This window comes from Winogradskyella rapida (assembly GCF_042675845.1).
In the GTDB taxonomy this organism is placed as follows: domain Bacteria; phylum Bacteroidota; class Bacteroidia; order Flavobacteriales; family Flavobacteriaceae; genus Winogradskyella; species Winogradskyella rapida.
On the sequence record NZ_JBHTKM010000063.1, the window covers coordinates 762,339 to 877,681 of the forward strand.

The following is a 115,343-nucleotide window of genomic DNA, read 5'->3' on the forward strand; positions in this document are numbered from 1 at the left end:
TAGTTCTGTATTTGCTAATTCGTATGGTTCTTGTTCTAAGATTTCATGCTCATTATCTTCAGCACCATGCGTTAACTTCTTCAATTTCTTCAAGAATAATAACAATAGTAATCCAAAGGCTACGGTAAAAATAGTTAACCACATAAAGGTTGCATACTCTTGTTCACTTTGTTCTTCCTCTAAAACGAAAGACACCCCGTAATCTTTTCCATCACCTTTATTCTCGATAATTTGAGCTTTATCTTTATCCTTTTCAAAAACCAAACGTGCATGATAAGGATTGGCTTCTGTTACGTTATTTTCTTTTAAGATTTCTAAAAGTTGGTGTGATTTTGAATCGCCGCCTTGAGCTAATTCAAATAAACTATTTAAGTTCTTACCGGTTTCAAAATCCTTAAATACAACCGTTCCGTTTTCAGGATATACTGTAGATTTTATAGTGAAATTTTTATCCTCATTAATTGGGTAAGCCGTTGTATCTACAACCTTATTATTAGCATCCTTAATTTTAAAGGTTTCTTTTGAAATATAAGGTAAAACCTCTTGTTTGCTCACCACCATTTCTCCATTGAAAGATTCTAACTGCGAAGATTCCCCAATAGTTCCGGCCAATTTATTTCCAAAACCTGTTGCCGCAAAATAAACACCCATCATTATAGAAGCGTATTTTAATGGGGCCAATTTGGTAATAAACGATAAGGATACAGGAGAAGTACATAGCTCTCCTATAGTGTGGAATAAATACGCTAAGAAAATCCAAAACATTGCTGCTTTTCCAAACGTTTCAGAACTTGCTTCTTGAGAGGCAAACATCATAAACACATAACCAAGTCCCATGATAATTGTTCCTATCGCCATTTTAAATAATGAAGACGATTCTCTACCACTCTTTTTCCACCAGATCCAGAAACTACCGATAATAGTACCAAAGATAATGATGTAACCTGCGTTTAAAGATTGGAATACTGCTGCCGGAATTTCTTCTAACCAACTTAATCCAATATGTCTATCAACCTTGGCATCTGTATAAAGGTTCATTAATCCACCAGCTTGTTCAAAGGCGCCCCAAAAGACCACTACGATTAAGAAAGAGATTAATAAAACAACCACTCTATCTTTTTCAATCTTAGTTAACGGACGTTTTGCTGCTAGACGTTCTTCTTCTGTAGCTTCACTACCACCGGTAAACTCACCAACACCTTTTAAAAAGCGTTGTCCCCAAATAAATACAATCTGCCCTAGTAACATTCCTATACCTGCTAGACCAAATCCATAGTGCCAACCGTAATAGTAAGCCACTAAGCCCACAGTAATACTGGCTAAAAAGGCCCCAACATTAATACCGATATAGAAAATAGTAAAACCACTATCGCGTCTAATATCTCCTTCTTTATATAAACCACCAACCATGGTAGAAATGTTAGGTTTTAATCCCCCAACACCTAAAATAATTAAGGCTAAACCTGTAAAAAAGGCCCAACTTTGAGGTATGGCTAAAACACCATGTCCAATACAGAGTAACAGACCACCAAACATTACGGTTTTTTTCTGTCCTAAAAATTTATCTGCAATCCATCCTCCTGGAATAGAAGCGACATACACCAACATGGTGTACCAACCGTAAAGCCAGATCGCATCTTTATTAGACCAGCCTAAACCTGGATCGATAGCTGTAGCGGAAGTTGCCATATACAACACTAATATTCCACGCATTCCATAATACGAGAAGCGCTCCCACATTTCTGTAAAAAACAGAATAAATAAACCTATTGGGTGCCCCAGAATTTCCTTGTGATGCACGACTTTAGTTGCTGTTGACATAAATAGTAATCTTAGTTAGTTATTTTGTTAATGATAAGCGGATTAGTTTTTAGACGCTTTAGAAGAATCTCCTAAAGTGCTATGAATAAAATTCGTCATCTTCTTATATAAATGTAATCTTGTATTTCCTCCGTAGATTCCGTGATTTTTATCAGGGTAAATCATCCATTCAAATTGCTTATCTGCCTGAATAAGGGCTTCTACCATGCGCATTGTATTTTGCACATGTACGTTATCATCACCAGAACCGTGAATCAGTAGAAAGTCTCCTTTTAATTTATCTACATGATTAATTGGAGAGTTATCATCATAACCACTTGCATTCTCCTGAGGTGTTGTCATGTAACGTTCCGTGTATATAGAATCATAAAATCTCCAGCTTGTTACAGGAGCTACTGCGATGGCCATTTTAAACACATCATTTCCTTTAAACAAGGCATTACTACTCATAAAGCCACCAAAACTCCAACCCCAAATACCAATACGAGACGCATCTATATAATCGCGTTCCCCTAATTGTTTTGCAGCTTCAATTTGATCTTCAACTTCATATTTTCCTAATTCGTTTTGCGTCACTTTCTTAAAATCGGCACCTTTAAAACCGGTTCCTCTTCCATCTATACAAACCACAATATAGCCTTCTTGGGCTAGCATTTGATACCAATAATCATTGGCACCATTCCAACGGTTAGCCACTTGTTGCGATCCTGGTCCTGAATACTGATACATAAATAAAGGATACTGCTTTGTCGCATCAAAATCCTTAGGTTTAATGGTCCACATATTAAGAGCATTACCATTAACTGAAATGGTACTGAATTCCTTTTCAGAAATCGTATAGTCTTGTAACTTCTCAGCTAAGGCTTTATTGTCTATAATCTTTTTTAATAACTCGCCTGTTTTTGCTTTATGCAAAGTGTATTGTTGTGGCGTGCTTGCATTAGAAAAAGTATTGATAAAATAGGTGAAATCGGCACTAAATGAAGCACTGTTCGTTCCCGTTTTTTGGGTTAAACGTTTTTTGTTTTTCCCATTCAATTTAATACTATATACATCACGATTTATCGATCCATTTTCAGTAGACTGGAAATAAATAGTATTGGCTTTTTCATTAAATCCGTAGTAATCTGTAACCTCCCAATCTCCTGTGGTCACTTGATTGATCAGTTTCCCATCTTTGTTATAGTGATAAATATGGTTAAAGCCATCTAACTCACTTGTCCAAATAAAACTATTATCTTTTAGGAAAGTTAAGTTGAACGTCACATCGATATAAGCCTTATCTTTTTCTGCCAAGACTTTTTTAGCGTCCATAGTTTTGGTGTCAAACATCCATAAGTCTAATTCGTTTTGATGACGATTCATATACTGAACACTTAAAACGTTAGCCTCATTGGTCCACTCTAATCTAGGAATATAGAAATCCTTATAAGTTTTATCTACTTTTAACTCTTCAAGTTTTTTAGACGTTACATTGTAAAGGTGTAAGGACACTTTAGAATTGGCCTCACCAGCTTTAGGATATTTAAAAACGTGTTGTGTAGGATAGAGCTCAGAACCATAGACATCCATTGAGAATTCTGGAACATCTGTTTCATCAAATCGAATAAAGGCAATTTGTTGACTATCGGCACTCCAATCAAAAGCTCTTACAAAACTAAATTCCTCTTCATAAACCCAGTCCGTAATACCGTTGATGATTTTATTTTTTTCACCATCAGTGGTAATTTGTTCTACCGTTCCGCTTGTTAAATCCTTTACATAAAGGTTATTTTCAAAACCGTAGGCAATCTTGGTTCCATCTGGAGAAAGCGTTGGCTCTTGTACCAACTGATCGGAAACTTTAGTGACCTTCTTTGTGGCAATATCGTAAATGTAATATTCTCCTAATGTAGAACGTCTAAAAACAGGTTGCGACTGTGTTGTTAATATCAGTTTAGACTCATCGCTATTAAACTTATAATCAAAAAAACCTTGAATCTCAGCAATATCTGCTGAAGACACTAAGGTTTTCACTTTTTCTAAGGTTACGTAATCGTAGATATCTATGGTAGATGTTCTATTTTGTCTATTAAAATTTAACACTGAATACTGTTTCCCATTCGCCATTGAGTGCAAGGCTTGCATGCCTTCAGTTCTAAATTGTCCGCTCCATATCTCTTCTAAAGTTATTTGTTTATCTTGACAAAAAACAAGGGGGGTCATTAAAAACGCAACAATAGCGGTAAGGTGTTTAATTTTCATGTGTTGTTGTTTATATTCTTGTATACGTAAGGCGCTCTTAACTCTGAATCATAAGGTTGTATGATTTCGTTTATGGCCTATTGGTTTTATAAATTTTATGATTGTCATAAAGCAATGCCAAGTTTACTAAAAATTATACAAAAAACCGCCTTTATTAACAGTAAATCGGGTTTTACAATCGATTATGCAGGCATTTTCTAGCAATCCTAGTATCTTTGTTTTTTTTAAAATTAGAACCCACATGTCCAACACCATTTCCGGCTTTTCAAAGCTTTCAAAATCTGACAAAATTAATTGGCTATTAGAGACCTATTTTTCAGAACAAGACCAGGCAAGAACACTTGTAGAAAGCTACTGGAACACAGATGACAAACTACAGAAGCTACACGACGAGTTTATTGAAAACACCATTACCAACTATTATTTACCACTAGGTGTTGCGCCTAACTTTTTAATCAACGATACCCTTTATGCCGTTCCGATGGCTATTGAAGAAAGTTCCGTTGTGGCTGCCGCAAGTAAAGCGGCTAAATTTTGGTTAGAACGTGGAGGTTTTAAAGCTGAAGTCATTGCCACAGAAAAAATTGGTCAGGTGCATTTTATGTACCATGGTGATGTTACTAAACTTAAGGCCTTTTTTGAAGAGGTGAAGCCCACTTTAATTAAAGATACCGCAGCCATTACAAAAAATATGGAGCTTAGAGGTGGCGGTATTTTAGATATCGAATTGCGCGACAAATCGGATGACTTGCCGCACTATTTTCAACTTCATGCGAAGTTTGAGACTTTAGATGCCATGGGGGCCAACTTCATCAACTCTTGTCTAGAGCAATTTGCCACCACTTTTAAACGAGAAGCCCTCCTCTATAAGGCTTTTACTGAAGAAGAGCAAAACCTCACTATTGTGATGAGTATTTTATCTAATTATGTACCTAATTGTGTCGTGCGTGCCGAGGTTTCTTGTCCTATTTCAGAATTAAAAAGTAAAGATATTCCAGACCCTGAAGCTTTTGCTCATAAATTTAAACAAGCGGTAACTATTGCGGAATTAGAACCCTATAGAGCCGTGACCCATAACAAGGGCATCATGAACGGTATAGACGCCGTAGTATTAGCGACCGGAAATGATTTTAGAGCTGTAGAAGCTGGCGTACATGCCTATGCCGCAAAAGATGGCTCCTACACAAGTTTAACGCATTGTACGGTAGAAAATGACCGCTTTACTTTTTGGATTGAAATCCCACTTGCTCTAGGAACGGTTGGCGGCTTAACACGCTTACATCCTTTGGTTAAATTTGCTATGGAAATGTTACAGAACCCTAGCGCTAAAGACCTCATGAAGATTGTAGCTGTGGCCGGATTAGCTCAAAATTTTGGAGCGGTAAAATCTTTAACCACCACCGGAATTCAAGAAGGCCATATGAAAATGCATTTAATGAATATTTTAAATCAGTTTGAAGCTACAGTTACAGAAAAGGAGCAATTGGTAGAACATTTTAAAACCAACGTGGTTACTCACAGTGCCGTGGTGGAGGCTATAGCAGATTTACGAAAATAAATACGTTCTTATAAGAGCAACTGGGTATTGTGTAATCCTCAATTGATTAACACGAATTTAGTCCTGTTTTTATACCGTGAAATTTAAAACTAGTACAGCGAAGGGATTTCCCTGAGCCTGATGAACGTAACAAACTGGACAAAAAAATTGAACCATTGACACAGAAAACGCAAACCTTTAGAAGTCACGGAAAACTACTTCTTACCGCCGAATACGCGGTCTTAGATGGGGCAAAAGCTTTGGCTATCCCAACAAAATACGGGCAATCATTAGCCGTTACAACGCATAACAATCCTGTTATAGACTGGACGAGTTATAACGAATGTAATGAGGTTTGGTTTAGCGATCAATTTGAAATTTTAAAGACTTCTGAAGGCTTGCAAGTCCAATCAACCTCTAAAAGCGAGATTAGCCTACGCCTTATTCAGATCTTTTCAGCTATACAGCGTTTAAATCCAAATTTCCTTAGTTCTGATGTAGGTTATAGTGTGACCACACATCAAGATTTTAATCGGGCTTGGGGCTTAGGCACCTCTTCAACCTTAATTAACAATATGGCCCATTGGGCTAAAGTAGATGCTTATAAATTGCTAGCGCTAACTTTTGGAGGTAGCGGTTATGACATTGCTTGCGCACAGCACGACACTGCTCTTACCTTTCAACTAGAAAAGGAATCTGCTCCAAAAGTGGCCCCTGTAGCTTTTGACCCTAATTTTAAGGATCAGCTGTATTTTGTGTATTTAAATGCAAAGCAAAATAGTAGAGATGGCATAGCGTCTTACCGTAAACTTGGGCTATTAACAGAAGCCAAAAAGGAAGCGATTAATAATATAACAGCCAATTTGGAACAATGCACTTCGCGTGTAGAATTCGATCGCTTAATCCATTCTCATGAACAACTCATTTCTGAGTTAATTGCACAGCAACCCATACAACAGCGTTTGTTTAGCGATTTTAAAGGCGCTATTAAAAGCCTTGGGGCTTGGGGTGGTGATTTTATCTTGGTAAGTTCTGAAGCCGATCCACGTGCTTATTTTAAGACCTTAGGCTACCCAACTATTATTCCTTATTCCGCAATGGTCTTATAAACGCCCTCACTTTCTAGCGCTGCTTTATAAGGACGGTAAGCGTCTTAGAAAACAAGCACAATTCTTAGCCTTAGCAAAGGCTTTCTTAAAATTAAGAAAAGGTATAAACCAAAAAAAAGGCTTCACAATAATGTGAAGCCTTTTTAATATACTCTAGTCTAATGTCGATTTAGTAAACCGTCTTAGCTCTGTTATCTTCAATCTCAGCTGCATCTTCTAAAGCTGTAAACACTTTAGTTTGAACCGCACTTCTACGTTCTGCATTTAATCGGTTCATAATCGCTGTATAGTTGTCTAATTCTGTAGCTTCCGTCACTTTAGTTACTTCAATAACATAAACACCTTTATCACCATCAATTGGGCTAGAGGTTGCTCCTTGTGCTAATCCGAAGGCTGCACCAATAACTTTAGGCTCAGCTCCTGCACCAGATAAGGTTGTATTGTTAATTGTTAATGCTGCCGCTGTTCTAGGACTCTGCGCTTGGTTTTTAGCAACATCAGCAACTGTTGTTCCTGTAATTTTTTCACGGATCAGTTTTGCTTTCTTCTCTTTTCTGATTTCTGGAATAGCTGTAATAGACGCATCTTCTGTACTCATTAAACCAGCTTCTCTTTTCTCTACCACTTTAGCAACGATAAATCCGAAGTTAGAAATTGGGAAGTTTTTATAAGCGCCTACTTCTGTATCTTCATCAAAAGACCAACGTACAACTTCTCTCTGACTTCCTAAACCAGGAATTGTTTCGTCTAAAGGATTAAATGTAATTGGCTTTACAGTTAAGTTACGTTCTTTAGCTAACGCTGTAAAATCACCATCTTTCGCTGCGATTTCAAATTTAGACATCTTGTTGAAAACATCTTGAAGTGTAGCATCTGAAGGTTCAATTTTAGTTGCAACGGTCGCTACTTTTACGGCTTTATGAAAGCTCTTTTGTTCTAAGATTTCAATGACATGGTAACCAAATGTTGTTTGCACCACATCGATATCGCCTTCCTTGTTATCAAAAGCATAAGCTTTGAATTCTGGAGCCATTCCTGCTAAATAATCAAATTCAATTTCACCATCTTGCTCGTTACTCACTTTATCAGAAGATAAATCTAAAAGATCCATAAACTTCGTTCCACCTTTAATAGCGGCATAAATACTATCTGCTGTTTTCTTAGCTTGCTCTGGTGTTTTTGTTACAGAAGCATCAGCTCTTTGTCCACCAACATGAGGGATTAAGATATGACGTACTTTAACTGAATCTGGCAATTGCTTCGTAGCAATAACTTTAGACAATTTGTAAAATCCGTTGTCTTTATATGGTCCGTAATACGCACCAGCACTCAAGTTCATTAAAGTATCTTTAGCTACTGTTGGTAACTGACCTTCTCTTAAAAATGAATCGTTGTATTTAATCGCAGAATTAGAATTTACAAATTCTTCGATGTCTGTTGCAGAATCAAACCCAGGAATTGTCTCTGTGTTTTTGCTGCTTTCATTGTATTCTTCTCTGTCCGATTTTAAAGCTAATAATTCCGCTTTAATAGCATCTTCATCAGCTTTAGAAGCTTCCTCTTTAAACTCTACATAAACCACTTCAGTTGTCGCATCCGTAGTGTAAGTTTCTTTATGTGCCTCCATATAAGATTTGATTTCGCTAGTAGACACTTCTACCTCACTATCATCAATACTTGTGTAAGGCACTTGAACATATTTAATGTCTACTGTTTTAGCATCTGCTAAATAAGCATCTTCAGCTTCTTTAATGGTTGTATTTACACCCGCCTTAATCATGTTGTAATACGTCTGCTGAATGGCGTTTGTTGCAATAGTCTGTTCGTTGTTTGTCCAGCTATCATAATTTACTAAGAAATTCCCTAACGGTGCTGTTTCACCATCTAAGTCTTTTAAGTTCGCGATAAATGCATTTAGACGATTAACATCGAAATTTCCGTTTGCATCTTGAAACTCTGGATAAGAAGAAAAACTTAATTTTAATAAGTCTCTCATTTCATCTTTCTCTACAGACAATCCTAATTCTTCGAATTCAGATTCTAATACAATTCTACGTAACTCTTGGTTGTAGATTGCATTCATAGACTGTGTAGACGTTTGTCTTCCACCAGCTCTATCTTGATAGTTTTTTACTTTTTGTTGAAACTCAAGTCTATTGATGTCTTTACCGTTAATGGTTGCAACAACATCTTGAGATCCGCCAGTTAGGGCATCAGAATTTTTGAATAAATCTCCGATTACGAATGAAAATAACGCTAATGCAATTACCAATATTAATACCAGTGAGCGTTGTCTAATTTTATTTAAAACTGCCATAGTCTTTTTGTATCGTCTTTAATTTGGTGTAAATAAGTGTGCGAAAATAGCATATTCTATCAAATAATAAAAGGAGAAGTTTAGTTTTTATAAAGTTGAAAATCTTTAGCCTAAATTTTATAGGAACATGCTAATAAACAGCGGCTCTTTAGGCTTGAGTTCTTTAGCATTTAAAGAGGTACTCTGCTTGTAAGATCTTTTAAAACGCTAGGAGATAAACAGGATTTAAAATGGCCTACGTACCATTTGAAGTAAAGGGTTTGTTAGTCGACCTCCAATACCTTAAGAATAACCTCGTCTATTTTTGTTGAAGACACTTCGGTAATGGTGAATTTAAAATTCTCTATAAATACATCATCATTCTCTTCTGGAATTCCTTCAGTGGCATTAACAATTAAGCCACCAAGGGTTTCGTAGTTTTCACTCTTAGGAAGATTGAGTTTATAGGTTTCATTGATATAATTCACTTCTAATCGTGCTGAAAACTTATACGTAAGGTCGTTAAGCTGTTCTTCTACCATTTCTACGGTATCATGCTCATCTTCAATTTCACCAACAAGTTCTTCAATAATATCTTCAACCGTCATAATACCCGATGTTCCACCGTACTCATCAATAACCACCGCCATACTACGACGTTTTTTAATCAAAATATTCAACACATCTTTAACCAAGATGGTTTCAGGAACAAAACCTACAGGCATTAAAATTTCATCTATAGATTTCGGTTTTTTAAACAACTCAAAGGAATGCACATAACCCTTAATATCGTCTATATTATCTTTATAAATAATAATTTTAGTACGACCTGTTTCAATAAAGAGCTGTCTTAAATTTTCAATACTATCAGAGATATCAACACTGGTAATTTCGGTTCTAGGCACCATCACCTCTCGGGCTTTCACTCCTGAAAACTCTAAGGCGTTTTGAAAAATTTGTATTTCACTATCCACATCATCTTCATCTTCTACAGACTCCATTTGCTCTGTGATATAATTTCCAAGCTCTACTTTAGTCATGGCCAACACCACATCTTCGCCTTCGGTTTTAAAGACATACTTTAAGACGTTATCTGAAATCCAGATGATAAAATCTGAAATCCAAGAAAAGACCACATAAAACACATAAGTTGGTACGGCTAATACTTTAAGTAAGGTATTGGCATATATTTGAAAGAAGACTTTAGGAAGAAACTCTGCGGTAACTAAAATCACTAGGGTAGAAATCACCGTTTGAGACAACAGTTGTAGATCTACAAATAGATAACTAAGAATAGGACTCTCTGAAGGCAGCATGGAGTTGAACCAGCGTACTAAAACCTCGCCCATTTTAAGCCCGTAAATAACTAAAGCGATATTATTACCAATAAGCATGGTCGCAATATACTTTGAAGGTTTAGCCGTTAGTTTTGCTAAGATATTACCTAAAAAATCACCTTGCTTTTTTTCTAATTCAATATGAATTTTATTAGAAGAGACATAGGCTATTTCCATTCCGGAAAAGAAGGCAGAAAGTATAAGTGTGGATATAATAATGACTAGATCGGCAGTCATACATTATTTGTTATTATGGTCTTCAAACTTTTTACTAAAACGCTTTCTAAAGAAAAACATAAAAGTTGCTAAAGCCACAAATGCGAGCGATAAGTAAGCTCGGTTTCTTTCTTCTGACCATTTAGTGATGGCATCATAAAGGAAAAGCACAGCAAAAACAAGATAAGCGTAATGAAAAATCTTTTGTATTTTCATGAGTTAGGTTCAATTAATAAAGCACAAAGATAGTTAATTATCTACTTCAAAATCACCACCCATTTCTAAGACTTGAGTTTCTTTTAAGTTTTTATCCGAATCAAAGCCCACTCCATGGGTAAGACTTGTTAAACTTTTAAACACAAAAGGTTCATTAGTAAAGGCCCACTCTAGCTTTTGATTGTAATACAATTGCTCTGTAAACAACGTATCTTTTTGGTGGGTTGCAATTTTAACATCGCCACGAAGATCTATAAGATCGGTATCAGAATAAACAATGGCATAATTAGAGGTAATGGTGGTTTTGTTGCCATCGTCATCAAAAATAAAGAGCTCTACGCCTTCTGGAAATTCAGAAAAAGCAAAACTCCGATTAGAGTAATCTAACATTTTTGGACTTAATAGATTGGCTAACAAACGTACCGTATCTTCCTCAAATTCGGTATAGTCCAAATCTATATTTTCAGCCTCACCAATAGGCTGGTTTTGTAACACACCAACTTGTTGAACTTTGTCAAAGTCGTTGTTACAAGAAAAAAACATAGTCACAACGATTGCTGTGACTATGAATTTAATACTATGTAAATGAATTGTTTTCAATTAGTTACTTGGTACGGTTACTGAACGTCCTATCCAACATCCTATTTTAATAACTTCACCTGCACAAGTACAGTTAAAGATTTCCGTTTTAGACGGTGCACTTCCTCTATAACTAGCTGCTGTTTTAGCGGCAATAGATTTTAAACGACCATCTACTCTTCCAGCCTTTTCAGCTTCTAAAGCTGCTAACCAGAATACGGCTCTTTTATTAAAGTTTGTATCTCCACAGCTATTTGCACTCTTAGCATACATTGATGCAATTGATAAATGTGGTGATCCATCAGAAGGATTAAGTTTTAAAGCTTCCATGTAATATTGTCTCGCTTTACTGTAACTTCCTTTAGCTTTCAACTCTTGTGCTAACTTCTTATAAAGTTTTGCTTTCTTTAATGGATCTGATTCTAATTCTATAGTCTGATCGAAATACTTTTGCTCATTCGTTAATAAATACAAGTAAAACGCTGTATCTGCACTTGGCTCAATCGTATTCTTTTGCTGTACTAATTTTAAGAATAAAGGATCTGACTTACACTCTTTAGCATACATTCTGTTCATGGCACGTTGTAACCACTCTGGATTGTTTTTATTAGCTTCAAAGTCTTTTTCGTATAATGGCACTAATACCTCACAGTTAGCACGTTGTCCTAACTTCTGATCCATACTCCCAATAATCTTAGTTTCAAAAACCTCGATATTAGATTCGTAGCTTCCTTTACGGCTTTTTTCAATTTTTGTTAATGTCCCTCCAGCTTCTTCTTTTTCAGCATACTTATTTAAGTTCTTCGTGTAGCCTGCAATTAAACCTTCAATAATTTCATTAACATCATCATACTTATCAAATAATTTCTGTGCATCATCTTGTGTTTTCGCACCTGCATCATATAAATCTACAGCAAGAGAGAAGTAAGTGTAAAGTCCTACAGCACTTTTAAAGTTAGCCGCATCTTTTTGGTACGCCTCATCAAACATGTTATAAATTTCCTGATCTGTCTTGTTAAGTACTTTTCTGTATTTATAAGCTAAGTTGGCTTTATCTGCAAGGATTTCTCCTAAAGGATATCTTGACTCAAAATACTGTCTACTCTGATCGTATAAAGCCATTAAATCGTTAATATGTGCTATTTGCTCTGCACCTGTACTATTTTCAATTTTATGCTTTAAGATTTTTTCTCCGTGTACATAGATCGCTCGGTTAAACTGAGGGCACTTTTCTCTAACAATCTTCCAAGGACCATAGGCTTCGTCATATTTTTTATTCTTAGCATAGTCATTAAAAATAGAGAGATTATTCATACACTCCTCATCTTGTTGAGCAAATCCAAGATTAACACTCATAAAAAGTGCTAGAAAAAGTATTGTTATTTTCGTTTTCATTTGTAAATATTATTTGTTAATTATATTTTCTCTGTTCGAACCAACGAGCATTCAAAGATAAGCTTAGATTAAAGTTTACAAAATTCTCTTTGATTAAATTTTGATTCGTTGTTCCACGTTGCCCAAATTCTACACCTAAATTGGCATTAGAAAACAAGTTTCGGTTTCCAACTGGTAAACCTAGACCAAAAGATATGCCAAACTCTTTAATAGATTCATCTTTTATGACTAAACCTGTTTTAGCGACGTTAAAACCGGCTCTATACACGACACGTTTAAAATAGCCTGAAAACGCATTATAGTTAGGAATATAAAATCCACCAACGGCGATTTTTGAAGCATCTTCAAAAGATGTATTCTGATTAGAGAACACCGGGTTTGAAAACTTACTTGTGTTTTGAAACGTATATTCTGCCCCTACAAACCAAGATTTCGGATTTCCAATACCAGTACCAAAGGTTAAAGTTGACGGCAAGTCTAATTCGGTTTTATCTAAACCTTGGGCTTCAAGATCTGCATCGATAGTAGAAGAGACTCCTGTAATATCAAAAGTTGCTCCATCTATAGTTACCGTAGAGAACGAACGCACATTTTTAGAAGTCAATTGACTCTCTGGCGCATAGGTTGCGGTTGCTGACCATTCTAATTTGTCAGTAATATAAGTTTTATAAGCGATCCCGAAGTTTAGATTTAACCCACTTAAATCTGAGCGGTTAAATTCGCTAGTTTGGTATTGCACCACGCTACCGTCTGGCTCATAAGCCACCTCTAAACCTGTATTTTGTATGTTTCCGAAGTTGTAACTAAAATCGACACCAACACTTAATTTTTCATTGACTTGGTAACCGAGTCCTGCGAAAACTTTGTTAACACCACCTTCACCTTCAAAACGATTAACAAAGACCTCATCATTGTTATAATCATCTAATTTATAACCTACAGAAGTAAATGGCATTAATCCGAAGCCAAAACCAAATTTACCAATTGGCATTGAAATGGCTATATAATCGAAAATTGCAGTGTTCGCATCACCTTCCGAAGTATTGCTTTTTAAAGTAGAATTGGTCATGGTCCCTGCTACCGTAAACTTTACCGGCCTGCTTTCGCCATTAAACGGCATAGATTTTAAACTATTACCGGCATACGCCGCAGGATTTCTTAAATTAACGTGAATACTGTCTAGGTAAACTCCCATGCCACCCATGCTTCGGTTTTCTACCGTACCTTTAGCCATCAAGCTTCCAATACCGTAAAATGAATAGGGAGAACCTGTTCCTTGTTGTGCAAAAGCTGCAGAACTTATAATTGTAATACAGATTACAATGAATCGTTTTATCATTATTTTGAATTATATTCTAGAATGTAATTCAAACCCTCCAGTAGAAAATTTGAATTCGCAAATATGGTATTTTTTAATTGGTTTGACAAAAATTTGCTATCTCCTCCTGTTAAAATAACTGTTAAATCTCTGTATTCGTAGATATAATCTTCCAATACGCCGTCAATTTCTTTGATTACGCCGTGAATTACTCCAGAGTGTATAGCCGATTCTGTAGAGTCTCCAATTAATTTATCAGGCTGCCTTGTTTCTAATAACGGAAGATTTGCTGTTAAATTATTTAAGGCTTTATACCGCAACCGAATTCCTGGTGAAATGGCGCCACCGAGATAATGCTTGTCTTGGGTTACAAAATCGTAAGTAATACAAGTACCGGCATCGATAACCAATACATTTTTATTAGGAAACTGATCTACCGCAGCAGCCACCAGAGCCATACGATCGACACCCAAAGTTTTAGGTGTTTGGTATTTATTTATAAAAGGAAAGTTTAAATCTGAATTTAAAACCAACAACTCTAAATCTTCTGCAACACGATCAACTTGCGCTTTTGATAAATGCCCTACTGAAGAGATGATCGCTTTTTCTAATTTTGGGTAGGCCGATTTGAGTTTTTTGTATTCTTCTGGAAAGCTTTCTAAGGTAAAACTCGATTTATGTAATAAATTTTCAAAATTAAATATTGCGCACTTTACGTACGTATTCCCCACATCTACAACAAGATTCATAGTCATTTTATATTTCCACAAAAATATAAAATCAAATTTTATTAAAATTACTTTGGAGATATTAAAAAAGCGCTTATATTTGCACCCGCTTAGCAAAGCAATTGGTGCCTTAGCTCAGTTGGTAGAGCAAAGGACTGAAAATCCTTGTGTCCCTGGTTCGATTCCTGGAGGCACCACCACCAAAACCCGATTCATCTGAATCGGGTTTTTTGGTTTTATAGCTTTTTATAACGCACCACTTCTTCTCCTTCCTTTTTAAATTAACACTTGTTTCACCTTATTACAAGCTCATTTAAACACGAACAGGGCATTTTTAAACAAAAAAAATCAAGGCGTTTCCACCTTGATTTTTAAATATGAATCTTAAGATTTAAGTCTTATTTCCAGAATTCTTCAATCTCCTCTAAAGATTTCCCTTTTGTTTCAGGAATAAATTTATAGGTCACAAAAACAATAACTAAAATAAAGACGATAAAAATATAATATGGCAATGACCCATTCCATGGTGCACTAGTATTCATTTCACTTCCCATAACCACCGGAAAAGACTGCGATACCATATAATTTGCTGCCCATTGTGCCGCAACCGCTACAGACATGGCCACACTTCTAATCTTATTAGGGAACATCTCTGCCAATAATACCCAAACCACAGGCCCCATTGATAATGCAAAGGATGCAATAAACATTAATACACCAATTAAAGACAATACCCCAACATTACCTTGCTGTAAGGTTACACTTAGCAATAAGAAGCCTACAATCATCCCAACCGATCCGATATACAATAAGGGCTTTCTACCAAATTTATCTACCGTGAACATGGCCACAAATGTGAATACTAAATTTACAAATGCTAAAAGAATTTGTTGTTTTAAAACGTCTTCTTTACCAAAACCTAAGGCTTTTTCAAAAATATCAGCACCATAATACAATACGGCATTGATTCCTGTAAATTGCTGTAACATGGATAATACCGTACCAATAGCAATAATCACTAATACCCCTTTAGAGAAGTAACTCACCTTAACCCCATCATTAGTCTTGTTTAGAGACTCTTTAATGTTGTGCAGCTCTTTATTAGCCACTTCGTTTCCATTAATCTGTTGCAACACGGCTAATGCCGCTTTTTCTTTTCCTTTTAAAGCCAACCAACGTGGACTTTTAGGCACGATAAACAACAAGATTAAAAACAGAATACTTGGAATTAATTCTGACCAAAACATTCTTCGCCATCCGAAATCAATATTTTCTTCTACACTTAGATCACTTCCTATAAAATAAGTTGCTAGGAAAACCACAAAGAAACCAATAACAATAGCCAATTGGTAATAGGTTACCATACGTCCTCTAATATCTGAAGGGGCAATTTCTGCGATATACATCGGAGCATTCATAGAAGCCACACCAATACCTAGTCCTCCAATAATTCTAAACACCACCAACATACTCACCGTTTGTGGTAAAAAGTCAGGAAGCCCAGAACCATATGCTGAAACCGTAAAAAAGATAGCCGAAATAATTAAAGACCACTTTCTTCCTATTTTAATACTTAAAGGTCCCGCAACAATAGCCCCGACAAAGCAACCTAAAAGTGCACTACCAACAACCCAACCTTTTAAGGCATCACTGAGATTAAAATATTCTGTTAGATAAAATTGCGCACCGTTGATGACACCTGTATCATAACCAAAAAGCAAACCACCTAAAGCGGAAACCGCTGCGATTAGCAATAAAAAAACACCTTTTTTCATTTTATATATGTATTTAATAATATTAATTAATTTCTGTTATTTGAGCCGCAATGTAATTAAAATTGGCAAATGATCTGATGGATATTGCAAGTTCCAATTATCACTGAGTACGGCGTACTTAGGGACTTCTACTCCTTTTGAAACAAACACAAAATCTATACGTCTGGTTACGGGCTTATTGAAATGAAAACCATTAAAAGTACCCTCTGGCCCAAAGCTTAGTTTTGCTATTTCTTTTGAATCGTTTAGATCTTCCTTGATGAGATGAATACTAGGATGATCTGGTTCCATATTAAAATCGCCCGTTAATACAACCGGTACATCTTCGGTATTAAATGCTTTAATTTTTTCAAGGATTAAGACCGCACTATTGGTCCGTGCTAATTCCCCCACATGATCAAAATGGGTATTAAACAACCAAAAGGTTTTTGCTGAAGCTTTATCTTTTAGCAAAGCATAGGTACAAATTCTATGGCATACCGCATCCCAGCCTCTAGAAACTTCATTTGGAGTTTCGGATAACCAAAAGGTTCCTGACTTTAAGATTTCAAACTTTTCCGTTTTATAAAACAGGGCAGAATACTCGCCTGCATCTGCACCATCATCACGTCCTACACCCACATAGCTATAGTCTACCAAAAGACTATCCATTGCTTTCATTTGATTAGGCATGGCTTCTTGCACTCCAATAACATCAGGTTCATAAAACTTCAGTTGTTTTATCAAAAAGGGTTTTCTTGTGCTCCAGCTGTTTTTTCCTTCTTTAGGGTAATCGAGCTTAATATTATAGCTCATAACACTTACCTCTTGCGCGTGCGACCACCCCAAAACAGTGAGAAACCAAATAAACAAATACTTCATCGTTATAGGCTATTTGATATACAGAACGTCACTTGTTTCAGAAATTCCGTTTTCATTAAACGCTTCTATTGTAAAATAATATGGCGTATCCCTATCTAAACAGCGCATAAAATGCGTTGTGGTATCATAAACCTGCCACGATTGGTACAACTTATCCTCTGCAATTCCCCATCGGATATTATAACCTTGAGCGCCTTCTACAGCGTTCCATGTAAAGGCGGCGTCTCTACGATCTGCTTGGCGTTCCACCTCAAAACCAGCTACGGCTGATGGCTTGGCTTCTAAACCTAAACCAAACACTCTAAACTCTGACATGGCAAAGTTAGCACCAGGTACTTTTACGTTATGATAACGCACATATTTCGCTTTTACCGCTTCCTCTAAAACAATATAGGCGTTAGGGGTATCTTTTTCACTTGTGCTGCGGTCTACAACAGTTTGCCATACGTTGCCATCTTCTGAAGTTTCAATTGTAAATTGATGTTTTAAACCTTCAGTACGTGTATAAATTCCCGATTCATGATCATGAAAATTTAATTGAAAGGCATGGATATTTCCCGGCTTTAACATTTCCACCGTGATTGTTTGCTTATCGTCATTAGCTTCTGCCACCCAAAATGTCTTTGGATCTTCATCTGTTAAAACTTTTGAGATGATACGACCTTGTGCATCTTTTTCTAAGGGTAATTCTGTAACCTCAACAGCATCGTCATCTGAAGTAAACTTTTTAACCTGCATTAATGAAGAGGCTACGGTGACCTCAGCTTTATACGATAATAACATCCAACCATTATGTTGCCCTGCTTTGGTAGGATGGTTAGCACCAAAACGTGGATAATCGCCATAAGCGGTATTACTATACATCAGTCCATCTTCGTCAAAATAAGTTGGAAACATGCACAAACGGCGTTCCCATTGCGCATTTGAAGCTAAAGCCATCGTCGCAAAATGCCAGTACTGCCCGTTGGTTTGCTTAACTGTAATTCCATGTCCGGCTCCATTAGTAAATCCACCGGGTTTAAAACTCATCGGGTTATTTTTCATATACTCAAAAGGCCCTAATGGCGTTTCTCCTACATATACTCCATCGGCATAAACATTAAATTGTGTTCCTGGAGCGGCATATTGTAAATAATATTTTCCGTTGTGCTTGGTCATAGAAGCGCCTTCCATATACCCTTCTTTTAAAGTTGGATGAAAGTTGTTTTCCCCAAAACGTTCCCAACCATGCTCTTCTTCAACAAGATTAAATAAGGATTTACGAACGCCTGTTTCTAAAAAACGATCGTCTTTATTGAGTTGTTTCACGTGTAAAGGATGTACGTTAGACGAGCCCCAATACAAATAGGTTTCTCCATCATCATCAATAAATAATTCTGAATCTTGAATGTTATTTGTAATAGAAGCTGTTGGATTCCACTTTCCACTTTTAGGATCGTCGGTATAAAGAATACTACCATAGCCCGCAGGGTTACCCGCAAAATAAACTAAGGAATCTTTATAATTAAAGGCTGTTGGGGCGTTACTCCCTTCAAAAAACCATTGTTCCGGCTTGATGAAATCCCAATTTACCAAATCGGTAGAATGCCAGTATCCAAAAGAACGGGTAACAAACATGTAATATTCCCCTTTAAATTCTATCACGGCAGGATCTGCCCCAGAACGATACGATTGGTTACTGCTAGAGTTATACACCATATAGGTATAATCTATATCTAGCGGATTAATATAGGTTTGAAATCCTTCCTTTATCAGGGCCTTTTCCGAAGAACTCACAGCTGGTGTTTCTGTTTTATTCGTTTCATTTTGGCAAGAGAAAAACAAGCCTATTGTACAGAAAAAAAGTAGTTTTTTCATCGTTTATAATTTAGTGTCTTTAGCGGTTAATGGGTTGTAAGAGGTCCCTGTATGCCCAAGTAATCGTTCAAGATGTTGTTTAGGTAAACTTATAAATTCTACATCACGGTAAATTCCGCCGTAAAATGTAAAATCGGCATTAAGTGGTGGAATATCGTCGTTATGGGAATTATCTACAGTAACCTCAATACGGTTAAAAGCATCGTAGTTTAAGTAAGCCGTAATATCAAAATTAAAGGCTGTGTAACCTCCATGATGCATTCCGACTTCCTTTCCCTTAATATAGACAACCGCTGATTGGTTAACCCCGTTAAATTTTAAATAATGGATGTGCTCTTGAGATTCCGAAGCTATAAACAGTGTTTTTTGAGAGTAGCCTAAACCCCTACGGTAGCCCGGCTTATCATCAAAAGCATCTGTAGCATTCCAGCTATGCGGAATATTTACGGTTTCCCAAGTTGTTTTATCACTAGAATACTGCCAACCCGAATTAATCATTTTCGTTTGGGCCGTAAGAAAACAAGTAAAAGCCACATACAGCAATAAGACTAGGGATTTGTACTTAAAACATATATGTGGCATAGGGTAGCTATTAATCTAACGGATACTTGTAATGTGTAACACAGCTTAATTCAACTGCACTCTATAGTGGGTTAATTAAAGTTGCATTACGACACTGTTATTTTGTTAATTGAAATGTTTTCATCATCTCTGTATCAGAATCAGTCCCGACAAAAACTTGAAATTCTCCTGGTTCAGCAACAAAATCTAATGCTGAATTATAGAATTTTAAATCTTCTACAGTTAGGGTAAAGTTAACGGTTTTAGTTTCACCTTTTTTAATGGCTACTTTCTCAAAACCTTTTAATTCTTTTACGGGTCTAGTTACCGAACCAACAAGATCTCTAACATAAAGTTGTACCACTTCTTTACCATCATAATCTCCGGTATTGGTAACATCTACAGAAACCTCAACCGTTCCATTATTATCGATACGTGTTGTATTTAAGTTGAAATTAGAATACTCAAAAGTGGTATAACTTAGACCATATCCGAAAGGATATAAAGGCTCGTTACGCACATCGATGTAGTTACTTTTAAATTTCTCAAAGCGACCTTCATCATTTCCTAAAGGACGACCTGTATTTTTGTGGTTGTAAAAAATTGGCACTTGTCCAACATTTCTTGGGAAAGTGGCTGTTAATTTCCCTGAAGGGTTTACCGCTCCAAATAACACATCTGAAATGGCTCTACCCGCTTCACTTCCTGGGAACCATACATTAAGAATGGCAGGTACATTATCATTCTCTTCGACTAATACCAAAGGACGTCCCGTAAATAGCACTAATACTACTGGTTTTCCTGTTTTAAGCAAAGCATTTAATAAATCTTTTTGTACTTGAGGAATCCCTAAATCGGTTCTGCTACTACTCTCTCCACTGAATTCTGCTGTCTCTCCAAGGGTAGCTACAATAACATCAGATTTTGAAGCCACTTGAAGCGCTTCATCTAATAATTGTTTATCGGTACGGCCATCTCTTGGAATTGACTTCCCAAACATTGTTGCGCGTTGTTCTAATTCTAAATCGTAATCTACATTACTTCCTTTAGCGTATAATAAAGTAGCTTTATCACCGATAACTTCCGTTAAACCATCAAAAACAGAATTTGATTTTTCTTGATCGGTAGCGACACTCCAAGTTCCTGCCATATTATTAGCAGCCTTAGCCAATGGACCAATTAAACCAATAGTTCCTGATTTTTTAATCGGTAATAATTGAGCTTCATTTTTAAGTAATACCATTGATTCCGCTGAAACTTTACGCGCGAAGGTTCTGTTTTCTGGTGTAAAAATTTCAGTATTTGCTCGCTTTATATCGCAATACTTATAAGGATCGTCAAACAAACCTAATTGAAACTTTGCGGTTAACATACGTCTTACAGCCGTATCAATATCATCCATAGATATTTTTCCGTTTTCGTATGACGTTTTAAGCGTTTTTGCAAAAGCCACAGGAATTGATGGCGAATCTCCTGCCATATCCATATCCACACCTGCTTTTAAAGCCTGTTCTGAAACTTCAAATTTATCACCAACACCATGTGCGGTCATTTCATAAATTCCCGTATAATCGGTAACCACAAACCCATTGAATCCCCAATCGTCTCTTAAAAGATCAGTTAACAACCATTTGTTTCCTGTTGCTGGCACACCGTCAATCTCATTAAATGAGGCCATCACAGATCCAACACCAGCATCTATCGCTGCTTTGTAAGGCTCTAAGTACTCATTATACATTCTTATTTTACTCATGTCTACCGTATTATAATCACGCCCTGCTTCTGCAGCACCATATAATGCAAAATGTTTTACACAAGCCATAAGCGTATTATTGGCACTAAGATCATCTTGTTGATAACCTCTCACCATTGCTTCTGCGATACGGCTTCCTAAAAATGGATCTTCACCATTTCCTTCAGAAACACGTCCCCATCTTGCATCTCTAGAGATATCTACCATTGGAGAAAAGGTCCAGTTTACCCCATCTGCACTAGCTTCTGTAGCCGCAACACGAGCCGTTTGTTCTATCATCTCCATATCCCAAGAACTAGACAGTCCTAATGGAATAGGAAAAGTTGTTTTATAACCATGAATAACGTCCATCCCAAAAATTAATGGAATCCCTAAGCGACTTTTTTCAACCGCAATTTTCTGAACTTCATAAATTTTCTCTACCGTTTTAATATTAAATAAGCCTCCTACTTTCCCTTCTTCAATACGCTTACCAACATCAGAACCTTTAGCCGCACCTGTGGTAATATCCCCTGAAGTAGGAAGGTTTAATTGCCCAATTTTTTCATCAATAGTCATTAATTCTAAAATAGAATCTACTTTTGATGCATACGGGTTCTCGGTCTGTGATTGCGCCGTCTTAGCCGTATCTGTATTAGAATTACAGCTTGCCAATGTCATTGCCATAACAGCAATTGCGATAGTTTGTACGTTAATTAATTTCTTCATTATTATATTTTAGTATTTGAAAAAAGCCATGTTAATAATTCTGGTTCTGCAAAAGCGGGGTCCCAACTGTTGTGGTTTGCAAAATCATAAAGCGTAAGTTTAGGAAAACCACCTGCACTTATAATTGCTGAAGCCATTGCTAAGGAAAGCTTAGGGTCTACAACATCATCTTTAGCCCCGTGAAAAATCCAAAGTGGTATATGCTGAGCAAAAGCGGTTACCGATTCTGGATCACCACCACCACAAATTGGAATGGCCGCTGCAAACATTTCAGGATGACGATAAATCAACTCAAAAGTTCCCATACCTCCCATGGATAAACCCATAGCATACACCTGATCGGTTTTGATATAAGGCTGAGCCAGCATTTGGGTCATTAAATCGATAACGGAAGCCATTGCTTTTGTAGGCGCTTCCTTGTATTTATAATTAAATGTGATTGGTTTTGTAGAACGATCGGCTTCTAGTTTTGCCCAATAATCATCTTTAGGACATTGAGGAAAAATGACCACCGCAGGAAATGAATCTCTCACCGTTTCTTCTAAAAACAAATCACTACCATGCACTAATTGTCGCTCGTTATCCAATCCGCGTTCACCAGCTCCATGAAGCACCACAATTAAGGGGTAAGCTTTAGAGGCATCAAAATTTTTAGGCAACAGTTTTCTGTACTTTAAAGTATCACCATGAGCAATATGCTGTTCATAAGAGAACAGTGTTTTTGATGACTCCTTTTCTTGAGCATCAGCTGTTGTTGCACTAGAAATCACGATACTTAAAAATGAGATTAAAAATAAATATTTCATAAGCCTATAAATGTTGGATTAAAATGAAAATCCAAGATTGGTTAAACCATTCTGAACGTCTTCATTTTGCATAAAATAATTCCACAATAATCCTGTTCTATAATTCTCAATCATGATAATTTCCGGACCTTGATCTATAGCTAAATAGCGTTCCGTTACCCAATTGTTATAATGTGGACTAAAGGCATCATAAAATCCAGCAGGCCCTAACAAGGTATTCTTATTACTATAGAAATAACGCAAGGCAGCTAATGATTTTTCTGGTGTATAGGGCATAGAACTTATAGCGGCTGTAGGAGAAATTACTCCTAAATCATTATCAGGGTTATGCGCTGAATATCCTGTAGAACCATCTGCATTACGACTGTAACTTGCCGTAAGTCCCCAACAATCTTCACCGTAATCGGCATAATTATTTGGGTTATTCACACAATGTTGATAATTGATATTACTGTGATTAACATTTACCTCCCAGTAGTTAGCGTACTGATCTGATAAATTTGTAGGATCTAGACCTAAATAAGAATAATGCGCCCAAAATAGAGGACCACTACCAGAACCCGCATGATCTAAGACTAAAGGAATACCATACTGACTTGAACCGGTAACAATAGCTCCATTACTCGCCCATCCTTCATGATACACTTCTGGAGTAATACTATGATCTGGAGAAGCTGCACCTAGAATAAAAGCAATTAAAGTTTCGTTATAGCCTTTTAATTCAAGGTCCATAGCAAAGCCGTGATTAGGACTCCAATGCCAATACAAGGCATTTTCATTTTGGGTATACCAATTCCACTCTACACCTTTCCAAAGGGCATCTGCCTGACTGGCCAAAGCCATCTCGTCTTCAGATCCATTTTTAAAATACTCTTTAACACAGATAAGACCTTGTGCTAAAAGTGCCGTTTCTACCAAATCACCTCCATTATCTTGATCACTAAAAGGAATAACATTACCGTTATTACCATCTATCCAATGTGGCCAAGCCCCATGAAAACGATCGGCATTTTCAAAGAAAGTTAAGATTTGATTGAGACGTTCATAACCTTCGTTTCGAGAAATAAAACCTCTTTCTATCCCTACAAGAATAGCCATAAGTCCGAAACCACTTCCTCCAGTGGTCACCACGTTTTGACTATCTGATGGCGCATCCATATGGTAACGCTCTCTTGCGGCACCCGAATTAGATTCCGCATAATCCCAAAAATATTTGAATGTAGACTCTTGGGTAAGATCCATTAATTCATCATCCGTTAAAGTTTCAACTATCGGATCATCATCTCCATTAGGATCGTATGGTTCTTGATAGCCAGGACCATCATCAGAACCACAATTAAAACAGAATAAGGCGATTATTAATAAATTAAACACTTTCATATTTTCTTAATCGTTAATTATATTTTTAGCGTCATCGCTATTGCGATTAGCTAATTTATGTTGAATAAACCCTGTATAAAAATCCACTTGCCACCTTCAAAATAAGACATAATTTAGGCTACTCTGATACTTTTATGTACAGCGGAATCTATAGTCCAAAGTATTGGGATATAGCGGCATAATTAGGGATTCTAAGCATGCCGCCAATAAAATATAGGGGTAATTAGTCGGGATTATTCAATTCAATCTTTTCTAACTTTTAGCGTCTTAAAGCATCTCTGCAATCTCTGACGGCGATAAGGCTTTATTAAACAACCTTAACTCATCAATACCACTTAAATCTGATAAGTGCCCCCAGTAACTGAAGGTCTCCCCACCAGCTCCAATTGTAATATCTGTACAACCCGTCCAGTCTACACTAGAGCCTAATGCAGATGAAAGTTGTTCTACACCGTTAAAGTAAATTTTACTTTCCGTAGCCGATACCGTTAGAGCCACATGAACCCATTCGCCTGCAGTAACATCAATAACACCACCATCATTCCAACTTTCTCCATCTCCAATACCAATATTTGCTTTAATCGTTTGTTCCGTAGCACTACCTTCTCTAAACAATCTGAAGCCTTGATTTCTATTTTCTGGGGTATCATTTCCTACAACTAGGATCCCAGAACGATCTGGTGACCCATCAACTTTATACCAAAAGGTTGCACTAAAAGCATCCGCACCAAACAAACCATCTATAGGAAATGTAAGGTAAGAATCTGCTGCACCCATAAATGCATTTCCTCCTTCGTAACCTTCACCTAAAAAGGTTGTAGACCCTACCATAGCTGGTTCATCTAAGCTTACAAATTCAGTATTAAACCCATCAAAAGGCATGTAAAACGTTTCACCATCATAGGTTGGCTCATAAGGATTGGTGACGTTAATCATATTCTGAATTTCGTCTTGCGTTAATGTGGTATCAAACAAACGCAATTCATCCATAATACTATTGTCCGATTCGTGACCCCAATAGCTAAAGGTTTCACCTCCTGCACCAATGGTTAAATCCGTAGTTCCTGTCCAATCAATAGCACCACCAAGTTCTGCTGTATACACAGGTAAACCGTTAAGGTAAATGATTGTTTCTGTTGATGAAATTGTAAATGCTACATGTACCCACTCATCAGCAGTGACATCTATAACACCACCATCATTCCAACTTTCGGCATCTCCAGTACCAACATTTAATTTAATACGTTGCTCTGTTGCACTTCCTTCTCTAAATAACCTTAAACCTTGATTTCTGTTTTCAGGAATATCATTTCCGATAGTTAAAATCCCTGATCTATCTGGATCTCCATCTACTTTGTACCAGAACGAACCACTCATTTGACTTCCAAACATACCTTCCACTGGGAATGTTATATAAGAATCTTGAGTTGCACGGTAAGCGTTTGTTCCTGCAAAATACTCACCTGCAAAAGTTGGAGTACCAACTTCTGAAGCCTCTGTTATAGATAGAAGTTCTGTATAACTACCATCGAAAGGCATGTAAAAAACCTCACCTTCAAATAATGCTTCATATGGAGGGGCTTTAGAAAAGTTAACCGTACTGATGGTTGCATTTCCGGCTAAATCATTACCGGTTACCGTTAATACGTGATCGCCACTAGACAGGCTATCATAAGTAAAGGTTTCGTTAACCACTCTATAATCTAAAAACGTATCAAAGGTTGCAATGTCTACACCGTCTAAGTTAAGCACCACTGAACTTACTTCGATATCATCTTCGACTTCAAATTTAATCTCAATAGGCACTATCAGTTCTAAACCTGTGATTACCGTTCCTTCTGTAGGATAGTTAATGGTGACTACAGGTGCTCCTGCATCTGGTCCTGGATCTACGTCTGTAATTGGATCAATACCATCGTAGCATGATGCCATGCTTAGCATTACAACCAATCCTAATATGTATTTATATATGTTTTTCATGTTCTAGGTTTTTATTGGTTAAGTGGTAATAAATCTAACTGTGCTTGTGGGTAAGGTAAAAGCTTATCATCAGCTGTAAATGTTCGTCCTTCATAACTTAATTCATCAAATTTATTTAAACGAATCATATCAAAGTAACGCACACCCCATTCCATAGCAAGTTCAGCAAATTTTTCATCCATAACATCATCAGTAGTTACTCCTGCTAATGCTGGCATGCCTACTCTTGCTCTTACTTCGTTTACAGCATCATCAGCAGAACCCGCTGAACCACTTGCGCCTTGTGTTAAGGCTTCTGCATACATTAATAAGATTTCTGCGTATCTGATAACTAAAAGGTTTTTACCAGAACCATATCTTGTTCTACCTGGAGTTAAATCTACAGACGGTAAATAATGTTTTCCACTGGCAAACATTGCTCTAGCGTAATCGTTAAAGATGTCACCATCTTCAGTTACATTAGAGATAAAGCTTGGTAGCGTTGCATAAGCCGGATCTGAAGTAATTTCATCAATACCACGAGGTGTGAAATTAACACTTGTTGATAATCGTGTAGTTTCCCCTCTATCAATCATGAACTTAATAAACTTTAAACTTGGCTCATAGAAGCCCCAACCTCCAGAAGCACCTTCTACAACTGGTGTCCAGTCTGATGGTCCGAAAGGTCCGTACTCATGAGCGTTCTCAGTACCAGATTCCGTACCGTAATCTGAGAACTGAAGTTCGAATAAGTTTTCATTACTACGCTCGCCTTCTTTTTTAAATAAGTGGTAGTAATCTGGGTAAAGGTTAAACTTACTAGAATTGATAATTTCTCCTGTAACATCGGCTACAGCTTGGTAATTTTCTAATTCTAATTGTGCTAATGCTTTTATGGCTAAAGCGGTGTACTTTGTAACTCCACCAGAAACATCTTGTCTTTCGTTTGGTCTAGCATCTGGTAAAAATGGAATGGCTTCATCCATTAAATCCGAGATGTATTGCATAACCTCTTCTTTAGTTTTAACCCCATTTTCGAGTTCTGCATTGATATCTGAAGATTCAATAATAAAAATATCTCCCCAAAGTCTTGACATTTGAAAGTGTGTAAACCCACTTAATACTTTACATTCTGCCATGTATTGATCTGCACGTTCTATATCGTCATCTTCAACTGCAAAATCTTTATACGATTGTATGGTTTCGCGAGAGCTTACAATTCTTACAATATCACCATAGAAATTCTCCCAAATTTGGTTGTACATCCAAAACCCATTATCGTAATTAAAAAGGTCTGTATCTGCAAACTGCGGCTGATCTCCAAGACCACCTGCATTAACATCGTCACCGCGTACGCCAATTAATAATGGGTCTTCCCATCCTCTTGAATAAACTGCTGAATACGACCCGATAAGTGGTAAAATCATATCCTCAGAAATGGTAAAATCTAGATCATCTGCCGCGAGCTGACCATCATTTTCTTCTAATTTATCTGCACATGAAAAAACGACCATACAGATTGCTAGCGTAAGGGCTAACGGTTTTATTATTTGATTTATATTTTTCATAATAGCTTTTTTTAAATTTTAATATTCACACCAAAAGTATATACTGCAGGTACAGGATAAGTTTGACGATCTACACCATCACTAACTTCAGGGTCGAATCCGTTATAATTAAAAACTGTAATAGGACGTTCTGCCGTACATGTAAATCTTACTTCTGGCATATTTTCTCCTAAAGCTTTTGCTGGAAGTGTATAGGCTAACTGAATGTTTTGAACTCTAAAGTACGAACCATCTTCTACAAAGAAGCTGCTCATTTTCTGGTTCCAAGCCTTTCTTCGTCCTTCTGAAGACGGGTAAGAATTACTCGTTCCTTCACCATGCCATCTGTTGATTGCAAAATCAGCATCAATATTAGTGTCATTAGTAAAGATCACCTCACCTCTTTTACGGTTTAAGATTTTATTTCCAGTCTGACCCGAAACTGCTACAGAAACTTCAAAGTTTTTATAAGCCACATTGAAGTTACCACCATAACTAAAGGTTGGTAAATAAGAACCTAATACCACACGGTCATCAGCATCGATAACACCATCGTTATTTTGATCTTTATAAATTAAATCTCCAGGAATTAACTGGTTGTTATTTTGACTGGCTTCGTATTGTGCTGTTGGATCTGCAGCCACTTGTGCATCATTTTGATAAACACCAGCAACTTCCCAACCATAAAAAGCATTTACAGGCTCGCCAACAATAAGACGTTGACGGAACTCAGCGCTCCCTGTATCTACATAACCTTGTTCGCTGTCTATTTTAGTGACTTCATTTTTAAGCGTCGCAATGTTACCTCCTATAGAAAAACTCCAATCGTCATTAATATGCTGTGTCCATGTGGCTGCAACTTCTAAACCTTGGTTACGCATTTCTCCAATATTGGTATCTACAACCTCAGCAGTAATTGGCGTTACCTTAGGTAATACTAAATCTTTAGTATCACGAATGTAATAATCTACCTCAAAAGTCAATCTATTATTAAAAAGACGAGAGCTAATACCGAAGTTTGTTTCTTCTAAAATCTCACGTTTTAAGTTTTGAAAGGTGTTAGTTGTTAAGATCCCATTCATTTGTGTATCTCCGATATCTGCCGTGGTCTGGGATACGGTTCTTGTTCCGGCACTACCTCCTAAGAATCCATTAGCTAACTGCCCCCAACTACCTCTTAATTTTAAGAAATTTATAGTATTGCTATCGCTTAAAAAGTTTTCTTCAGAAAGTACCCATCCTAATCCAACAGCTGGTGTTGTTACCCATAATTCACGAGGGAATCTTCCATCACCTTCATGTCTTAAAGTCGCGTTGAATAAATATTTATTCTTATAACCATATTCTACTCTTCCGAAGTAAGCAATAGAATATTGACGGTCTCCAGATTCAAAAACTTGCTCATTAAAGGTTGTTGGATCCGCAAAATTTAAATACCAAGAGCTCTCTAAACCGATACCTTGAATTTCATTACCTGTTGCAGAAAAGGCATTATCTTGATAATCTCTATAAGACGATCCGGCTAAAACGGTTAAGTTATGATCTCCAAAAGTATCTGTATACGTTAACGTATTATCCCAAATTTGCTTTGAGTATTTTAACTCCGCTCTTCGTATACCAGACTGTGCACGTTGCGACTGCCCAGAAATAAAATATGGCAAATACACATTACGTTCTGAGATAGTTGTATAATCATGACTATAAGACGTTTTAAACTTTAATTTATCTGGAATTAAGCTGTAGTCTAAAAACATACTTGTTAAAACCTTTCTGATTTTAAGCTGATTGTTATTATAAGTCATTGTAGGAAATGGGTTTTGAGACCCGCGGTAACCTAATAAAGTGGCATCTGAAAACGGCGTTGTTGTGGCAGCCGTATTCGTATAATCGTAAACAGGTAAGATTGGCACTGCTGAATAAGCTTGAAACCACGCTCCATTTTCAGGATTGTACTGTGTAGCATTACTAAAAATAGCGTTGGTCCCTAAGGTTAAACGATCTGATAATTCAATATTAAGGTTAGACTGAATATTAAAACGCTCATACTCATTCTTCATATCTAAAATCCCTTCTTGCGAAAAGTAATTGGCATTTACGCTATAGGTCGTTTTTTCTGACCCTCCTGTAACACCAATAGCATGACTAGAAATTGGAGCCACACGTAAAATCTCTTTATACCAATCTGTATTTACATCTGGTACATTAGGATTTACACGACTTCTCCCAAAACGTTGCATAGCATTGTTTACAAAATCGATATCAGCTTGAGAATTGGATTCGTAAGCCATAGTCACAAACTGCTCTGCATTGGCCATTTTAAGCACATTTTGAGCATTCTGATATCCGGTATAACCATTATAAGTAAATACAGGTTTTTGCTCGGTTCTACCATTTTTAGTTTCAATGATAATAACCCCGTTGACCCCAGCTTGTCCAAAAATTGAAATTGAAGACGCATCTTTTAATACAGAGATCGTTTCAATTTGATTGGTATCTAAGAAATCAATAGTATCGTAAAACATACCGTCAACAACGTAAAGTGGTGTATCGCCACCTTTATAAGAGTTGGCCCCTCTAATACGTACTGTTGGAGATCCTCCAGGAGTACCACTACTCACCACTTGCACACCAGCGACTTTACCTTGAATAGACTGCATAACATTACTACTCGGTGTTTTAGCAACATCTTCAGATTTCACAGTAGAAATGGCTCCGGTTAAATCGGCTTTTTTCTGAGTTCCATACCCAACAACAACGACCTCATTAAGTGATGCAATATCATCCTTTAAGATGACATTGATTTGAGATGCACTTGTTACGGTGATAACCTGCGGCGTAAATCCGACATAGCTAAACTCAATCTGGTCCCCGACTTCAGCTTTAATGGTATATTTTCCATCAAAGTCTGTTGTGGTTCCTCTACTTGTTCCTTTAATTATGACACTTGTCCCTGGTAGGGGCATTCCATCACTCTCACTTGTTACAGTTCCATTAATTTCTTTCTGTTGTGCAAAAGAACAGATCGAAAAAAACAACATCAACAATAGACTAATTTTTGTTTTCATATAGATTGTTTAATATTAAATAATAGAGTTAGTTTATTTAATTACGAAGTTAAAATCTAATGTTAAACCCTGTTAACATCTATTTACATTTTAAATACGCCATACATCCGCAATACAGCGTACATCACACCATAAAACTAGCTATGACGTACTATAAAGCTATAAAAAAAACGTTGTAGTAGGGTTATATTCTCTTAAATGACGTAGTAATGACGTAGTGAAGTGTCATCATAATAAGAATTATTACGCCTAATTTTTGATATTTAACAAATAATCCACCAAAGAAATGTCATTTTCCAAATCTAACTTCTTTTTCAATCGGTATCTATGGGTTTCTACCCCTCTAACCGAGATATTCATTAGCGGAGCGATTTCTTTTGAGGAAAGATTCATTTTGATGTAGGCACAAATCTTCAAATCTTTCGGAGTAAGGACGGAATGTTTAGCCTTAAGAGTTTCAAAAAATTCATCGTGTACCTGACTAAAATTATTCTCAAAAACTTCCCATTCGTCTTTAAGGACTATAGAATTATCGAGCTTTTTCACCAACTTTTTATACGAATAATAATTGCTGAAACTATCCTTATTCGCCATCAATTCCTTTTTGATATCTTGAAGGGTTTCATTTTTCTTTACCAAAGCCATGGCGTTATTGGCTAATTGCTTACTCTTAAGTTTTATTTCATTTTGTAACGAGTCGTTCTTTAATTGCACAATGCGCTTTTCATTTTCTAAAGTTTGCTCGCGAAGCATTTCTTGTTGTGCTTTTTGGTACTTCTCTCTAATAAGCTGTTGCTCCTTGGCCATTTTTTTATGGTGAAGAGTGTAAAATAAAACCACCGTTAATAGCACTAAAACAAAATAGACCACATACCCCCAAGTATCCTTGTACCATGGCGGTAAGACTTCTAAATTTAAAGCTTGCGCCTCAGAGACGTTCCCCGCATTATCACCAGTTCTAAAAAACAGGGTATAGTCTCCATCTAATAAATTAGCGAACTCTACTTTTGGCCCCTCCACTTTATACCAGTCCGCATTTTTTGGTAGCACTTTAGATTCTGATATATGATATTCGAAATAATGATTTTTTGATTTAGACGATGATAACACCACACTAATACTTTCCTTAAACTTAAAATCTATTGGCGCTTTATCTAAATCCTGAATCGCTACAGGGACCTCGTTAATGCTGATGCTTTCAATTTTAGGTTTATACAAATCTGCACGAGCGGTAGCTTTAGAATTAATCATCATAAAGCCGTTGTCCAAGTTCAATGCGTAAATAGAGTCCGATAGCACAGAAACATTTTCATACCCTACGATATAACTATTCTTTAGAAAACTATCATTGAGCACAAATTCCTTTTGACTGTTGTCTAAAGATTTAAACTTTATAAAGCCTGCTTTATTTTTTAAGGCAAATAAATCGGCATTATCATCAGAAATAATATAACTCTCCTTTCCTAAGACGTCGTTTAATAAAGTATAAGGTACAATGGAATCTAAGATCGGTTCATATTTCTGCCAGCCCCCATTGGTGGATTTAAAGCTAATATGGTTCTTTATATTATAGACCCGAACATTATAAGAAGAACTAATCCCTTTATCTTCATAACTCAATACCGATTCAATACTCTTATAATCTTCAGAAAATTTAATTTTAGACACTCCTTTTATGGCATGAGCCACCCAAGCGGTGGTTGGATTTTCAAACACTAAAAATCGTGCGGGAATTGCTGTTTTTCCCAAATGTTGCGCCTTCCAAACCCCATCCTTTTTTTCAAACTTTACCAATCCAGAGTAGGTCCCTTGAATATAGGTCCCTTGGCGCTCTGGAACTTTCTTAATTGTCCAACCGCCGGTATAGTCCGATATTAAAGTGAGTTGATCGTTTTCAACAATAAACGTTCCTTCGTTATGACCACAGAACAAATCGCCTTCAACAATTTCCAAATCCCACACTTGCCCTTGAGACCCTTCAATAAATTGTAATGTTCCATCGTCGTTTAAACGAAATAATCCCGTATTGGTTCCTACATAAATATGCCCCTTATAAGGTAACACATCGTAAACCGCACCGAGCTTTCCAGAAACATCGTTAAAAAAGTAATTAGAACTATGCAGTTCTACATTTGCAATACCATTATCTAAACCCAGCCAAAGATTATCGGTGTCATCTAAACATTGCCCTAAAACCGTATTATTAAACAGTCCATTTTCCTTACTAATATGAAACTTTTTACGCCCTTGATGGTCGGTAAGAAACAATCCATCTTTAATAGTCCCAAAAACCATATCCCCATTTTTAAGGACCGAAAACTCATTTAGCTGGTGCAGCTTAATCGCTTTATTAATTTCAAAATCGGTAGGTTCAAGTTGGTCCTCCTCTAAGAAATAACTTCCTTTTAAAGAAGTCATCAGGAGCAGTTTCCCTTCATAGGCATCGATAGAAATGATTTTGGTATCTTTTAAGAGATCATCAAAAAAGAAAGGTTCCAAACGCATATCCTTTAACACGAAAACGCCCTCATTTAAGGTACTTACCAACATTTTATCATCAACAACACTACAAGAAATTATAACCGATCGCGACTTAAGCTGTGTTACGGTTTTAAAATCATAGACATAGACGTTTAAGAACGATCTAAAAATAATTTTATCCTTATACTTTACAATTCCCCAAATCTCTTCATTAGGTGCAATTTGATCGGCCACCAAAGCACTTAAAGAATGGTATTTTAGTTGTGCAAATTCATCACGTTCCCAATACCCAAAAGCTTCATAAGACCCCGTGTACACTCTATCCTTAGTTGCTAAAACAGAACGTACAATAGTTTTATTGGGTAACGGATAAAATTTCCAAACCAAAGCGTCATACTCTAGCAAACCACTATTGTTAGCTACATACACTTTACCATCAGGAGCTCTAGAGATATCCCAGTTTTGGTTTCCCGCTTTATATTCGGCCAAGGTGTAATTATGGATACTAGGCGCAAATTGCCCAAAGCATTTAAATGAAACTATAATTAAAAGTAATGTGAATGAAAGAAACTTATTCATAAGCTTAAAATACCTAATTAGGGTCACAGGATTAAAAAAATTGAAGTCGATAGGCACGCTAAAAAGCGCCCAAAGAGACGTAAATCTAACCTTCGTTATTGACAAAGATAAAACATTAGGAAGACTGCTAATTTTAAATCGACTTCAATTCTTCGCGTCACTTATTTTACGGGCCATCTCCGTAAATTTGTCCTCTAAATATTTTGCAGAACAGATTTAAATTCCAATATTTGACAAGTACAATGAACAGACAATTCTTAAATAGCATTATTATTATTCGCATCGAAATTATTCTTCGACGCCATGGGATGCTATAATATAAAATTAAATAACACTATATCGTAAGCCTTCCACTCTTTTGGAAGGCTTTTTTTATGCAAAAAATTAAAGCTTTTGAACATCATAATTAAAACCAATTAAATAACTGATTTGCAACAACTTAACACAAACCCGTAAGTATTGAATTTAGATGAACAATTGCAATCCTATTATCAAAACCATACATAACAAGTAATTTAGATTCATTAAATCAATTTTGCCTTTAATAAAACTATGAGCGAATTAAATAAATACAGTAAAACCGTAACTCAAGATGCCACACAACCGGCTGCTCAAGCCATGTTGCATGCTATAGGGTTAACAAAAGAAGATTTTTTTAAACCTATCGTTGGTATAGCCAGCACGGGTTACGAGGGCAACCCTTGTAATATGCACCTTAACGATTTGGCCAAACTTGTAAAGCAAGGCACAAAAAATGAAGATGTTGTAGGCCTCATCTTTAATACCATTGGAGTGAGTGATGGTATTTCTATGGGAACACCAGGCATGCGTTACTCGCTACCTTCTAGAGATATTATCGCAGATTCTATGGAAACTGTTGTTCAAGCTATGAGTTATGATGGTTTAGTGACTGTTGTAGGCTGTGATAAAAACATGCCAGGCGCGTTAATGGCCATGATCCGATTAAACAGACCGTCTATATTAGTGTATGGCGGAACTATAGATTCCGGTTGCCACAACGGAAAAAAACTTGATGTTGTTTCTGCTTTTGAAGCTTGGGGAAGCAAAGTGGCCGGCACCATGGATGAAACCGAATATCAAAATATTGTTGAAAAAGCCTGTCCGGGCGCTGGGGCTTGTGGAGGAATGTATACAGCCAACACCATGGCATCAGCTATTGAGGCCTTAGGGATGACATTACCATTTAACTCCTCTAATCCCGCTTTAAGTGATGCCAAAAAAGAAGAGTCTGTAAAAGCAGGTGAAGCTTTACGTGTGCTTTTAGAAAAAGATATTAAACCTTCAGATATCATTACCAGAAAATCAATTGAGAATGCTGTAAGACTGGTCACGATTTTAGGAGGTTCAACCAATGCCGTATTACACTTTTTAGCGATTGCTAGAGCGGCTCAAATAGATTTTACCTTAAAAGATTTCCAAGATATAAGTGACAACACGCCTTTTTTAGCCGATTTAAAACCAAGCGGTAAATACTTAATGGAAGATGTACATGCCATTGGCGGTATTCCTGCCGTTTTAAAATACTTATTAAAGAAAGGCTTAATTCATGGTGACTGTTTAACAGTTACCGGAAAAACGATTGCTGAAAACTTATTGGATGTACCAGATTTAGCCGAAGGACAAGACGTTATACATTCTATAGAAGAGCCAATTAAGATTTCAGGACACCTTAGAATGTTGTATGGCAATTTAGCGACCGAAGGAAGTGTTGCTAAAATTACTGGAAAAGAAGGCTTATGCTTTAGAGGAAAGGCTAAGGTTTTTGAAGGCGAGTATGCTGCTAACGATGGTATCCGAGACGGAAAAGTTAAAAAAGGAGATGTTGTAGTTATTCGTTATGAAGGTCCAAAAGGGGGACCTGGAATGCCAGAAATGCTTAAACCAACAGCCGCTATTATGGGGGCCGGATTAGGAAAAGACGTGGCATTAATAACCGATGGACGTTTCTCTGGAGGGACTCACGGTTTTGTCGTAGGTCATATTACACCCGAAGCACAAGAAGGGGGAACTATTGCAGTCGTTAAAGACGGTGATATAATTACCATTGATGCTGAAACCAATTCCATTTCTCTTGAAGTGTCTGAAGAAGAACTTCAAAAAAGACGTGAACAATGGACCGCACCAGAATTAAAGTTTGAACGTGGCGTCTTATACAAATACGCCAAAACCGTATCATCAGCATCCAAAGGATGTGTTACTGATGAGTTTTAAAATAAGAAAAGACAAGGAGCACATAGCCAAGAATTAAATGGCCTTGATTAACAAGACCAATGACCTCAACCGCCACACTCCATAATCCATTAAACCCTATGGAAATTAAAACAGAAGAAAATAAATTACAGCAAAGCTCCACTACAGAACGTATTTCTGGTAGTGAAGCCATTATTAAGTGTTTATTGGCTGAAGGTGTCGATATACTTTACGGATATCCAGGCGGTGCCATTATGCCTGTGTATGATGAACTTTATAAGTATCAAGATAAAATTCACCACGTCTTAACACGTCATGAACAAGGAGCAACACATTCGGCTCAGGGCTATGCCAGAATTTCTGGAAAAGTTGGAGTTTGTATGGCTACCTCAGGACCTGGTGCTACTAATCTTATCACCGGAATTGCAGATGCACAAATAGACTCAACCCCTATGGTATGCATCACCGGTCAGGTGGGTTCGCATTTATTAGGAAGTGACGCATTTCAAGAAACCGATATTGTAGGCATCTCTACACCGGTAACCAAATGGAATTGCCAAATTACCAAAGCTTCGCAAATTCCAGAAATGTTAGCTAAAGCCTTTTATATTGCTAAAAGCGGAAGACCAGGACCTGTATTAATTGATATTACAAAAGATGCACAGTTTGAAGAATTCGACTTTAAATATGAAAAATGTAAAGGTGTAAGAAGTTATAAGCCCGTTCCTGAAACGGATACCACATCACTTCAAGCCGCGGCAGACCTTATAAATTCAGCTAAAAAACCATTAATTGTTTGGGGACAAGGCGTTATTTTAAGTAAAGCTGAAGAAGAATTTAAAGCTGTTATTGAAAAAGCCGGAATTCCATCGGCTTGGACCATTTTAGGTGCCTCCGCCATACCAACTGCTCACCCTTTAAATGTGGGTATGGTAGGTATGCATGGTAATTATGCGCCTAATGTTCTTACCAATGAATGTGACGTCTTAATTGCAATAGGCATGCGTTTTGACGATCGTGTTACCGGTAATTTAGCCTCATACGCTAAACAAGCGAAGGTCATTCATTTTGAAATTGATCCTGCTGAAATTGATAAAAATGTAAAAACAGATATCGCCGTTCTCGGTGATGCTAAAGCAAGCCTAAAAAGTTTACTGCCTTTATTAGAAACAAAATCGCATACCGATTGGCATCAAAAATTTAAGGACTTATATGCTATAGAATACGATAAGGTTATAAAACATGACCTTCACCCTACTAAAGAGGGTCTAACTATGGGCGAAGTGCTTAAAGAAATCAATATTCAAACTAAAGGAGAAGCCGCTATCGTAAGTGACGTGGGGCAACACCAAATGATTGCCTGCCGTTATGCTGACTTTAAAGTCTCTAAAAGTAATATAACCTCTGGTGGTTTAGGGACAATGGGCTTTGCGCTTCCTGCTGCAATTGGTGCAAAAATGGCCGCTCCAGAAAGAGAAGTGGTAATGATTGCCGGTGATGGTGGTTACCAAATGACCATACAGGAGTTGGGGACTATTTTTCAGCAACGTGTACCCGTAAAAATAGTGGTTTTAAATAATGAGTTTTTAGGAATGGTACGCCAATGGCAACAGTTGTTTTTTGACAAGCGTTATGCTTCTACAGAAATGACTAACCCCGATTTTATTGCCATAGCCAAAGGTTACCATATCGAGGCTCAAAAAGTTACAGAACGAAAAAATCTAAAAGCAGCCATCAAAGACATGATTGATTGTGAGGGGCCTTATTTCTTAGAAGTAAGAGTAGAAAAGGAAGATAATGTTTTTCCTATGATCCCAACAGGTGCAAGTGTTTCAGATATAAGATTAGAGTAATTATGGAGAATCAAAATATCAAATTCACCGTATCCATATATACGGAAAATAACATTGGTTTACTGAATAGAATTTCAGCAATATTCCAAAGAAGACATATGAACATTGAGAGTCTTAACACCTCACCTTCAGAAATTGAAGGGGTTTCGAGATTTACCATCGTTGTAAATATTACAGAGTCTCAAATGAAAAAAGTCATCGGACAGATAGAAAAGCAGGTTGAAGTCATCAAAGCTTACTATCACACCGAAGAAGAAATCATTTACCAAGAGTCTTGCTTATTTAAAATTAAATCTGAATTGCTCTTTGAAGAGCGTCAAATTCAAAATATCATTAGAGAAAGCAATGCCAATATCGTTACGGTAAACAAGAAATTTTTCGTCTTAGAGAAATCGGGAAGAAAAGAAGAAATCGATTTATTGTATCGCGAATTAAATGCCTTTGGCATCATGCAATTTACAAGATCAGGACGGGTAGCGGTGACTAAAGACGAAATGAAAATTTCTACCCTACTTAAAGCGTTTCAAGAATAAAAAAATTAAAGAAAAAAGAAGATAGCCTAAGCTTAAAAAACACAACAGCTTCAATCTATTTTCTGAACTAAAAACAAAGAACAATGTCAAATTATTTCAACACATTAGCATTAAGAAATCAATTAGAGCAATTAGGAAAATGTCGTTTTATGGACGCTTCAGAATTTGAAGATGGCGTTAACGCATTAAAAGGAAAAAAAATCGTCATTGTAGGTTGTGGTGCGCAAGGCCTTAACCAAGGACTTAACATGCGCGATTCTGGATTAGACATCTCCTATGCTTTAAGACCGCAGGCCATTGAAGAAAAACGAGCATCTTTCCAAAATGCTACAGATAATGGTTTTAACGTTGGTACTTATGAAGAACTAATCCCTTCGGCAGATTTAGTATTAAACTTAACTCCAGACAAACAACACACTAACGTTGTAAAAGCTGTGATGCCATTAATGAAAAAAGGAGCGACGTTAAGCTATTCGCATGGTTTTAATATTGTTGAAGAAGGTACTGAAGTTCGTGAAGATCTTACCGTAATTATGGTGGCGCCAAAATGTCCAGGAACCGAAGTAAGAGAAGAATACAAACGTGGTTTTGGTGTTCCTACCCTTATCGCTGTGCATCCAGAAAATGATCCTGAAGGAAAAGGATGGGCACAAGCTAAAGCCTATGCTGCTGCTACAGGTGGTGATAGAGCTGGTGTTTTAGAATCGTCATTTATTGCCGAAGTAAAATCGGATTTAATGGGCGAGCAAACGATTCTTTGTGGCTTATTACAAACCGGAGCGATCTTATCTTTTGATAAAATGGTAGAAGAAGGTATAGAACCTGGTTATGCTGCTAAACTTATTCAGTACGGTTGGGAAACGATTACCGAAGCTTTAAAACATGGAGGAATCACCAACATGATGGATCGTTTATCGAACCCTGCTAAAATTAAAGCCTTTGAATTATCTGAAGAGTTGAAAGGCATTATGCGTCCATTATTTGAAAAGCATATGGATGATATTATCTCTGGACATTTCTCTAAAACCATGATGGAAGACTGGGCTAATGATGATGAAAATCTATTAAAATGGCGTGCTGAAACTGGAGAAACTGCTTTTGAAAAAACAGAATTAACCTCAGCACATATTACAGAACAAGAATATTTTGATCACGGCGTGTTATTAGTTGCCTTCGTTAAATCTGGTGTAGAACTTGCTTTTGAGACTATGGTAAGCGCGGGGATAATTGAAGACTCTGCATATTACGAATCTTTACATGAACTTCCATTAATTGCTAATACTATTGCCAGAAAGAAATTATTTGAAATGAACCGTGTAATTTCTGATACAGCTGAATATGGTTGTTATTTATTTGACCATGCTTGCAAGCCGTTATTAACAGATTTCATGAAAACTGTGGATACCTCTATTATCGGTAAATCCTTTTCTAAAACTACAGGTGTAGATAATATAGAATTGATTGCTGTTAACGATGCCATTAGAAATCACCCTATAGAATCAGTAGGTCAACGCTTAAGAGCAGCCATGACCGCTATGAAGGTTATAAAATCTGAAGACGTAGCCGTTGAAGATTCTGTATTAGCCTAAAATATAGACCCTACCAAGTTTTTATTTAAAACTTGGTAGGTATTTTATTAATTAAAGAGAATTTCTGCCTTTGCAGAATGTTAGCATGGAAGAAACGACAACAACATACAAACCTACCCTAAAAGCTGTTGAAGCTGCTGCCGAAAAACTTAGAGGTATTGCACATGTCACACCGCTCATAAAAAATTTACAATATTCAAAATTGTTTGACGCCAACATCTATTTTAAAAGAGAAGACCTACAAGTGGTCCGCTCGTATAAAATTCGTGGTGCTTATAATAAAATTTCATCTTTAAGTCCAACACAAACTAAAAATGAAATTGTCTGCGCTAGTGCCGGCAACCATGCCCAAGGTGTGGCGATTTCTTGTAAGTTGTTAAAAATTAAAGGAACTATTTTTATGCCTTCACCTACACCAAATCAAAAAATTGAGCAGGTGAAGATGTTTGGGGAAGACTATATTACGGTGGTTTTAGTAGGCGATACTTTTGATGATGCCAACCATGCGGCTATGGAAGAATGTCAACGCTTAAACAAAACGTTTATTCATCCGTTTAATGATGAAAAAGTTATTGAAGGCCAAGCTACGGTTGGATTAGAAATTATAGATCAGGCTAAAGTACACCCTATTCACTATGTTTTTGTTCCTATTGGTGGTGGCGGACTCTCATCGGGCTTATCTTCTGTTTTCAAAATTCTCTCACCGCAAACCAAAATTATTGGGGTAGAACCTAAAGGGGCTCCCTCAATGCTAACTTCTATAAAAAACAATAAAAATACAAAGCTAGAAGCCATTGAAAGTTTTGTTGATGGCGCTGCTGTAAAACGTGTTGGCGATTTAAATTTTGCGATTTGTAAAGAAAACCTATCGGAGGTCGTTACCGTAGATGAAGGTAAAATTTGCCAGACCATTTTAGACCTTTATAATAAAGATGCCATTGTGGTAGAACCTGCTGGCGCTTTAAGCATATCTGCCTTAGAACAATATGCCGATGAAATTAAAGGCAAAAATGTGGTTTGTGTTGTAAGTGGTAGTAATAACGACATTACCCGAATGGCAGAAATTAAAGAACGTGCTTTAATCTATGCGCAATTAAAACATTATTTTATAATTAAGTTTCCACAACGTGCAGGTGCTTTGCGCGATTTTGTTGTGGATATCTTAGGCCCAACTGACGATATTACTCATTTTGAATATACCAAAAAGGTAAACCGAGAAAATGATGTTGCCGTTGTTGGACTTCAGTTAAAATCACCCGAAGATCTAGAACCTCTCATTTCTAAGATGAAGCGTCATAATTTCTTTGGTGATTATTTAAACGATAAACCCGATTTATTTCAATTCTTAGTATAGCTTAACATAGATTTAACCGGAGTAAAGGCGCTATTTGTGTACCTTTAATAAGAATATAAACCCTAAACTAAAGGTCATTATGAAGTCTACTTTTGAGGACATTCCCTCCCGCTTTCAAATCAATACCCTTATTGAACAAAACACCTATTTAGTCGGTGGTCAATTAATACCATGGCAAGGTGAAACTTCGGAAGTGTATTCCACAATTTCATCTACAGCAACGTACAAACCTACCCTATTAGGTACCATTCCTACATTAGGGGAAACAGAAGCTTTAAGTGCGCTCGATGCTGCTTGCGAAGCCTATAATAAAGGCCAAGGTTTATGGCCTACCATGAAAGTGGAAAACAGAATTGCGTGCATGGAAAACTTCGTGACGCAAATGAAAACCAAACGCGACGAAATTGTTAAACTTCTCATGTGGGAAATTGGTAAAAATTTAGCCGATTCTCAAAAAGAGTTTGACCGTACCGTAGAATACATTTACGACACCATTGAAGATTATAAACAAATGGATCGTGATAGCGCGAAATTTGAAAAACATTCTGGTGTTAATGCCCATATTAGACGTGGACCATTAGGAGTCGTTTTATGTTTAGGACCTTATAATTATCCTTTAAATGAAACCTTCGCCCTTCTTATCCCAGCGATTATGATGGGAAACACCACCATTTTTAAACCTGCTAAACATGGGGTTTTATTAATTACTCCTTTATTAGAAGCGTTTAAAACTAGTTTTCCTGAAGGGGTTGTAAATATTATATATGGTAGAGGTCGTACTGTGGCCGCACCCATTATGCAATCAGGGAAAGTAGACGTACTCGCCTTAATTGGTAATAGTAAATCCGCCAACGCCCTACAGAACCAACATCCAAAAAGTAACCGCTTACGCTTAGTCTTAGGCTTGGAAGCGAAAAACCCTGCTATTGTATTACCCGATGCCGATTTAGATTTGGCTATTGAGGAATGTATTGCAGGTTCCACCGCTTTTAACGGACAACGATGTACGGCGTTAAAAGTACTTTATGTGCATGATAGCGTGGTTGAAGAATTTAATAAACGTTTTTCAGCTAAGGTAGATGCCCTTAAGTTTGGAAATCCATGGGAAGACGGAGCCCAATTAACACCCTTACCAGAACCTGAAAAACCAGCATACATCCAAGGTCTTATTGATGATGCGACCCAAAAGGGAGCGCAAATCATCAACGCCAAAGGTGGAGAAACGACAGAAAACTATATTTTTCCAGCGGTATTATATCCCGTATCTAAAACCATGCGTGTTTTTAAAGAGGAACAATTTGGCCCTGTAATTCCTATAGTGCCGTTTAGTGATATTGATGAGCCTTTAGATGATATGGCCGCTTCTAACTATGGTCAACAAGTAAGTCTCTTTGGTAAAGACATAAAAACCTTAGCGCCTCTAATAGACACATTGGTCAATTTAGTTTGTCGTGTTAATCTTAACAGCTCTTGTCAACGTGGACCTGATGTGTACCCATTTACGGGGCGTAAAGATTCTGCAGTTTCTACATTGAGTGTCCATGATGCTTTAAGATCCTTTTCCATAAGAACCTTTGTAGCCTCTAAAGACAATGCGTATAACAATGCTATTTTAAAGGACTTATTAGATTCTAGAGCTTCTAATTTTGTAAGCACCGATTACATTCTCTAATTTAAGAGACAATAAATAAGATATATACAATTTAAAATTGATTTATTCCGAAATCCATAATTTTTGAGTAAATCAATTTTAAATTAATGGTCATCAAAGAATTTTTGCCTATATTAGTACTATGTTTACATTGAAACACAAATATAGAGCACCCAGACCAGAAGGTCTTGACCTACGCAAACGACGCCACTAATACTTCTTATTAGTCGCTAATTCTATATTCATTTTATTCATTTCATTGTGTTCAACTCAAATTTCAACTTACATCCTCAATCCTTAATTATCACTTTAGATAATCCTAGTATTGTACGCCGCTTTTTCTCACGTCGCCCGTAAGGGTATGACTATTTTTATAGAACTCAGGTGAGTCCGGTTCTGCTTTCAAACATTCAAATTCAACAACATTTATAATTTAAATATCAATTACAATGAAAATTGTTATTGCTGATAAATCCCATAGCATATACGCGGAAGTCATTTGTGATACTATTGCAGAAGCCGCTAAAGTTAGAGGAACAGGTATCGCTAAACGTAAACCCGAATATATCATCACTAAAATGGAGAACGGTAATGCCGTGATTGCTTTAGAGGGTGATAAATTTGCAGGATTTTGCTATATAGAAGCATGGAGTCATGGGAAATTCGTAGCCAATTCCGGACTTATTGTACATCCCGATTTTAGAAATTTAGGACTTGCTAAGAAAATAAAGAAAGTGGTTTTTGACCACTCCAGAACCAAATTCCCAGATTCTAAAGTGTTTAGTATTACAACAGGGTTAGCAGTTATGAAAATGAATAGTGAACTCGGCTATAAACCGGTTACATTTTCAGAACTAACAGACGATCAATCCTTTTGGAAAGGCTGCCAGACATGCAAAAACTTTGATGTCCTTACAAGAACAGAACAAAAAATGTGTCTCTGTACCGGTATGCTTTATGATCCTGAAAAAGCTGAAACCACAAAAGAAGTCAGTCATAATTACGATAAAAAAACATGGACCAGACTTAAAAACCTCAAGCAATCCATGTTCCTTAAAAAAGAAAAAAAACAAAATTAAGCATATGAAAAAGTTAGTTATCGCCTACAGTGGCGGATTAGACACCTCTTACTGCGCAGTAAGTTTAAGTAAAGCAGGATATGATGTACACGCTGTTAGTGTAAATACTGGCGGTTTTACTGCTGAAGAAATTAAGACCATAGAAAGCAACGCTTATAAGATGGGCGTCTCTACTTATAAAAACATTGACGCCATTGCATCCTACTATCAAAAGGTCATTAAATATTTAATTTTCGGAAATGTCCTAAAAAACAATACCTATCCCCTTTCTGTAAGTGCCGAACGTATTATTCAGGCTATAGAAATTATAGAATATGCCAAAAGTATTGATGCGCAATACATAGCCCATGGAAGTACGGGCGCCGGAAACGACCAGGTTCGTTTTGATATGATTTTTCAAACCTTAGCCCCAGAAATAGAAATTATAACACCGATTAGAGATCAAAAACTTACTCGTCAACAAGAAATTGATTATTTAGTTGAAAACGGTATTGACATGTCTTGGAACAAAGCCAAATACTCCGTTAATAAAGGGCTTTGGGGAACTAGCGTTGGCGGCGAAGAAACCCTGACCTCCGATAAACCCTTACCAGAATCTGCCTACCCATCACAATTAAAACATACCGATGCGGAAAAAATAGTACTCTCTTTCTCAGAAGGCGAACTTGTTGCAGTGAATGGGATAAAAAATGATCCTGAAATTAATATTGAAGTGTTAAACACCCTCGCTTCTGGTTATGCCATAGGTAGAGATATTCATGTTGGGGACACCATTGTTGGCATTAAAGGTCGTGTTGGTTTTGAAGCTGCTGCTGCCCTAATCATTATAAAAGCACACCACTTATTAGAAAAACACACCTTAACCAAATGGCAACTGCAACATAAAGATTACTTATCTAATTTTTATGGAATGCACTTACACGAAGGGCAATACTTAGATCCTGTAATGCGAAATATGGAAGCCTTCTTACAAAGCAGTCAAGATACAGTAACTGGTGATGTGTTTATTACGCTAAAACCTTACCATTTCTCTTTAGATGGAATTTCATCAGAACACGATTTAATGCGTGCAAAATTTGGAAGTTATGGCGAAGAGAATAAAGGTTGGACTGCTGAAGAAGCGAAAGGCTTTATTAAAATTTTCGGAAATCAGAATAAGATTTACCAACAAGTGAATAATTAATTAAGAAGAAAAACACTCCTAAAGTCCCCTCAAGCGGACAGACCTCTCCGTTAAATTGGACTATTGTCCCCTTCAGGGGACTTTAGGGGTGTGAAATTTGAATTGACATGAGTACGTTAAAAATAGGAATCATCGGCGGAGCCGGTTATACGGCAGGAGAGCTAATCAGACTTATATGCAACCACCCGAAAACAAATCTCAATTTTGTCTTCAGCACCTCTAATGCAGGCAACAAAGTATATAAAGTACATCAAGATTTAATAGGTTCAACAGACTTAGAATTTACAAGTACAATTAATCCAGATGTCGATGTTTTATTCTTGTGTTTAGGACATGGAAATTCAACCGCTTTTTTAGAAAAAAACAAATTTTCAGACCATACTAAAATCATTGATTTAAGTAATGATTTCAGGTTAGTTGCGGATAAGAATTTTGAAGGTAAAGATTTTATCTACGGTTTACCAGAGCTTAACAAAGACGCTATAAAAAAAGCCAATCACATTGCGAATCCGGGTTGTTTTGCAACAGCCATACAACTCGCTTTATTACCATTGGCAAAGGCCGAAGTATTACATCATGATGTTCATATTAATGCCGTAACTGGGGCCACAGGTGCTGGAACCTCGTTATCTAAAACCACGCATTTTACTTGGAGAGATAATAACTTTTCGCACTATAAGGCGTTTACACATCAGCATTTGGGAGAGATTAATCAGACGGTAAACCAATTACAAAACGATTTTGACTCTGACATCAATTTTATGCCGAATCGCGGTAATTTTTCAAGAGGAATTTTCGCCACGCTTTACACCAAATTTGAAGGCACACTTGAAGAGGCCAAACAATTATATAAAGATTTCTATGACGATGCGGCGTTTACCTTTATTTCTGATGAAGAGATTCATTTAAAACAAGTGGTAAACACCAATAAATGTATTCTTCATTTACATAAACACGAAGGAAAATTATTAGTCACAAGCATCATCGATAATTTGTTAAAAGGCGCTTCAGGGCAAGCCATTCACAATATGAATTTAATGTTTGGATTTGAAGAAACAGAAGGCTTACAATTGAAGGCCAATTATTTTTAAAATCCCGCCGGGTCTTGGTGACCTAGTCGGTACAAATAGGAAATAATCCCCTCAAGGTTTTTACAACCTTGCAGGAGTTAAAACAGAATAAGTTCAACTTAAAATGATCACCGCTTTCGCGGTCATTAATATGAACCGAGCATTTTTTAATGCGAACACATTTTACCATTAAAAAAACAATAGAACAGCAAAATGAAAATAGCAATTATAGGCACCGGAAATTTAGGCAAATCTATTGCCAAAGGATTAATTACCAACAACGCTATTACCACGTTGTATTTAACCAAAAGAAACTTGGAAGATATTCAAGATTTAGAAGGGTATAAAAATGTACTGCTCACTACCGATAATATAGAAGCGGTAAAACAATCAGACATTTTAATATTTGCTATTCAACCCGCACATTTTGAAAACATTTTAAGAGATATTCAGCCTTATTTAACCGACAAACATGTTATAATTTCAACGATTACTGGTTTTTTAATTCCGCAGATAGAAGCCCTAATTGGAAGCGATCAGTTTATTATCCGTGCCATGCCTAATACCGCTATTGCGGTTGGTAAATCTATGACCTGTTTATGTAGTAATGAGAACGGCAAAAAGCGTCTTAAAATTGCTGAAGCCATTTTCAATAGACTCGGACACACCTTAGCCATACCAGAAGCACAGATGCAAGCCGCCACCGTAGTTTGCGCTAGTGGTGTTGCTTTTTGGATGCGTTTAATTAGAGCAACCACCCAAGCCGCTATTCAATTAGGTTTTGATGCTAAAGAAGCTCAAGAACTCGCCATGTACACTAGCGAAGGTGCAGCCAATTTATTAATTACTAACGGGCATCATCCAGAAGAAGAGATTGACCGTGTTACCACACCGAAAGGCTGCACCATTGAAGGTTTAAATGAAATGGAACACAAAGGATTGAGTTCGTCTTTAATTCAAGGTATGGTGGCTTCGTTTAATAAAATTAACAACATTAAAAAGGAACAAATTTAATAGCCATATCCTGCAAGGTCTAACCTAGCTTGTAGACATATCATACAATTGTTCAAACCCCAAAGCCTCCAAAGTCTCATCTTGACCTTGGAGGTCTAAAAATAACAGAATACACCTTCAAGGTTTTTAAAATCTTAAAGGATTAAAACTAAAAACATGAGTTTATTTAATGTTTACCCTTTATTCGACATTACACCTGTAAGCGCCAAGGATGTTTACGTTTATGATGAAAATAATGTAGAATATTTAGATCTATACGGAGGCCATGCTGTGATTTCTATTGGGCATTCTCATCCTAAATATGTTAAAGCCGTTTCTAATCAAGTGCAGCAATTAGGCTTTTATAGCAATGCCATACAGAACCCTTTACAAAATCAACTTGCCAAGAAATTAGAATCCCTTTCCGACTGTAAAGATTACCAATTATTTTTGTGCAATTCAGGAGCAGAAGCAAATGAAAATGCCTTAAAACTCGCTTCGTTTCACAATGGAAAACATAAAGTTTTAGCTTTTAATAATGGGTTTCATGGTAGAACTTCTGCCGCTGTTGCTGCTACGGATAATCCTAAAATTGTCGCTCCAATTAATGCGCAACAAGAAGTAGATTTTTTGCCTTTAGGAGATTTAGAGGCTGTAGAAGAGATCCTTCAACAAAATAAAACTTGTGCCGTAATCATAGAATGCATTCAAGGCGTTGGTGGTTTAGACCAAAGCACTACGGAATTCTATCAAGGTTTAGAACAACTTTGTAAGCAATACAACACCGCTTTAATTGCCGATGAAGTCCAGTCAGGATTTGGTAGAACTGGTGATTTTTTCGCCTTTCAAAAACATCAAATAACGCCCGACATTATTTCTATCGCTAAAGGAATGGGAAATGGATTTCCAATTGGAGGGATATTAATTCACCCTTCCATAAAAGCTTCTTTTGGCCTTTTAGGTACAACCTTTGGTGGTAACCATTTAGCGTGTGCAGCATCACTTGCCGTAATAGAGGTTATTGAATCGGAACAGCTCATGCAAAATGCTAAAGAAATTGAAACCTATTTTAGAGAAAAAGCTCAAACACTTCCGGGATTAAAAGCGGTAAAAGGACGCGGATTAATGTTAGGATTAGAGTTTGATTTCCCAATTTCAGATTTACGGAAGAAATTAATTTTTAACCAGCATATATTTACTGGAAGTGCAAAGAACCCTAATTTGCTGAGAATTCTTCCTCCATTAACCATTCAGAAAAAACATATAGATTTATTTTTTGAAGCGTTAATCAATGAATTAAATATATTATAACATGACACTGTTGAAGCACACCTTTGAAATCCCCTCAGACGAATTGGACTATTGTTCCTTAGGGAGACTTTAGGGGTGTAAACGCAAAGAAAGTCAAACTAAAAGTTCCCCACTTTCGTGGACATAAAAATGAAAAACTATACCAAAATAAAAGATATTTCCAACTTATCTGAGACCATTAAGGACGCCATTTTACTTAAAATGAATCCTCATGAGTTTCAAAATTTAGGACAACACAAAACCCTAGTGATGTTATTTTTTAATTCGAGTTTAAGAACACGCCTAAGTACTGAAAAAGCAGCAAAAAACTTAGGAATGGAAGTCACCATTTTAAACGTTAATGATGCGTGGAATCTTGAATTTGAAGATGGCACTATAATGAATATGGACAAATCTGAGCATGTAAAAGATGCGGCTCAGGTCATTTCACAATACGCCGATATTATTGCTGTAAGGGCCTTTCCAAGTCTTACCGATAAAACTAAGGACGAATCAGAATTCATTCTGAATAGCTTTAAAAAATATGCCACAGTACCTATTGTTAATATGGAAAGCGCCACCGCCCATCCCCTACAAGCCTTGGCCGATGCCATTACCCTTACTGAACTTACAGAAAAAGCAAAACCAAAGGTGGTATTATCATGGGCACCTCACCCAAAAGCTTTGCCACAAGCCGTTGCCAATTCATTTGTAGAAATGATGCAAGATCTAGAGGTCGATCTAACCATTACACATCCTGAAGGCTATGAATTGAGTGAAGCCATTACTAAAGACACCCCAATCAATCGCAACCAAGAAGAGGCTTTAAAAGATGCCGATTTTGTATATGTTAAAAACTGGAGTAGCTATAAAGATTACGGGCAAAACCTTAACCAAGATAACAACTGGATGATGACCCAAGAAAAACTGGGTAAAGCTAAATTTATGCACTGCCTACCAGTAAGACGTAATGTGGTGGTTGAAGATGCTGTTTTAGACAGTGAGCAATCCGTAGTTATTAAGCAGGCCAACAATAGAACTTATGCCGCGCAAGTGGTACTAAAGCAGATTTTGGAAGATTTATAAATGAATTATAAGGACCTAGTAGACACCAAAAACCTAACAGGTCTAAAACCAAAAAGAGACTCGCTTTTGCGAACACGAAATGAAAACAATAAAAGTCATAAAAATAGGAGGCAATATCATCGATAATGAAGAGGCTTTAGCAGCTTTCATTAAAGAATTTGCAAGCCTATCAGGCCCTAAAGTTTTGGTACATGGTGGTGGAAAACTAGCGACCAAACTAGCCAAACAGATGGATATCCCAGTACAAATGCACGAAGGGAGACGTATAACCAATATAGACACCTTAGATATTATTACGATGGTGTATGCTGGAAAAATCAACAAAAATATCGTGGCACAGCTTCAAGCTAACAATTGCAACGCTATTGGATTTTCAGGTGCTGATGGCAACACTATTGTTTCCGAAAAACGCCCCGCTAAAACCATCGATTACGGTTTTGTTGGAGACGTAAAAAAGGTCAATACAAACGCTTTAGAAGTTTTACTAAACAATAACATTACGCCTGTTTTTTGCGCCATCACCCATGATGAAAACGGGCAATTACTCAATACCAATGCCGACACCATTGCTTCGGAATTGGCCATTGCTTTTGCACCTAACTATGAGACGGAATTGTATTATTGTTTTGAAAAAAATGGGGTTTTAAAAGACGTCAACCAAGACGATTCTGTTATAGAACATATAGACAACAACACGTATAAAACCCTTATTGAAAACGGTACTATTTATGAAGGCATGTTACCCAAATTAAATAACTGTTTTCACGCCATTAATCACAAGGTAAAAAAAGTGTGCATCGGTAAATCACAAATGCTGTTTCACACGACAACTAAACATACAACAATTACAAAATGATAGAAAAACTGACTAAAGAAGCCATTGCGTTACTCAAACAACTTATAGAAACGCCATCATTTTCTTCAGAAGAAAAGCAAACGGCATTACTTATTGAAGCTTGGTTTACATCTAAAAAAATTCCTTTTAACAGAGACCATAATAACATTTGGGCAACTAATAAACATTTTGACGACAGTAAGCCTACTCTACTTTTAAACTCGCATCACGACACCGTAAAACCGAATAATGGTTACACTAAAGATCCTTTTAAAGCTATTGAAGAAGAAGGAAAATTATACGGCTTAGGAAGTAATGACGCTGGTGGATGCTTAGTGTCTTTAATCGCTACTTTCACCTACTTTTACGAGAAAAAAAACCTCAACTACAACTTGGTTATTGTTGCTTCTGCAGAAGAAGAAAGCAGCGGACCTAAGGGCCTTAATAGCATGTTAGACATTATTCCTAAAATTGACGTGGCCATTGTAGGCGAACCAACTTTAATGAATTTAGCCATTGCCGAAAAAGGATTGGTCGTCTTTGATGCAAAAGTAAAAGGAACTGCCGGACACGCCGCACACCCTAATAAAGACAATGCCATTTATAATACCATCGAAGTCTTACAATGGTTTAAAGATTATCAATTTGCTCGAAATTCACCAGTTTTAGGTGATGTAAAAATGACGGTAACACAAATTAATGCCGGAAAACAACATAATGCGATTCCTTCAGAAGTGGATCTTGTAATTGATGTACGCGTTAATGACAAATATACCAACGCACAGATTGCTGAAATTTTAACCCGAAAATCACCTTGTACTAGCATTACACCACGAAGCCTAAGATTAAACTCTTCATCGATTCCTATTAATCACGCCTTAGTGGAAGCTGGAATTGAACTTGAAAGAAGCACTTATGGTTCTCCAACCCTCTCTGACCAAGCCGTTTTAAGTTGCCCTTCTCTTAAATTAGGCCCAGGAGATAGCACACGATCGCACACCGCAGATGAATTTATTTATCTTGCTGAAATTGAAGAAGGTATTGATTTGTATATTAAATTGCTTGAAAAAGTATTATAAAAAAAGAAACTAGAGAAAAGAAGCAAGAGCCGCGATAATAACCTCTAATGTTTGAGTGAGCAGTCCTTATGTTAATAGCAAAGGGCTTTAGGTCTTGATTCTAAATTTTAAAAATTAAAATTAATAGTATGAAACTTTGGGACAAAGGATTTTCAATTGATAAAAAAATAGAATTATTCACCGTTGGTAACGACCGTGAAATTGATATGCATATCGCTAAATACGATGTACAAGCCTCTTTAGCACACGCCATTATGTTAGAATCCATTGGAATTATAAGTTCTGACGAATTAGTGCAATTAAAATCAGGATTAAAAGTCTTAGCGGAATCTATTGAAGATAGTACGTTTACAATTGAGGATTCTTTTGAAGATGTTCACTCTAAAATTGAGCATGAACTCACAAGAACCCTGGGTGATGTTGGAAAAAAAATCCACACCGCCCGATCTAGAAACGATCAAGTTTTAGTCGCACTTCAATTGTATTACAAAGAGAATTTAGAAGTCATCAACCAAAAAACAAAAACGCTTTTTGATACCCTTCTAAATTTAGCGGAAACTCATAAAACAAAATTATTACCGGGGTATACGCACTTACAAGTCGCCATGCCATCATCCTTCGGGTTGTGGTTTTCTGCCTATGCAGAATTACTCATTGACGATGTCTTCGTGTTAAATGCTGTCTCTAAAATCGCCGACCAAAATCCTCTAGGATCTGCCGCAGGTTACGGAAGCTCCTTTCCTATCGATAGAGCGAGCACTACGGAAACCTTAGGTTTTTCAACCTTAAAATACAATGTCGTGGCCGCGCAATTAAGTCGTGGCAAAAGTGAACGTGCCATTGCAAGTGCTTTAGGCGGTCTCTGTAATACTATGTCCCGTTTTGCGATGGATATTTGCCTTTATATGAGTCAGAATTTCGGCTTTATTAGCTTTCCAGATGAATTAACAACAGGTAGTAGTATTATGCCGCATAAAAAGAATCCTGATGTGTTTGAATTGATCCGTGGGAAATGCAATAAAATTCAAGCTTTACATTCTGAAATGCTATTAATCACCAACAATTTACCAAGTGGCTATCATAGAGATTTCCAGTTGCTTAAAGAAAATATTATTAATGCTTTTGAAGATGTAAAAGACATTTTAGATATTTTCAATTACGCCATTCAGCAAATCATTGTTAAGGACATTGATTTAAATGACGAAAAATATCAATACTTATTTACGGTAGATAGTATTAACAATTTAGTTGTTGAAGGGATGAGTTTTAGAGAAGCCTATCAGAAAATAGGTGGTCAAGTTCAAGCTGGTACCTACCAACCCGATTTAGGTAAAGAACACTCTCATATAGGAAGCATTCATAATTTATGTTTAGATGACATCAAGGCCAAATACCCGAAGTCGTAAATCTTACTAAAACCTATAAAAAAATAAAGCATCTGAAAAAATTCAGATGCTTTTTACTTCCTACCCTAATAATAACTACCCCTAGAATATAATAGTAGCAGAAGTCTTTTTAAAATTTTATTATAATCCAACTAAATCACCTGTTGGGTTTTTAGTTGCTAAATCCGAAGATCCCATTAAAAATATATCCACTTGTCGTGCGGCCTCTCGGCCTTCAGAAATAGCCCAAACAATTAAAGATTGTCCTCTTCTCATGTCTCCAGCCGTAAATATATTTGGGATATTGGTTTGATACTTTCCGTATTCTGCTTTATAATTAGAACGTACATCTCTGTGAATCCCTAATTGATCTGCAATTGTGGCTTCTGGCCCCGTAAACCCTAAAGCTAATAAAGCTAAGTCACATTTCCAAGTTTTTTCGGTCCCAGGAACCTCAATAAGTTTAGGACGTTCTCCTGGTATCATTTCCCACTCTACATTTACAGTTTTTAAAGCCGTTAGTTTTCCTTTACTATTGGTGACAAACTCTTTGGTATTAATAAGCCAATTCCGCTCTACCCCTTCTTTATGAGAGGTCGAGGTTTTTAATTGCAATGGCCAATACGGCCAAGGTGTTGTTGGCGAACGATGTCCTGGTGGCTTCGGCATAATTTCAAAATTAACAACCGATTTAGCGCCTTGACGGTTAGAAGTTCCGATACAATCTGAACCTGTATCTCCACCTCCAATGACAATAACATTTTTACCCGTTGCCAGCACCTGATCTTTAATTTTCTGACCAAAAACCACTTTAGTTTGTTGGGTTAAAAAATCCATAGCTTGCACCACACCATCAGCATCGATACCCGGTGTTGGTAAGCTTCGACGCTCAGTTGCGCCTCCACATAACACCACAGCATCAAACTTTTTAAGCTCCTTAACATCGTAATTAACCCCAACATTAACATTGGTCTTAAACACAATACCTTCAGCCTCTAAAATCGCTAAGCGTCGGTCTATAATCCCTTTTTCCATTTTAAAATTAGGAATTCCGTAACGCAACAAACCGCCAATAGCGTCGTCGCGCTCAAAAACCGTTACCGTATGCCCAGCTCTATTTAGCTGTTGTGCTGCGGCAAGACCTGCTGGTCCAGAACCTACAACGGCTACCGTTTTTCCTGTTCTTATTTTTGGAGGTTGTGGTTTTATCCACCCTTCCTTAAAGGCACGCTCTACAATATTTTTTTCTATATTTTCTATAGACACCGGATCTTCAATAATCCCCAAAACACAAGCTTGCTCACAAGGAGCAGGACATAAACGTCCTGTAAACTCCGGGAAATTATTTGTAGAATGTAAAATCCATGATGCTTTTTGCCATTCGCCTTGATGCACCATATGATTAAAATCTGGGATTAAATTCCCTAATGGACATCCACTATGACAAAATGGAATCCCACAATCCATACAGCGCGATCCTTGTTCAGTGATATCTTTTTCATTTAGCGGTACCGTAAACTCTTTGTAATGCTTTACACGATCTTTTACGGACTTATATGTTTCATCCTTTCTTTCGAATTCCTTAAAACCTGTTACTTTTCCCATTCTCCTATACTGTTTCTAATTCTTCTACCATTTGCTCTTCCGTCTCTAAACGCTTTAAAGCGCGCTTGTATTCTGTTGGCATAACCCGTACAAAATGACGTAAACTCACATCCCAATCGGCTAATAAGTCAGCACCTCTTTGGCTATTGGTATATTTTACATGTTTCTCAATAAGGGCTTTTAATTCTAAACCATCTTTCTTAAGAATTTTTTCAAACTCTATTGTTTCGGTATTACACAAACCGTTAATAAATTTACTCTCCGGATCGTAAACATAAGCGATTCCTCCACTCATCCCTGCCGCGAAATTTCGTCCTGTTTTACCTAAAACAATAACTTTTCCTCCGGTCATATACTCACAACAGTGATCGCCAACACCTTCTACTACGGCCACAGCCCCAGAGTTTCTTACGGCAAAACGTTCACCTGCAATTCCATTAATATAAGCCTCACCTTCTACTGCTCCAAATAGACAGACATTACCAACAATGATGTTATCTGCGGCCACAAAACTGGCTTTTTCAGGTTTTTTAATAATCAGCTTAGCTCCAGACAATCCTTTTCCAAGGTAATCATTAGTATTTCCTTCTAAAGTAAAGGTTAAGCCATGAGCACTGAAGGCCCCAAAACTTTGTCCTGCAGAACCTGTAAAACGAATGTTTAACGTATCTTCAGGTAAGCCTAAATGTCCGTATATCTTAGAAATTTCATTACTTACAATAGCACCAACGGTTCTATTGGTATTTTTTATAGGATAAGCCAAGGACATCTGCTCTTTACGATACAAGGCACGATGCGAATCTTTTAAGATTGTAAAATCTAAAACATTCTCTAAATTATGATCTTGTTTCTCCGTATTCTTTACCGTCATTTGATCATAAACCGCTGGACGATGCAATATAGAAGATAGATCTAAACCTTTCGCCTTATAATGCTTAATGGCTTTATTGGCATTTATTTTATGGGTTTGCCCAATCATTTCGGCCATGGTTCTAAATCCTAATTCAGCCATGATTCCTCTTAATTCCTCTGCGATATAATAGAAGAAATTAATAACATGTTCGGGAGTCCCTTTAAAGTTTTTTCGTAATTCTTTATCTTGAGTTGCAATCCCAACCGGACAAGTATTTAAATGACATTTTCGCATCATAATACAACCGGAAGCTACTAGTGGCGCTGTAGCAAAACCAAACTCTTCAGCTCCTAATAAAGCAGCAATTGCCACATCACGGCCTGTTTTTAATTGTCCATCGCACTCTACAACAATTCGACTTCGTAGATTATTAAGCACTAATGTCTGTTGCGCTTCGGCTAAACCAAGTTCCCAAGGCAAACCTGCGTGTTTTAATGATGTAAGCGGCGATGCTCCTGTACCTCCATCATAACCCGATATAAGTACCACATCGGCTTTTGCTTTGGCAACCCCAGCAGCAATAGTCCCCACACCAACTTCTGAAACTAATTTTACATTAATTCGAGCATCTCTATTGGCATTTTTAAGGTCGTAAATGAGCTGTGCTAAATCTTCAATAGAATAAATATCGTGGTGTGGTGGCGGTGAAATTAAACCTACAAATGGGGTAGAATTTCGAGCCGAAGCAATCCAAGGTAAAACTTTTTCCCCAGGTAATTGCCCTCCTTCTCCAGGCTTAGCCCCTTGAGCCATTTTAATTTGGATCTCTTTTGCATTGGCTAAGTAATGTGATGTTACACCAAAGCGTCCTGAAGCCACTTGTTTTATAGCCGAGTTTCTACTATCTCCATTAACATCAGGTTGAAAACGTCTTCGATCTTCTCCACCTTCACCAGAATTAGATTTTCCTCCAATTCTATTCATGGCGATGGCTAAATTCTCATGTGCTTCACGTGAAATAGACCCATAAGACATTGCTCCTGTTTTAAAACGTTTTACAATTTCTGTCCAAGGCTCAACTTCATCTAAAGAAATAGGATCGATATTATTAAATTCGAATAAACCACGAATGGTCATTAAATTTTCGGACTGTTCATTAATCGTCTTTGCATACAAGTCATAACTTGCCTGATCGCTTAAACGTACCGCTTGTTGTAGTTTGGCAACCGTAGTAGGATTAAACAAGTGCTTCTCCCCATTACGTCTCCATCGGTAATCGCCACCAATATTTAAGCCCAGACGCGTGTCTAACACTTTTTTAGGAAAGGCGTATTTATAACGTTGGTCAATTTCTTTTTCAATTTCATATAAGCCTATCCCTTCTATTCTAGAAGCGGTATAAGGGAAATATTTTTCTACAAATTCTGAATTAAATCCTACAATCTCAAAGATCTGAGACCCTCTATACGAGTGAAGTGTAGAGATTCCTATTTTATTCATCACTTTTAAAATCCCTTTTCCGATGGCTTGATTAAAATTATCGACGGCTTGTTGCTCATCCATCCCTTTAATAAAGCCTTCCTTCACCTGAATACGGATAATTTCATTCACCATATACGGGTTTACCGCACTCGCTCCATAACCAAATAAGGTTGCGAAATGATGCGGTTCTCTCGGTTCGGCAGATTCTATGATAATATCAAAATAAGACCGTTTTCTTAAACGATTCATTTGGTGATTCACATAAGAACAGGCTAATAATGATGGTATCGGCGCCATTTTTTTATTGACCCCGCGATCGGATAAAACAATGATGTTTGTTTTTCGTGTTAAGGCTTTTTCTATCTGAATGATAATAGCATCTAAAGCGTCTTCTAAACCGTTAAGTCCTTTTTCTTTTTCGTAAAGAAGCTCTATGGTTTCTGCCTTAAAACCTTCAACAGTAATATTTCTAATTTTTTCTAAATCGGCATTAGAAATTACCGGATTCTGAATTTTTAATTTTCGACATTGGCGCTCTGTAATACTAAAAATATTACGGTCTTCCCCTAATGACAAACTAATATCCGTAACAATTTCCTCTCGAATTCCATCTAAAGGCGGATTGGTAACTTGCGCAAACAACTGCTTAAAATAATTGGATATAATTTGAGGTTTATTAGACAGCACCGCAAGTGGCGTATCTATTCCCATAGACCCAAGGGCTTCTTTCCCTTTAACCGCCATTGGGGTTATAACCTCTTGTATCTCTTCGAACGTGTAGTTAAACAAACGTTCTCTGGTTTTCATATCTATGGTTTCAATAGGACAAGTTTCACCTGTATACGGAATGTCTTTAAGGTGCAGTCTTGTTTTATCTAACCATTCTTGATAAGGACGTTCCTTAACAATCTTACTTTTTATTTCTTCGTCATTAATTATTCGTCCTTGGTTCATGTCTACTAAAAACATTTTTCCAGGCTCTAAACGACCATGACTTTCCACATCTTCAGGAGCAATATCAACCACGCCAATTTCTGAAGACATAATTAATTTACCACTTTTAGTAACGGTATAACGCGATGGTCTTAATCCATTTCTATCTAATAAGGCGCCAATATAATTTCCATCTGTAAAAGGCACTGAAGCCGGACCATCCCAAGGCTCCATAATACAAGCATTATAATCGTAAAAGGCCTTACGTTCTGGCGACATGGTTTTGTGTTTTTCCCAAGCTTCCGGAATCATCATCATCATCACCTCTGGTAAAGATCGTCCGGTATGGGTTAAGAGTTCTACCACCATATCCATAGAAGCTGAATCTGATTTCCCTGGCAAAATAATAGGAAACAGCTTATCGATTTGCGGTCCAAAAACCTCACTTTTCATAATTTCTTCTCTTACCCGCATACGACTTACATTACCACGAAGGGTATTGATTTCACCGTTCTGACACATAAAGCGGAAGGGCTGAGCCAGCTCCCAAGTAGGCATGGTATTCGTAGAGAAACGTTGATGCACCAAAGCTAAACGTGTTACCAAGTCAGATTCTTGCAAATCTTTGTAGTACGTCCCGATATCTTCAGGCATAATAATCCCTTTATAGATAAGGGTATTTACGGATAAACTTGAAACATAAAAATAAGAGCTCTGAGACATCTTAGATTTAGCAATGGTATGTTCGGTAATCTTACGCGCCGCGTAGAGTTTAGCCTTAAAGGCCTCTTCAGAAACCTCATTAGATTTCCCAATAAAAAGTTGCTCTATATTAGGCTCTGAAGCCAACGCAATAGGTCCTAATTGTGTGGAATCTACAGGCACTTCTCGCCAGCCAATAACAGACAGTCCTTGAGCAATAACTTCTTTTTCAAATGTATCTTTACAAAACTTATATTGATTTCTATTTTTGGGTAAAAAAACCATCCCAATGGCATACTTTCCACGAACCGGAATTTTAAACCCACAAACACGCTTAAAATAAGCGTGAGGAATATCGATTAATAACCCTGCTCCATCACCTGTTTTTCCATCGGAACTAACTCCCCCACGATGTTCGAGTTTTACTAGGATTTCTAGGGCATCATGGATAATTTGATTGGTCTTCTCTCCTTTGAGATTACATATAAAACCTGCACCGCAATTTTCATGTTCAAATTCCGGCAAATAAAGGCCTTGTTTCTTCAGCATAATTCAAGATATTTTCGAGGTTTTTAAACCTCATTACTCCCCTAATATAGAAGCAATAATTTTATAAAAAAAATTGTTGAAACACTTTTCAGAAATCCATAGTTTATAGCATTGAAACTAAATATTTTTCAAAATATAGCAGTTTACACTAGGAATTAGTCAATATGTAATATTTAATATTATTCAGAAAATTTTGACAAATCCACTTTTTTAAGACTTCAAAAGTGAAAATAACGCACAAAAATGAAGATTTTAACAAAAAATTAAATATTTCAAATTATTGATTTTTCAAAAAAATGGCGAAAATAAATTTTAACCCTAAAATTTATGGGGTATAAAACTCTATATTCATAAAAATTAATATTTTACCCCTATTTTTGCAGGGGTATTAGATAAGATTACATAGTTTTGGAAGACACTAACTAATCTAAATACTTAATTATGAAAAAATTACTTTCTCTGACTTTATTATTTTCAACGTTAGCATTAAGTGCTCAAGACACTGAAGACACGAGTAGCGACAAATCATTCACCTTAAGTGGTAGTGTAGACGCGTATTTTCAAACTTACATTTCTGCCCCCGACGATGTTGGAGCCTCTTTTGGTACCGCCTTCGCAGATAAAACAGGTTTTGCATTAGGTATGGGAAACATTATTGCTAGTTATGAAAGCGGCAAAGTAGGTGCTGTACTTGATCTAGTTACAGGACCAAGAGGTGGAGCCGCTACTTTTAATTCTGATATTATTGACGGTATTGTAAATCAGGCATACGTGTATTGGAATGTTTCTGAAAGCACAACCTTAACTATGGGACGTTTTAATACGTATTTAGGTTATGAAGTTATTGCTCCCGCAGCAAACTTTAACTACAGTACTTCTTACTTATTCTCTAGTGGTCCATTTTCACATATGGGTTTAAAAGCTGATTTTGCTTTATCTGACGATTTTAGTTTAATGCTAGCCGTTATGAATCCATGGGATACAAATGACACCTCAACGACCGGAGAATATTCTTTTGGCGCACAGTTAGGATATTCTGACCAGTACTTAAATTTCTATTATGACAGTGGAAATAATGGTGGATTAGGATTTGAAGTCGACTATACCGGTGGCTTTGATGTTTCTGATGACTTTTTCTTAGGAATCAATGCAGCTTATAATGACAATGACGGAAGTGGTTTCTACGGTGCCGCACTTTACCCACAATACGCAACATCTGATGATTTTAGCCTTGGACTAAGAGGTGAATATTACGCTTTACACGGTGATGACGACGCTATAGATTACCCGAGCGTTTTAGGACTAACACTAACAGGAAGTTACACAGTAGAAAGTTACCTTATCATTAAACCAGAATTTAGATTAGACTCTTTCACGGATGCCGATGGAGGACTTTTCGGTTACGCTGTAGACAATGACGGTCTACCTGCAAGCAGCCTTAGCGCCTTTACTTTAGCTGCCATCTACACATTCTAAACCAAAACACTAACTAATATATAGATTATGACAAACATTTTTTTACCCCTAATTCCAAGTCTAACGATTACTCAAGAGGCCGCTTCTGCCGCAGAAATTGAAGCAGCCGTTAGCGCAATTAACACTGACATGGGGATGCTATGGATGCTCCTCTCCGCATTACTTGTATTCTTTATGCAAGCTGGTTTTACCTTAGTAGAAACCGGAATGACACGCTCAAAGAATGCAGCCAATATTGCCATGAAGAACTTACTCGATATTTGTGTAGGATCTTTAACCTATTGGTTTATTGGTTACTCTTTAATGTATGGAGACACGTCTAACGGATGGTTTTTCTGGAGTGGATTAATGCAAGGTGAAGGTGCCGATTTACTTTTCCAAACTATGTTTGCTGCTACCGCTGCAACAATTGTTTCAGGAGCGATCGCCGGAAGAACAAAATATTCTACTTATGCAATATTCTCTATTGTAATGACTGCTTTAATTTACCCAATAGCTGGTGGATGGCAATGGCAAGGATCGGGTTGGCTAACCGAACTCGGATTTATTGATTTTGCAGGATCTTCAATAGTACACTCTGTAGGAGGATGGGCTGCCTTAGTTGCCGCTTATATGGTAGGACCTAGAATTGGAAAATACGTTGACGGTAAGGTTATGCCTATTCCAGGACACAACCAAATATTAGCCACTTTAGGAGTTTTCATCCTATGGATGGGATGGTTCGGATTTAATGGAGGATCTCAATTAGCTTGGGGAGGTGATGATGCAATTGCCGCTTCAAACGTGGTATTGATTACCAATTTAGCTGCAGCCGCTGGTGGATTAGGAGCATTAATTACAACATGGATCTGGTACGGAAAACCAAATTTACCACAAACTCTTAATGGTGCCTTAGCTGGTTTAGTAAGTATTACTGCTGGTTGTGGAAACATGAGCACAGGAGGTGCAATTCTAGCCGGTCTTATTGGTGGTGTTATTGTAGTTTTCTCTATTGAAATTATTGAGAAAAAACTTAAAATTGATGATGCTATTGGTGCTGCTTCAGTACACGGTGTTGCCGGAGTTTGGGGAACACTTGTTATTGGCCTGTGGGGTATTAACGGTGATGAAGGTATCGGACTTTTTAATGGTGGTGGATTTGAACAATTAGGTGCACAAGCCACTGGAGTTGTTGCTTACGGACTTTGGTCTGTAGTTTTATCTTTCATTGTATTAAAAATATTAAAGTCTACAATGGGACTTCGTGTTAGCGAAGAAGAAGAACTTGTTGGACTTGACCTTTCTGAACACGGTGAAATCGCTTACCCAGGAAAAAGAGAACGTTAAGATTCTTTTATATACGTTTATTGATTAATAATTTGGTTGTTAAATTAAACCCCTTAAAGCTCAGCTTTAAGGGGTTTTTATTTTAAGAAGTCTTCTTCTCCTACCTACAGGAACAACCGCTCCCACTCTATCAATATTCATAATTACATGAAAGTATTTGGACAACAACTCAAGCCTTCCCTTTGCCACTCGTTTAAATACTAACAGTAATAATCATCGTATTATTAACAAAACCTACTTTTAAGACTCATTTGTTACGGAGTACTTATACCTCATTTTTAGGCAGAAAAAAAACCTTAGAAGCTTACATCGCCTCTAAGGTTTTTCATTATAATTATAGCGCTGTCTTAAGCCGAATTACGACTCGCATTAATATTTCCGAATAAAGATCTAGTGACCATTTTTTCAAATATCTTAATTTGCTCTTCGTCTCGCACTTCTGCTTTCTCCAATTCTTGAATTTTCTTTAAAGCATATTGCTGTATTGTTAATAACGGTAGTACAATAGATTCGCGCATAGCAATTGATGCTTTACCCGAAGGCTCTTCTTGCATTAATTCCGTGTAGCCTGTTAATTTCAGAATTAAACGCTTAGACGTCTCATATTCTTCATTAATAAGATTCCAGAACTCTCCGTATTCTTCATCTTCAGACATATAACGTGTTAAATCAAAGAATGATTTAGACAAGGACATCATACTGTTTTCAATTAAAGTCTTAAAGAAGTTAGAGGTTTTAAACAGTTCTTGAACTTTATCAAACTCTCCAGCGTCTTCATAGTGCTTTAAAGCCGTACCCACACCAAAGAATCCAGGTACGTTTTGCTTTAATTGACTCCAAGACCCTACAAACGGAATCGCTCTTAGGTCTTCAAAAATTAAACCTTCAGACTTACCACGTTTAGATGGGCGACTTCCAATATTTGTTTTAGCATAGTACTTAAGCGTACTCATATGCTCTAAATACGAGATAAATTTAGGATGCGCTTTAAAGGCCGCATAAGCCTCATAACTACGCTCCGCCAAATCGGTCATCACCTTTCTGTTCTCTGGGTGCATGGTTAAATCGACCTCACTTAAACTATTATCAATACCAGAACTAATCAGTTGTTCTAAATTATACTGAGACGACTCTAAGGTTCCAAAATTAGAACTAATTGTTTGCCCCTGTATGGTTAACTGAACTTCTTTATCTTCAATTGTTGGTCCTAAAGAAGCATAGAAATTATGCGTTTTTCCACCACCACGAGCAGGAGGTCCACCACGTCCATCAAAGAATATAACTTTGATTCCGTTTTCTCTAGACACTTTTGTAAGATTTTCTTTTGCCTTAAAGATAGCCCAATTGGCCATTAAGTACCCACCATCTTTAGTTCCATCACTGAATCCAAGCATAATGGTTTGCTTATTACCACGAGCCTTAAGGTGCGCCGCATATTCTGGGTTGGCATATAATTCTGCCATTACCTTAGGTGCATTTTCTAAATCTGTAATCGTTTCAAAAAGCGGTCCTATATCTACCGTTAATTCATCTTGAAATGCCACCAACTTTAACATGGCAAATAACTGCATCACATTTAAAGTGGTTTGGTTGTTACTAATAATATAACGGTTGGCTGCCGCTTCTCCATTCTGTTCTTGAATGGTTTTAATCGCTTTCATGGTTTCTAAGGCCATCAGCGTTTCTTCATCTTTTATAAGCGACAAATCTATTGAACCTTCAACTTTAGATAGAATTTCTATCTGTTCGTTTTCTGGTAAATCGTGATAATTCTTAGGAAAAATAGAACTTCCACTTTCAATAAGTGCATTCACCATATCATTAAAGAATTGCGCATGTTTACGGCTATCTTGTCTGATATCTAAATTCGCAAAATGGAATCCAAAAAGATGAGTCTTATTGATTAAGCTATTTAATTCATCGGCATATAAAGACTGATGTTCTGCTCTCACAATACTTTTGATCGCTTTTAATTCTGAAACAAAAAAGTCTAGCGTTAAATCAGATGGTTTTTCAATAACCAAATTATAAAGCTCTTGCTCTAAATGAGCCATACGCTCTTCAACACCTTGGAAGGTCAGTTTTCTTTTTAACTCTCTGATGCTTCCATAATAACTTTTTACAATAGAGTTCTTTAACCTATCTGCCACTTTTAAAGTGATCTCTGGAGTTACAAATGGGTTTCCATCTCTATCTCCACCAGGCCAAAACCCAACATTGATAATACTGTTATCTACGTGTTCACCTTCAAAAATATTCTGCTGAATATAATCGTAAATATCTCCGAAGGATTTATAAAATACATTCTGAAGATACCATATAAGACTGATTGCCTCATCATAAGGCGTCGGTTTTTTATGTTTAAAGAACGGTGTTTTACCGAGCTGCGCTAAGAGATCATTAATCTTAAGCAAATCGTTTTGACGAATAGCTTCTGTAAGATCTGTAATAATCCCTAAAACCGACCCAGGATAAAACTGCGTAGGGTGCGCTGTTAAAACGATACGCACTTTAAATTCTTCTAAGTATTTTTTTAAGGTCTCTAGTTTATTATCTGCAGTAACCGTTTCCTTCAAACTTCTTAAGGTCCCGATACCATCCATATTATTTACAATTGGAAATGCAGCATCTTCAATAGCATCAAATAAAACGACCTGTCTTTCGATATACTGAATAAATCGAAACAACAAGTTAATCTGACTTTCTGAAGAACGTCGTGCTTGGTATTTATCAAAAAAAGTGTTTACAATCGTCGTAGGATCATCACGGTTTTCAAAGCCTTTATGGCAAGTTTCATGAAACAGAGGCAAGAGCGCGCCTGTTTTTGTCACTGTATCAAACGGCAATGTCATAAATATACTGTTATAAATCTGATATTTAGACAAGACGTTTTGATTAAAACGTGTTAATTTTGGTTGTGTAGGCATTTTCTTTTAAAATTAAATTATTGTAGACTGCCCTAAATGAATGTTTTTGAAATTGAGATTGGAATCTTTTGGATGAAAAAGAAAATCTTCAATAAAATCACCCACATTAGCAGTCGTTACTGTGTTTACTACCGAATTTATATCCGGAGTTGTGATGTTTAATTTTAATGATTTTTCTACAGCTAACCTAATTAATTCGGCTTCATTATGTAAATCGAAATGACTCAGCAACATAGCAGCCGATAAAATTGAAGCGATTGGGTTAGCAATTCCTTTATTCGCCGCTTGCGGATAAGATCCGTGAATTGGCTCAAACATAGCATACTTATCACCAACAGAAGCTGAGGCCAACAAGCCTATAGACCCTCCAATAACACTAGCTTCATCACTAATAATATCGCCAAACATATTCTCCGTTAAAATAACATCGAACTGTTTTGGGTTTAGAATCATTTGCATTGCCGCGTTATCTACAAACAAGAAGTCTAGAGTGACATCTGGATATTGCTCTGCGACTTCCTTAACAACTTTACGCCATAATCTAGAAGTTTCTAACACATTGGCTTTATCTACTAAGGTTACCTTATGGTTTCTATGCTCTGCAGCAACAAAAGCCAAATGCGCAACACGCTCAATTTCTTCACGCGAATACGCACAAAGATCTGACGCCGAGTTCCCATCTTTAGAAAGGGTTTTATCTCCAAAATAGATTCCTCCTGTTAATTCTCTATAGATAGAAATATCAGTCCCTTCAATAATATTTTTCTTTAAAGGCGACTTATCTAACAACGTGTTATAAGCTTTTACAGGTCTGATGTTGGCATACAATCCCAATTCCTTACGCAACTTAAGTAAGCCTTGTTCTGGACGTACTTTTGCTGAAGGGTTATTATCGTACTTAGGATCGCCAATAGCTCCAAACAAAATAGCATCACTTTTTTTACATAATTCTAAAGTTTCTTCTGGCAAGGCGTCGTTGTGCTTATCAATAGCAACTGCACCAACATCTGCCGTTGTAAATTTAAAATTATGATTAAATTCTGAAGCAATTGCTTTCAAAGCTTTTACAGCTTGATTTGTAACTTCTGGACCTATACCATCTCCCGGTAAAACTGCTATATTTAATTTCATTTTTATAGACTAATATATTTTTTGAGCTTCAAAAGCTTCAATTAATTCTTTATTATTCACAAGATAGTCAATATCATCATAACCATTGATCATACAGGTCTTTTTATAGGCATCAATTTCGAAATTTTCTGATAAATCCGAATCTTTCACCGAAATGGTTTGCTTTTCAAGGTTGACAATCAACTCCGTTTCAGGATGAGACCCAATTAATTGAAGAATGTCACTTAAAAATTTTTCAGACACCTGCACAGGTAACAAACCGTTGTTTAAGGCATTCCCTTTAAAAATATCTGCAAAAAAGCTAGACACCACAACTTTGAATCCGAAATCGGTAATGGCCCAAGCGGCATGTTCCCTACTTGATCCACACCCAAAATTATCACCGGCAACTAAGATTTTTCCAGAATACCGAGCGTCGTTCAATACAAAATCTGTATTTACGGTACCATCTTTATGATACCTCCAGTCTCTAAATAAGTTATCACCAAATCCTTTTCTATCGGTCGCTTTTAAAAAACGTGCCGGTATAATTTGATCCGTATCCACATTCTCTATCTGTAATGGAATAGCTTTAGATTGTAAGGTTGTAAATTTTTCCATTAATTTAAATGCTTTGTTATATCAATAATTTTTCCTTCTACAGCCGTTGCTGCAGCGACTAAAGGACTGGCTAAAATTGTACGAGACCCTTGCCCTTGTCGTCCTTCAAAATTTCTATTAGAGGTTGAAACACAATATTCGCCTTGCGGAATCTTATCATCATTCATCGCTAAGCATGCGGAACAACCTGGCTGACGCAGCTCAAATCCGGCTTCATCAAAAATTGTCTTTAAGCCTTCTTCTATTATTTGATGCTCTACCTGTTTACTTCCAGGAACTAACCAAGCCGTAACATTATCGGCCTTTTTCTTGCCTTTAATATATTGGGCTGCCACTCTAAAATCTTCAATTCTAGAATTGGTACAACTCCCTATAAACACATAATTAATAGGCTTATCTACTAAACGTTCTCCAGCTTTAAAATCCATATAAGCTAAAGACTTTTTAAAGGATGGGTTCTCATCCTCAGGGATCGCTTCAGAAATTTTAATTCCCATTCCCGGGTTTGTCCCATAGGTAACCATAGGCTCAATATCTTCAGCATCAAAACTATATTCCTTATCAAAGGAGGCATCAGCATCGGTTGGTAAGGTTTTCCAATAGGCTACTTTTTTATCAAAAGCCGCTCCTTCGGGCGCAAATTTTCTGCCTTTTATATAATTAAAAGTCGTCTCATCTGGTGCAATCATTCCCCCTCGAGCTCCCATTTCAATACTCATATTACAGACGGTCATACGCCCTTCCATACTCATCTCTTCAAAGACATTTCCGGCGTATTCACAAAAATATCCGGTCCCTGAATTGGTTCCTAGTTTTGAAATTATATATAGGATGACGTCTTTAGGTAAAACGCCTTTTTTCAATTTACCATTTACGGTAACTCTTAAGCTCTTAGGTTTGGTAAGCAATAAACATTGACTTGCAAAAACTTGCGCCACTTGGCTGGTTCCTATACCAAAAGCAATGGCCCCAAACGCACCATGGGTTGACGTGTGACTATCGCCGCAGACCATGGTTAATCCCGGTTGAGTCACCCCTAGTTCAGGAGCCATCACATGCACAATACCGTTGTATTTATGTCCTAGTTGGTATAATGTGATATTATTTTTTTTACAATTTTCTGACAACTGCTCTAACTGCTTTCTAGAAAGGGCATCTTTAACAGGCTTATCTTGATTTAAAGTTGGCGTGTTATGATCTGCCGTAGCAACAATTTGGTTAGGCCTAAATATAGGAATTCCGCGTTCCTCCAATTCATTGAAAGCCTGCGGACTTGTTACCTCATGTATTAAGTGTTTATCGATATATAGAATCTGTGGCCCGTTATCTATGGCATCTACCACGTGTGCATCCCAGACTTTATCAAATAGTGTTTTTCCCATAAATTAAGCTGAAATTATTTGTTGATAGACATTACTTGTCTCGATAATTTGATGTATATCATTATCATTGATTTCTTTTTTACGATCGGCAAAGCTTAAGAAATTAGAATAAACATCATCTAATTGCAACTTCGTAAGCTCATACCCTACATTCTTTGCTCTATACGCCAAGGCCGCTCTACCGCTTCGTGCTGTAAGCACAATAGCAGACTCTGTAACCCCAACATCCGCTGGATTTATAATTTCATAGGTCTCCCTATTTTTAATAACACCATCTTGATGAATTCCAGAACTATGAGCAAAAGCGTTAGCTCCTACAATAGCTTTATTTGGTTGGGTATAAATTCCCATACTCTCACTCACCAATTGGCTCGTCCCATAAAGCATAGAGGTATTAATATTAGTCTCTAAATTAAGGTATGGATGTTGCTTAAGCACCATTACCACTTCTTCTAAAGCGGTATTTCCTGCACGCTCACCAATACCATTGATGGTACATTCTATCTGACGCGCGCCACTAATGACACCTTCAATAGAATTTGCTGTCGCCAAACCTAAATCGTTATGGCAGTGGCAAGATAATATGGCTTTTTCAATTCCCTTTACATTTTCCTTAAGGTATTTTATTTTAGCACCATACTCACTTGGCAAACAGTAGCCTGTAGTATCAGGAATATTTAACACGGTAGCTCCGGCTTTAATTGCCGCTTCACAAACGCGAGCAAGATACTCATTGTCGGTCCTCCCAGCATCTTCAGCATAAAATTCAACATCCTCAACAAAAGACTTTGCATATTGCACGGCTTTAAAAGCACGCTCAATAATCGCCTCTTTATTCGACTTAAATTTATGTTTTATATGTGAATCTGAGGTTCCAATCCCAGTATGAATTCTTGCAGTCTTTGCCTTTCTTAAAGATTCAGCAGCCACTTTTATATCGTTCTCAACAGCACGTGTTAATCCACAAACGGTAGCATTTTTTACAATCTTAGAAATGGCTTCTACAGACTTAAAATCTCCAGGACTAGATACAGGGAATCCAGCCTCAATGACATCTACTCCCAATAGATCTAATCGCTCTGCAATTATAACCTTTTGTTCTGAATTAAGCTTACAACCAGGGACTTGTTCCCCATCTCGCAAGGTAGTATCGAATATTTGAATACGGTTATTAGACATTTATCAAAATATATTTATAGTATTGTCTTACGAATATATAGATTGAATTTGCCTTTAAATACCGATCTTAGTGTAACTTTACGATGTTCAGTTTAAAAAAAATATCATAAATAGCTGATTTACAGTATTATAAACCATTTTACAATTGATAACTAAAGACCAAAAAGATAATTTATTCTCATTAGTTAAGTCCTTAACTAAATCTGAAAAGCGTCAGTTTAAACTGTATGTGGGTCGTCTTGGAGTGAATTCAGACTCCAAATTTTTAAATTTATTTAATTTCTTAGACAAAGCGAAGGCTTATAATGAAAGTGCCATTTTAAAGAGTGGCATTGTAAAAAAACAGCAACTCGCCAATGTAAAATCGCATTTATATAAGCAAATCCTAATCAGCTTAAAACTGAGCCCTTCGCATCAAAATGTAAGATTACAGATTAGAGAACAACTCGATTTTGCTTCTATTTTATACCATAAAGGCCTTTACAAGCAAAGCCTTAAAATTTTAGATAAAGCGAAAGAGTTGGCCATCGTTAATGAGGAAAAAAATTCGGCTTTTGAAATTGTAGAGCTTGAAAAAGTTATCGAATCCCAATACATTACTAGAAGTATCAGCACACGCGCCGATGAACTCGCCGTACAAGCTAAAGAACTGAGCACCCTTAATGTTATTGCCAGCAAACTCTCTAACTTATCGCTTCAACTGTATAGCAATATTCTTAAAACAGGCTATGTAAAAAACGAAGATGAAGCTACTATGGTAATCAATTACTTTAACAAGCAGCTCCCTAAAGTTAATGTTGAAGATTTAGGCTTTCGTGAAAAACTATGGCTCTATAAGGCCAATTTGTGGCAAAGTTTTTTACTTCAAGATTTTCTGAATTGTTTTAAATACGCTTTAAAATGGGTGGATTTATTTTATCAGAATCCTAGCATGATTAACCTTAACCCGGTATTTTTCTTAAAAGGAAATAACTACCTCCTTGAGGCACTTGTATTCATTGGAAATAAAAATAAATTCTTAGAAAAATTCACCGAATTTGAGACTACAGTGCAGCATCCTAATTTTCCTCAAGATGAAAATGTAGCAAGCTTAGTTTTTCTTTACACTAATTTCCATCGTATTAATAAACATTTTATTGACGGTAGTTTTGAGGAAGGTTTAAGTCTTATCCCAGCCATTGAAAAAGACCTTATTCCTTTTGGCGAAAAAATTGATCAGCACCATAAAATGATCTTTTACTATAAATTTGCCAGTCTTCATTTTGGCGCCGGAAATAATAAAGCCTGTATTAAATATCTGGATAAAATTATTTCGAACAAATCCCTCTCCATGCGCGAGGACCTCTTGTGTTTTTCTAGGGTCTTAAATCTTGTTGCACATTATGAAGCCGGATTAGATTACCACTTAGAAACGCTATTACGAAGCACTTATAAGTTTTTAATTAAGATGAATGACCTCCATGAGGTACAAAAGGAAATGATTAAATTTATTAGAGGCTTGCAAGACATCTACCCTCACGATCTTAAAGATGCCTTTAGAGCGTTACACAAAACATTAAAGACGTTTGAAGACCATCCTTATGAGCGTCGCGCCTTCCTATATCTCGATATTATCTCTTGGCTAGAGAGCAAAATAGAGAATAAACCTGTAGCTGAAATCATTAGAATTAAATATTTAGCAAAAAACAATCTCTTTTAATGAGATTTTCATAAAAACATCACAAATTCTATAATTTATTTGGATTTCTAAATTTTGTGTTGCAATATTTGTATTCACAAAGTTCAAACACTTACTGAAATGTTATCAAGAAAGGTGGAGGGAATGACCCTATGAAGCCTTAGCAACCCTTAGATTTACTAAGAAGGTGCTAAATTCTACTTAATTTTTAAATTCATTAATTTAAAAATTGGATAGATAACTCAAGACTAATTACTCATCTGTAGTTAGCATTTTCTTTATAATATTTTTCTATTAAGTTCGCTTCACCCTTCGATTGCATTCGAAATTTATTTGAAGCTTATTTGGCTTTTGGTTTAATCTTTTATTAACTCAAAAACTTAGAAAAATGAGTACACAAAAATTCGCAACCCAAGCGTTGCACGCAGGACACGACGCTAGTCAAACTTCAGGAACCAGAGCTGTTCCTATTTACCAAACCTCATCGTATGTATTTAAGGATTCTGACGAGGCCGCAGGGCGCTTTAACCTTTCAGTTCCAGGGTACATTTACACCCGTTTAAACAATCCTACCAACGACATTTTAGAGCAGCGTTTAGCCGCTTTAGAAGGCGGTATTGCCGCAGTGGCCACCGCATCAGGAACCTCAGCGATTTCCACAACATTACTCACTTTATTAAGAGCAGGAGATCATATCGTAGCATCGAGTAGTTTATATGGAGGTACCTACAATTTATTAAGCGTAACCTTACCAAGACACGGTATTACGACCACTTTTGTAGACCCTTCAGATCCTGAAGCTTTTAAAGCTGCAACCCAAGAAAATACAAGAGCCTTTTTTGTGGAATCTTTAGGGAATCCTAAATTAGACGTTCTCGATTTAGAGGCCATTTCAACACAAGCCAAAGCCTTTAAAGTTCCGCTTATCGTAGATAATACGGTAGCCACGCCTTACCTATTAAGACCTATTGAGCATGGGGCCAATATTGTTATTCACTCCTTAACCAAATACATTACCGGAAACGGTACCTCATTAGGAGGCGTTATTATTGACGCAGGAACTTTTGATTGGACCAATGGAAAATTCCCAGAATTTACAGAACCTTCTGCCGGCTACCATGGTTTAGTCTATAGTGAAGCTATTGGAGCCGCTGCATTTATTGCAAAAATTAGAGTGGAAGGTCTACGTGATTATGGTGGTGCACTAAGTCCGTTTAATGCGTTTCAAATTATACAAGGTCTTGAAACTTTAGAACTTCGTATTCAGAAACACAGCCAAAATGCCTTAGAACTTGCGCAATGGTTAGAAACACAGCCTGAAGTGACTTGGGTAAATTACCCAGGTTTAAAATCGAGCAAATACAATGACCTAGCCCAAAAATACCTCCCTAAAGGTCAAAGTGGTGTGGTTACTTTTGGCGTAGAAGGCGGTTATGAAGCTGCAAAAACCATTGCAGATACCACTAAGTTATTCTCGTTACTAGCTAATATTGGTGATACGAAATCGTTAATTATTCACCCTGCAAGTACCACACACCAACAACTTGATGATGCGGCACAAAATGCTACGGGAGTAACGAAAGATCTTATTCGTTTATCAGTTGGTATTGAAGCCATTGAAGATTTAAAAGACGATTTGAAAGAAGCCTTTGCCGTTGTAAAGCAGAAGCTTTCGCTTCAAGATTAAGTTTTAGACCCTCATTTTAAATTCTAAGAGTTTTCAAACTGTTAATAAGCTTAAAACACATTCATTATATATGATGATGCTTTAAGAGCTTAACAAAGTTTGAAAACTCTTAATCAAGATTACTTAAGACACTTAGGTTCACCTCTCAGCACAATACAACATGGTACATTTACAACATATTAAAATTTCAAATTTCACAAATGAGTCGCATCAAACGACCTCTCATAATTTGTATTATCAAACTTTTGGGCAACCGTTACACAGCGCACCAATCATCTTGGTGAATCATGCGCTTACTGGTAACTCTAACGTTATTGGTGAACAAGGTTGGTGGAACGAAATTATTGGTGAAAACAAATGTATAAACATAGAAGATTACACCATTATATCGTTTAACATTTTGGGCAATGGTTTTGATAATAACGCGGAGAATCTCATTGAGAATTATAAAGATTACACCGCTAGGGACATCGCCAAACTCTTTGCTTTAGCCTTAGAGGAATTAGATATCACATCCTTATTTGCTGTTATTGGTGGTTCTGTTGGTGGTGGAATTGCTTGGGAATTAGCCGCCTTAAAACCCCGCTTAATTCAGCATCTTATCCCAATTGCTACAGATTGGAAATCTACGGATTGGGTTATTGCCAACTGCCATATTCAAGATGCTATTTTAAACAATTCTTCTCAACCGTTGGTTGATGCTAGAATGCACGCCATGACCTTATACCGTACTCCTGAATCTTTAACGCAAAAATTTGATCGGACTAAAAAGGATCAGGGTTTATTTCACATTGAGTCTTGGCTCAATTACCACGGAACAGCTTTAAACAACCGCTTTCAAGTGGCGGCCTATAAATTAATGAATCAAGTTTTACGAACTATAGACATTACAAGAGATCGGAATGATTTTATAGCTGTAGCTTCTAAGATAGAAAGCGACATCCATATTATCACCATTAACTCTGACCTCTTTTTTAAGGCCGATGAAAACTGGAATACTTATGTAGACCTAAAATGCGCTAAAGACAATGTTCATATTCACGAAATAAAGTCCGTACACGGTCATGATGCCTTCTTAATTGAATTTGATCAAATAGAACGTTTTCTAAGTCCAATATTCGCCTCAGAATTATGCTATTCTAAAAAAAAACATGAACCTCAAGTGGCCTAAATTTCCACTTTTAGATGTACCATTTACAAACCGAACTTTATGTTCGGTTTTTTTATTTTCAGTATAAATCTTACGACTAACTCCTGTGTCCCATTTAATTTTCGTTAATTTTTATATCGAGAGCGTTAATATTATTAGCAATAAAGACAATTATGCTATTTTTAAGCGTATATATTTGACTGTTGACTAATACCGAAGATATCAATCCCCAAATACCAACAAAGCGTAAATTCCGTTGGCTGCGTAGAACCCTTAGGATTCTGCTAGGCTTTTTTGTGTTTCTATTTCTGCTCCTACTTTTTATAAGAAGCCCTTGGGGTCAAGGTCTTATCGTAGAAAAAGCTGTGGATTACGTTTCTAGTAAAACCCAAACTAAAGTCAATCTTGAAAAGCTGTTTATCACTTTTGATGGCGATGTACAGTTAGACGGCCTTTATCTTGAAGATAAAAAAGGAGATACTTTAGTCTATTCTCATTCCGTTGAAGCTAACATTCCATTATGGAAAATGATTAGAGGTGAAGCTGTGGGTGTTGAGTCTTTAGACTGGGAAGGACTACGCGCTAACATATACCGAAAAGACAGTCTTACAGGCTATAATTTTCAATTTTTAATTGATGCTTTTGCTACCACAGACAGCACAGCCACCAAAACGGACACCACCACAGCAACCACAAAGCTTGTTCTAGGACAACTCAATTTTAAATCTATAGATCTTGTTTTTGATGATGCTGTTGCTGGCATTACATCCCGATTTAAGATCGGCAACCTTAAGGCCCAAATGACTACAACCAATCTTGAGGCGATGGTTTTTGAAGCTTCTGATATTGCCTTAAGTGATTCCGATATTAAATTTATTCAGAAACCTATTGTTGAAGATACCACAAGCTCCACTACTCCATTACCTAAATTAGCGATAGAATCTTTACGACTAAATAATGTTGTGGCTTATTATGAATCGCAACCCGACCGTCTCATCGCCGATGTTAATATTAAGGAATTCTCAAGCCAATCTCCAGATTTAAATTTGGCCGACAGTGATTTTAGTCTCGAAGAGATTACCTTAAAAAACTCAGACATAAAGATTACAACGGAAGCTAATTTTGAAGGCTTAGCCCCACAAACCACTTCTAAGAACACTTCTGTTACCACAGAAAATTCCGCTTTTGAGTGGCCCCGAATAAAGTTAAACTTAGGGACTATTGATTTTGAAAATAATACATTTACTTATAATGTCGGAGAAGCACGTCCTTCTAGAGATGTCTTTAATCCAGATGCTATAGCGCTAAGCAATTTTAGCTTAAAAGCGCAAGACCTAATTTTAAAAAACCAACAAGCGGCGCTTCAACTTCAAACGCTTCGTTTTAATGAAGCTTCTGGTTTAAACTTAAAACAATTAGCATTCAACCTTGAACTTACGGACCAAAATTTAGATTTAGACCAGTTAGATTTTCAACTTAATAACAACCGTATTTTAGGCGATACTCATTTACAGTACCTATCACTTTCAAGTTTAATGGCACAACCAGAGCAAACTCAGGTTGACGTCAATTTACCAAATATCCGTTTGTCTTTAGCTGAAATTTTCAAGTTTCAACCGCAACTAGAGAACAATCCTTATATTAAAACCTTAAGCGAACAACCCATAGAAGGTCTTATCATTGCTTCTGGAAATCTAGCCGCGTTGTCTTTAAACCAGGTGCAATTCAACTGGGGGAGCAACACGAAAATTACGGCTTCCGGAGACCTTAAAAACATTACCGATCCTGAAACACTTCAATTTAATATTCCTGAATTTTCTGCTGAGAGTTCTAAAAAGGATATCAGTCAATTTGTAAATGAAGCCGATTTAGGACTGCAGTTTCCTGAAACCTTAAGCTTAACCGGACAGGCCCAAGGGCAGCTTCAAGAGCTTACTGCAAAAGCCAAGTTAAATACCACACAAGGCCTTGCAACCCTTAATGGACATTTTAGAAATTCTGAAGGCATAGCGTACGAAGCCCAAGTAAATATTGATTCATACAAACTAAATGAATTGCTAAACAATCCGCAATTGGGACCCCTTAGCCTTGAGCTCAACTCTAAAGGAAGTGGTACAAACCTTAATGATTTAGATGCACAAATTGAAGCTAAGGTTTCTAAATTTCAGTTTAACAACTATGCTATTTCTAACTTAAATCTTCAAGGCGAATTGGTAAACGGGCAAGGAAATGTAGCCGCCAATTATAAGGATGATAACCTCAATGCTGAACTCGATGTTTTTACTGTTTTAGACTCTATTGCTTCAGAAGCCACCTTAAAACTAAACCTTATTGGTGCCGATCTACAAGCGCTTGGACTTATGCAACGCAATGTAAAAACCGCCATGATGGTTAATGCACAATTTAAAGGGAATACAGAATTTTATGACGCCACGGCAGATGTTAAAGATGGGGTCATTGTTTATGATAATAAAACCTATTTATTGGGGGATTTGGATGCAAAAGCACATGTTGACAAAGATTCCACAGCCGTTTCTGTATTTAATAAAATGTTAGATATTAACTTAAAATCGAACGCCAATCCGCAAACATTTAGCACTGCTATTCAACGTCATGTTTCAAGTTATTTTTATACTCAAAACCGTACTACAGATAGCATTTCAGATTTTGTAAATTTAAAATTAGAAGGAAAAATTTCCCAGTCGCCCCTACTTAATGAGGTTTTCTTAGTGAATGTAAAAGATTTAGACACCATTCAGCTTTATGTAGATTTTACCGAAAAAGAAAAACGCTTGAAAGCGAATATTACCGCCCCGCATATTAACTATAGCGGTAACACTTTAGACAGCTTGGCCTTTTCTATGGACACGGATACCACCAACTTTAATTTCAATCTCGGATTTAAAAATATTACGGCTGGTCCTTTAGATATTCCGGAAACTATAATTACAGGCCGCCAAACCGACCAAAAGTTAACCCTTAATTTCTTAGGCTATCACAACAATAAGAAACTTATGAATGTCAATTCTAAGCTTGTGAGTCGTAATGATAGTTTAAGATTTTCTATTCGTCCAGACACCCTGCTTCTCAATGGCAAAAATTGGACTATACCCCAAGACAACGAAGCTGTATTTACAACAAATAATTTAGCCTTTACTAATTTTAAAATCACCCATGATAATCAATCGATAACCCTTACCGATCAATTGGCTAAAATTGCAAAAAGCCATATTGCTTTAACTTTTGAAAACTTTAATATTAATGAGGTCTTTAACTACCTTAATCCTGAATCTAAAATTGCCACAGGGCAACTTAATGGCGATTTTATTCTTGAAAATCCTTTTACCAACACAGGTATTTTAGCGGATATTAACATTGAACAATTTAAAATGTTGAAAACTGATTTAGGAACTTTTAGTCTCAATGGAAATGCTCTAAATACCAACAATTATGCTTTTAATGCCGGATTAAAGGGTGGTGATATCGATTTTGATCTTGTGGGTGATTATACCGTAACCAACAACTCCGCCAACCTAGATCTTAATTTAGATATTAATGAATTTAAAATGGAAGCCCTCAATACGCTTTCTATGGGAGAAATTAAAGAAGCCGATGGTCGTTTTTCTGGACAGTTTAAAGTTACCGGAACCACCACAGATCCGCAATACGATGGATTTATAAACTTTAATGACGCCACATTTAACATCGCTAAATTAAATTCACAATTTAGTATGGCAAACGAAAAGTTAAATGTCGATAATGCCGGACTTTCAATGACGGATTTCACCATAAGAGACAAGAACGATAATGCTTTAGTTATTTCGGGCACAATTGGCACAGAAAGTTTTATTAATCCTACTTTTAACTTAGACGTTAAGGCTAACGATTTTCAAGTCTTAAATGCCACAAGAAGAGACAATGATGCGTTTTACGGCACCGTAACCTTTGATGCCGACGCGAAACTTACAGGAGACCTACAAATTCCTAAACTCAGCGCTCAAGTGACACTTGGTGCGGACACCGATCTTAAATATGTTATGCCAGCCTCTGTGGCAAATATAGAAGAACGCGATGGTGTGGTGGCTTTTGTGAATCGCGAAAATCCTGATGCGATCTTAACCCAAACGGAAACGCAAACAGCTACCTTAAAAGGTTTTGATCTTAACACCCAAATAAAAGTTGATAAAGAAGCCGCAGTTACCGTGATTTTAGATGAAGAAACTGGCGATAATTTTAAAGTTTCAGGAGAAGGTGATTTTATTTTTACCATGGTTCCTAATGGGCGTATGTCCTTATCTGGCGCTTATGAAATTGCAGATGGGCATTACGAACTAAATTTATACAACCTTGTTGACAGAACTTTTTTAATAGCCCCAGGAAGCCGTGTCACATGGTCTGGCGACCCTTTAGATGCGAAACTCGATGTTAGGGCGATTTACAATTTAGAAACCTCAGCTTCTGGTTTAATGGCCTCACAAATTTCTGGTGCCGATTCTTCGGTACAGAATAAATACCGACAAGTGCTTCCGTTTAATGTCTACCTTAATATTGATGGCGAATTAATGCAACCACAAATTTCCTTTGGTTTAGATATGCCCGAGGAAGACCAAGGCGCTATTAGCGGACAAGTATACAGCAGAGTGCAACAAGTCAATCAGCAAGAAGGTGAACTTAACCGTCAGGTATTTTCATTGTTAGTTTTAAATCGTTTTTATCCTGAATCGGGTAGCGACGGAAGTTCTGGTGGATTTGCTACCATTGCTAGAGACAACCTTAACGACGCCGTTTCTGAACAACTCAATGCTTTTTCAGATAAAATTATTGGAGGCACCGGCGTAGAACTCGACTTCGGATTGGATAGCTATACCGACTACCAAGGAGAAACAGCTACAGACCGCACCCAACTTGATATTGCCGCTCAGAAAAAACTTTTTAACGACCGTCTCATTGTAAGAGTCGGAAGCGCTGTAGATTTACAAGGAAGTAGTACAACAGATGAAGAAACCCCGATTATAGGTAATGTTAGTTTAGAATATATCTTATCTGAAGATGGTCGCTATCGTTTAAAAGGTTTTAGAAAAAGTGAGTTTGAAAATGTCATCGATGGCCAGACCATAATTAGCGGTATTGCCCTCATATTTACACAAGAATTTAATCAGTTTAGCGAACTTTGGGAAGCCATTTTCAAGTCCCAAAAAAATATAGCTACAGAACCTGAAACCCCTTCTAAAAAAGAAGACGCCAACGCAAAAAATAACACTACCGAAAACTAAAAGCCTGAACCTTTGAATTTCAAAATTAAACATATCTTTAGTATTGCACTGATCAGCATCCTTGCCTACTCTTGTAGTGTAAAAAAATACATCCCAGAAGGGCAACGTCTTTATACCGGCGCTCGTATAGAAATTGAAAATGATACTAGCGTAAAGCATATTGCAGCATTAAAAACAGAGTTAGAGAGTGTTTTAAGACCCGAGCCTAATTCTAAATTTTTAGGAATGCGCCCAGGCTTGCACTTTTATTATAAAGTACAACAAGAGAATCCCGGATTTCTTAACCGATGGCTCTACAGGCAAATTGGCGAAGAACCCGTTTACCAATCGGATGTAGAAACTTTTGAAGTGGAAGACATCCTCCGTAATCGCTTAGAAAATAATGGTTTTTTCTACAGCTCAGCAACGAGCAGTTTTGAAGAGAAAGCTCAAGAAGCCTCTGTCACTTATCAACTTAAAATAACCCAACCTTATGCTATGGAACGGTTTCAAGTTGATACGATGCCTTCACCGATTTATGAAGCTGTAAAAGCACAAACCGCTAATTCTCCTTTTAAAGCGACGGCACGTTTTGACCTGTCTAATATGAAATTAGAACGCCAACGTATTGATTCCGAATTAAAAAAACGAGGGTATTATAACCTGAACCCGGAGTTCTTCATCTTCGAAGCCGACACCAACCAATACGACAACAAAAAATTTGATTTATTTTTAAAACTCAAGGCTGAAGTTCCTAAAAAATCTATCGTTCCGTATTACATAAAGAACGTTCACATCTACCCAAATTATAACTTAAACGACTCTACACAAATTACCCCTGAGCGTTTCAACAATAAAACTTATTATCAAGACTCTTTATTCTTTAAACCAGAGCGTTTGGATAAATTCATCACGCTAAAAGAAGGCGAATTATACAATCCGAGCACGTCAAAAAATACGTCTAGACGCTTATCAACTATCGGCGCCTATAAATTTGTCAACATTCAATATAAAGAAATTGACAGTGCCTTAACCGATAGTTTAGCGGCCTTAGAGGCGCATATTTTCTTGTCGCCCTTAACCAAAAGAGCGGTACGTGCCGAATTGCAAGCTGTAACAAAATCGAGTAACTTCACCGGACCTAACTTAGCTTTAACCTATAGTAATCGTAATTTATTTAAGGGAGGCGAAACCTTAAATATCAGCACCAATTTAGGTTACGAAACCCAACTTGGTAGTGGCGATAATGCGGGACTTAGCAGTATTGAACTAGGCCTTAAAGGAGAACTTATTTTCCCTCGGGTGATTTTCCCTATAGAATTTAATGAAGACTTCTTTGAATATTCTATTCCTAAAACCAAAACCAGCCTTGGGGTAAGTTATTTAAGTCGTAGTGAATTATACACCCTAATTTCGGGGAATGCACTTTTTGGGTATTCTTGGAATGCGAATAAATACATTACTTACGAGCTCAACCCTATTTCTGTTAATTATACGCAGCTCGCTAAAACTTCAACAGAATTCGAAACCATTTTAGAAGACAACCCTTTTCTACAACTCAGCTTTGATCAGCAATTTATTTCCGGACTTACATTTTCATTTATTTATAATGAAATGGTAGATGCCAATGATCCGTACCAATTTTACCTCAACACCACACTAGATGTCGCAGGTAATTCAATTAGCTTACTAGGAAGCTCTGGAGAAAATGGCGAAGCCGATACCTTTCTAGGATTGCAATATGCCCAGTATGCTAAAGCAGATATGGATTTCAGGTTTCATTATAACTTCGGAAAAAACAAAGAACACACCATAGCCACGCGTTTCTTTGCAGGTTACGGTTTACCTTACGGAAACTCGGATGTAATTCCGTACGTCAAACAATATTTTTCTGGTGGTCCTTATAGTGTAAGAGCTTTTAGCATTCGTTCATTAGGTCCAGGAACGTATGATGGCGAAACCGATGATGATAGCAGCAGTTATTTTGATCAGACCGGAAACATTAGATTAGAGGCCAATGCCGAATACCGTTTTCCAATTTTTTCATTTTTTAAAGGGGCTATTTTTGCCGATGCCGGAAATGTATGGAACTCAAAATCTAACCCCTCTTTTAATGGTGAAGATAAATTCACTTCAAACTTTATTAACGAACTAGGAATGGGTACTGGGGTTGGTCTTAGAGTAGACGTCCAAGGTTTTGTTATTCGTTTTGATTTGGCGGCCCCCTTCCATGATCCATCTTTAGAAGAAGGGAAACGATGGGACTTTAGAGTGGATGATTCCGTTTTAAATTTTGCCATTGGTTACTCTTTTTAACCCCAAGAACACGGTAAAACTTAGAGATCAAAAATACCTTAGTATCTTTGGCACACTTAGCAGCGACTGCTAACACTTAATAAACTGACACTATAATGATGAAAAATAAAGAACAATTTATGAAAGAAGCTGTGAATGCAGCTTTAAAAGGCATGCACAATAATGAAGGAGGTCCTTTTGGTTGTGTTATTGTAAAAGATGGAGAAATTGTTGGACGCGGAAACAATAAGGTGACCTCTACAAACGACCCTACAGCTCATGCTGAAGTTACAGCAATCAGAGATGCTTGTAAAAATCTTGATTCTTTTCAACTAGAAGGCTGTGAAATTTACACCTCTTGCGAACCTTGCCCTATGTGTTTAGGCGCTATTTATTGGGCAAGACCTAATAAGGTTTACTACGGAAGCAACCAAGTTGATGCTGCAAATATTGGCTTTGATGATGAATTTATTTATAAAGAAATTCCACTTCCTTATGAAAAAAGAAGCATCCCTTTTGAACAATTGGCCCGCGATATTGCACTTGAACCTTTTACTGAATGGACCAAAAAAATAGATAAAACAGCCTATTAATTGGAACGCTGATTTGCATAAATTTCTGTAAGCTTTACGGTTAACTTCAAAAGAAAACAGTATCTTGATTCTTATTAATTAAAATATACTGAAATGTCTAAACCCTATTACGACGCTGCAGACTTAAGAAAATTTGGAAAAATCACAGAATGGAATGAAGAATTAGGCACTAAATTCTTTGATTACTACGGTAAAGTTTTTGAAGAAGGTGCCTTAACCGCCCGTGAAAAATCGCTCATTGCTTTAGCCGTTGCACACACCGAACAATGTCCGTATTGTATTGATGCTTACACCAAAGATGGTTTAGAGCGCGGCGTTACTAAAGAAGAAATGATGGAAGCCATACATGTTGGGGCTGCTATTAAAAGCGGAGCCACATTAGTTCATGGCGTTCAGATGATGAATAAAGTGAATAAACTAGACGGTTAAGGCCTTACTCCTCCCTAACGGGAAAGTAAGAATTACAAATCCTGATATTAAATCCATGGCAACACAATCTCTACAAAAACAAGGAAGCAACTTAGCAGAAAGCAATAAACAATTAGACATCCTTTCTAATGGTATTTTTAAAAATGGCGAATTGCCCACCTTTAAAACTAAAATATCAGAAACGTCTCAATTTCCGCTTAAAGCCAAAGCTTTAGAAATTTTACAAATTAATGTTGGTTATATGTGTAATCAGGTTTGTGATCATTGCCATGTAGACGCCGGTCCAGACCGAAAGGAGATTATGACAAGAGACACTATGAAACTCTGTCTTGAGGTCATTAAAAACTCTGGCGCACACACTTTAGATCTTACAGGTGGTGCCCCTGAGATGAACCCAGATTTTAGATGGTTTGTAGAGGAAGCCGCCAAAGTAGGAATCAAAGATTTTATAGTGCGTTCTAATTTAACCATTATAAGAGCCAATAAAAAATACCATGATTTACCTAAATTCTTTAAGAAACACAATGTGCATGTAGTGAGCTCTATGCCACATTGGACGCGTGGCAAAACAGACAAACAACGCGGAAATGGTGTTTTCGATAAATCTATAAAAGCCTTACAAGACCTCAACGCCGTTGGCTACGGCATGCCCGATTCTGAGTTAAGATTAGATTTGGTTTATAATCCATCAGGAGCCTTTTTACCAGGAAATCAAGCCGCCATGGAAAAGGATTTTAAAAAAGCCTTAATGGAAGATTTTGGTATTCAATTTCATAATCTTTTTGCCATAACCAATTTACCTATTGCCCGTTTCTTAGACTATTTAATCGCCTCAGAAAATTACGAAGACTACATGTATGCTTTAGTGGACGCTTATAATCCTGCGGCTGTAAAAAATGTTATGTGCACCAATACGCTTTCTATAAGTTGGGATGGTTATCTATTTGATTGCGATTTTAACCAAATGTTAGAGCTCCCTGTGAATAGTCCGTCCAAACATATTTCTGATTTTAACAAGACGCTTCTAGAAGGTCGTGATATTGTTATTTCTCAACATTGTTATGGCTGTACAGCTGGTGCGGGAAGCAGTTGCCAAGGTGTCGTGGCTTAAGGCCTCTTTCATTAGTTTTTTTGTATACCTAAAACTCTAGACTTGAACAAAGTGAACCCCTAGAACAAACCTTGAAATGAGCTTTTTAGAGTTTTGCTAAAGGCTAGGGCTCATTAGGCGTCCTACAAACGGTAATCGGTTTCTAACAATCAGAAAACCGATGCCATCATTTTGTCGTAAATTAGAGTACAACATTATCTAAAATCAATGGCATAAACACTATGATTCCCTTTAAACCACACAACATATTTAAAAATAATAACTTGCTTCACCGCCTTTGGTGTAAGGTTTGCCTTGTTATCTACACTAATTAAAAATGCGGAAGGTTATATTAATTTCTTTTTTAATGTTAAGTTGTATTGGCTACAGTCAAGAGACCTTGAGTACTTTATTAAAAACCTATAATAAAGAAAGTGTACCCTATATTTCCGTACAAGAATTAGCGATGCCCAAAACAAAAGCCATTCTTCTTGATGCAAGAGAAATTGAAGAATATGAGGTGAGCCATATTAAAGGCGCAATTTTTGTAGGGTATTCTACTTTTAACTTGGAAGATGTGGCACAGTCACTTCCTAATCTTAATACTAACATTGTTGTTTATTGTTCTCTTGGGGTCCGGTCTGAAACTATTGCAGAACAGCTTAAAAAAAGAGGTTACACCAATGTTTACAATTTATTTGGTGGTATTTTTGAATGGAAAAACAACAATTTTCCCGTTTATAATTCCGAAGAAAAAGAAACAGAACACATTCACGCATACTCTAAAGCTTGGAGTAAATGGTTGATAAAAGGCAAAAAAATATATGAATAAATCACTTGTTATTGTATTTGTAAAAAATATAAAACTAGGCACCGTTAAAACCCGATTGGCTAAAACTATTGGCGATTTTGGAGCTTTTGAAGTTTATACCGAATTGGTTAAAATCACAGAAAAAGCGACAGCGCAATTAGAAGTTGACAAACGCATCTATTTTTCTAAAACTGTGGTGGATTCACAATGGGAAAACACTTATAAAACCACACAACGTGGTGCGGACTTAGGCGAACGGATGTGCAATGCTTTTCAAGAAGGTTTTGATGCAGGTTACGAAAAGATTGTTTTAATCGGCTCCGATTTACCAGATATAAGCAGCACACATATTAACAACGGATTAAAAGCCTTAGCACAAAGCGAAGTTGTTTTTGGTCCGGCGGAAGATGGCGGTTACTATTTAGTAGGTATGTCTAAAATGAATACCGATATTTTTAAGAATAAACCTTGGAGCCAACCCAATTTACTAGAGGAAACGTTACAAGAGTTACAAAACAAAGCGGTTTCTGTCCGTACCTTAGCCGTCTTAAACGATATTGATACTTATGAAGATTTAATTGCTTCAGACTTTTATAAATCGAATATAAAATTACAAGAAAAAATACAGCAACTCAATGATTAAACTTATCACAGAAAGCACAGAATATTTACAAAGTAAAGGTTTTGACACCCCAGAACTTGGTATCATTTTAGGTACCGGTTTAGGGCAGCTCATTAATGAAATTGAAATTATTGCTGAAGCCAGTTATAACCACATTCCTAATTTCCCAACAGCAACAGTTGAGTTTCATAAAGGCAAACTCATTTACGGTCTATTGGAAGGTAAAAAAGTGGTGGTGATGCAAGGCCGTTTTCATATTTATGAAGGCTACACCTTACAAGACGTAACGTTTCCGGTAAGAATCATGGAAAAATTAGGCATTAAAACCTTATTAGTGTCTAACGCTTCTGGCGCCGTAAACTTAGATTTTAAGAAAGGGGAATTAATGCTTATTGACGACCATTTAAATCTACAAGGCGGTTCTCCTCTAGCGTTTAAAGGTGTCTCTGAATTAGGAGAACGTTTTGCAGATATGAGCGCGCCTTATGATGCTGAAATTAATTCTGAATTTGAGCGCATTGCCAAAGAACACAACATCACTTTACATAAAGGGGTTTACGCTTCTGTTGTAGGGCCACAGTTAGAAACCCGTGCCGAATATAGAATGCTTAAAATTCTTGGTGCTGATGCCGTAGGTATGAGTACCGTGCCCGAAATTATCGTAGCCAACCACCTTAATCTTAAGGTTGCCGCTGTATCAGTATTAACCGATGAGGGTGATCCCGACAACCTACAACCGGTTGAAATTTCGGAAATTATTGCTATGGCCGAAAAAGCAGAGCCGCAAATGATTACCTTATTTAAAGAATTAATAAAAACATTATAAAACCACCCTTTCTACCAGCACAAGAAAGTTTTATGGAAAAATACTTAGACCTCATCCTAAAATCATATTCCGGGTATTGGAATTATCTGAAATATGAACTTATTGATCTCAATCACTGGGACAACTTTTTCTATGGTCTTATTTTAATTTCTGTGTTGGTATGGATTTTAGAAATTGCCTTTCCATGGCGTAAAGAACAAGCCTTATTTCGGAAAGATTTTTGGCTAGACACCTTTTACATGTTCTTTAATTTCTTTCTTCTGAACCTTATCATACTCATTGCCTTGTCTAATACCGTGGCCGAGTTATTTAATGATGTGCTTGGTTTAGTAGGTTTATCGCTATCCAGTTTTCAATTGTTTAATGTTAATGAACTCCCTAAATGGTTAGGCTTATTTATTCTATTTATTGTTTCTGATTTTGTACAGTGGAACACACATCGGCTTTTACATCGTTTTGATTGGCTTTGGAATTTCCACAAAGTACACCACAGTATTAAGGAAATGGGGTTTGCCGGACATCTCCGGTACCATTGGATGGAACCCGTAGTTTACAAATCTATTTTATACATTCCCCTAGCTATTATTGGAGGTTTTGATGCCCAAGACGTGGCTATTATTTACTTTTTTAATATTGCTATTGGTCATTTAAACCATGCCAATTTGGGTTGGGATTATGGAATTTTAAAATACATTTTTAACAATCCTAAGATGCACATTTGGCATCATGTTAAAGAACTTCCAAAAGGCGAGCGCTTTGGCGTAAACTTCGGCATTACTTTGAGCTTATGGGATTACCTTTTTAAAACCGATTATATTCCGCATAACGGAAGAGATATTGCCATTGGCTTTGAAGATGACGACAGCTTTCCGCAAGATTTCATAGGGCAATCGATGTACCCTGCATTCTCTAAAAAACGTAAAACACCGCCATCTAAATCCTAAAACCATGAGTTCTATAAAATATCTATCCGCCATTCTTATCCTTGTAGGCTTAAGCACTTGCGGAGCTAAAAATCTTCAAGAGCAAAATACACTTCAACAAACAGCAGTACAGCTCACAGACAAGACGACTCCCGTAGTTAACAAAAACACTGCAACTCCCAAGGAGGAGGAGGAGGAGGCTATAGCACTTCCACCGAAAGCACCATTACCTTCTAAAAAAGACAGCACAACAGCGGAAACTTTTAACCATTCGCGTTGGGACCGCATATTACAAAAGCATGTCTCTAACTCTGGAGAGGTTAATTACGACGCTCTTAGAAATGACCCTTCAGAATTAAACATCTATATTGACGCCTTAACTCATAATACGCCTACAGACGCTTGGACAAAAGAAGCAATATTGGCCTATTGGATTAATGCTTATAACGCTTTAACGATAGATTTAATTTTAAAAAATTATCCGGTAAAAAGCATCAAAGGCATTAAAAACCCTTGGGATCAAAAATTATGGCAATTTGGAGACACTTGGCAAGACTTAAATACGATTGAGCATAAAATTTTAAGGCCCATGAAGGAACCTAGAATTCACTTTGCTATTGTTTGCGCTTCAATATCTTGTCCTAAATTACAGAACAAGGCGTTTACAGCTTCAACGTTAGAAATACAATTAACCCAAGCGACCAAAGAATTTTTAAACGATCCTACTAAAAACGAACTTACTAAAGATGCCGTTCAACTTTCTAGAATCTTTAAATGGTTTAAAAAAGATTTTGAAATTACGGGGAGTTTAATCCAATTCTTAAACCAATATACCGACTTTGAGATTTCAGAATCGGCAAAAGCAAACTATAAAGATTACAACTGGAATTTAAATAATTAAATCTGTACTCCTAATTCTATCGTAGGTACTATATGATTAGTATAATTATCCCTGTTTTAAATGAAGCCGATAGTATTGGAACTTTATTATCGCATTTAGTCGCAAATATGACGTCCAAAAAGCACTGCGAAATTATTGTGGTGGATGGCGGAAGTACCGATGGAACAACAGACATTATAAGCGCGATTATCTCGAAAAATTCTTCTGAACAATCTGAAACCTTGTCTTGCGAAGCTCTTAAAGATGGTAGCGAAACAAAAGTCCGAAACCAAAATTTAAAGCAAACGGAGTTACAACTTATAACTTCAGAAAAAGGTAGAGCCAAACAAATGAACCAAGGGGCCAAACAGGCTAAGGGGGATATTTTATACTTTCTACATGCCGACTCCTTTCCTCCTAAAGGCTTTGACCAACTCATTATTGATGAAGTAAAAGCAGGCCATGAGGCTGGTTGTTTTAGAATGGCCTTTAATAGCACCCATTGGTGGCTACAACTTGCGGGTTGGTTTACTCAGTTTAGTTGGCGTGCTTGTAGAGGTGGAGACCAAAGTCAGTTTATTACCGCTTCACTTTTTAATGCTATTGGAGGCTATGATGAAAATTATACCATTTATGAGGATAACATGTTAATAAATGCCCTTTATGAACGGAACACTTTTGTGGTTATCAACAAAAAGTTAACAACCTCAGCCCGACGCTACCAAAAACATGGTGTTTGGACATTACAATACCATTTTTGGGCCATTTATATTAAGAAATATTTCGGAGCTTCGGCTGATGACTTACTCCGCTATTACAAAAAGCACATTTGTTAACAAGCTTTACTTTTTCTTATTTCTTCCCATCTCATCAGGATAAAGCGCCTTTAAAGGCTCTGATTGAAACACGGTTTTTGTATCAATATCTATCGCCGATAAGGGTCCGGTAAATGCCGCTCCGGTATCTACATTCCAAACATTGCCACGGTGCATGGGTTGGTCTTCTCCAAAATTAATGGTAGGCGTATGACCAATATAAATCTCTTTGTAATGCTTTAGTCGATTGGGGTAAAACAAAGAATCTTTATTTATACTAGGATTTAATGTTAAGGCCATTTCCCAAAGGGTTCTATCAAAATAAAAATTCTCGGTGTGCAACTCTGCTTCCACCCCTTTCATAGATGTAAAACCTGCGTGTAAAAACAAGCGGTTGTCCGTATCGATATGGTAGAGTTTCATCGCCTCAAAAAAATAGAGATGGCGCTGTTTATCTTCTAAAGAAAGGCCCTCGTAACTTGCCATGGTTTCTTTTCCGCCGTGGTTATACCACACCTCATTTACACTCCCCGTAGCCAGCCATTTTTCGCACCACACATCATGGTTGCCTTTTATAAAAATACAGGTATTGGTTGAAGATAATTCTATTAAGTATTCAATAACCTGAGCGGCTTCACTCCAACCATCAACATAATCTCCTAAGAAAATAAAACGATCCTCTGGCCCGAATTGGGCACATTGTTCCAAATCTTTCAACCCTCTTAATCCGCCGTGTATATCTCCAACTGCTAATGTTCTCATACCTCCTATTTTTTAATCAAAGCTAAAGTATAATTTTAGAAAAATAGACTTATCTCCCTTATTATCAAAAATTTTTACAATTGTTAAACTTAAGATAAATCTTACTTAATAAAACTCTAAATCGAATTCATAAAACAATTCAATGCTCTAATTTGCTGACCATTAATCAATCAATCAAAAAATGAACATCAATCAAATCTGCATTGCGCTATCCCTTTTTATGGTAGCGCAATCTTACGGACAGCAAACATTTTCATCCACCTTACGCGACGCAAAAAACGAAGCCCCTATTCCGTTTGCAACCATTCAATTTAACTCTAAAACCGGAGTTATAAGCAATGACCAAGGCGAATTTAACATTAGCATTAGACGAGAAGTCAAGGCCAGCGATTCTTTAAAAATAAGTTGCCTAGGCTATGAAGAAAAACAGATTCCCTTATTAAATTTTAATGAAGCACCCATCTATTTAACCCCACAAACCATCGACTTATCGGAGGTTTTAGTGACCAACAAAACCTATAGTATAGATGAAATCTTAGAAAACATAAAAGAACGGCTTACTGAAAATTACGATTATAACTATAAGCGACGAAAACTGTTTTATAGAACATCATACTACAATGAAATGGACAAGTATGATGTGCACTTAGACAAATCTACCATCCCTGAATTTAATCAGCAATTTGTAGACAGTCTTCTGCAAATTATGCCAAAAACCAGTAGCAGTCATACGGAAATTTTAGGTGAAATTTACGGGAAGATAGAACCAAAAACGCATCAGAAATTAAACATTTTAAAGGCCTGTCGTTTATATGATAAATCGAAGGATATCAACTTAGACAATTACGAAAAACGCTTTAACGCCATTTTTAAGAAATACGTAAAACGCGACTCGTATTTTAAAATTAAATCGGGTTGGTTTAGTGTGAAAGAAGATATGGATCCTTCATTATTTGGAGAAGAACAACAAGCAACTGAAGCCTTAATTGCCGAGCGAAAAAAGAAAGACTCCCTTAATAAAATTAGTTTTTTAGCATGGCGAAAGCTACAGATTCACAATTTTGAAAACAATAATTTTATTGATGAAGACAATGATCTTAACATCATTCATAAATCGCAACGCTATGAGTTTGAATTGAAAGATTACGCCTATATCAATGATATGTTTGTCTATGTTATTCCATTTCAACCTAAACGAAGCGAAGATTTTTCAGGAACAATGTACGTAAACACGGAAGATTTTGCAGTGGTCCGAGTGGATTATAAAAATGTAAAACCATTGAGTAAATTTTCATTATTAGGCATCTCCATGCGGAAATATTTAAAGGAAGGTACTATCATATTTCAGAAAAACGAAAATGAGAAATACACTTTAAAATATAGAGACGAAACCTTAGGCGAACTTGTTGGTATAAAACGACCGCTTAAGATTGTTGAAAAAAACAAACATGTTAAAGGCCGACGCAAGCAAAATGAACTAAAAGGAGACATTCATTTTATTGTTAAAAATATTGATAAAACAGAACTCATTGTGTTTGAAACCGACGCCATAACGGAAGCGGATTTTAAAGCGTTAAAACAAACCGCTTATACAGAACCTACAGCACTAAACCAATACGATCCTGAATTTTGGAAAGGCTATAATATTATTGAACCCAATAAGGCCATCAAAGAATTTAAGGCTTTAGAATCGGAATAACATCAACCTTATAAACTAGCTTTTATAATGTGCTTTTATAATTTGCTCCACAGGTTTATTCTGTGGGGTAAATTGATTATTATCTACACCGCCAACATTGTCGTGATCTACAAACCATTTCCACAGATAGCCTCCGGCAAACCAATCTTCATCCCAAACCGCATCAAATAAAGCTTGGGTGGCATTATTTTGTGCTATGAGATTTACAGACGTCATAGAACGGTCGTAGCGCCATGGCTCTTTTCCTGTATAATCTACACTACGATACCCAAACTCGGTAAATACTATTGGTCGATCTAGTTTTTCAGAAAACGCCTTTAATCCTGGTTTATGCTTGGCCCAACCTTTAATACAGTCTTCTACAGTTGGAGTTTGCATGCTGCTCACAGGAAAATAAGCATCAATCCCCACATAATCGAGTTGGCCCCAAAAAGGTGTTGTCCAAAACTCATCCCAATTTGCCGCGTAGGTTAACTTCCCGGTATAAACTGCTTTAACAGCTTTTATAAGCTCTTGCCAATACGCAGGTCTATGTGTAATAAAGGCTTCAAGTTCGGTACCAACACAAAAGACTTCTACATTATATTCTTGAGCCATTTCAGCATATTCTAAAATAAAATCGGAGTAAGACGCTTCTAATAATTTCCAATCGGCCTCTGAAGACGCCTCTAAAAATCCTGTAAACTCACCATGGGCAATCCACAATTGGGGTTTCACCATAACGTTTATTCCTTCTTTATGCAGGGCTTCTATATATTGTCCGGCGCCAGAGCGGGTTTCTCCAAACCATTGCCGCTTGGTATTGTGTGTCACTTCAGGATGGGCCTTATCTCTAATAAAACCAAAAGGCATCACAGCTGCCGCATTCGCATTAATATTCACAATAGGTTTCACATGCGAGGCATCAACCACACCCCGAGAAGCCACAAAACTTACCCCGTTTATCTTTAACGGTTTATACTTTGCTGCGGCACAACTGAGCATTACAATACTTAAAAGGCTATAAAAAAGAGGTCTCATACTGCGAAATTATGCTTAAATTTAAATAAAATCGACTAAGAGATTAAGGTTTTAACAAAAGCTTCGACCTATAGTCCACATTACAACCTCAACGATATGGAACACATTGTTATTATTGGCAACGGTATTTCTGGAGTCACCTTGGCCAGACACCTTAGAAAGTTATCAGATAAAAAAATAACTATCATCTCTGCCGAAACTGATTACTTCTTCTCCCGTACCGCTTTAATGTATGTTTATATGGGCCATATGAAGTTTGAACATACACAACCTTATGAAAACTGGTTTTGGGAAAAGAACCGAATCAGTTTAAAGAAAGCCTATGTTAAACAAGTTGATACAGAAGCTAAAACCCTTCATTTTGCTGAAGGTGATTCCCTAAACTATGATAAATTGGTTATTGCCACCGGTAGTAAACCGAATAAATTTGGCTGGCCAGGACAAGACGCGAAAGGCGTTATGGGGATGTACCATAAACAAGATCTAGAACACTTAGAAGAACACGCCCCTAATAATGAGGTTTGTAAACGTGCCGTTATCGTTGGAGGTGGTTTAATAGGAATTGAATTGGCCGAGATGTTAAATTCTAGAAGTATTCCGGTGACCTTTTTAGTCCGAGAAAATAGTTTTTGGAATGGTGTTTTACCCCAGGGTGAAAGCGAAATGATTAATAGACATATTAAAAATCACCATATTGATTTACGTTTGTCTACAAATTTAAAAGCTATAAATACGGATGAAAATGGTAAAGTAAAATCTGTAATTATTGAAGAAACAGGAGAAGAACTCGCCTGTAATGTTGTGGGCTTAACCGCTGGTGTAACGCCGAATATCGATTTTTTAAAAGATTCAGGTATTGAATTAGGAAGAGGCGTTAAAGTGAATCGTTATTTAGAAACCAATATCCCTGACGTGTATGCTATTGGTGATTGTGCTGAGCAACACGAAGCTATTGGTAATCGCCGACCTATAGAAGCGGTTTGGTATACAGGCCGTATGATGGGCGAAGTTTTAGCACAAACCATTTGCGGAAATAAAATGACCTATAATCCTGGGCACTGGTTTAACTCAGCAAAATTTTTAGATATTGAATACCAAACTTACGGTTGGGTATTTGGCGAACGTGGACGCCCAGAATACGAACAACATTTTCATTGGAAGCATGAAGACGATACCAAATGTATAACCGTAGCCTACCATAAAGAGAGTCAAAAATTCTTAGGGATTAATACCTTCGGAATCCGCATGCGTCACGAAGTTTTTGACCGTTGGCTCACCGAACAACGTGATGTCGATTATGTAATGTATCACCTCTCTGAAGCTAATTTTGATCCTGAATTTTATTCAAGATTTGAAAAAGACATTCTTAAATCATACACTAACCAACCACAACTTGCCAAATCTTAACCCCTATAGATTTTAAAAGTTAATACCGCTAAAAGCAGCACACCTTTAAGCATAAATAACCCATATTACAATGAGTAACAAATTAAATCATAGTATGTCTTTGGCAAAACCTGATGCCTTAGGAATTAATAACAAACAAAAAGTAGCTGTTGCCATTGGCGTTATTGGCTCATTTATTTTTGCCCTAGCACTTTTCAATGTTAATTTCCCTAATAAAGCCCTGTTTTTAACCCTTTCTTTAGCGGCAATTATTGGCGGAACTGTCGTTTTTTCTAGAGAAGCATACCTTACTAAATTAGAAGGCATAAAAAATGATGGCGTCTGGTTTAAATCCATTTCTTCTCGAGGTATTCTCGGTTGGATTCTTGGCGTCGTACTAACCACTTTTTATATTGTGCTTTATTTTTTCCCTACCTATTTAGGATTAGGCACCGATGGAGAAGAAAACACAGGACTTATTAGTCTTTTTGATCCATTAAGCCAATTATTAAGTGGACGTAACGCCAGCCAATGGTTTGTCTATGGGACGCTTTACACCGTGGCAATTTTAGCGTTTGGCTATAAGTTTATTTTAAAATACAGACACAATCGTTACCAACAATTACGTACCGTTTCAGTGATGTTTTTTCAATTGGGTTTTGCCTTTTTGATTCCTGAATTTATGTACGTCATGAATAACGACTTACCATACTATGACCTAAAAAGTATTTGGCCGCTTAACTATTATATTTTTGATGAATGGTCCGTAAACGGGTTTCTGTCTAATGGTACCATAGGGCTCGCCTTACTCCTTTTTGGTATTTTATCCATTTTTGTTTTCACCCCGATTTTAACCTATAAATACGGGAAACGATGGTATTGCTCATGGGTTTGTGGTTGTGGAGGTTTAGCCGAAACTGCTGGAGATTCTTTTAGACAATTATCTTCTAAAAAACTATACGCATGGAAAATAGAACGTTGGTTAATCCATGTGGTTTTAGTCTTTTCTGTGGTAATGACTACGGCCGTCGTTTACACCTATTTAGGCTACGATAAAAACGATTTCTGGCTCACTCGTGGGGTTTTCATCAGTTTTGTTATTGGTTTGTTAACCTTAGTATTTGCTGGGACAATGATTTTTAAACGTCAGGAGTTGGCAAAAGATGCTAAATATGGCGCTATAAGTTTCTTTATTACCATTACCCTTTTGTTAGTGATGCATTTTACAGGAACTACAGATCACCTTTTTTATATTAAAGCTGGAGCTTTAAGAGCTGCTTACGGAATTTATATAGGATCTATTTTTTCTGGAGTTATAGGAACAGGCTTCTACCCTATTTTAGGAAACCGTTCTTGGTGTCGATTTGGTTGTCCTATGGCGGCTATCCTAGGTTTTCAACAACGTTTATTTTCAAAATTTAGAATTACCACCAATGGCGGACAATGTATTTCTTGTGGAAACTGTTCTAACAGTTGCGAAATGGGGATCGATGTTAGACATTATGCGCAAAAAGGAGAAAACATCGTTCGTTCTAGTTGTGTAGGTTGTGGTATTTGCTCTGCTGTTTGTCCTAGAGGGGTTTTGAAATTAGAAAATGATGGTATGAAAGGTCGTATCAATTCTAATGAAATTCTTTTGGGTAATGATGTGGATTTAATGGAGCTTGTTAACCAAAAATAAGATTCTAAATTCTTAAAACCGTATAATTCATAAAGACGTTTCAGTTGCATCTCGGAACGTCTTTATGTTTTCTATAAACATTATATTTCACCTATTAATTAGGCAAAACAAGCTTGAGGTTATCGCTATAAAATCAAGTGTTTATTGAGCAAAAAGATTTCTTAAAATTAAATTCTCAAATATTGTACATTTGCCGCACAACAAGATAAAATGCCCAAAATAAAAGTTATTATTCCTGCCTACAACGAGGAGGCGTCTATTCCTTTAGTTATAAAAGATATCCCTTCTATCGTTGATGAAGTTATTGTGGTGAGTAATAATTCTACCGATAATACCGAGATTAACGCTAAAAATGCTGGGGCAACAGTGCTGGTTGAAAAGAGAAAAGGTTATGGTTTTGCCTGCTTAAAGGGTATGGATTATATTTCTAAACAAAAAAATACAACAGACATTGTTGTGTTTTTAGATGGTGATTATAGCGATTATCCAGAGGAATTAACAAAACTTGTACAACCTATTATTGACCAAAACATCGATTTTGTGGTTGGCGCTAGAGTGAAAGCCTTACGTGAAGACGGTTCTATGACGACGCCACAAATTTTTGGCAACTGGCTAGCAACAAGCCTTATGCGTTTATTCTTTAGATCTACATTTACCGATTTAGGTCCCTTTAGAGCCATAAAATACAGCACACTTCTAGACTTAAACATGGAAGATGAAACTTATGGGTGGACGGTAGAGATGCAACTTAAAGTACTGAAGCGAAAAATCAGCTACAAAGAAATCCCTGTAAATTATAGAAACAGAATAGGTGTCTCAAAAGTTTCAGGAACGATAAAAGGTGCTATCTTTGCAGGCATAAAAATCTTGACATGGATTTTTAAATACAGTTTTAAGTGATTTACCTTCAATACACCATCATCGTTATTTACACTGTGGCTATAGTGCTTATTTTTATGTATGCCTTAGCACAGTTAAATTTACTCTACAATTATCTTTCTTCAAAAAAGAAAAGAGAAACTTGTGACAAATTTAACTTTTCAAATACTGAAGAGATTCCATTTGTTACCATTCAACTTCCGGTATACAATGAAATGTATGTTATGGAGCGTTTGCTCGATAATATTGCATTACTAGAGTATCCTAAGGATAAATTAGAGATTCAGGTGTTGGATGACTCTACCGATGAAACCGTAGCGACAACCAAAGCTCATGTAGAGCAGTTGGCTAAAACGGGGTTAGATATTACACATATTACAAGAACGGATAGAAGTGGGTTTAAAGCTGGCGCTCTTAAAGAAGGTTTAAAGGTCGCTAAAGGTGAATATATTGCCATTTTTGATGCCGATTTTTTACCGAAACCTAATTGGTTAATGCGTACCATTCCTTATTTTAAGAATAAAAAAATAGGCGTTGTTCAAACACGATGGGGACATATTAACAGAAACTATTCGTTATTAACAAAAATTCAAGCTTTTGCCTTAGATGCGCATTTTACTTTAGAGCAAGTCGGTAGAAATAGTAAAGGACACTTCATTAACTTTAACGGAACCGCTGGAGTATGGAGAAAAGCCTGTATTATTGACGCAGGAAATTGGGAAGGTGATACCCTTACCGAAGATTTAGATTTAAGTTACCGTGCTCAATTAAAAAACTGGGAATTTAAATATTTAGAAGACGTAGAAACGCCTGCTGAATTACCAGTCGTTATAAGTGCTGCACGTTCTCAACAATTCCGTTGGAATAAAGGAGGGGCAGAAAACTTCCGAAAAATGTTATGGCGCGTTTTAAAGTCAGATAATATCTCTACAAAAACTAAAGTTCATGGTTTATTGCATCTTTTAAACAGTACCATGTTCTTAAGCATCTTTACGGTAGCTATTTTAAGCATCCCAATGCTTTATATTAAAAACGAATACGCGCACCTTAGAAACTACTTCTATATTATGAGTTTCTTTGTAACGAGCACCATCATCTTCTTTGTATGTTATTGGTTTATGTACCGAAATATCTATGGAAGTGGTTTTAAGAAATTCTTCAACTATGTGGGGATGTTCTTTACCTTTTTCTCAATAGCCATGGGCTTCTCACTTCATAATTCGATTGCAGTTATTGAAGGTCATATTGGAAAACGTAGTGAATTTGTACGAACTCCAAAGTTTAATATCAGTACAATAAGAGACTCTTGGAAAGGCAACAAATACATTATGAAAAAGGTTTCTCCTCATGTTATTATTGAAGGTATGCTTATGCTGTATTTTGCATTTGGAATGTACAGTGCTTTTATAGTAGGCGACCAAGGTGGAGATTTCGGATTATTTCCTTTTCACTTAATGCTTTTCATTGGTTTTGGTTATGTATTCTTTAAATCATTATCGTCTAAGGTTTAAAAAACATTTAAACATAAAAAATCCGTAAAGTCTTTAATTATAGAGATTTTACGGATTTTTTTTACTCTAATTTAACGTTATATTATTCTAAATGTTTATTTAGTAGGCAATGTGACTTTGTTTAAGGTAAATTCCATTTCAGAAATATCTCCTGAAATCTCGTTAATCCTAGAGTTTGTAAAATACAGTTCGTTATTATATATACTAAACGTATCTGCCCATTTTACCTTATCACCTTCTACTAGAGTCGAAATACTTCCATCAGCTTGTCTATATTGTATTTTGTTATGCTCTAAATCTGCATAATACAAATTACCGCTAGCATCTAAAATCATTCCATCTGGCGCAGCAGTTTTCGCTATAAACTTAACTTGATTTTCTATCTGAGTTTCATTTTCAAGATCAAAAGCACTCGTAGGAATAGCATACAAACTATAACCAGTAAGCGCATGGTAATACAATGTATCATTATTTGTATCTAAAGCAATACCATCAGAGTTAATTGCTCTTTCCCATTTTTTATCACCAAAGGTTAAATAAGAAGCTTCGGCACTTGTAGATTTATGATTATCTAAAACTCTTTTAGATACTTCAGAATTCATATCTAAGATTACTAATCCGGCATGACCAGAATCTGTAAAATAGATTTTATTCTTTTTCTTATCTACACGTAGATCATTTATATAAGAATCTGGATGGTAACTCCCTTCAGAAAGCTTATAAACTTTACTTAAAGTGTTATCAGCTAAATTAAATACAAAAACACGAGGTGCATCTAATACATTTTGAAACAACTGACTTCTTGTATCTAAAACATATAGTTTATCTTCAAAAGCGACAACAGATTGTACACCTACAAACTTATCTTCAACGACTTCGTCTCCAATTTTCCACGAATTCCATTCTGCATTAGGAAAGCTTACTTCTTTTTTATTCTTATTAACTTCAACTACCGAATTTTTAACTCCTTCTCTCCATCTTGGAAAATTCACAAAAACACGACCATCATTAGCAACCGAAACTCCTGTAACCTGTTGCCCCTTAAAACTTATAACTTCATTTACTTTTAATGTTGTTGTTGTATCTTTTTGTGTATTCACAACTGTTTCTGTTTTAGATTGACCAGCATCTTTACATGAACTTAGTACAATTAAAAAAGCAGCAAAATAAAATATATTCTTCATATTATCTGTGATTTTTAGTTCCTCAAAAGTAGTAAAGATTACCTTATTACACTTAGATTATTAACAGGAAGAGCTGTCGTACAAAAAGAATATTTAGATAAATAACTGAGTTATTGTAAGCTCTGCATTAAAAAAGAGTCTTAAAACACCGAACTACAAATTCAGCAATTAACCAAACCCCGCAAATAATATTTATATTTGATTTATGCTAGACAACACCTTATTTTCAAAGCTAAAAAAGTCCTCAATTTTGTTAGTTGTTACAAGCTTAATCCTCTATTTTATTTTTGCTTATTACACAACAAGAACAGAATACTACAAAATAGTGGCCTTATATGCTGCTCTATTTTTTCTGTTTTACAAATTAGTAGATTTTAATAAAACAAACCTTAAACTTTTAACATACACAGCAGTTATATTTCGGATTGTTTTTATTTTTTCAATCCCCAATCTATCACAAGATTTTTACCGTTTTATTTGGGATGGACGAATGATATTTGAAGGTTTCAACCCTTATTTATACACGCCAGATTCTTTTATCACTCAAGGCAAATATCCGGTGGCACAGGCCCAAGAACTTTATAATGGAATGGGCGAATTAAGCTCGTCTCATTACACTAACTATCCTCCAATTAACCAGCTGTGTTTCACAATTGCTGCTTTATTTTTTAGTCATAGTATTTTAGGCTCTATCCTATCAATGCGACTTATAATTATTGCTGCTGATATTGGTACGCTTTATTTTGGAAAGAAACTCTTAGAACGTTTAAAACTACCTTCAAATAGAATTTTCTGGTATATTTTAAATCCTTTTATTATTATAGAATTAACTGGTAATCTTCACTTTGAAGGTGTAATGATTTTCTTCCTCATTTGGTCACTTTACCTTTTATATTCAGGTAAATGGAAATGGGCTGCCGTCATTTTTGCTTGTTCAATTTCAGTGAAGTTAATTCCATTAATGTTATTACCTCTATTTTTTAAATTTTTTAAAACAACAAAAACATCACAAATATCCTATCGTAAACTAATTGTATTTTATGCTATAATCGGAATAACTATACTCCTCCTATTCCTTCCTTTTTTTTCTATGGAATTTGTAAACAATTACTCTAAAACAGTTGGGCTTTGGTTTGGAAATTTTGAATTTAACGCAAGTATTTATTATCTCTTAAGAGCAATAGGCTACAGTATAACGGGCTATAATGAAATTGCTATTATTGGTAAAATTCTACCTATAATTTCGGTCTTTATAATTTTTGGGTTTTCATTGTTTAAACAAAACAATACTTTATCTAAACTGATTACTTCAATGCTATTAGTATTTACTTGCTATTTATTTTTAAGTACCACGGTGCATCCTTGGTATATTGCGACCCTAGTGCTCTTTTCTGTTTTTACCAATTATAAGTTTCCATTGGTATGGTCCTTCGTTATTATCTTAAGTTATTTAGCCTACTCAAACACTTCTAATACTGAGAATTTATGGATTATAGGTTTAGAATATCTTATTGTGTTTTCTGTATTTATTTGGGAAGTGGCCCTAAAAAAAACTGCCAGTTTCCCGGCAGTTTCTCAACGTCATCAATAGATTAAGAGGCGCTTATTTTATGTGTTTTAGCGCTACAATTTTATAATCTTCATAGATTTCAGCGTCTCCATTTTCATCAATTTCCTCATAGGTTGTAACTTCATAAGTGATTTCAAACCGTTTACCAACCCATTCCTTAGATTTTAAATTCAGGGTTTTCAAAAGCCCTTCCTTCAAATCTGAAAAATAAATTATAGTGGTATCCTCCTCATCACTTAGGTCTTCTGCTATAACAAAGGCATAGCCATCATTAACATCATAACCATCATAAACCCCATCCGAAGTAATCACTTTTGTGTCTTGACATGGGGTATTATTCATGGCGTTCATTGGTAACGCCGATACGAATAACACTATTATACTGAATTTTAATACGTTCATGAGATTGCATTTTTAAGCTGAAATTAATCAGCTATAATTAATTTTAGTTTAAGGTTTTGGGATTTTGCCACCTCAAGCCCAAATGCTTTTAGATTACAACCGCTAGGGTTTAATGTCTGTGGATCGGAATGTGAACGTGTATTTTGAAGTGTTATCGTTTTAAGGTTAGGTATTTTAAAAATTTAATAAAAATTCTAGGTTTACCCCCAGAATGTTCGGTATAAAAAAACTCAGCTTAACCCTTTAATTAAAAAAAGTAGCACTGAGTTTCTATAATTGTGTAAAAACTAAGGTCTATGTTAAGACGCTTTTTAAGAAAAATCTTCGTCTTCAGCTCCAGGTTCTAATTCCGGATCAACAACCGCATTAGGATCATCATCTTCGAAATCTTCATAATCATCTTCGTCATAATTCTCCATCGTTTGCTCTAGCTTCGTACTGACTTTTACTAAATACTTCGTATCTTCAGTAGTCACCTCTACGGCTTCAACAATTTCATTTTTTGCATTTTTAAACGAAATCACGTTGTCATCGTCGTACCCATCAGGATATTTTTCGACCAGAAGGGCTAAAATTTCTGGGGTCAATTTTTTGAAATCAACTATAACTCGTTTTAAATGTGCGTCTTTTGGTTTCATTATCTAATATTATTTCTAAAGCTAATTTTTTTTTAAATATAATACTTATTTACTTACTCGTATAACATCGTAAACATCTTTTCTACGATCTTTTAAATTCTTTACGGCACCAAAAGCATGCAACTCCCTTAATAGGCCTAGGTCTACATCGGCCACTAAAATCATTTCAGTATTCGCTGTTGTTTCGGCTTTAATCCCATGACTTGGGAAGGCAAAATCGCATGGCGTAAACACTGCAGATTGTGCATATTGTATATCCATATTGCTCACATTAGGTAAATTTCCTACACTTCCAGCTATTGCGACGTAACATTCATTCTCTATGGCACGGGCTTGAGCACAAAGGCGCACACGCGAATAGCCATTTTGCGTATCGGTTAAAAAGGGTACAAACAAAATATCCATCCCTTCATCGGCCAATAATCTAGACAACTCAGGAAACTCTGAATCGTAGCAAATTAAAACGCCTATTTTACCCGCATCAGTTTCAAAGGTTTTTAATTGATGGCCGCGTTGCATGCCCCATACTTTAGCTTCATCTGGAGTGACATGTATTTTTTCGTAGCGTTCTAAACTTCCATCGCGACGGCATAAATACCCTACATTATAAAGTACATCATCCACCAGCTCGGGCATACTTCCTGTAATAATATTAATATTATAAGAAATAGACAACTGCTGCATTTTCTCTACAATGGTTTGGGTATAACGCGCTAGTTCTCTAATGGCTTGTGGCTCGTGCAAATGGTTGTACTTAGCCATTAATGGCGCATTAAAAAACTCGGGAAATACAGCAAAATCTGAACGGTAAGCAGACACACTATCTACAAAATATTCAACCTGTTGCATTAAATCTTCCAAAGTCTTATAAGGTCGCATTTGCCATTGAATCAACCCTAAACGTACCACCGTTTTTACACTACTCGCCTTTTTATTAGGTTTGGTATAATAGATATTATCCCATTCCATCAATACTGCATATTCGCTTGAAGCCGTATCGCCTTCTAAGTAGCCTTTAATAATTCTTATAGGATGAAAATCGTTTGAGGTTTGAAAGTTTAATACCGGATCATGAATTTCCTTATGCTTTACCTTCTGAAGGTATTCTTTAGGGGAATACTGCGTCTTATACTTATGGTAATTAGGGATTCTCCCTCCAAACACAATACCTTTAAGGTTTAGGTTTTCACACAATTCTTTTCGGTAATCGTAAAGACGGCGCCCTAATCTAAGACCTCTAAATTCTGGTTTTATAAACACATCAATACCATAAAGCACATCGCCATGAGGATCGTGATTCTTAAACTTATCGCCTTCAATAATATCGGCATAGGTGTGGTTATCGTCAATTTTATCGTAATCTACAATTAAGGATAATGCACAACCCGCCAATTGCCCATCGATACGGATTACCACTTGGCCTTCAGAAAATATAGACGTTAAACGCGCAATATGTTCTTTTTTCCAATAAGAATTCAACACCCCATCATAGGCCTCTAAGGTGGCCGATTTCAATTCTTCAAAATCGTCCACCGTTAGAAAACTTAAGGTAATATTATCAATTTTATGATCTTCCATTACATCTCTAAGAGATAAGCAAATATTAAAGGCGCCACGATAGTCGCATCACTTTCAATTATAAATTTAGGAGTATTAATATCAAGCTTACCCCATGTTATTTTTTCATTCGGAACTGCTCCTGAGTACGACCCGTAACTGGTAGTACTATCACTAATCTGGCAGAAATAACTCCAAAATGGCGTTTCGGTACGTTCCATATCTTGGTACAACATGGGCACCACACAAATAGGAAAATCTCCTGCAATTCCACCTCCTATTTGAAAGAACCCAATGCCATTTTCAGAATGATCCGTATACCAATCCGCCAAAAAGGTCATGTATTCTATCCCAGATTTTACCGTACTTGCCTTCAATTCACCTTTAAGGACGTAGCTTGCAAAAATATTTCCCATGGTGCTATCTTCCCATCCTGGACAAACAATAGGCAGATTTTTTTCGGCTGCAGCATACATCCATGAATCCTTAAGATCAATCTCATAATGTTCTTCTAAAACCCCAGATAACAATAATTTGTACATGTATTCATGCGGCAAATAGCGTTCGCCTTTGGCTTCGGCATCTTTCCAAATTTTTACGATATGTTCTTGAATTCTCCTAAACGCCTCTTCCTCTGGAATACAGGTATCCGTAACACGGTTAAGGCCTTTTTCTAACAACTCCCATTCGTCTTGAGGGGTTAAATCTCTATAATTAGGCACACGTTTATAGTGGGAGTGCGCTACCAAATTCATAATATCTTCTTCTAAATTGGCTCCTGTACAGGATACGATTTGCACTTTATCTTGACGGATCATTTCAGCAAAAATCTTTCCCAATTCCGCCGTACTCATGGCACCGGCTAAAGACACCAACATCTTGGCTCCCGAATTTAGTTGGGCTTCATAACCTTTAGCCGCATCCACTAAGGCCGCTGCATTAAAGTGTAAATAATATTTTTCTATGAATTTTGAAATTTCTCCTTTATTAGTAGTCATCTTCTGTGTTGAATTTAGATTTTTTGTTTCCGGCTTGGGTTGTATCGTTGAAGTTACTTTCAAAATTATCTTCGATATTTTCATTTTGAAATTTATAACTCAACATTTTGTAATAGAGTTTGGCAGCTAAAAAGTCTGAGGACTTTTCCTGCTCATTAGGGCATAATTCTACGATATCAAATCCGACAACGTTTTTCTCTTTAAACACCAATTTTAGGAATTCTAAGGTTTCATAATACAACAAGCCTCCTGGCTCTGGTGTTCCTGTACTTGGCATAATGGAAGGATCAAAAGCATCCAAATCGAAAGTAATAAATACATTACCTGTCATTTGATCTATAGCCGCATCCATCCAACTATCCCCCAAAACCATGTCGTGAGCAAAATAAGTTTTCTCCTTATCCATCACCGTTTTCTCAATACTATCCATAGAACGGATTCCTACCTGAATAAGGTTGGTCGTTTGGCTTGCTTCATAAACCGCACAGGCATGATTACAGGTAGAGCCTTCATAGCTCTCGCGCAGATCGGCATGGGCATCTATATGCAATACCGTAAGATCATTAAACATTTCATTAAAGGCTCTAATGGTACCAATAGACACCGAATGTTCCCCACCAAAAACGGTAACGAATTTGTTCTTTTTTATAAATTTCTTGGTGCTTTGGTGCACCGCTTCTACCATCGCTTCTGGCGAACTGTTTTCCGTCACAGCCTCGGCTAAATAAATGCCTTGTTGGTACACTTCAGAATCGGTTTCAATATCATAAAGTTCCATGTTTTCTGAAGCTTCTAAAAAGGCTTTAGGTCCTTTATCGGCTCCTTTTTGCCATGTGCTTGTACCATCATAAGGTACTGGAATAAGTACAATTTTAGCTGTTTCTAATTTTGCTAAATCTTCTGGAATACCAGCGTAAGTAATTGGTTTCATAATCTTTTCCTGCGGCAGCAGGAATCTTATTTAAGTTATTATTTCATTGAAAAATACTCCTAGATCCCCTTAAGAGGATCTTTTAAATTCGGGAGCTTTTCTATCTGTTTAAAATTCTTGATTTATAAGTTCCTTGGTTTTAGGACGCTTTTCATCTTCATGATGGTACCCCAAAATACTTAATAGATCCTCACTCTTCTGTTGCTCTGCAAACACCTCAGAATGTAAGTTTCCATCGGCATCCTTTTGAATTAAAATATGCTTTGGTGTTGGAATTAAACAGTGCTGCAATCCGCCAAAACCTCCAATACTTTCTTGGTAGGCACCCGTATTAAAAAAGCCGATATACAAGGGTTTATCTTTGTTATATTTTGGCAAATAAATAGCGTTAACGTGCTGCTCACTGTTGTAATAATCATCACTATCACAGGTTAATCCTCCCAAAAGCACACGCTCATAACTATCATTCCAGCGGTTAATAGGTAACATAATAAAACGCTTATTTATGGCCCAAGTATCGGGTAAGGTGGTGATAAACGAAGAGTTGATCATGTTCCACTTCTCGCGATCATTCTGTTGCTTTTGGTACAAAATTTTGTAAACAGCACCACCACTTTCGCCAACCGTAAAGCTTCCAAATTCGGTAAAAATGTTTGGCACCTCAACACCTTCTTCTTCACAAACCAAATTGATTTGATTTACAATTTCATCAACCATATAAGCATAGTCAAAATCAAAGGCTAATGAGTTTTTTATCGGAAATCCGCCTCCAATATTTAAGCTATCTAAGCTTGGACAGATTTTCTTTAAAGCCGTATAGACCTTTAAACATTTGTGCAATTCATTCCAGTAATACGCATTGTCTCTAATCCCCGTGTTAATAAAGAAATGAAGCATTTTCAGGGCTACCTTTTCATTATTCTGAATTTGATTTTTATAAAATGGTACAATGTTTTTATACCCAATCCCTAAACGCGAGGTATAAAACTCAAATTTTGGTTCTTCTTCTGAAGCAATTCGGATTCCAACTTTAAATTGGCCTTCTATCACTTCTGATAACAAATCGATTTCCTCGTAATTATCGATAATAGGAATGCAGTTTTCATGGCCCTCATTTATAAGATCGGCAATATTACTAATGTATTGGTCGCGTTTAAATCCGTTACTCAACACATAAGTTTTGTTGGTGATTTTACCCGCTTTCTTAAGCGTTTTTACAATATCAATATCAAAAGCCGAAGAGGTTTCAATATGAATATCATTAGATAAAGCCTCATCTAAAACATGTTTAAAGTGCGAGCTTTTAGTACAATAACAGTAATTGTACTGCCCTTTATATTGGTGTTTTTCAAAAGCATCAGCAAACCACTTTTTGGCGCGCTGTATATTATTAGAAATTTGTGGTAAATAGGTAAACTTTAAGGGTACGCCATAATCTTCAACCAGTTTCATAAGGTCTATATCATGGAAATGCAAGGTTTTGTCCTCAAGTTTAAATTCGTCTTGAGGAAAGTGAAAGGATTGATCGATCAGATCAATATATTTATTGTTCATGTTGTCAATTAATAAAATTCAAGTAAAAAAATAAGGATGTAAACGCTCTAAGGATATGTTTATATCATACCTGAATTTGGCTTCGTGTAGTCGGTACAAAACCGTAAATATGCTGACTTGCAGCAATTACTCTTGCATTCTTATTTTTAGAAATAAGAAATCGTGAATGCTTCGTATATGTAGAAGCGGAAGTTAGCTCTAAAATTCGGTTACTTAATCTATAAGCTGCTCTTGAATATGACTTCCTAATTTTCAAGCGCCCGAACATAAAAACATGTTTCAATTGTTCAGCTAAAATTGGGTTTATAATCGTTTATGATCAGTACCAATTTCAAAGCAAATGTAGATTATTTTTTAATACGTTTAACTTTTTTTATTTTTTTTTGAAATTATTTTTATCATCCTGAAACAACAACAGCAAAAAGAACCTTAAAACACTGACTAAAAACCAACTAAAGGCCTAATTAAAAATAATGAAACTCACTAAAAACAGTCCCTATTCAGCTAAAATAAGAACAAAAATTCAATGAAAAGCTTTAAAAATCAAGACGAATTCTGCTTAAAATGTTCTTGAAACATTACAACCTGTAACCGGAATTTAATTCCTAAATCTCCAACCCAATTTGAGCACAGCAAACCGTAATAAACTCTAAGACGCTTAGCTAAAACGATATTTTAAAACAAAGTATGGGCGATTAAAGATTTAACCCCTATTTTTAGGCTTAAGATGAGTCTGTACTGCTTCTCAGCTTTTATTCAAATTTAATGGATCCTGAAATAGAATTAAAACGCATTTGCGACGAACACCAAGGTATTTTTAAACATGAGGCCACAAAAGTTAATGGGGCTGAAGGCAGCACTATTCATATTTCAAAATACCATCTCATACTTCCTTACCGGCAACACCCTATAACCATTGTTTACGATTACGGGAATTCGGATACGGCTACATTCAGAATTCATCTAAAACAGCACTCTAATCAAGTTAAGTTTAAAATAAAAACGATAGATCACCTAAGCCGATTTTTACAATTTAAAAAGCATCGCTATGCCGTTTCCTGTTCCAATTCAATTTTAAAAAACAGTATTAAAGCATGTGTTATAAAACATCAATTAGATGATTTGTTTGAAAACACCGCCTTTGAACTCCACAGCACTGGTCAGCATAAAAATGACATGTATGAGATCTATTCTGTGTTTTCTTTAAAATATTCCTCACATGCAGAAAGTGCCGCTGATCTATTAAATTTTCATAAAGCCCTTATAGATCTTGTGCTCGATAAAACTCCTTAAAAAATGCTTGGGTCTAAACGTTTTCACCTTGAAGTCTTCTATTTGTCATATCACATCAGTAACAACGCAGGTCTAAATTTGAAAAATAAGAACAAAAAAGTTAAGTCTTCTTAATTAATCGCCTCACAAGTCGTAATAAATTAAGAATTTTACGACCTATACGTTCAAGTGTTTATACTCTTATTTAAAATTTAAGGATTTATGAACGCTGCTAAACTGATAAAATGACACTATTAGACCCAAAACGCCTTACATTTTTCTTTTTTATAGCCGCTATAATAGGCGCACCTTTCTATTTAAAAGCTCAAGAAACTGATAACAAATTAAACCTCATTATTGATGCTGACACCGCTAATGAAGTTGATGATTTATATGCTATTGTAAGGGCTGTTTTAGAACCCAAATTTAATCTCATCGCTATATCATCGGCACAATTTCATACCTCACCTTTGGCATCTGCGCAAACCGTTAAAGAAAGCCAAGCCATCAATGAAAGGCTATTAGAGCTTATGGATGTCACTAACATTTCACTTCCTTTAGGTAGTAACACGCCTTTAGTGGAATATGGGAAACCTGTGCGTTCTGAAGCGTCTCAATTTATTATTAAAACCGCACATGGTATGCCGGCGGGAGAGAAGTTGCATCTTGTAATTTTAGGCTCCTGTACCAATATTGCTTCGGCTATTTTAGAAGACCCCACAATCATTCCGAAAATTAAAGTGCATTACCTCGGGTTTTGGCATACCCCAGAAACCAATGCTTACAATAAAAAAGAGTTTAACTCAGGAAACGACCCTATTGCCGTGGAGGTTTTACTGAATACGAAACCCTTAGATCTTAATGTTATGACCGCTACCTCAAGTCAGCATTTGGTCTTTACTAAGCAAAATGTAGACCGTCAATTAAAACACAAAAAAGGGGTCGCGCAATACTTAGTGCAACGTTGGGAAACCTATGAACGTTGGTGGACTAAGGACGATCCTGAAAAAACGCAGTGGACCATGTGGGATGTGGCTATTATTGAAGCATTAGCCCGTCCTGAACTCTCTACCATAGAAAAAAAACTTACACCGCCTGAAAATACACAGCGCCACATAGGCATCCATACGCAAATTGATGCGGCTGAAATGACACGTGATTTTTGGAATACCTTAAACAACTTATAACCGAAGCGCTTTATGTTTATAGATTTACAAACCCCAAAAGCCGAACTCAGAACATTTTTAGAGGATCTTAATTTTATTAAAGACCATACCGAAACCATTACCAAGCTTACAAAACCTGGTGAAGGTAATATGAATGTAGTTTTGCGTGTTGAAACTAATTTACGCTCATTTATAGTAAAGCAATCGCGTCCTTTTGTTCAAAAATATCAGGACATAAAAGCGCCGATAGAACGTATCGATGTCGAATATCAATTTTATACAACCATTGCTAATAATAGTGAACTTCACCCTTATTTCCCGAAGGTTTTAAAATACAGTGCAGAACATCACCTTCTTATTTTAGAAGACTTAGGTGCCTGCGAAGATATGACGTTATTGTATGCTGCTCACAAGATAGAAGACACACAGTTAGAACTGCTTGTTCAAATTGCAGCCCATATCCATAGCTCTGAGACGCCGCAAGGATATCCCAAAAACAGAGCCTTACGCGAATTGAATTACCAGCATATTTTTGAACTTCCTTTTATAGAAAATAACGGGTTTTCTTTAGATGAAATTCAACCAGGATTGGAAGCGCTTTCTACAACTTATAAAACGGATAAAGCATTAAAAGAGAAAATTAAGGTGCTTGGTGATGCTTATTTATCTGAAGGAACAACTTTAATGCATGGCGATTATTATCCGGCCAGTTGGATGACCAATAAAGACGCGCTGTATATTATTGATCCGGAATTTAGCTTTTTAGGATTTCCAGAATTTGATCTTGGCGTTTTAGCGGCCCATGCTATTTTAATCACCAAAGATGCCAGCTTTATATCTAAGATTGAAGCCTATTACCCACATAAAATAGATGCGTCACGTTTAGCCCAAATTACAGGTATTGAGATCATGCGCCGCCTTATTGGTTTGGCACAATTACCCTTAACGGCCAGTATTAAAGAAAAAGACGCTTTACTACAATTGGCCTATAAGCTTATTATGAAAACGTCATAAAAGACTTAAATAGCAACCTTATTGATGTAGGCGTTTAAATTCTGAAGGACTCACCCCAACATACTGCTTAAAAAAGCGAGAAAAACTACTTATCGCGCCAAAACCTAAAACAAAGGCAAGCTCTTTGGTGGAGATATCACTACGAATTAAACGGCGTTTGGCTTCTGTAATTTGACGTTGTTGAATGATTTGCTTGGCGGTAAGGTTTAATTTATCTTTTAAAATCTGATTTAAGCGTTTGGTACTTACCCCTATTTCTTCCGCATAAAATTGGGTTTGTGTCTCCTGTAAAAAATGAGTTTCCATAAGCTCTAAAAACTGAAAAACGCGTTTTTGCTGAAGGTCTTGAGTTATAAAACTTGTATTCTGTAAACGGATCAGGTGCAGCAGCAGAACTTTTAATACGGTTTTTAGCATAATATAAGAAGCGGCTTCGCGGTCCATCTCCTCTGTAATAAGCTTGAAAATTTGTTGCAAAAGTTCCACCTCTTTAGACGCACTAACCATTAGGGTAGGATACTTATTAAAAAGCGTCATAACGTCTAAGGCGTACTCAATATCATCTTCATCTATGAGTTCGCGTTCAAAATTAAGTAAGACGCCATAAGGGCTTTTAAAAACACTGGGATTGAATACCTCATTTAAAGGTTTAAAATGAATAATGATTTCAGAGTTGTTTAGGCCTTCAAAATAAATACCCATAGAATTTACTGAAAGTAATGCGTCCTTCCCCTGATAAGACCTTATAATCTGAATTTTATTTTTCCAATGTTCCTTCGCCATGATTAGGGTTCAAGTAGAACTCAAAAATAACAAGAAAACCTATACACTAAGCTTTTGATACGTTTTTAAACAAGGCAAACAAAAGGATTCCAAATAATAAGGCCAATGCCGCAGCCGTACCGTAAATCGCATTGTAATCTTTTGATATATAATTGATAAAGGTTGATAAGAATTGTCCACCAAAAACACCCATAGAAAATAAACCCAGGTTTTTTCCTTGAGTTTTGGCTGTACTTGCTTCTAACATCATATGATTAAGCAAGGGAATGGTAAAGCCAAATCCAATACCTATAAAAAGCACTGTAAAGCCTAAAAACCAAACGCTAGTGGTAAAGCTAAGCACCAAATACCCAAACATAAAAAACATAAATCCGAGAGTTAACGTTTTTCCATCACCAAAGGTTTTTACCATTTTTGGCATTTGACTTGCGGTTAAAATAGCCACAACAGAGATAAACGCCATAAGGTAACCGGTATGAGACTCCGTAAAACCAAAGGTCTTAGGCAGGTATAAAGGTAAGGTTACAAAACCAACAAAAAAGAGCATCATTGCTAATAATGAAGCGCAGAAAATTAGGCGTACTTTAAATTTCTGCGGTTTGCCTTTAACCTCTTGTTCACTATTTTGAGAAGTCGGTTTAGCTTGGGGTAATGTTTTAGCCACTAATACTAAACACAATAATGCTAAAAGATAAATATAGAAGGGGTATTGCCAATGTAATTCCCCTAAAATACCGCCAATCGCCAGGAAGACAACACCTCCTAATTCAATGGCCATACCTTGCCATGCAATCATTTTTATACGGGCTTCTCCAATAAAGCAATCAGCAATATAGGCCGTTACAGCAACTTGAACAGCAACTGTGGCACCCCCTAATAGAAACCGATCTAAAATGAGGAGGTAGTCATTGGCAATAAACGCCCCTAAGAGTCCTAAAATAGCATACGGAATAAGACCAAAACTCAAGAGCTTTAAAGTGCCCAACCTTGCTAATAACCGTCCTATGAAAGGCGCAAAAACGACTACACCTAATGAGGGCAAGGTAATTAACCAACTTGGTGAAAAACTTAAATTTTTATGTGTAACAATTCCTGAAAGTGAAGGTGCTATTACTGTTCCAACCATGATGGTTAAGCTACTCACCAATAACAACGTGAATATGCCAAAGTTTGATATTTTTTTCATGCTGCAAAATTCAAACTATAATTCTGAAATCCCTTTACCAGTTTTCTAAATAAGTAGACCAAAATGGACAATCCTTTAAACACTGTATGACAATAAATCTTGAAATTAACGCGGCATTTACACACGAATCCGGAATGTAATCCGTGCAAAAGTATAAGGGTAACCCTTATTTAAAATAAGCGAGAAGTTTAGATTTTTTAGAGGCAGAGACCAAAATTTCCTGGCCATTACTAAGTACCACACTACCTCCTTTGCCCTTCACGTATTTTACGATTTCATTGACATTAACCAGGTAACTTTTATGCACCCTCGCAAAATTGGACGCTTCCAATCGTTCTTCAATATATTTTAAAGTTTTACTGACCAACTTCTTCTTATTGTTCTTCAGATAGATTTCGGTATAATTATCATCGGCCTTGCAATACATAATATCTGCCGTTTCTAGAACCTCAAAACCATCCTGCTGAGGCAAGGTTATTTTTCCGTTAACCGCGTGCACTTTGGGAACCAAAACCTGATCTTGTAGCGCGGCTTCTTTGGTTCTAATTTCAGTGACATAATCTACAGCTTTAATTAACTCGTCTATAGAAATCGGTTTCATTAAATAATAGGAGGCATGGGCATTAAGCGCGTCAATAGCATAATGATTATAGGCGGTAACAAATATGGTTTCAAAAGTTATATCGCCAACTTTATCGAGCAGATCAAAAGCATTACCGTAAGGCATTTCCACATCTAAAAATACGACATCCAAGTCGTGATTTCGAATTAAAACCAAGGCCTCTTCCACATTAGCGGCTTCCCCTAAAATGGAAATATGAGGACAATATTTTTGAATATAATTCTTTAAAATAAGACGACTATTTTCTTCGTCTTCAACTAGAATAGCGTTTAATTTCATGCTTTTTTCTTTAATATTTGAAGCCCAAGCTGTGTAATTTTTCACCTTCTCCGACCTCTAAACCCATTAATCTTTTTTTAAAGTGACTACAACTTTTGTTCCTGCATCTTCTGACGTTTGATAATCACTGATAGAGACATCAACTTTATCTTTATACATTTCATTAAGAATGGCCACACGTTTTTTGATGTTATGCATTCCTTTTGACTTATGCTTCTTTTGATGCTCTGTTTTTAAGGCCTTAGAACGCTCCCGTCCGATACCATTATCCGTGATGCTAATGCTTATTTCGTCTTTGGACTTGGGTTGTATATGAATTTTTAAAAATCCTTTTTCGGTCTTATAGCGCAAGCCATGCCAAACAGCATTTTCAATATAAGGCTGTAATAACATTGGTGGAATTTGAAAATGATCTATAACAATAGCCGGATCGACCTCTATAGCATAATCAAATTTATCTTGAAATCTAAAATGCTCTAACTTGGTGTACAAGCTTAGAAGTTCAATTTCTTTCTTTAAAGGGATAAAATCTTCTTCGCTATTTTCTAAAACCGAACGCATTAATTGAGAGAAATCAGTTAAATATTTATTAGCTGTACGCTCATCATTGGTGGCTATAAACGTATTTACAGAGTTTAAGGCATTAAAAATAAAATGCGGATTCATTTGACTGCGCAAGGATTTTAGAGCTAAAAGATTATTGGCCAAGCGTTGTTGTTTGATATATTTAAACATCAGGTAGCCCATAATTAGAAGTAAAATTAATCCTCCGGACAGAGAGTAAATAATGAGCTCTTGGCGTTTATTACGTTCTTGGGTTAATTCGTATTTACTTTTAGACAAAGCCCGATCGCTCTCTAGCGAAGTAATTCTGTTTTGCTGTTCTGCAATACTCCTACTAAAACGCGCCGCTTGAGATATTTCTTGAATTTTTTTAGCATATAAGGCATCCACCACAGACTTATATTCCTCGTTATAAGCCATTGTCTTTTCGGTATTCCCCAACCTTGCATTAACTTCAGAGAGCTTTCGTGTGGCATCTAATTTTACATCCAAATCACCGCGCTTTCCAGCTTCCTCTCTACTTTTTTCTAAGTAAGGGATGGCACTATTAAAATCGTTATTCAGCAAGTAAGCATTACCAATTTTATAATTTTGTTTTTGAGCGGTTATAGCACTTGCATTGTTAATTATAGAATCTTTTTCAATAGCAGCAATCCCTTTAATAGCTTCTTTTCGCAATTCAATTTCACCATCATAATCGGCATTACGGCTATTAAATTCTGCGACTTTCACCTGCGCTTCCACGGCCCGTTTTGGATTCTCCTTTTTTGCTAAATTTAAAGCATTTCCGAAGTATTTTTTGGCTTTAGCTGTTTCGCCTTGTTGGCTGTAGACTTCAGCGATTTTAGAATTTAAATCGGTGATTTTGGGAATAATATTTTGTTGCTGGGCAAACTTTAATCCTTTTTGATATGCTGTAATGGCCAAATCAAACTTTTCTATTTTTACATAAGCATCACCAATTCCTTCAAACCATCGTGTTTTCTCATCAAGACTTAAGGTTGCTTCGTTAATATTTTCCGCCGTTTTAAGACTGGTTTTAAAATCTCCATTCCGCAGGTAAGCTTTGGCGAGCTTAAGTTTCACTGCTGTTTTTTCTTTATTCTGAAGACTCACTTTATAGGCCGAAATCGCTAAGTCGTATTGTTTCCAATAGTCATAAATTTGACCTAACAACTCATGGGCTTCTGCAACCTGACTGCTATTGACATCAACATTTAAGGCATCACCGATAAACTGAATACTCTTTTCGGCATCTTTTTTAAGATACGCACGAGCCGAGTCGAGGCTTTGATTAAAGCGTGAAGTTTCAGTGATGGTTTTCGACCGTTTCTGGGATGGTTTGATGCCTACCACTTCAATAAAAATACGCTCATCAGAGTTTATGGTATAATAGAGCGTCGTAAACTCCGGATGTTTAATGGTTAACTCATCCCCTATTTTGGCCTTTATATGAAAGATCCCATCAGCATCTGTAGTGACGTAACCACCACCATTCAACAGGACTTCTACATCCTTGTAAGGCGCTCTGGTATCTTTTTCGTATACCTTACCTCTTATGTTAAGTATGGCTTGTTGTTCTAGAGGCTTTTCAAACGTTCTTTGCTGCCCGAAAGCCATATAACTCATCAAAAGAAAGAGGCTATAGATATAATGTATTTTAAAACTCCTCACTGGCTTATTGGTTTGTAAGACTAAGCTACATACTTTAATCGGATTCTTAAAATGAGGAATCGTGAATTCCTGCCTTTATTTTGAATAAATCACCGCTTTAACGAAGTCAGATGGAGTGTTCACGTATGGAAAGTGACCCTTAACGCATTGTGACTTTAAAGGATATTTTCTTTTATAGGTAAAGATGCTATTCTAGGTTTAGACGACCACAGCATTATTCTCCTATTTCATAAAACAAAAAAAGGCTCAATTTTCATTGAGCCTCTTTGTATAAAATTAGTGATGTATTAGTTTACTGCAGGACAGTTACACTCGTACTTCTCTCTTCTACAGTTGAAATTAAATCCTAATGTCAGTTGATGAAAACCACCTGAATTAAAATTCACTGTATTAGCTTGGTAAGAATACGTATATGCAAATACAAAATTATTGTAATCTACACCGACAAAAGGTGTAATGTATTGTAATTTTTGACTGCTTACACCAGATCCATCTT

General features: G+C 36.6%; 83 protein-coding genes, 1 tRNA gene and 1 riboswitch (2 of these 85 cut by a window edge). Of the genes, 43 read left to right on the forward strand and 41 right to left on the reverse strand.

The window, feature by feature from the left end:
• Both ACFQ13_RS10800 and ACFQ13_RS10805 read right to left on the reverse strand, forming a co-directional pair.
• Positions 1-1,821 carry the 5' portion of a peptide MFS transporter gene (locus tag ACFQ13_RS10800; RefSeq protein WP_386117182.1) on the reverse strand. 9 nt of this gene lie to the left of the window's left edge, so the window shows 1,821 of its 1,830 coding nt (coding positions 1-1,821); it begins with the start codon at positions 1,819-1,821; the stop codon falls past the left edge of the window.
• Positions 1,822-1,863: 42 nt separating this feature from the next.
• Complete coding sequence (locus ACFQ13_RS10805; RefSeq protein ID WP_386117184.1) at positions 1,864-4,065, reverse strand: S9 family peptidase; 2,202 nt, start codon at positions 4,063-4,065, stop codon at positions 1,864-1,866.
• Positions 4,066-4,249: 184 nt separating this feature from the next.
• On the opposite strand from ACFQ13_RS10805, the gene ACFQ13_RS10810 reads away from it, so the two are divergent.
• Entirely contained in the window at positions 4,250-5,623 is a 1,374-nt protein-coding gene (locus ACFQ13_RS10810; RefSeq protein WP_386117187.1) for a hydroxymethylglutaryl-CoA reductase, degradative, read from the forward strand.
• 155 nt (positions 5,624-5,778) lie between these two features.
• A complete protein-coding gene (locus ACFQ13_RS10815) occupies positions 5,779-6,711 on the forward strand; it encodes a GYDIA family GHMP kinase (RefSeq protein ID WP_386117189.1) in 933 nt (310 codons plus the stop codon).
• Between the two features lie 169 nt (positions 6,712-6,880).
• Here ACFQ13_RS10815 and ACFQ13_RS10820 read toward each other — a convergent pair whose 3' ends face one another.
• From ACFQ13_RS10820 to ACFQ13_RS10850, 7 genes are all read right to left on the reverse strand, one after another.
• On the reverse strand, positions 6,881-9,028 hold the full coding sequence (locus ACFQ13_RS10820; RefSeq protein WP_386117191.1) for a SurA N-terminal domain-containing protein: 2,148 nt from the start codon (positions 9,026-9,028) through the stop codon (positions 6,881-6,883).
• Positions 9,029-9,291: 263 nt separating this feature from the next.
• Complete coding sequence (locus tag ACFQ13_RS10825; protein ID WP_386117192.1) at positions 9,292-10,581, reverse strand: hemolysin family protein; 1,290 nt, start codon at positions 10,579-10,581, stop codon at positions 9,292-9,294.
• Positions 10,582-10,584: 3 nt separating this feature from the next.
• Positions 10,585-10,776, reverse strand: a complete 192-nt coding sequence (locus tag ACFQ13_RS10830; protein WP_386117194.1) for a hypothetical protein — start codon at positions 10,774-10,776, stop codon at positions 10,585-10,587.
• A 33-nt stretch (positions 10,777-10,809) separates the two neighbouring features.
• The gene (lptC, locus tag ACFQ13_RS10835) at positions 10,810-11,376 is read right to left on the reverse strand and encodes an LPS export ABC transporter periplasmic protein LptC (protein WP_386117196.1); all 567 of its coding nucleotides are present in this window, start codon (positions 11,374-11,376) and stop codon (positions 10,810-10,812) included.
• Complete coding sequence (locus ACFQ13_RS10840) at positions 11,377-12,750, reverse strand: hypothetical protein (protein ID WP_386117198.1); 1,374 nt, start codon at positions 12,748-12,750, stop codon at positions 11,377-11,379.
• Between the two features lie 16 nt (positions 12,751-12,766).
• A complete protein-coding gene (locus ACFQ13_RS10845) occupies positions 12,767-14,089 on the reverse strand; it encodes a hypothetical protein (RefSeq protein ID WP_386117200.1) in 1,323 nt (440 codons plus the stop codon).
• Positions 14,089-14,817 (reverse strand): type III pantothenate kinase, encoded by a 729-nt coding sequence (locus tag ACFQ13_RS10850; RefSeq protein WP_386117201.1) that lies wholly within the window; start codon positions 14,815-14,817, stop codon positions 14,089-14,091. The genes ACFQ13_RS10845 and ACFQ13_RS10850 overlap by 1 nt, the downstream gene beginning before the upstream one ends.
• Positions 14,818-14,920: 103 nt before the next feature.
• Between ACFQ13_RS10850 and ACFQ13_RS10855 the strand changes: the two genes are divergently transcribed.
• Positions 14,921-14,996, forward strand: a tRNA-Phe gene (locus ACFQ13_RS10855).
• A 198-nt stretch (positions 14,997-15,194) separates the two neighbouring features.
• Here ACFQ13_RS10855 and ACFQ13_RS10860 read toward each other — a convergent pair.
• From ACFQ13_RS10860 to ACFQ13_RS10910, 11 genes are all read right to left on the reverse strand, one after another.
• Positions 15,195-16,571, reverse strand: a complete 1,377-nt coding sequence (locus ACFQ13_RS10860; protein WP_386117203.1) for a sugar porter family MFS transporter — start codon at positions 16,569-16,571, stop codon at positions 15,195-15,197.
• Between the two features lie 36 nt (positions 16,572-16,607).
• A complete protein-coding gene (locus ACFQ13_RS10865; RefSeq protein WP_386117205.1) occupies positions 16,608-17,366 on the reverse strand; it encodes an endonuclease/exonuclease/phosphatase family protein in 759 nt (252 codons plus the stop codon).
• Positions 17,367-17,441: 75 nt separating this feature from the next.
• Complete coding sequence (locus tag ACFQ13_RS10870; protein ID WP_386117207.1) at positions 17,442-19,289, reverse strand: family 43 glycosylhydrolase; 1,848 nt, start codon at positions 19,287-19,289, stop codon at positions 17,442-17,444.
• A gap of 3 nt (positions 19,290-19,292) precedes the next feature.
• On the reverse strand, positions 19,293-19,871 hold the full coding sequence (locus ACFQ13_RS10875; RefSeq protein ID WP_386117209.1) for a sugar-binding domain-containing protein: 579 nt from the start codon (positions 19,869-19,871) through the stop codon (positions 19,293-19,295).
• 97 nt (positions 19,872-19,968) lie between these two features.
• Positions 19,969-22,311 (reverse strand): beta-glucosidase BglX, encoded by a 2,343-nt coding sequence (gene bglX / locus ACFQ13_RS10880; protein ID WP_386117211.1) that lies wholly within the window; start codon positions 22,309-22,311, stop codon positions 19,969-19,971.
• Between the two features lie 2 nt (positions 22,312-22,313).
• On the reverse strand, positions 22,314-23,117 hold the full coding sequence (locus ACFQ13_RS10885) for a carboxylesterase family protein (protein ID WP_386117212.1): 804 nt from the start codon (positions 23,115-23,117) through the stop codon (positions 22,314-22,316).
• Between the two features lie 18 nt (positions 23,118-23,135).
• The gene (locus ACFQ13_RS10890; RefSeq protein ID WP_386117214.1) at positions 23,136-24,497 is read right to left on the reverse strand and encodes a glucoamylase family protein; all 1,362 of its coding nucleotides are present in this window, start codon (positions 24,495-24,497) and stop codon (positions 23,136-23,138) included.
• A gap of 267 nt (positions 24,498-24,764) precedes the next feature.
• Complete coding sequence (locus tag ACFQ13_RS10895; RefSeq protein WP_386117216.1) at positions 24,765-26,477, reverse strand: LamG-like jellyroll fold domain-containing protein; 1,713 nt, start codon at positions 26,475-26,477, stop codon at positions 24,765-24,767.
• A gap of 11 nt (positions 26,478-26,488) precedes the next feature.
• The gene (locus ACFQ13_RS10900) at positions 26,489-28,024 is read right to left on the reverse strand and encodes a RagB/SusD family nutrient uptake outer membrane protein (RefSeq protein WP_386117218.1); all 1,536 of its coding nucleotides are present in this window, start codon (positions 28,022-28,024) and stop codon (positions 26,489-26,491) included.
• Positions 28,025-28,035: 11 nt separating this feature from the next.
• Positions 28,036-31,068, reverse strand: coding sequence for a SusC/RagA family TonB-linked outer membrane protein (locus ACFQ13_RS10905; RefSeq protein ID WP_386117219.1), 3,033 nt, complete (start codon positions 31,066-31,068; stop codon positions 28,036-28,038).
• Positions 31,069-31,317: 249 nt separating this feature from the next.
• Positions 31,318-34,128: a LuxR C-terminal-related transcriptional regulator gene (locus ACFQ13_RS10910; protein ID WP_386117222.1), complete on the reverse strand. Its 2,811-nt coding sequence runs from the start codon at positions 34,126-34,128 to the stop codon at positions 31,318-31,320.
• A gap of 552 nt (positions 34,129-34,680) precedes the next feature.
• On the opposite strand from ACFQ13_RS10910, the gene ilvD reads away from it, so the two are divergent.
• From ilvD to argH, 15 genes are all read left to right on the forward strand, one after another.
• On the forward strand, positions 34,681-36,360 hold the full coding sequence (gene ilvD, locus ACFQ13_RS10915; protein WP_386117224.1) for a dihydroxy-acid dehydratase: 1,680 nt from the start codon (positions 34,681-34,683) through the stop codon (positions 36,358-36,360).
• Positions 36,361-36,458: 98 nt separating this feature from the next.
• A complete protein-coding gene (gene ilvB / locus ACFQ13_RS10920) occupies positions 36,459-38,192 on the forward strand; it encodes a biosynthetic-type acetolactate synthase large subunit (RefSeq protein ID WP_386119430.1) in 1,734 nt (577 codons plus the stop codon).
• A gap of 2 nt (positions 38,193-38,194) precedes the next feature.
• Positions 38,195-38,725 carry an acetolactate synthase small subunit gene (ilvN, locus tag ACFQ13_RS10925; RefSeq protein ID WP_386117226.1) on the forward strand — a complete coding sequence of 177 codons (531 nt, stop codon included), beginning with the start codon at positions 38,195-38,197 and terminating at the stop codon, positions 38,723-38,725.
• An 83-nt stretch (positions 38,726-38,808) separates the two neighbouring features.
• Positions 38,809-40,314 (forward strand): ketol-acid reductoisomerase, encoded by a 1,506-nt coding sequence (gene ilvC / locus ACFQ13_RS10930; RefSeq protein ID WP_386117228.1) that lies wholly within the window; start codon positions 38,809-38,811, stop codon positions 40,312-40,314.
• A gap of 85 nt (positions 40,315-40,399) precedes the next feature.
• The gene (ilvA, locus tag ACFQ13_RS10935) at positions 40,400-41,668 is read left to right on the forward strand and encodes a threonine ammonia-lyase IlvA (protein WP_386117230.1); all 1,269 of its coding nucleotides are present in this window, start codon (positions 40,400-40,402) and stop codon (positions 41,666-41,668) included.
• Positions 41,669-41,747: 79 nt separating this feature from the next.
• Positions 41,748-43,340, forward strand: a complete 1,593-nt coding sequence (locus tag ACFQ13_RS10940; RefSeq protein ID WP_386117232.1) for an NADP-dependent glyceraldehyde-3-phosphate dehydrogenase — start codon at positions 41,748-41,750, stop codon at positions 43,338-43,340.
• Between the two features lie 428 nt (positions 43,341-43,768).
• Positions 43,769-44,398 carry a GNAT family N-acetyltransferase gene (locus ACFQ13_RS10945; protein WP_114310738.1) on the forward strand — a complete coding sequence of 210 codons (630 nt, stop codon included), beginning with the start codon at positions 43,769-43,771 and terminating at the stop codon, positions 44,396-44,398.
• Between the two features lie 4 nt (positions 44,399-44,402).
• Complete coding sequence (locus tag ACFQ13_RS10950; protein ID WP_386117234.1) at positions 44,403-45,581, forward strand: argininosuccinate synthase; 1,179 nt, start codon at positions 44,403-44,405, stop codon at positions 45,579-45,581.
• 107 nt (positions 45,582-45,688) lie between these two features.
• The gene (gene argC / locus ACFQ13_RS10955) at positions 45,689-46,672 is read left to right on the forward strand and encodes an N-acetyl-gamma-glutamyl-phosphate reductase (protein WP_386117236.1); all 984 of its coding nucleotides are present in this window, start codon (positions 45,689-45,691) and stop codon (positions 46,670-46,672) included.
• 192 nt (positions 46,673-46,864) lie between these two features.
• Positions 46,865-47,665, forward strand: a complete 801-nt coding sequence (proC, locus tag ACFQ13_RS10960) for a pyrroline-5-carboxylate reductase (RefSeq protein ID WP_386117238.1) — start codon at positions 46,865-46,867, stop codon at positions 47,663-47,665.
• Positions 47,666-47,821: 156 nt separating this feature from the next.
• Positions 47,822-48,955 (forward strand): aspartate aminotransferase family protein, encoded by a 1,134-nt coding sequence (locus tag ACFQ13_RS10965; protein WP_386117240.1) that lies wholly within the window; start codon positions 47,822-47,824, stop codon positions 48,953-48,955.
• 129 nt (positions 48,956-49,084) lie between these two features.
• On the forward strand, positions 49,085-50,020 hold the full coding sequence (locus ACFQ13_RS10970; RefSeq protein ID WP_386117241.1) for an acetylornithine carbamoyltransferase: 936 nt from the start codon (positions 49,085-49,087) through the stop codon (positions 50,018-50,020).
• Positions 50,021-50,099: 79 nt separating this feature from the next.
• The gene (gene argB, locus ACFQ13_RS10975) at positions 50,100-50,876 is read left to right on the forward strand and encodes an acetylglutamate kinase (RefSeq protein ID WP_386117245.1); all 777 of its coding nucleotides are present in this window, start codon (positions 50,100-50,102) and stop codon (positions 50,874-50,876) included.
• Positions 50,873-51,934 carry a M20 family metallo-hydrolase gene (locus ACFQ13_RS10980; RefSeq protein WP_386117247.1) on the forward strand — a complete coding sequence of 354 codons (1,062 nt, stop codon included), beginning with the start codon at positions 50,873-50,875 and terminating at the stop codon, positions 51,932-51,934. The genes argB and ACFQ13_RS10980 overlap by 4 nt, the downstream gene beginning before the upstream one ends.
• A 128-nt stretch (positions 51,935-52,062) precedes the next feature.
• Entirely contained in the window at positions 52,063-53,340 is a 1,278-nt protein-coding gene (gene argH, locus ACFQ13_RS10985; protein WP_386117250.1) for an argininosuccinate lyase, read from the forward strand.
• Between the two features lie 120 nt (positions 53,341-53,460).
• On the opposite strand, the gene ACFQ13_RS10990 is transcribed toward argH, so the two are convergent.
• Positions 53,461-54,924 carry a glutamate synthase subunit beta gene (locus tag ACFQ13_RS10990; RefSeq protein ID WP_386117252.1) on the reverse strand — a complete coding sequence of 488 codons (1,464 nt, stop codon included), beginning with the start codon at positions 54,922-54,924 and terminating at the stop codon, positions 53,461-53,463.
• Positions 54,925-54,928: 4 nt separating this feature from the next.
• Positions 54,929-59,443, reverse strand: coding sequence for a glutamate synthase large subunit (gene gltB, locus ACFQ13_RS10995; RefSeq protein ID WP_245935446.1), 4,515 nt, complete (start codon positions 59,441-59,443; stop codon positions 54,929-54,931).
• A gap of 441 nt (positions 59,444-59,884) precedes the next feature.
• Here gltB and ACFQ13_RS11000 point away from each other — a divergent pair, with 441 nt between their 5' ends.
• Both ACFQ13_RS11000 and ACFQ13_RS11005 read left to right on the forward strand, forming a co-directional pair.
• A complete protein-coding gene (locus ACFQ13_RS11000; RefSeq protein ID WP_386117255.1) occupies positions 59,885-60,919 on the forward strand; it encodes an outer membrane beta-barrel protein in 1,035 nt (344 codons plus the stop codon).
• Positions 60,920-60,946: 27 nt separating this feature from the next.
• Positions 60,947-62,245, forward strand: a complete 1,299-nt coding sequence (locus tag ACFQ13_RS11005; protein ID WP_386117257.1) for an ammonium transporter — start codon at positions 60,947-60,949, stop codon at positions 62,243-62,245.
• Positions 62,246-62,592: 347 nt separating this feature from the next.
• Here ACFQ13_RS11005 and ACFQ13_RS11010 read toward each other — a convergent pair whose 3' ends face one another.
• From ACFQ13_RS11010 to ACFQ13_RS11030, 5 genes are read right to left on the reverse strand one after another with little or no spacing between them, the layout of a single operon-like run.
• Positions 62,593-65,172, reverse strand: coding sequence for a phosphoenolpyruvate carboxylase (locus ACFQ13_RS11010; RefSeq protein ID WP_386117260.1), 2,580 nt, complete (start codon positions 65,170-65,172; stop codon positions 62,593-62,595).
• A 12-nt stretch (positions 65,173-65,184) separates the two neighbouring features.
• Entirely contained in the window at positions 65,185-66,303 is a 1,119-nt protein-coding gene (gene leuB, locus ACFQ13_RS11015; protein ID WP_386117262.1) for a 3-isopropylmalate dehydrogenase, read from the reverse strand.
• A 9-nt stretch (positions 66,304-66,312) separates the two neighbouring features.
• On the reverse strand, positions 66,313-66,903 hold the full coding sequence (gene leuD / locus ACFQ13_RS11020; protein WP_386117264.1) for a 3-isopropylmalate dehydratase small subunit: 591 nt from the start codon (positions 66,901-66,903) through the stop codon (positions 66,313-66,315).
• A complete protein-coding gene (gene leuC, locus ACFQ13_RS11025) occupies positions 66,903-68,285 on the reverse strand; it encodes a 3-isopropylmalate dehydratase large subunit (protein ID WP_386117266.1) in 1,383 nt (460 codons plus the stop codon). The genes leuD and leuC overlap by 1 nt, the downstream gene beginning before the upstream one ends.
• Before the next feature lie 3 nt (positions 68,286-68,288).
• Positions 68,289-69,464 carry a 2-isopropylmalate synthase gene (locus tag ACFQ13_RS11030; protein ID WP_386117268.1) on the reverse strand — a complete coding sequence of 392 codons (1,176 nt, stop codon included), beginning with the start codon at positions 69,462-69,464 and terminating at the stop codon, positions 68,289-68,291.
• A gap of 148 nt (positions 69,465-69,612) precedes the next feature.
• On the opposite strand from ACFQ13_RS11030, the gene ACFQ13_RS11035 reads away from it, so the two are divergent.
• The 14 genes from ACFQ13_RS11035 (at position 69,613) to ACFQ13_RS11100 (ending at position 88,536) form a co-directional block, all read left to right on the forward strand.
• Entirely contained in the window at positions 69,613-71,163 is a 1,551-nt protein-coding gene (locus ACFQ13_RS11035) for a hypothetical protein (RefSeq protein ID WP_181858417.1), read from the forward strand.
• A gap of 99 nt (positions 71,164-71,262) precedes the next feature.
• Positions 71,263-71,386, forward strand: a riboswitch (SAM riboswitch).
• Between the two features lie 144 nt (positions 71,387-71,530).
• The gene (locus tag ACFQ13_RS11040; RefSeq protein ID WP_386117270.1) at positions 71,531-72,829 is read left to right on the forward strand and encodes an O-acetylhomoserine aminocarboxypropyltransferase/cysteine synthase family protein; all 1,299 of its coding nucleotides are present in this window, start codon (positions 71,531-71,533) and stop codon (positions 72,827-72,829) included.
• Between the two features lie 160 nt (positions 72,830-72,989).
• Positions 72,990-74,000: an alpha/beta fold hydrolase gene (locus ACFQ13_RS11045; RefSeq protein WP_386117273.1), complete on the forward strand. Its 1,011-nt coding sequence runs from the start codon at positions 72,990-72,992 to the stop codon at positions 73,998-74,000.
• 182 nt (positions 74,001-74,182) lie between these two features.
• Entirely contained in the window at positions 74,183-79,252 is a 5,070-nt protein-coding gene (locus ACFQ13_RS11050; RefSeq protein ID WP_386117275.1) for a translocation/assembly module TamB domain-containing protein, read from the forward strand.
• A gap of 12 nt (positions 79,253-79,264) precedes the next feature.
• Positions 79,265-81,547: a translocation and assembly module lipoprotein TamL gene (tamL, locus tag ACFQ13_RS11055; RefSeq protein WP_386117277.1), complete on the forward strand. Its 2,283-nt coding sequence runs from the start codon at positions 79,265-79,267 to the stop codon at positions 81,545-81,547.
• Between the two features lie 98 nt (positions 81,548-81,645).
• A complete protein-coding gene (locus ACFQ13_RS11060) occupies positions 81,646-82,119 on the forward strand; it encodes a nucleoside deaminase (RefSeq protein WP_386119432.1) in 474 nt (157 codons plus the stop codon).
• Positions 82,120-82,212: 93 nt separating this feature from the next.
• Positions 82,213-82,548: an arsenosugar biosynthesis-associated peroxidase-like protein gene (locus ACFQ13_RS11065; protein WP_114310761.1), complete on the forward strand. Its 336-nt coding sequence runs from the start codon at positions 82,213-82,215 to the stop codon at positions 82,546-82,548.
• Positions 82,549-82,603: 55 nt separating this feature from the next.
• Positions 82,604-83,659, forward strand: a complete 1,056-nt coding sequence (gene arsS, locus ACFQ13_RS11070; protein WP_386117280.1) for an arsenosugar biosynthesis radical SAM (seleno)protein ArsS — start codon at positions 82,604-82,606, stop codon at positions 83,657-83,659.
• A 346-nt stretch (positions 83,660-84,005) separates the two neighbouring features.
• Entirely contained in the window at positions 84,006-84,470 is a 465-nt protein-coding gene (locus tag ACFQ13_RS11075) for a rhodanese-like domain-containing protein (RefSeq protein WP_386117283.1), read from the forward strand.
• The gene (locus tag ACFQ13_RS11080; RefSeq protein WP_386117286.1) at positions 84,463-85,092 is read left to right on the forward strand and encodes a TIGR04282 family arsenosugar biosynthesis glycosyltransferase; all 630 of its coding nucleotides are present in this window, start codon (positions 84,463-84,465) and stop codon (positions 85,090-85,092) included. The genes ACFQ13_RS11075 and ACFQ13_RS11080 overlap by 8 nt, the downstream gene beginning before the upstream one ends.
• A complete protein-coding gene (locus tag ACFQ13_RS11085) occupies positions 85,085-85,897 on the forward strand; it encodes a purine-nucleoside phosphorylase (protein WP_386117288.1) in 813 nt (270 codons plus the stop codon). Before ACFQ13_RS11080 ends, ACFQ13_RS11085 begins: the two co-directional genes overlap by 8 nt.
• A 32-nt stretch (positions 85,898-85,929) precedes the next feature.
• Positions 85,930-86,841 carry a sterol desaturase family protein gene (locus ACFQ13_RS11090; RefSeq protein ID WP_386117290.1) on the forward strand — a complete coding sequence of 304 codons (912 nt, stop codon included), beginning with the start codon at positions 85,930-85,932 and terminating at the stop codon, positions 86,839-86,841.
• A gap of 4 nt (positions 86,842-86,845) precedes the next feature.
• Positions 86,846-87,721 carry a DUF547 domain-containing protein gene (locus ACFQ13_RS11095; protein ID WP_386117292.1) on the forward strand — a complete coding sequence of 292 codons (876 nt, stop codon included), beginning with the start codon at positions 86,846-86,848 and terminating at the stop codon, positions 87,719-87,721.
• A 32-nt stretch (positions 87,722-87,753) separates the two neighbouring features.
• Positions 87,754-88,536 carry a TIGR04283 family arsenosugar biosynthesis glycosyltransferase gene (locus ACFQ13_RS11100; RefSeq protein ID WP_386117294.1) on the forward strand — a complete coding sequence of 261 codons (783 nt, stop codon included), beginning with the start codon at positions 87,754-87,756 and terminating at the stop codon, positions 88,534-88,536.
• Between the two features lie 6 nt (positions 88,537-88,542).
• Here ACFQ13_RS11100 and ACFQ13_RS11105 read toward each other — a convergent pair whose 3' ends face one another.
• On the reverse strand, positions 88,543-89,277 hold the full coding sequence (locus ACFQ13_RS11105) for a metallophosphoesterase family protein (RefSeq protein ID WP_386117296.1): 735 nt from the start codon (positions 89,275-89,277) through the stop codon (positions 88,543-88,545).
• A gap of 181 nt (positions 89,278-89,458) precedes the next feature.
• On the opposite strand from ACFQ13_RS11105, the gene ACFQ13_RS11110 reads away from it, so the two are divergent.
• Positions 89,459-90,976, forward strand: coding sequence for a carboxypeptidase-like regulatory domain-containing protein (locus ACFQ13_RS11110; RefSeq protein ID WP_386117297.1), 1,518 nt, complete (start codon positions 89,459-89,461; stop codon positions 90,974-90,976).
• A gap of 15 nt (positions 90,977-90,991) precedes the next feature.
• Here ACFQ13_RS11110 and ACFQ13_RS11115 read toward each other — a convergent pair whose 3' ends face one another.
• Positions 90,992-91,996 (reverse strand): glycoside hydrolase family 113, encoded by a 1,005-nt coding sequence (locus tag ACFQ13_RS11115; RefSeq protein WP_386117300.1) that lies wholly within the window; start codon positions 91,994-91,996, stop codon positions 90,992-90,994.
• Positions 91,997-92,092: 96 nt separating this feature from the next.
• Here ACFQ13_RS11115 and ACFQ13_RS11120 point away from each other — a divergent pair, with 96 nt between their 5' ends.
• From ACFQ13_RS11120 to ACFQ13_RS11135, 4 genes are all read left to right on the forward strand, one after another.
• Positions 92,093-93,403, forward strand: a complete 1,311-nt coding sequence (locus ACFQ13_RS11120; RefSeq protein ID WP_386117302.1) for an NAD(P)/FAD-dependent oxidoreductase — start codon at positions 92,093-92,095, stop codon at positions 93,401-93,403.
• A gap of 70 nt (positions 93,404-93,473) precedes the next feature.
• Entirely contained in the window at positions 93,474-95,063 is a 1,590-nt protein-coding gene (locus tag ACFQ13_RS11125; protein WP_386117304.1) for a 4Fe-4S binding protein, read from the forward strand.
• A 210-nt stretch (positions 95,064-95,273) separates the two neighbouring features.
• Complete coding sequence (locus tag ACFQ13_RS11130; RefSeq protein WP_386117306.1) at positions 95,274-95,963, forward strand: glycosyltransferase family 2 protein; 690 nt, start codon at positions 95,274-95,276, stop codon at positions 95,961-95,963.
• 56 nt (positions 95,964-96,019) lie between these two features.
• Positions 96,020-97,453, forward strand: a complete 1,434-nt coding sequence (locus tag ACFQ13_RS11135; RefSeq protein WP_386119434.1) for a cellulose synthase family protein — start codon at positions 96,020-96,022, stop codon at positions 97,451-97,453.
• Positions 97,454-97,548: 95 nt separating this feature from the next.
• Here the strand turns inward: ACFQ13_RS11135 and ACFQ13_RS11140 are convergent, their stop codons facing one another.
• Entirely contained in the window at positions 97,549-98,637 is a 1,089-nt protein-coding gene (locus tag ACFQ13_RS11140; protein ID WP_386117309.1) for an SMP-30/gluconolactonase/LRE family protein, read from the reverse strand.
• Positions 98,638-98,842: 205 nt separating this feature from the next.
• Here ACFQ13_RS11140 and ACFQ13_RS11145 point away from each other — a divergent pair, with 205 nt between their 5' ends.
• The gene (locus ACFQ13_RS11145; RefSeq protein WP_386117312.1) at positions 98,843-100,228 is read left to right on the forward strand and encodes a mannosyltransferase; all 1,386 of its coding nucleotides are present in this window, start codon (positions 98,843-98,845) and stop codon (positions 100,226-100,228) included.
• A 12-nt stretch (positions 100,229-100,240) separates the two neighbouring features.
• On the opposite strand, the gene ACFQ13_RS11150 is transcribed toward ACFQ13_RS11145, so the two are convergent.
• The 6 genes from ACFQ13_RS11150 to ACFQ13_RS11175 all read right to left on the reverse strand — a co-directional run bounded on the left by ACFQ13_RS11150 (position 100,241) and on the right by ACFQ13_RS11175 (position 106,287).
• The gene (locus ACFQ13_RS11150; protein ID WP_386117315.1) at positions 100,241-100,609 is read right to left on the reverse strand and encodes a hypothetical protein; all 369 of its coding nucleotides are present in this window, start codon (positions 100,607-100,609) and stop codon (positions 100,241-100,243) included.
• Between the two features lie 311 nt (positions 100,610-100,920).
• Positions 100,921-101,247: a hypothetical protein gene (locus ACFQ13_RS11155; protein WP_386117317.1), complete on the reverse strand. Its 327-nt coding sequence runs from the start codon at positions 101,245-101,247 to the stop codon at positions 100,921-100,923.
• A gap of 45 nt (positions 101,248-101,292) precedes the next feature.
• Entirely contained in the window at positions 101,293-102,825 is a 1,533-nt protein-coding gene (locus ACFQ13_RS11160; protein WP_386117318.1) for a carbon-nitrogen hydrolase family protein, read from the reverse strand.
• The gene (locus ACFQ13_RS11165; RefSeq protein ID WP_386117320.1) at positions 102,825-103,802 is read right to left on the reverse strand and encodes a deoxyhypusine synthase family protein; all 978 of its coding nucleotides are present in this window, start codon (positions 103,800-103,802) and stop codon (positions 102,825-102,827) included. Before ACFQ13_RS11165 ends, ACFQ13_RS11160 begins: the two co-directional genes overlap by 1 nt.
• Positions 103,792-104,733 carry an agmatinase gene (speB, locus tag ACFQ13_RS11170; RefSeq protein ID WP_386117322.1) on the reverse strand — a complete coding sequence of 314 codons (942 nt, stop codon included), beginning with the start codon at positions 104,731-104,733 and terminating at the stop codon, positions 103,792-103,794. Before speB ends, ACFQ13_RS11165 begins: the two co-directional genes overlap by 11 nt.
• 108 nt (positions 104,734-104,841) lie before the next feature.
• On the reverse strand, positions 104,842-106,287 hold the full coding sequence (locus ACFQ13_RS11175; RefSeq protein WP_386117325.1) for an arginine decarboxylase: 1,446 nt from the start codon (positions 106,285-106,287) through the stop codon (positions 104,842-104,844).
• Between the two features lie 765 nt (positions 106,288-107,052).
• Here ACFQ13_RS11175 and ACFQ13_RS11180 point away from each other — a divergent pair.
• The 3 genes from ACFQ13_RS11180 to ACFQ13_RS11190 all read left to right on the forward strand — a co-directional run bounded on the left by ACFQ13_RS11180 (position 107,053) and on the right by ACFQ13_RS11190 (position 109,739).
• Entirely contained in the window at positions 107,053-107,580 is a 528-nt protein-coding gene (locus tag ACFQ13_RS11180; RefSeq protein ID WP_386117328.1) for a hypothetical protein, read from the forward strand.
• 224 nt (positions 107,581-107,804) lie between these two features.
• Positions 107,805-108,746 carry a nucleoside hydrolase gene (locus ACFQ13_RS11185; protein WP_386117331.1) on the forward strand — a complete coding sequence of 314 codons (942 nt, stop codon included), beginning with the start codon at positions 107,805-107,807 and terminating at the stop codon, positions 108,744-108,746.
• Between the two features lie 12 nt (positions 108,747-108,758).
• Entirely contained in the window at positions 108,759-109,739 is a 981-nt protein-coding gene (locus tag ACFQ13_RS11190) for a phosphotransferase (protein ID WP_386117334.1), read from the forward strand.
• Positions 109,740-109,757: 18 nt separating this feature from the next.
• Here ACFQ13_RS11190 and ACFQ13_RS11195 read toward each other — a convergent pair whose 3' ends face one another.
• From ACFQ13_RS11195 to ACFQ13_RS11215, 5 genes are all read right to left on the reverse strand, one after another.
• Entirely contained in the window at positions 109,758-110,522 is a 765-nt protein-coding gene (locus ACFQ13_RS11195) for a helix-turn-helix domain-containing protein (RefSeq protein ID WP_386117337.1), read from the reverse strand.
• 46 nt (positions 110,523-110,568) lie between these two features.
• A complete protein-coding gene (locus ACFQ13_RS11200) occupies positions 110,569-111,708 on the reverse strand; it encodes an MFS transporter (RefSeq protein WP_386117339.1) in 1,140 nt (379 codons plus the stop codon).
• Positions 111,709-111,874: 166 nt separating this feature from the next.
• Positions 111,875-112,609, reverse strand: coding sequence for a LytR/AlgR family response regulator transcription factor (locus ACFQ13_RS11205; protein ID WP_386117342.1), 735 nt, complete (start codon positions 112,607-112,609; stop codon positions 111,875-111,877).
• A 66-nt stretch (positions 112,610-112,675) separates the two neighbouring features.
• On the reverse strand, positions 112,676-114,802 hold the full coding sequence (locus ACFQ13_RS11210; protein WP_386119436.1) for a tetratricopeptide repeat-containing sensor histidine kinase: 2,127 nt from the start codon (positions 114,800-114,802) through the stop codon (positions 112,676-112,678).
• Between the two features lie 332 nt (positions 114,803-115,134).
• On the reverse strand, positions 115,135-115,343 hold the end of the coding sequence (locus ACFQ13_RS11215) for a PorP/SprF family type IX secretion system membrane protein (protein ID WP_386117345.1). 805 nt of this gene lie beyond the right edge of the window; only the last 209 of its 1,014 coding nucleotides appear in the window; its start codon lies beyond the right edge, outside the window — the gene reads right to left on this strand; its stop codon occupies positions 115,135-115,137.

Bases quoted from the DNA above. Each gene is read 5' to 3' on its own strand.
- ACFQ13_RS10805 (WP_386117184.1), bottom strand. From the start codon at position 4,065: ATGAAAATTAAACACCTTACCGCTATTGTTGCGTTTTTAATGACCCCC.
- ACFQ13_RS10810 (WP_386117187.1), top strand. From the start codon at position 4,250: ATGCAGGCATTTTCTAGCAATCCTAGTATCTTTGTTTTTTTTAAAATT.
- ACFQ13_RS10820 (WP_386117191.1), bottom strand. From the start codon at position 9,028: ATGGCAGTTTTAAATAAAATTAGACAACGCTCACTGGTATTAATATTG.
- ACFQ13_RS10825 (WP_386117192.1), bottom strand. From the start codon at position 10,581: ATGACTGCCGATCTAGTCATTATTATATCCACACTTATACTTTCTGCC.
- ACFQ13_RS10830 (WP_386117194.1), bottom strand. From the start codon at position 10,776: ATGAAAATACAAAAGATTTTTCATTACGCTTATCTTGTTTTTGCTGTG.
- ACFQ13_RS10840 (WP_386117198.1), bottom strand. From the start codon at position 12,750: ATGAAAACGAAAATAACAATACTTTTTCTAGCACTTTTTATGAGTGTT.
- ACFQ13_RS10845 (WP_386117200.1), bottom strand. From the start codon at position 14,089: ATGATAAAACGATTCATTGTAATCTGTATTACAATTATAAGTTCTGCA.
- ACFQ13_RS10850 (WP_386117201.1), bottom strand. From the start codon at position 14,817: ATGAATCTTGTTGTAGATGTGGGGAATACGTACGTAAAGTGCGCAATA.
- ACFQ13_RS10860 (WP_386117203.1), bottom strand. From the start codon at position 16,571: ATGAAAAAAGGTGTTTTTTTATTGCTAATCGCAGCGGTTTCCGCTTTA.
- ACFQ13_RS10865 (WP_386117205.1), bottom strand. From the start codon at position 17,366: ATGAGCTATAATATTAAGCTCGATTACCCTAAAGAAGGAAAAAACAGC.
- ACFQ13_RS10870 (WP_386117207.1), bottom strand. From the start codon at position 19,289: ATGAAAAAACTACTTTTTTTCTGTACAATAGGCTTGTTTTTCTCTTGC.
- ACFQ13_RS10875 (WP_386117209.1), bottom strand. From the start codon at position 19,871: ATGCCACATATATGTTTTAAGTACAAATCCCTAGTCTTATTGCTGTAT.
- bglX (WP_386117211.1), bottom strand. From the start codon at position 22,311: ATGAAGAAATTAATTAACGTACAAACTATCGCAATTGCTGTTATGGCA.
- ACFQ13_RS10885 (WP_386117212.1), bottom strand. From the start codon at position 23,117: ATGAAATATTTATTTTTAATCTCATTTTTAAGTATCGTGATTTCTAGT.
- ACFQ13_RS10890 (WP_386117214.1), bottom strand. From the start codon at position 24,497: ATGAAAGTGTTTAATTTATTAATAATCGCCTTATTCTGTTTTAATTGT.
- ACFQ13_RS10895 (WP_386117216.1), bottom strand. From the start codon at position 26,477: ATGAAAAACATATATAAATACATATTAGGATTGGTTGTAATGCTAAGC.
- ACFQ13_RS10900 (WP_386117218.1), bottom strand. From the start codon at position 28,024: ATGAAAAATATAAATCAAATAATAAAACCGTTAGCCCTTACGCTAGCA.
- ACFQ13_RS10905 (WP_386117219.1), bottom strand. From the start codon at position 31,068: ATGAAAACAAAAATTAGTCTATTGTTGATGTTGTTTTTTTCGATCTGT.
- ACFQ13_RS10910 (WP_386117222.1), bottom strand. From the start codon at position 34,128: ATGAATAAGTTTCTTTCATTCACATTACTTTTAATTATAGTTTCATTT.
- ilvD (WP_386117224.1), top strand. From the start codon at position 34,681: ATGAGCGAATTAAATAAATACAGTAAAACCGTAACTCAAGATGCCACA.
- ilvB (WP_386119430.1), top strand. From the start codon at position 36,459: ATGGAAATTAAAACAGAAGAAAATAAATTACAGCAAAGCTCCACTACA.
- ilvN (WP_386117226.1), top strand. From the start codon at position 38,195: ATGGAGAATCAAAATATCAAATTCACCGTATCCATATATACGGAAAAT.
- ilvC (WP_386117228.1), top strand. From the start codon at position 38,809: ATGTCAAATTATTTCAACACATTAGCATTAAGAAATCAATTAGAGCAA.
- ilvA (WP_386117230.1), top strand. From the start codon at position 40,400: ATGGAAGAAACGACAACAACATACAAACCTACCCTAAAAGCTGTTGAA.
- ACFQ13_RS10940 (WP_386117232.1), top strand. From the start codon at position 41,748: ATGAAGTCTACTTTTGAGGACATTCCCTCCCGCTTTCAAATCAATACC.
- ACFQ13_RS10945 (WP_114310738.1), top strand. From the start codon at position 43,769: ATGAAAATTGTTATTGCTGATAAATCCCATAGCATATACGCGGAAGTC.
- ACFQ13_RS10950 (WP_386117234.1), top strand. From the start codon at position 44,403: ATGAAAAAGTTAGTTATCGCCTACAGTGGCGGATTAGACACCTCTTAC.
- argC (WP_386117236.1), top strand. From the start codon at position 45,689: ATGAGTACGTTAAAAATAGGAATCATCGGCGGAGCCGGTTATACGGCA.
- proC (WP_386117238.1), top strand. From the start codon at position 46,865: ATGAAAATAGCAATTATAGGCACCGGAAATTTAGGCAAATCTATTGCC.
- ACFQ13_RS10965 (WP_386117240.1), top strand. From the start codon at position 47,822: ATGAGTTTATTTAATGTTTACCCTTTATTCGACATTACACCTGTAAGC.
- ACFQ13_RS10970 (WP_386117241.1), top strand. From the start codon at position 49,085: ATGAAAAACTATACCAAAATAAAAGATATTTCCAACTTATCTGAGACC.
- argB (WP_386117245.1), top strand. From the start codon at position 50,100: ATGAAAACAATAAAAGTCATAAAAATAGGAGGCAATATCATCGATAAT.
- ACFQ13_RS10980 (WP_386117247.1), top strand. From the start codon at position 50,873: ATGATAGAAAAACTGACTAAAGAAGCCATTGCGTTACTCAAACAACTT.
- argH (WP_386117250.1), top strand. From the start codon at position 52,063: ATGAAACTTTGGGACAAAGGATTTTCAATTGATAAAAAAATAGAATTA.
- ACFQ13_RS10990 (WP_386117252.1), bottom strand. From the start codon at position 54,924: ATGGGAAAAGTAACAGGTTTTAAGGAATTCGAAAGAAAGGATGAAACA.
- gltB (WP_245935446.1), bottom strand. From the start codon at position 59,443: ATGCTGAAGAAACAAGGCCTTTATTTGCCGGAATTTGAACATGAAAAT.
- ACFQ13_RS11000 (WP_386117255.1), top strand. From the start codon at position 59,885: ATGAAAAAATTACTTTCTCTGACTTTATTATTTTCAACGTTAGCATTA.
- ACFQ13_RS11005 (WP_386117257.1), top strand. From the start codon at position 60,947: ATGACAAACATTTTTTTACCCCTAATTCCAAGTCTAACGATTACTCAA.
- ACFQ13_RS11010 (WP_386117260.1), bottom strand. From the start codon at position 65,172: ATGCCTACACAACCAAAATTAACACGTTTTAATCAAAACGTCTTGTCT.
- leuB (WP_386117262.1), bottom strand. From the start codon at position 66,303: ATGAAATTAAATATAGCAGTTTTACCGGGAGATGGTATAGGTCCAGAA.
- leuD (WP_386117264.1), bottom strand. From the start codon at position 66,903: ATGGAAAAATTTACAACCTTACAATCTAAAGCTATTCCATTACAGATA.
- leuC (WP_386117266.1), bottom strand. From the start codon at position 68,285: ATGGGAAAAACACTATTTGATAAAGTCTGGGATGCACACGTGGTAGAT.
- ACFQ13_RS11030 (WP_386117268.1), bottom strand. From the start codon at position 69,464: ATGTCTAATAACCGTATTCAAATATTCGATACTACCTTGCGAGATGGG.
- ACFQ13_RS11040 (WP_386117270.1), top strand. From the start codon at position 71,531: ATGAGTACACAAAAATTCGCAACCCAAGCGTTGCACGCAGGACACGAC.
- ACFQ13_RS11045 (WP_386117273.1), top strand. From the start codon at position 72,990: ATGGTACATTTACAACATATTAAAATTTCAAATTTCACAAATGAGTCG.
- ACFQ13_RS11060 (WP_386119432.1), top strand. From the start codon at position 81,646: ATGAAAAATAAAGAACAATTTATGAAAGAAGCTGTGAATGCAGCTTTA.
- ACFQ13_RS11065 (WP_114310761.1), top strand. From the start codon at position 82,213: ATGTCTAAACCCTATTACGACGCTGCAGACTTAAGAAAATTTGGAAAA.
- arsS (WP_386117280.1), top strand. From the start codon at position 82,604: ATGGCAACACAATCTCTACAAAAACAAGGAAGCAACTTAGCAGAAAGC.
- ACFQ13_RS11075 (WP_386117283.1), top strand. From the start codon at position 84,006: ATGTTAAGTTGTATTGGCTACAGTCAAGAGACCTTGAGTACTTTATTA.
- ACFQ13_RS11080 (WP_386117286.1), top strand. From the start codon at position 84,463: ATGAATAAATCACTTGTTATTGTATTTGTAAAAAATATAAAACTAGGC.
- ACFQ13_RS11085 (WP_386117288.1), top strand. From the start codon at position 85,085: ATGATTAAACTTATCACAGAAAGCACAGAATATTTACAAAGTAAAGGT.
- ACFQ13_RS11090 (WP_386117290.1), top strand. From the start codon at position 85,930: ATGGAAAAATACTTAGACCTCATCCTAAAATCATATTCCGGGTATTGG.
- ACFQ13_RS11095 (WP_386117292.1), top strand. From the start codon at position 86,846: ATGAGTTCTATAAAATATCTATCCGCCATTCTTATCCTTGTAGGCTTA.
- ACFQ13_RS11100 (WP_386117294.1), top strand. From the start codon at position 87,754: ATGATTAGTATAATTATCCCTGTTTTAAATGAAGCCGATAGTATTGGA.
- ACFQ13_RS11105 (WP_386117296.1), bottom strand. From the start codon at position 89,277: ATGAGAACATTAGCAGTTGGAGATATACACGGCGGATTAAGAGGGTTG.
- ACFQ13_RS11110 (WP_386117297.1), top strand. From the start codon at position 89,459: ATGAACATCAATCAAATCTGCATTGCGCTATCCCTTTTTATGGTAGCG.
- ACFQ13_RS11115 (WP_386117300.1), bottom strand. From the start codon at position 91,996: ATGAGACCTCTTTTTTATAGCCTTTTAAGTATTGTAATGCTCAGTTGT.
- ACFQ13_RS11120 (WP_386117302.1), top strand. From the start codon at position 92,093: ATGGAACACATTGTTATTATTGGCAACGGTATTTCTGGAGTCACCTTG.
- ACFQ13_RS11125 (WP_386117304.1), top strand. From the start codon at position 93,474: ATGAGTAACAAATTAAATCATAGTATGTCTTTGGCAAAACCTGATGCC.
- ACFQ13_RS11130 (WP_386117306.1), top strand. From the start codon at position 95,274: ATGCCCAAAATAAAAGTTATTATTCCTGCCTACAACGAGGAGGCGTCT.
- ACFQ13_RS11135 (WP_386119434.1), top strand. From the start codon at position 96,020: ATGTATGCCTTAGCACAGTTAAATTTACTCTACAATTATCTTTCTTCA.
- ACFQ13_RS11140 (WP_386117309.1), bottom strand. From the start codon at position 98,637: ATGAAGAATATATTTTATTTTGCTGCTTTTTTAATTGTACTAAGTTCA.
- ACFQ13_RS11145 (WP_386117312.1), top strand. From the start codon at position 98,843: ATGCTAGACAACACCTTATTTTCAAAGCTAAAAAAGTCCTCAATTTTG.
- ACFQ13_RS11150 (WP_386117315.1), bottom strand. From the start codon at position 100,609: ATGAACGTATTAAAATTCAGTATAATAGTGTTATTCGTATCGGCGTTA.
- ACFQ13_RS11155 (WP_386117317.1), bottom strand. From the start codon at position 101,247: ATGAAACCAAAAGACGCACATTTAAAACGAGTTATAGTTGATTTCAAA.
- ACFQ13_RS11160 (WP_386117318.1), bottom strand. From the start codon at position 102,825: ATGGAAGATCATAAAATTGATAATATTACCTTAAGTTTTCTAACGGTG.
- ACFQ13_RS11165 (WP_386117320.1), bottom strand. From the start codon at position 103,802: ATGACTACTAATAAAGGAGAAATTTCAAAATTCATAGAAAAATATTAT.
- speB (WP_386117322.1), bottom strand. From the start codon at position 104,733: ATGAAACCAATTACTTACGCTGGTATTCCAGAAGATTTAGCAAAATTA.
- ACFQ13_RS11175 (WP_386117325.1), bottom strand. From the start codon at position 106,287: ATGAACAATAAATATATTGATCTGATCGATCAATCCTTTCACTTTCCT.
- ACFQ13_RS11180 (WP_386117328.1), top strand. From the start codon at position 107,053: ATGGATCCTGAAATAGAATTAAAACGCATTTGCGACGAACACCAAGGT.
- ACFQ13_RS11185 (WP_386117331.1), top strand. From the start codon at position 107,805: ATGACACTATTAGACCCAAAACGCCTTACATTTTTCTTTTTTATAGCC.
- ACFQ13_RS11190 (WP_386117334.1), top strand. From the start codon at position 108,759: ATGTTTATAGATTTACAAACCCCAAAAGCCGAACTCAGAACATTTTTA.
- ACFQ13_RS11195 (WP_386117337.1), bottom strand. From the start codon at position 110,522: ATGGCGAAGGAACATTGGAAAAATAAAATTCAGATTATAAGGTCTTAT.
- ACFQ13_RS11200 (WP_386117339.1), bottom strand. From the start codon at position 111,708: ATGAAAAAAATATCAAACTTTGGCATATTCACGTTGTTATTGGTGAGT.
- ACFQ13_RS11205 (WP_386117342.1), bottom strand. From the start codon at position 112,609: ATGAAATTAAACGCTATTCTAGTTGAAGACGAAGAAAATAGTCGTCTT.
- ACFQ13_RS11210 (WP_386119436.1), bottom strand. From the start codon at position 114,802: ATGAGTTATATGGCTTTCGGGCAGCAAAGAACGTTTGAAAAGCCTCTA.